Genomic DNA, 90,835 nt, shown 5'->3' with positions numbered 1-90,835 from the left:
ACTAGTCGAGTCGGCCTGCGCGGAAGATGTAACGGGGCTCAAACCATGCACCGAAGCTACGGGTATCATCTTATGATGATGCGGTAGAGGAGCGTTCTGTAAGCCTGTGAAGGTGAGTTGAGAAGCTTGCTGGAGGTATCAGAAGTGCGAATGCTGACATGAGTAACGACAATGGGTGTGAAAAACACCCACGCCGAAAGACCAAGGTTTCCTGCGCAACGTTAATCGACGCAGGGTTAGTCGGTCCCTAAGGCGAGGCTGAAAAGCGTAGTCGATGGAAAACAGGTTAATATTCCTGTACTTCTGGTTATTGCGATGGAGGGACGGAGAAGGCTAGGCCAGCCTGGCGTTGGTTGTCCAGGTTTAAGGTGGTAGGCTGGAATCTTAGGTAAATCCGGGATTCTAAGGCCGAGAGCTGATGACGAGTGTCCCTAGGACACGAAGTGGTTGATGCCATGCTTCCAAGAAAAGCTTCTAAGCTTCAGGTAACCAGGAACCGTACCCCAAACCGACACAGGTGGTTGGGTAGAGAATACCAAGGCGCTTGAGAGAACTCGGGTGAAGGAACTAGGCAAAATGGCACCGTAACTTCGGGAGAAGGTGCGCCGGTGAGGGTGAAGGACTTGCTCCGTAAGCTCATGCCGGTCGAAGATACCAGGCCGCTGCGACTGTTTATTAAAAACACAGCACTCTGCAAACACGAAAGTGGACGTATAGGGTGTGACGCCTGCCCGGTGCCGGAAGGTTAATTGATGGGGTTAGCTAACGCGAAGCTCTTGATCGAAGCCCCGGTAAACGGCGGCCGTAACTATAACGGTCCTAAGGTAGCGAAATTCCTTGTCGGGTAAGTTCCGACCTGCACGAATGGCGTAACGATGGCGGCGCTGTCTCCACCCGAGACTCAGTGAAATTGAAATCGCTGTGAAGATGCAGTGTATCCGCGGCTAGACGGAAAGACCCCGTGAACCTTTACTATAGCTTTGCACTGGACTTTGAATTTGCTTGTGTAGGATAGGTGGGAGGCTTTGAAGCGTGGACGCCAGTTCGCGTGGAGCCAACCTTGAAATACCACCCTGGCAACTTTGAGGTTCTAACTCAGGTCCGTTATCCGGATCGAGGACAGTGTATGGTGGGTAGTTTGACTGGGGCGGTCTCCTCCTAAAGAGTAACGGAGGAGTACGAAGGTGCGCTCAGACCGGTCGGAAATCGGTCGTAGAGTATAAAGGCAAAAGCGCGCTTGACTGCGAGACAGACACGTCGAGCAGGTACGAAAGTAGGTCTTAGTGATCCGGTGGTTCTGTATGGAAGGGCCATCGCTCAACGGATAAAAGGTACTCCGGGGATAACAGGCTGATACCGCCCAAGAGTTCATATCGACGGCGGTGTTTGGCACCTCGATGTCGGCTCATCACATCCTGGGGCTGAAGCCGGTCCCAAGGGTATGGCTGTTCGCCATTTAAAGTGGTACGCGAGCTGGGTTTAGAACGTCGTGAGACAGTTCGGTCCCTATCTGCCGTGGACGTTTGAGATTTGAGAGGGGCTGCTCCTAGTACGAGAGGACCGGAGTGGACGAACCTCTGGTGTTCCGGTTGTCACGCCAGTGGCATTGCGGGTAGCTATGTTCGGAAAAGATAACCGCTGAAAGCATCTAAGCGGGAAACTTGCCTCAAGATGAGATCTCACTGGAACCTTGAGTTCCTGAAGGGCCGTCGAAGACTACGACGTTGATAGGTTGGGTGTGTAAGCGCTGTGAGGCGTTGAGCTAACCAATACTAATTGCCCGTGAGGCTTGACCATATAACACCCAAGCAATCTAGCGACCCGAGAGGGCACAGATTGCGGTGACTGTGAAGATGACAGACGCTGAAAGTTTGCAGTACACGAACCAAACTACCTGATCACATACCCGATTTGCCGAAGCGAGGCCCTGGCGACAGGTGCAGCGATTTGGTACCCGAATTTCTTGACGACCATAGAGCATTGGAACCACCTGATCCCATCCCGAACTCAGCAGTGAAACGATGCATCGCCGATGGTAGTGTGGGGTTTCCCCATGTGAGAGTAGGTCATCGTCAAGATTAAATTCCGAAACCCCATCTGCTTACGCAGATGGGGTTTTGTTTATGCGCGCGAAAACTACGTACAGCTCCTGACGCCGCCGTTCCACTTGCGGTCATACTCTGACTTCTATGCATCATTAACATGCCTAGCTATGATGCGTTGCTGATCGTTAGGGCGTAATTACATGCGAACGTTGTTAAGGCTTCTTGAAGATGGTGAGTTTCACTCTGGCGAGGCTTTGGGAGTAGCGCTAGGTGTAAGCAGGGCAGCTGTGTGGAAGAAGCTCCAGCAGTTGGAGGCCGAGCTTGGCATCGAGCTTCACAGGGTGCGTGGTAAAGGGTATCGCTTAGCTGGTCCTATTTGCTTATTGGATACTGTGCAGATATCCGACCTATTACGACCTTTGCTCTGGTCAGTTCATGTGCATCAGAGTCTCGATTCAACTAATGCCGAGGCGATACGGCTGATCAATGAAAGAGCGGCTCTGCCATTGGTGGTTCTGGCTGAACAGCAGACGGCGGGTAGGGGGCGGAGGGGTAGGACCTGGATAAGTCCGTTTGGAGAAAACCTTTACTACAGTCTGGGCCTGAGGATTGACGGCGGGATGCGGCAGCTTGAGGGCTTGAGCCTGCTTGTAGGTCTAGCTGTCATCAAAACTTTGAGAAATGCCGGGATTTCCGAGGCAGGACTTAAATGGCCAAACGATATCCTGGTGGGTCGTCAGAAGCTTGCAGGCATATTGCTTGAGATAACTGGTGATCCTGCTGATGTTTGCCATGTGATAATTGGTATTGGCATCAATATCAATATGCGTACTTCTTCCAGCGTTGATCAATCATGGACCTCGATGAGGCTTGAGAAGGGCCATTTGTTTGATCGTAATCTCATAGTGACGAGCCTCAGTAAGCATCTGGCTGAGTATTTGGCTGAACATCGCAAGGATGGGTTCGCACGTTTTCGGAAGGAGTGGGAAGCGAATCATCTATGGCAGGGTTGTGAGGTGGCTTTGCTGGCAGGCTCAAGTGCGGTTCAAGGCATAGTCCTTGGAGTTGACGCAGCTGGGGGGCTGCGCTTGAGCGTTGGTGATGTCGAGCAAGTGTTTAGCGGTGGAGAACTAAGCCTCCGCCTGTTTGAGGATGTGCCCAGTTGAAGAGCTCGGTCGCTGTATGTCCTTGTTCTACTCGATCAATCTCTGGGTGTCCATTTGCGTTGAATAGGTCTACTACGTTGGGGTTCCTATGCGTTGGCTTTTTATGACCTTACTGATGTTGAACGGTCTCTACTACGTTTGGTATCAGCAGGAGGCGCCGCTTCGCGCAAAGGAAATACTGGTCCCTAATGGACCTCCAGCACATCAGCGCGGTATCCAGCTAATCCATGAGTTAAATGCGGGTATTGCGAGTGTCGGATCTGATCGTTTTGGTAGCGACAAATGCGGTTACCTGAGTGGGCCTATATCTCAAGCAAATGCGCAGATCATTGCTCAGCGTCTAATAAGCCTGGATATCCAAAGTCAGATTGGGAGTTACCCTGAGAGCGTAGAAGCCTACTGGTTGAAGATATCCTCAGAAAGTACTCGCCTGCTTAACGATAATCTGATGAATGGACTGTCCCGAGATTTCCCCGGGCTAAAAATACAAATAATGTACTGCTAAGCCATTGCAACTCATGAATAGTTTGCATAGAATGGCGCCCGCTTCGACGTGCGAGGCAATCTTGGATCGCACGCTCAGCGATAGTCAACGTTTGTAACCTCAGGTTTTTTATGAGAAAACGGTTGACAGAAGGGTGGCATGAGTTGAAAATGCTGCCTCGCTTAGGAGGGGTTCCCGAGCGGCCAAAGGGATCAGACTGTAAATCTGACGTCTACGACTTCGAAGGTTCGAATCCTTCCCCCTCCACCAAATTTCGAGTGTAAGCAGTGAGCTCTGCGGGTGTAGTTTAGTGGTAGAACCTCAGCCTTCCAAGCTGATGATGCGGGTTCGATTCCCGCCACCCGCTCCATGTTCGCTGGTTGTGCTGATTGTTTTGCTCTTGTAGCTCAGTTGGTAGAGCACACCCTTGGTAAGGGTGAGGTCAGCGGTTCGAATCCGCTCAAGAGCTCCATTGCCAAGGCAGATATAAAAGTATCTGCCTTTGTTTTGAGCGAGTGATTTTTCGATCTGTGGCATCAGTGCGGGCCGATTTTCACCGCTTTCAGCTCCTGCTTGGCTATGTATTTCAACATAGATCGATTAGCTGTTGAAAACTTCTTGTTGGGTCACCATAATGGTCGGCCTGATTTTGCTTTTAGGTCAGTAGCTCAATTGGCAGAGCGACGGTCTCCAAAACCGTAGGTTGGGGGTTCGATTCCCTCCTGACCTGCCAGATTCGCAAAATGTATCTGGCTTTCTTTTCACAGGATTTTAGTAGATGAATCCAAAGGCTGAAGCTCTAGACTCCCGCTTTGATTTGCTGAAATGGCTCGTAGTAGTCGTTTTGGTGGTGGTTGGCGTCGTTGGAAATCAATACTACTCGGCGCAGCCAATCCTGTATCGCGTACTCGCACTTCTTGCAATTGCTGTCGTTGCTGCCTTCATAGGTCTGCAGACTGGTAAGGGTAAGGCTTTTTTTGTGTTGGCCAAGGAAGCTCGTGCAGAGATTCGAAAAGTCGTATGGCCTACCCGCCAAGAAACTACACAGACCACTTTGATTGTGGTGGCTGTGGTTCTCGTAATGGCGCTGCTGTTGTGGGGGTTAGATTCCCTGCTCGGCTGGCTTGTTTCCTTGATTGTTGGCTAAGGGTGTCCCGTGGCTAAGCGTTGGTACGTTGTTCATGCTTATTCGGGTTACGAAAAGCATGTTATGCGCTCGTTGGTAGATCGCGTAAAGTCGGCAGGCATGGAAGATGGCTTCGGCGAAATTCTGGTCCCCACTGAAGAAGTTGTGGAGATGCGTAACGGCCAGAAGCGCAAAAGCGAGCGTAAGTTCTTCCCAGGTTACGTGCTTGTGCAGATGGATATGAACGAAGGTACTTGGCATTTGGTCAAGGATACTCCTCGTGTCATGGGCTTTATTGGTGGCACTGCGGATAAGCCGGCCCCCATTACTGACAAGGAAGCTGAAGCGATTTTGCGTCGCGTTGCTGATGGCAGCGATAAGCCCAAGCCTAAAACGTTGTTTGAGCCGGGTGAGGTCGTGCGTGTAACAGACGGCCCTTTCGCGGATTTCAATGGCACGGTTGAAGAAGTTAACTACGAAAAAAGCCGGATTCAAGTGGCTGTGCTTATTTTCGGACGCTCCACTCCGGTGGAGCTTGAGTTCAGCCAGGTCGAAAAGGCGTAGCTGAGCCAGCATCCCATACCCCGCAGCCTTGTGCTGTGGGGTTTTGTCGTCACTGGGATAAACGCGCAAGTAACCGGGGAGCCTTTGAAGGCGTTCGAACCCGTAATTGGAGTGCCTCATGGCCAAGAAGATTACCGCTTACATCAAGCTTCAAGTGAAAGCTGCTCAGGCTAACCCTAGCCCACCTGTTGGTCCTGCACTGGGTCAGCACGGCGTGAACATTATGGAATTCTGTAAGGCATTCAACGCCCGTACTCAGGGTATTGAGCCAGGCTTGCCGACTCCTGTGATCATCACTGTTTACAGTGATCGTAGCTTCACCTTCGAAACTAAAAGCACCCCTGCTTCGGTTCTGCTGAAAAAAGCTGCTGGCTTGACCAGCGGTTCGGCACGTCCGAATACCGTTAAGGTTGGCACTGTTACTCGTGCTCAGCTCGAAGATATCGCAAAGGCAAAAAATGCCGACCTGACCGCTGCTGATATGGACGCCGCTGTGCGTACGATTGCCGGTTCTGCTCGTAGCATGGGCCTCAACGTGGAGGGTGTGTAATGGCTAAGCTGACTAAGCGCCAGAAGGCAATTGCTGCCAAGATCCAACCAGGTAAATCGTACAGCTTCGTTGATGCGGCTGCTTTGCTGACCGAGCTGTCGACCGTCAAATTCAGCGAATCTGTTGACGTTGCTGTAAACCTTGGTGTTGACCCGCGTAAATCTGACCAAGTCGTTCGTAGCGCTACAGTGCTGCCGCACGGTACTGGCAAGACAGTTCGCGTTGCCGTCTTCACGCAGGGCCCCGCAGCAGAAGCAGCTTTGGCTGCCGGTGCTGATCGCGTAGGTATGGACGATCTGGCTGCCGAAATGAAAGCTGGCGACCTCAACTACGATGTAGTCATTGCTTCTCCAGACGCAATGCGCGTAGTGGGTCAATTGGGTCAGATCCTCGGTCCTCGCGGCCTGATGCCTAACCCGAAAGTCGGTACCGTAACCCCTGACGTTGCTACCGCTGTCAAAAACGCGAAAGCTGGTCAGGTGCGTTATCGCACTGACAAAAACGGCATCATCCACACCTCCGTTGGCAAGGTAGGCTTTGACGCCGACAAGCTGAAGGAAAACGTTGAAGCTCTGATCGCTGATCTTAAGCGCATCAAGCCCGCTTCTTCGAAAGGCATTTATGTCAAGCGCGTTACCCTGAGCACTACCATGGGCCCGGGCTTGGTCATCGACCAGGGTTCGCTGGACGCGTGAGACCGACTTGGCAAGGGCGACCTTGTCAGTCAAAAATTGGGGTCCCTGCTTTGCGGGGGCTATCCAAGACCGTAGGCGGCGAAAGTCTTAAAACCCAAGCCTACGCAGATGGTGCTCCCGGTTCCTTACCGAATCAGACACCAAAACGACATCAGGCTTCGGCCGGATGAAACGGTAATAAGCAGGAGTTAAACCCGTGGCAATTAAACTCGATGACAAGAAGGCCATCGTCGCTGAAGTCAACGAGGCTGCCAAAGTCGCTCTTTCCGCTGTTGTGGCTGACGCCCGCGGTGTGACAGTAGGCGCAATGACCGGACTCCGTAAAGAGGCCCGTGAAGCTGGTGTTTACGTACGTGTTGTACGTAACACACTGCTCAAGCGCGCCGTTGCAGACACTCAATACAGTGTTCTCAACGATGTGTTCACTGGCCCGACCTTGATCGCATTCTCCAATGAACACCCAGGTGCTGCTGCCAGACTGTTCAAAGAATTCGCTAAAGGTCAGGACAAGTTCGAGATCAAGGCAGCTGCGTTCGAGGGCAAGTACCTCGCAGCAAATCAGATCGACGTACTGGCAACTCTGCCGACCCGTGACGAAGCAATTTCTCAGCTGATGAGCGTGATCCAAGGCGCTACCAGCAAGTTGGCTCGTACTCTGGCGGCTATTCGCGACCAGAAAGAAGCTGCAGCAGCTTAAGGCTCCGCGCTCCTTTTCGCGTATTTTTGTTTATTTCGATGGTCGCGTAGGCCGTCCCCAATTCAGGAATTAGATTCATGTCTATCTCTCAAGACGATATCCTCAACGCAGTAAGCGAGATGTCCGTTCTGCAAGTCGTTGAGCTGATCAAAGCTTTCGAAGAGAAGTTCGGTGTTACTGCTGCTGCCGCTTCTGCTGGCCCGGCTGCTGCTGCTGCTGTTGTTGAAGAGCAAACTGAATTCAACGTCATGCTGCTGGAAGCTGGCGAGAAGAAAGTTAACGTGATCAAGGCAGTGCGTGAGCTGACCGGTCTGGGTCTGAAAGAAGCCAAGGCTGTAGTTGATGGCGCTCCAGGCATCGTGCTGGAAGCCGTAGCTAAAGACGCTGCTGACAAAGCCAAGGCTACCTTGGAAGAAGCAGGCGCTAAAGTCGAGCTGAAGTAAGTATCGACCTTGCGTTCCAGCCCGCGCGTCTAGCGTAAGGCTGATGGCTGGTGGCTTCTGCCACCGGCCTTTTTCCGTTATAGGCTGCCGGCTAGGTCGGGGCCTTTAACGAGCTGTAACCACCCGTGAGGTGGTGCAAACCATGGGGTTTGCAAGATTTTCTGGCTGCTCCCGTCGGGAGGGGCCAAACAAGCAGGTGACCAAGCTGGGGAACGCTGATGGCTTACTCATATACTGAGAAAAAACGTATCCGCAAGGACTTTAGCAAGTTGCCGGACGTCATGGATGTGCCGTACCTCCTGGCCATCCAGCTGGATTCGTATCGTGAATTCTTGCAAGCGGGAGCGACTAAAGATCAGTTCCGCGACGTGGGCCTGCATGCGGCCTTCAAATCCGTTTTCCCGATCATCAGCTACTCCGGCAACGCTGCGTTGGAGTACGTCGGATATCGTCTGGGCGAACCGGCTTTTGATGTCAAGGAATGTGTGCTACGCGGTGTAACGTACGCCGTACCTTTGCGGGTAAAAGTGCGCCTGATCATTTTCGACAAAGAATCGTCGAACAAAGCGATCAAGGACATCAAAGAGCAAGAAGTCTACATGGGTGAAATTCCCTTGATGACTGAGAACGGTACCTTCGTAATCAACGGTACCGAACGCGTAATCGTTTCCCAGCTGCACCGCTCTCCAGGTGTGTTCTTCGACCACGATCGTGGCAAGACCCACAGTTCTGGCAAGCTGCTGTACTCGGCTCGCATCATTCCTTACCGCGGCTCCTGGCTGGACTTCGAGTTTGATCCAAAGGACTGTGTATTCGTCCGTATCGACCGTCGTCGCAAGCTGCCTGCATCTGTGTTGCTGCGCGCACTGGGCTACACGACCGAACAGGTCTTGGATGCTTTCTACACCACTAACGTTTTTCACGTGCAGGGCGAGAACCTGAACCTGGAATTGGTGCCTCAGCGCCTGCGCGGTGAAATCGCAGTCCTGGATATTCTTGACGATAAAGGCAAGGTTATTGTCGAGCAGGGTCGTCGTATTACTGCTCGCCACATCAATCAGCTTGAAAAAGCTGGTATCAAACAGTTAGAAGTTCCGCTGGATTACGTCTTGGGTCGTACAAGCGCCAAGGCTATCGTCCATCCGGCAACCGGCGAAATCATTGCCGAGTGCAACACCGAACTGAACGCCGAGATCCTGGCTAAGATCGCCAAGGCTCAAGTCGTCCGCATCGAAACGCTCTACACCAACGATATCGACTGTGGTCCGTTCATCTCCGACACGTTGAAGATCGATTCTACCGGCAACCAATTGGAAGCCTTGGTGGAGATCTATCGGATGATGCGTCCTGGCGAGCCACCTACCAAGGATGCAGCTGAAACCCTGTTCAATAACCTGTTCTTCAGCCCTGAGCGTTATGACCTGTCTGCGGTCGGTCGGATGAAGTTCAACCGTCGTATCGGTCGTACCGAGATCGAAGGTTCGGGTGTGTTGTGCAAGGAAGACATCGTCGCGGTATTGAAGACCTTGGTCGATATCCGCAACGGTAAAGGCATTGTCGACGACATCGACCACTTGGGTAACCGTCGCGTTCGCTGTGTAGGCGAGATGGCAGAGAACCAGTTCCGTGTAGGTCTGGTGCGTGTTGAGCGGGCAGTTAAAGAACGTTTGTCGATGGCGGAAAGTGAAGGCCTGATGCCTCAGGATCTGATCAACGCCAAGCCTGTCGCGGCTGCGGTTAAAGAGTTTTTCGGTTCGAGCCAGCTTTCTCAGTTCATGGACCAGAACAACCCGCTGTCGGAGATTACGCACAAGCGTCGTGTATCTGCACTCGGCCCTGGTGGTCTGACTCGTGAGCGCGCAGGCTTTGAAGTTCGTGACGTCCACCCGACGCACTACGGTCGTGTTTGCCCGATCGAAACGCCGGAAGGTCCGAACATCGGTCTGATCAACTCATTGGCTGCTTATGCTCGTACCAACCAGTACGGCTTCCTGGAAAGCCCGTACCGCGTAGTTAAAGATGCGCTGGTAACTGACGAGATTGTGTTCCTTTCTGCTATTGAAGAAGCGGACCACGTTATCGCTCAGGCTTCTGCAGCAATGAACGACAAGAAGCAACTGATCGACGAACTCGTTGCTGTACGTCACTTGAACGAATTTACGGTCAAAGCACCGGAAGACGTCACGCTGATGGACGTTTCGCCGAAGCAAGTGGTTTCCGTTGCTGCATCGCTCATTCCGTTCCTTGAGCACGACGACGCCAACCGCGCGTTGATGGGTTCGAACATGCAGCGTCAAGCTGTGCCAACACTGCGAGCTGACAAGCCGTTGGTAGGTACCGGCATGGAACGTAACGTTGCACGTGACTCGGGCGTTTGTGTCGTCGCTCGTCGCGGCGGTGTGATCGATTCCGTTGATGCAAGCCGTATCGTGGTTCGTGTTGCAGATGACGAAGTTGAAACCGGTGAAGCTGGTGTCGACATCTACAACCTTACCAAGTACACCCGCTCGAACCAGAACACCTGCATTAACCAGCGTCCGCTGGTGAGCAAGGGCGATCGTGTTCAGCGTAGCGACATCATGGCTGACGGCCCGTCCACTGATATGGGTGAGCTGGCTCTGGGTCAGAACATGCGTATCGCGTTCATGGCGTGGAACGGCTTCAACTTCGAAGACTCCATTTGCCTGTCCGAGCGTGTCGTTCAAGAAGATCGCTTTACTACGATCCACATTCAGGAACTGACCTGTGTGGCGCGTGACACCAAGCTTGGGCCAGAGGAAATCACTGCAGACATCCCGAACGTGGGTGAGGCTGCGCTGAACAAGCTGGACGAGGCAGGTATCGTTTACGTAGGTGCAGAAGTTGGCGCTGGCGATATTCTGGTCGGTAAGGTCACCCCTAAAGGTGAAACCCAACTGACGCCAGAAGAGAAGCTGCTGCGTGCGATTTTTGGTGAGAAGGCGAGCGACGTTAAAGACACCTCCCTGCGTGTACCTACTGGTACCAAAGGGACTGTCATCGACGTGCAGGTCTTTACGCGCGACGGCGTTGAGCGTGATGCTCGCGCACTGTCCATCGAAAAGACACAGCTGGACGAAATCCGCAAAGACCTCAACGAGGAGTTCCGCATCGTTGAAGGTGCTACCTTTGAGCGTCTGCGTTCGGCGTTAGTCGGTCGTGTTGCTGAAGGCGGTGCAGGTCTTAAGAAGGGCCAGGAAATCACTGATGAAGTGCTCGATGGGCTTGAGCATGGTCAATGGTTCAAGCTGCGCATGGTCGAGGATGCTCTGAACGAGCAGCTCGAAAAGGCGCAGGCTTACATCGTTGATCGTCGTCGCCTTCTGGATGACAAGTTCGAAGACAAGAAACGCAAGCTGCAGCAGGGCGATGACCTCGCACCAGGCGTTTTGAAGATCGTTAAGGTCTACCTCGCTATCCGCCGCCGCATCCAGCCTGGCGACAAGATGGCCGGACGTCACGGTAACAAGGGTGTGGTCTCCGTGATCATGCCGGTTGAAGACATGCCGCACGATGCCAATGGCACGCCAGTCGATATCGTCCTCAACCCGTTGGGTGTACCTTCGCGTATGAACGTTGGGCAGATCCTCGAGACTCACCTTGGTCTAGCGGCTAAGGGTCTGGGTGAGAAGATCAACCGTATGCTTGAAGAGCAGCGTAAGGTTGCTGATCTGCGCAAGTTCATGAACGAGATCTACAACGAGATCGGCGGTCGTCAAGAAAGCCTGGAAGATCTGTCTGACCAGGAAATCCTGGATCTTGCGAAGAATCTTCGTGGCGGCGTTCCAATGGCGACTCCTGTGTTCGACGGCGCCAAGGAAAGCGAAATCAAGGCCATGCTGAAGTTGGCTGACATGCCAGAAAGCGGCCAGATGCAGCTGTTCGACGGGCGTACTGGTAACAAGTTTGAGCGTCCGGTCACTGTTGGCTACATGTACATGCTGAAGCTGAACCACTTGGTGGACGACAAGATGCACGCGCGTTCCACTGGTTCGTACAGCCTGGTTACCCAGCAGCCGCTGGGTGGTAAGGCTCAGTTCGGTGGTCAGCGTTTCGGGGAGATGGAGGTCTGGGCGCTGGAAGCATATGGCGCGGCTTACACTCTGCAAGAAATGCTCACAGTGAAGTCAGACGATGTAAACGGTCGTACCAAGATGTACAAAAACATCGTGGACGGCGATCACCGTATGGAGCCGGGCATGCCCGAGTCTTTCAACGTGTTGATCAAAGAGATCCGTTCACTCGGTATCGATATCGATCTGGAAACCGAATAACACGTGACGCGAATCGAGGGTGGGTCGTTTTGACCGCCCTCTGCTCCGCCAGGAGGAAAGGCCTTGAAAGACCTACTGAATTTGCTGAAAAACCAGGGTCAAGTCGAAGAGTTCGACGCCATCCGTATCGGGTTGGCATCGCCTGAGATGATCCGTTCGTGGTCGTTCGGTGAAGTTAAAAAGCCGGAAACCATCAACTACCGTACGTTCAAACCTGAGCGTGACGGCCTGTTCTGCGCCAAGATTTTTGGCCCGGTAAAGGATTACGAGTGCCTGTGCGGTAAGTACAAGCGCTTGAAGCATCGTGGTGTTATCTGCGAAAAGTGTGGTGTTGAAGTTGCACTCGCCAAGGTCCGTCGTGAGCGCATGGCTCACATCGAACTGGCATCGCCGGTAGCTCACATCTGGTTCCTGAAATCGCTGCCTTCGCGTATCGGTTTGCTGATGGACATGACGCTGCGTGATATCGAACGTGTTCTCTATTTCGAGAGCTACGTCGTTATCGACCCGGGCATGACCACGCTGGAAAAAGGTCAGCTGCTGAACGACGAACAATACTTCGAGGCGCTTGAAGAGTTTGGCGATGATTTTGACGCTCGCATGGGCGCTGAAGCCGTTCGCGAATTGCTGCATGCAATCGATCTGGAGCACGAGATTGGTCGTCTGCGTGAAGAGATTCCGCAAACCAACTCCGAAACCAAAATCAAGAAGCTGTCCAAGCGGTTGAAGTTGATGGAGGCCTTCCAGGGCTCCGGCAACCTTCCTGAGTGGATGGTGCTGACCGTTTTGCCGGTTCTGCCGCCAGATCTGCGTCCGCTTGTTCCTTTGGACGGTGGTCGTTTTGCGACGTCCGATCTCAACGATCTGTATCGTCGAGTGATCAACCGTAACAACCGTTTGAAGCGTCTGCTGGATCTGTCGGCTCCTGACATTATCGTGCGTAACGAAAAGCGCATGCTGCAGGAAGCTGTGGATGCGCTGCTCGACAACGGTCGTCGTGGTCGCGCGATCACTGGTTCAAACAAGCGCCCTCTGAAGTCCCTGGCTGACATGATCAAGGGTAAGCAGGGTCGTTTCCGTCAGAACTTGCTCGGCAAGCGTGTTGATTACTCGGGTCGTTCGGTAATTACCGTAGGTCCGACACTGCGTCTGCATCAGTGCGGTCTGCCCAAGAAAATGGCTCTCGAGCTGTTCAAGCCGTTCATTTTTGGCAAGTTGGAAATGCGCGGTCTCGCGACCACCATCAAAGCCGCCAAGAAAATGGTTGAGCGTGAGCTGCCAGAGGTCTGGGACGTTCTCGCTGAAGTGATTCGCGAACACCCGGTGCTGCTGAACCGTGCGCCAACGCTTCACCGGCTAGGCATCCAGGCGTTTGAGCCGGTTCTGATCGAAGGTAAAGCTATCCAGCTTCACCCACTGGTCTGTGCTGCTTACAACGCCGACTTCGACGGCGACCAAATGGCCGTCCACGTACCGTTGACGCTGGAAGCTCAGCTCGAAGCGCGTGCGTTGATGATGTCGACCAACAACATCTTGTCGCCAGCCAACGGTGAGCCAATCATCGTTCCTTCGCAGGACGTTGTATTGGGTCTTTACTACATGACTCGTGAAGCGATCAACGCCAAAGGTGAAGGTCGAGTCTTTGCGGATCTGCAGGAAGTTGACCGCGTATTCCGTGCCGGCGAAGCTGCTCTGCATGCCAAGGTCAAGGTTCGCATCCACGAGACTGTCAACGACCGTGATGGCGGCAGTGTCAAGAACACCCGTATTGTCGACACGACTGTTGGCCGTGCGTTGTTGTTCCAGGTTGTTCCGGCCGGCCTGTCGTACGACGTGGTCAACCAGCCTATGAAAAAGAAGGCGATCTCCAAGCTCATCAACCAGTGCTACCGCGTGGTCGGTTTGAAAGAGACCGTTATCTTCGCTGACCAGTTGATGTACACCGGCTTTGCCTATTCGACTATCTCGGGTGTTTCAATTGGCGTTAACGACTTCGTTATCCCGGATGAGAAGGCTCGGATCATCGATGCCGCTACCGAAGAAGTTAAAGAGATCGAAAGTCAGTACGCCTCGGGCCTGGTAACTCAGGGCGAGAAGTACAACAAGGTAATCGACCTTTGGTCCAAGGCGAACGACGAAGTCTCGAAAGCGATGATGTCGAACCTGTCCAAAGAGCGCGTAATTGACCGTCATGGCGTCGAGGTTGATCAGGAATCTTTCAACTCCATGTACATGATGGCTGACTCAGGCGCACGGGGTTCTGCTGCTCAGATTCGTCAGCTGGCGGGGATGCGTGGTTTGATGGCCAAGCCAGACGGCTCGATCATTGAAACGCCTATCACTGCGAACTTCCGTGAAGGTTTGAGCGTACTTCAGTACTTCATCTCTACTCACGGTGCTCGTAAAGGTTTGGCGGATACTGCGTTGAAGACAGCTAACTCCGGTTATCTGACTCGTCGTCTGGTAGACGTGGCGCAGGATCTGGTCGTTACCGAAGTCGACTGCGGTACTGAACACGGTCTTCTGATGACGCCGCACATTGAAGGTGGCGATGTTGTTGAGCCGCTGGGCGAGCGCGTACTGGGTCGTGTAATTGCTCGTGACGTTTTCAAGCCGGGTACTGACGAAGTCATCGTGCCGGCGGGTTCGCTGATCGACGAGAAGTGGGTTGAGTTCATTGAGCTGAACAGCATCGATGAGGTGATCGTGCGTTCGCCGATCAGCTGTGAGACTCGATACGGTATCTGCGCCAAATGCTACGGCCGCGATCTTGCGCGTGGTCACCAGGTGAACATTGGTGAAGCTGTCGGCGTTATAGCTGCTCAGTCAATCGGTGAGCCGGGTACCCAGCTGACGATGCGTACGTTCCACATTGGTGGTGCCGCAAGCCGGACTTCTGCTGCTGACAGCGTTCAAGTCAAGAACGGCGGCATTGTTCGTCTGCATAACCTGAAACATGTCGAGCGTCTTGACGGTCATCTGGTTGCGGTATCGCGTTCTGGTGAGCTCGCAATCGCCGACGAGTTCGGTCGTGAGCGCGAGCGCTACAAGCTCCCATATGGCGCGGTGATTCTGGTTAAGGAAGGCGACAAGGTCGATGCTGGGTCCATAGTGGCCAAGTGGGATCCGCACACTCACCCGATCGTTACCGAAATGAAAGGTACCGTGACCTACGTGGGCATGGAAGAAGGCATAACGATCAAGCGTCAGACTGACGAATTGACCGGATTGACCAACATTGAAGTTCTGGACGCTAAAGACCGTCCTGCAGCAGGCAAAGATATTCGTCCTGCGGTCAAGATGGTCGGAGTCGATGGTAAGGATCTGCTGCTGCCGGGTACGGATGTACCGGCTCAGTACTTCTTGCCAGCTAACGCATTGGTTGGTGTCGCGGATGGTGTGCAAGTGGGTGTGGGTGACGTTATCGCCCGTATCCCGCAAGAAACCTCTAAGACTCGAGATATCACGGGTGGTCTGCCACGCGTTGCGGACTTGTTCGAAGCGCGTCGTCCGAAAGAAGCGTCGATTCTGGCTGAAGTCAGCGGCACCATTGCTTTCGGTAAAGAGACCAAAGGCAAGCGTCGCTTGGTGATTACACCTAACGATGGCACCGATCCGTACGAAGAGCTGATTCCGAAGTGGCGTCACCTGAACGTCTTCGAGGGCGAGCAAGTGAGTCGCGGTGAGGTTATCTCCGACGGTCCGAGCGATCCGCACGATATTCTGCGTTTGTTGGGCGTCAGCGCGCTGGCGAAATACATCGTCAACGAGATTCAAGACGTTTATCGCCTGCAGGGTGTGAAGATCAACGATAAGCACATCGAGACGATCCTTCGTCAGATGCTGCGTAAGGTAGAGATCGCCGAGTCTGGTGATTCAACTTTCATCAAGGGCGACCAGATGGAATTGACTCACGTACTGGTGGAAAACGAGCGCCTGGCTGGGGACGAGAAGTTCGTGTCCAAATTCACTCGCGTTCTACTGGGTATCACCAAAGCGTCGTTGTCTACCGAATCGTTCATCTCTGCGGCCTCGTTCCAAGAGACAACCCGCGTTCTGACCGAAGCGGCGGTAACTGGTAAGCGCGATTACCTGCGTGGCCTGAAGGAGAACGTGGTTGTGGGTCGTTTGATCCCGGCCGGTACTGGTTTGGCTTACCACAGCGAGCGCAAGCGTCGTCGTGAAGTTGACAAGCCGCTGCGTGTAAGTGCGAGCGAAGTTGAAGCTGCTCTGACTGAAGCGCTGAACTCCAGCAGTAACTGAGAGTAGGGCCCCGATTTTCTTAGTCGTTAATACTGACAGGCATTTTGCTGTCGGAGGCGGCTTTGAAGGTCGGGGCTTTGCCTTGACTGGGGGCGGGATCCTCTTTAGACTCCTGTACCCCTAAATCTGGCGGGACTTATGTCCTGCCATTTTGCTTTTCTTGTAAGACAATAGCGTCGCAAGACAACAGTGGAGCTAGTAGATGGCAACTATCAACCAGCTGGTACGTCAGCCGCGTAAGCGTATCGTCGAGAAATCCGACGTGCCTGCGCTGCAGAACTGCCCGCAACGTCGTGGCGTATGCACTCGCGTGTATACTACTACGCCGAAAAAACCTAACTCGGCACTGCGTAAAGTATGCCGTGTGCGTCTGACCAACGGTTTCGAGGTTTCCTCGTACATCGGCGGTGAAGGCCACAACCTGCAAGAACACAGCGTGGTACTGATCCGTGGCGGTCGCGTAAAAGACTTGCCAGGTGTTCGTTACCACACCGTTCGCGGCTCCTTGGATACTTCCGGCGTTAAGGGTCGTAACCAGGGTCGTTCGAAATACGGTACCAAGAAGCCTAAGTAGTCTTTGGCTTCTGTTTGAAATTGCAGATTTCTATTTTTCTGAGTCGATAAGAGTAAGGTCGGGCGCATCCTTAACCGGGTGGTGGTCCCGAGCTAACCTGAAGACCGTTTGAGGGCTTATCCATGCCAAGAAGACGCGTAGCAGCCAAGCGCGATGTGCTTGACGATCCAAAATACGGCAGCCAGATTCTGGCCAAGTTCATGAACCACGTGATGGAAAGCGGCAAGAAAGCCGTTGCCGAGCGTATCGTTTATGGCGCGCTGGAAAAGGTTAAAGAACGTAAGAACAGCGATCCCCTGGAAATCTTCGAGAAAGCTCTCGACGCCATCGCTCCGCTGGTCGAAGTGAAGTCGCGCCGTGTAGGCGGTGCTACTTACCAGGTTCCGGTCGAAGTTCGTCCGTCCCGTCGTAACGCTCTGGCAATGCGCTGGCTGGTAGACTTCGCGCGCAAGCGCGGTGAGAAGTCTATGGCTCTGCGTTTGGCTGGCGAACTGATGGACGCCGCCGAAGGTAAAGGTGCTGCAGTCAAGAAGCGTGAAGACGTGCACCGTATGGCTGAGGCCAACAAGGCTTTCTCGCACTACCGCTTCTAATTTCAGCGTCACTAATTTTGCGAGGGCTTTATGGCTCGTACTACACCGATCAACCGTTACCGTAATATTGGTATCGTTGCTCACGTGGATGCTGGTAAAACCACCACCACCGAGCGCGTCCTTTTTTACACCGGCAAAAGCCACAAGATGGGCGAGGTGCATGATGGCGCCGCGACCACCGACTGGATGGTTCAGGAGCAGGAGCGTGGTATTACCATTACCTCAGCTGCTATTACTGCCTTTTGGCAGGGTTCCGAGAAACAGCACAAAGACCAGTATCGCTTCAACGTAATTGACACCCCGGGCCACGTAGACTTCACGATTGAAGTTGAGCGTTCCCTGCGTGTACTCGACGGCGCGGTCGTGGTTTTCTGTGGTACTTCGGGCGTAGAGCCGCAGTCGGAAACCGTATGGCGTCAGGCCAACAAGTACGGTGTTCCGCGTCTTGTGTACGTAAACAAGATGGACCGTGCCGGTGCAGACTTCCTGCGCGTAATCGGTCAGATCAAACAGCGTCTGGGTCATACTCCGGTCCCTATCCAACTGGCTATCGGTTCCGAAGACAACTTCCAGGGTCAGATTGATCTGATGTCCATGGAGGCGGTCTACTGGAACGATTCCGACAAGGGTATGGTCCCTGTTCGCAAGCCGATCCCTGCTGAGCTGCAGGAACTGGCTGACGAGTGGCGCGGCAACATGGTTGAGGCTGCGGCCGAAGCCAACGAAGAGCTGATGAACAAGTACCTCGAAGGTGAAGAACTCACCAACGCGGAAATCAAGGCTGCTCTGCGTCGGCGTACTATCGCTGGCGAAATCGTCTTGGCTGTTTGCGGTTCTTCCTTCAAGAACAAGGGCGTTCCCCTGGTTCTAGACGCCGTGATCGACTATCTGCCGGCACCAGTGGATATTCCTGCCATCAAGGGTACAGACCCTGATGACGAGACTAACAATCTGGAGCGTCATGCAGACGACAACGAGCCGTTCTCGGCTCTGGCGTTCAAGATCGCTACCGACCCATTCGTGGGTACCTTGACGTTCGTCCGTGTGTACTCGGGCGTGTTGGCGTCCGGCGACGGCGTGATCAACTCGGTCAAGGGCAAGAAAGAGCGCGTGGGTCGTATGGTGCAGATGCACGCAAACGCTCGCGAAGAGATCAAGGAAGTGCGCGCTGGTGACATCGCGGCCCTGATCGGCATGAAGGACGTCACCACTGGTGAAACTTTGTGCAACGCTGACAAACCAATCATCCTGGTTCGTATGGACTTCCCGGAACCGGTTATTTCGGTTGCCGTAGAGCCCAAGACTAAGGATGACCAGGAAAAAATGGGTATCGCTCTGGGTAAACTTGCTCAGGAAGACCCGTCTTTCCGCGTCAAAACTGATGAAGAGACCGGTCAGACGATCATCTCTGGCATGGGTGAGCTTCACCTCGACATCCTGGTTGACAGGATGCGTCGTGAGTTCAACGTCGAAGCTAACATCGGCAAGCCTCAGGTTTCCTATCGTGAGCGAATCACGAAGAATTGTGAAATCGAAGGCAAATTCGTTCGCCAGTCCGGCGGTCGTGGTCAGTTTGGCCACTGCTGGATTCGTTTTGCCCCTGCTGACGAAGGTCAGGAAGGTCTGCAATTCGTGAACGAAGTAGTGGGTGGTGTGGTTCCTAAGGAATACATCCCGGCTATCCAGAAGGGTATCGAAGAGCAGATGAAGAACGGTGTTGTTGCCGGCTATCCGCTGATCGGCCTGAAGGCTACCGTGTTTGATGGTTCTTACCACGACGTTGACTCGAACGAGATGGCGTTTAAAGTGGCTGCTTCCATGGCGACCAAGCAACTGGCCCAGAAGGGTGGTGGTGAGTTGCTCGAGCCGATCATGGCGGTAGAGGTTGTTACGCCTGAAGACTATATGGGTGACGTGATGGGCGACCTTAATCGCCGTCGCGGCATGATTCTGGGTATGGAAGATACGGTCTCCGGTAAAGTAATTCGTGCCGAAGTTCCGTTGGGTGAGATGTTCGGTTACGCGACCGACGTTCGCTCCATGTCTCAGGGTCGCGCAAGCTACTCTATGGAATTCAAAAAATACAATACAGCGCCGTCGCACATCGTCGAAACTGTAACCAAAAAACAAGGCTGATTCAGCGCCTTTAGGCTAGGAGTTATTTGTCGTGGCTAAAGAAAAATTTGATCGTACCCTTCCGCACGTCAACGTTGGCACCATTGGTCACGTTGACCACGGTAAAACCACGCTGACCGCTGCTCTGACTCGCGTCTGCTCCGAAGTTTTCGGTTCGGCCGTTGTTGCTTTCGACAAGATCGACAGCGCTCCGGAAGAAAAGGCTCGTGGCATTACCATTAACACTGCGCACGTTGAGTACAACTCGAAGATCCGTCACTACGCTCACGTTGACTGCCCGGGTCACGCTGACTATGTGAAGAACATGATCACTGGTGCTGCTCAGATGGACGGCGCTATTCTGGTTTGTTCGGCCGCTGACGGTCCGATGCCGCAAACCCGCGAGCACATCCTGCTGTCCCGTCAGGTTGGCGTTCCGTACATCGTTGTCTTCCTGAACAAGGCTGACATGGTTGACGACGCTGAGCTGCTGGAGCTGGTTGAGATGGAAGTGCGCGATCTGCTGAGCACTTATGACTTCCCGGGTGACGACACTCCGATCATCATCGGTTCTGCTCTGATGGCTCTGAACGGCCAAGATGACAACGAAATGGGCACCACTGCCGTTCGTAAACTGGTTGAGACTCTGGACAGCTACATCCCAGATCCAGTTCGTGTTATCGACAAGCCGTTCCTCATGCCAATCGAAGACGTATTCTCGATCTCTGGTCGCGGTACTGTCGTAACTGGCCGTATCGAGCGCGGTATCGTCAAGGTTCAGGATTCGCTGGAAATCGTTGGCCTGCGTGACACCGTTGTTACCACCTGCACCGGTGTTGAAATGTTCCGTAAGCTGCTCGATGAAGGTCGTGCTGGCGAGAACTGCGGCGTGCTGCTTCGCGGCACCAAGCGTGACGACGTAGAGCGTGGCCAGGTTCTGGTCAAGCCAGGTTCTGTTAAGCCGCACACTACCTTCGAAGCAGAAGTTTACGTGTTGAGTAAAGAAGAAGGCGGTCGTCACACTCCGTTCTTCAAAGGCTACCGTCCACAGTTCTACTTCCGGACCACTGACGTGACCGGTAACTGCGAGCTGCCGGAAGGCGTTGAAATGGTAATGCCAGGCGACAACGTTAAAATGGTTGTCACCCTGATCAAAACCATCGCAATGGAAGATGGTCTGCGTTTCGCTATCCGTGAGGGCGGTCGTACCGTCGGCGCTGGCGTCGTAGCCAAAATCATCACTTAATAAGCGATGACTTGAAAAAGCCCCCGCCTAGCGGGGGCTTTTTTATTGGGTTGACACTGTAGAAGGTCGTCTATAGAATTGCGCCTCCTTTTAACGGGCGTATTGCGCTCGCTGGGAATAGCAGCCGGAGTCTGAAATCCAATGCAAAATCAGCAAATCCGTATCAGGTTGAAGGCTTTTGACCATCGCCTGATCGACCAATCCACCCAGGAAATCGTGGAAACCGCGAAACGTACTGGCGCTCAAGTGCGTGGTCCAATTCCACTGCCTACCCGTAAAGAGCGGTTCACCGTTCTGGTTTCTCCGCACGTCAACAAAGACGCGCGCGACCAGTACGAAATCCGCACTCACAAGCGCGTTCTGGACATCGTCCAGCCGACGGATAAAACCGTTGATGCGCTTATGAAGCTTGATCTTGCGGCCGGTGTGGAAGTGCAGATCAGCCTCGGCTAAGACTTGGGTCTTAGTCGTGTAACGCTCTGAAATGGGCGGCCATAGCGGGTGAAAGCCCCGTACACTCATGAGGTTTACAACATGACTATTGGTGTAGTCGGTCGTAAATGCGGTATGACCCGTATTTTCACCGAAGAAGGTGTCTCCATTCCGGTTACGGTCATTGAGATCGAGCCGAATCGCGTCACTCAGTTCAAAACCGAAGAAACCGATGGCTATCGCGCAGTGCAAGTCACTGTGGGTGAGCGTCGTGCTTCGCGTGTCACTGCTGCTCAGGCGGGCCATTTCGCCAAGGCGAACGTTGCTGCTGGTCGTGGTGTTTGGGAGTTCCGTCTCGAAGAAGGCGACTACCAGGCTGGCGATCTGATCAACGCCGAAATCTTCGCTGCTGGGCAGATGGTCGATGTGACCGGTCAGTCCAAAGGTAAGGGTTTCCAAGGTACTATCAAGCGCCACAATTTCCGTGGTCAAGATAATACTCACGGTAACTCCGTCTCCCACCGCGTCCCGGGCTCTATCGGCCAGTGCCAGACTCCTGGTCGTGTATTCAAGGGCAAAAAGATGTCCGGTCACATGGGCGCTGAGCGCGTGACTGTGCAGTCCTTGGAAGTGGTGCGCGTGGACGCTGAACGCAATCTGTTGTTGGTCAAGGGCGCCGTTCCTGGTGCTACTGGCGGCAATCTGGTTGTACGTCCAGCAGCCAAGGCTCGCGGTTAAGGGGAAGCTGACATGCAATTAAATGTAAATGACGCTCAAGCAATCGAAGTTTCCGAACTGACATTTGGCGGCGAATTCAACGAGACGCTGGTTCACCAAGCGGTTGTCGCCTATATGGCTGGCGGCCGTCAAGGTAGCAAGCAGCAAAAGACCCGTTCCGACGTATCCGGTGGTGGTAAGCGCCCATGGCGTCAGAAGGGTACTGGCCGCGCTCGTGCCGGTACTATCCGTAGCCCAATTTGGCGTGGCGGCGGTACTACTTTTGCAGCCCGTCCTCAGGATCACTCTCAGAAGCTCAACAAGAAGATGTATCGCGCAGCAATGCGTTCCATCCTTGCTGAACTGGTCCGTACTGATCGGCTGGTCGTGGTTCAGGATTTCGCTGTTGAAGCGCCGAAAACCAAAGACTTGCTGAATAAGCTGAATGACATGGGCCTGACTGATGTCTTGATCGTGTCTGACGCTGTTGACCAGAATCTGTACCTGGCTGCTCGCAACCTGCCACACGTTGATGTACGTGATGTTCAGGGTTCCGATCCAGTTAGTCTGATCGCATACGACAAAGTGTTGATCACTGTGTCGGCCGTGAAGAAATTCGAGGAGCTGCTGGGATGAACCAGGAACGCGTATTTAAAGTTCTACTTGGCCCGCACGTTTCCGAAAAGGCCACGGTTCTGGCTGACAAGAAAGGCCAGTTCGTTTTCAAGGTCGCTACCGATGCGACCAAGCTGGAAATCAAGAAGGCCGTCGAAAGCCTGTTCAGCGTGAAAGTTGAGCGAGTTACTACCCTGAATGTTCTGGGTAAGAGCAAGCGCACTGCTCGCGGTCTGGGCAAGCGTAATGACTGGAAGAAGGCAGTTATCTCCCTTCAGCCAGGCCAAGATCTCGATTTCAGCAGCAGTGCTGAGTAAGGAAGGGGTGCATCATGGCAATCGTTAAATGCAAACCGACTTCCCCTGGCCGCCGTTTTGTGGTCAAGGTGGTCAATCAGGAGCTGCATAAAGGCGCTCCTCACGCACCGCTGCTCGAGAAAAAATCGAAGTCTGGTGGTCGTAACAACAATGGCCGTATTACCACGCGTCACATCGGTGGTGGTCACAAGCAGCATTATCGTATGGTCGACTTCCGTCGCAACGACAAAGATGGCATCGCAGCCACTGTTGAGCGTATCGAATACGATCCAAACCGTACTGCTCACATTGCGTTGCTGCTTTACGCAGACGGCGAGCGTCGCTACATCATCGCACCTAAAGGTGTGAGCGCTGGCGACCAGCTGATCGCGGGTGCATTGGCTCCAATCAAGCCGGGTAACGCTCTTCAACTGCGTAATATTCCAGTTGGTAGCACTATCCACGGTATTGAGCTGAAGCCAGGCAAAGGTGCTCAGATCGCACGCTCCGCTGGTGCTTCGGCTCAGCTGATCGCTCGTGAAGGTGTCTACGTGACTTTGCGTCTTCGCTCCGGCGAGATGCGTAAAGTGCTCGCTGAATGCCGTGCAACGTTGGGCGAAGTCTCGAACTCCGAGCATAGCCTTCGTTCCCTGGGTAAGGCTGGTGCAAAGCGCTGGCGTGGCGTTCGCCCAACCGTTCGTGGTGTTGCCATGAACCCGGTTGACCACCCACATGGTGGTGGTGAAGGTCGTACCTCTGGTGGTCGTCATCCGGTATCGCCGTGGGGCTTCCCGACTAAGGGCGCGAAGACTCGTGGTAATAAGCGTACCGACAAAATGATCGTCCGTCGTCGCAAGTAAATAGAGGGATACGACAGTGCCACGTTCTCTGAAAAAAGGTCCTTTTATTGATCTTCACCTACTGAAGAAGATCGAAGTGGCGGCGGAAAAGAACGATCGCAAACCAGTTAAAACCTGGTCGCGCCGTTCAATGATCCTGCCACAAATGGTCGGTTTGACCATTGCTGTGCATAACGGTCGTCAACATGTTCCAGTTCTCGTGAACGAAGACATGGTCGGCCACAAACTAGGCGAGTTTGCCGGTACCCGCACATACCGTGGGCACGTGGCAGACAAGAAAGCCAAGCGTTAAGGGGTAAGGAACGATGGAAGTAGCCGCTAAGTTGTCGGGCGCTCGAATCTCCGCCCAGAAAGCCCGCTTGGTCGCCGACCAGATCCGCGGGAAGAAGGTGGGCGAAGCGCTCAACCTGTTGGCTTTCAGCAGTAAGAAAGCCGCCGAGATCCTGAAAAAAGTGCTGGAGTCGGCTGTAGCCAACGCCGAGCACAACGAAGGCGCAGACGTTGATGACCTTAAGGTCTCCACCGTTTTCGTCAACGAAGGGCGTTCGCTGAAGCGAATCATGCCACGTGCCAAAGGCCGTGCTGATCGCATCGTCAAGCGGTCTTGCCATATCACTGTCAAGGTTGCTGACAAGTAACGGAGTCGAAGAGATGGGTCAGAAAGTACATCCCATTGGCATTCGCCTGGGAATCGTCAAGGAGCACACCTCCGTCTGGTACGCAGACGGTCGGACTTATGCGGACTATTTGTTCGCTGATCTGAAGGTGCGCGAGTATCTCCAAGACAAACTAAAAAGCGCGTCCGTAAGCCGTATCGATATCCATCGTCCGGCTCAGACTGCACGCATCACCATCCACACCGCTCGTCCCGGCATCGTGATCGGCAAGAAAGGTGAAGATGTTGAGAAGCTGCGTCAGGACCTGACCAAGCAAATGGGTGTGCCTGTGCACATCAATATCGAAGAGATCCGTAAACCGGAGCTGGACGGTATGCTGGTTGCGCAGAGCGTAGCTCAGCAGCTGGAGCGTCGCGTAATGTTCCGTCGCGCTATGAAGCGCGCTGTACAGAACGCAATGCGCATTGGTGCCAAAGGCATCAAAATCCAAGTGAGCGGTCGTCTCGGCGGTGCTGAAATTGCACGTACTGAATGGTATCGCGAAGGTCGTGTGCCACTGCACACCCTCCGTGCCGACATCGACTATGCCAACTACGAAGCTCACACCACTTATGGTGTGATCGGTGTAAAGGTTTGGATCTTCAAAGGCGAAGTAATTGGTGGTCGCCAAGAAGAGCTGAAACCACAAGCACCAGCGCCTCGTAAAAAAGCTGCTAAGTAAGGGGTACGCCAAATGTTGCAACCAAAGCGTACGAAGTTCCGCAAGCAGATGACTGGCCACAACCGTGGCTTGGCACTGCGCGGTAGCAAAGTCAGCTTCGGCGAATATGCGCTGAAGTCTGTAGCTCGTGGTCGTCTCACCGCTCGTCAGATCGAGTCAGCGCGTCGTGCTCTGACCCGTCACGTTAAACGTGGCGGCAAGATCTGGATCCGTGTATTCCCGGACAAGCCTGTTACCAAGAAGCCACTCGAAGTTCGTATGGGTAAAGGTAAGGGTAACGTGGAGTACTGGGTTGCCCAGATTCAGCCAGGTAAAGTCCTGTATGAAATCGAGGGTGTGTCTGAAGAGTTGGCGCGTGAGGCTTTCGCCCTGGCTGCTGCAAAGCTGCCGCTCGCCACCTCCTTTGTTAAGCGGACGGTGATGTGATGAAAGCGAATGAACTTCGTGAAAAATCAGCACAGCAGCTGAACGAGCAACTGCTCGGCCTGCTGCGCGACCAGTTCAATCTGCGTATGCAGAAAGCAACTGGCCAGTTGGGGCAGTCTCACCTGCTCTCGCAAGTTAAGCGTGACATCGCTCGCGTGAAGACTGTGCTCAACCAGCAGGCAGGTAAGTAATCATGGCTGAAGCCGAAAAAACCGTCCGTACGCTGACTGGCCGTGTTGTCAGCGACAAGATGGACAAGACCATCACCGTTTTGATTGAGCGTCGCGTCAAGCACCCTATCTACGGTAAATACGTTAAGCGTTCGACTAAGCTGCACGCGCACGACGAAACCAATCAGTGCCACATCGGCGACAAGGTCACTATTTGTGAGACTCGTCCGATGGCCAAGACTAAATCTTGGGCGCTTGTTGATGTTCTCGAACGCGCTGTGGAAGTCTAAGGGCTAGGGGTCGGAGAAATTATATGATTCAGACTCAATCCATGCTCGATGTGGCCGATAACAGCGGCGCTCGCCGCGTTATGTGCATCAAGGTGCTTGGTGGCTCTCATCGTCGTTACGCTGGTATCGGTGACATCATCAAGGTAACCGTGAAGGAAGCAATTCCGCGCGGTAAGGTGAAGAAAGGTCAAGTGATGACTGCTGTTGTAGTCCGCACTCGCCACGGTGTTCGTCGCGCAGACGGCTCCATCATTCGCTTTGATGGCAACGCTGCTGTTCTTTTGAACAACAAGCAAGAGCCGATCGGCACCCGTATCTTTGGGCCAGTGACCCGTGAACTTCGTACTGAGAAGTTCATGAAGATCGTCTCGCTCGCCCCAGAAGTGCTGTAAGGAGATCCGACATGCAAAAGATTCGTCGTGACGACGAGATCATCGTGATCGCCGGCAAAGACAAAGGTAAGCGCGGTAAGGTGCTCAAGGTTCTCGCTGATGACCGTCTGGTCGTTGGTGGGATCAACCTGGTTAAGCGTCATACCAAGCCAAACCCCGCGTCGGGCGTACAAGGCGGTATCGTCGAAAAGGAAGCGCCATTGCACGCTTCTAACGTCGCCATTTTCAACGGCGCAACCAACAAGGCTGACCGCGTTGGTTTCAAAGTCGAAGAAGGCAAAAAAATTCGTGTCTTCAAGTCGACCCAAAAAGCGGTTGATGCTTGAACACTGCTAGGTAGAAGACCATGGCACGACTAAAAGAGATTTATCGGAAGGAAATCGCTCCGAAGCTTAAGGAAGAACTTAAGCTTTCGAACGTGATGGAAGTTCCGCGCGTTACCAAGATCACCCTGAACATGGGTCTGGGCGAGGCGATCGGCGACAAAAAAGTCATCGAACACGCTGTAGCTGACTTGGAAAAGATCACCGGTCAAAAAGTCGTTGTGACTTACGCTCGGAAATCCATTGCTGGCTTTAAAGTCCGCGAAGGTTGGCCAATTGGCGTTAAAGTTACCCTGCGCCGCGACCGTATGTACGAATTCCTGGATCGTCTGCTGTCGATCTCCCTGCCTCGGGTCCGTGACTTTCGCGGCCTGAATGCCAAGTCCTTCGATGGTCGTGGCAATTACAGCATGGGCGTTAAAGAGCAGATTATTTTCCCGGAAATCGATTACGACAAGATCGATGCTCTGCGCGGTCTGGACATTACCCTGACCACCACTGCACGTACGGACGAAGAAGGTCGCGCATTGCTGCGCGCTTTCAAGTTCCCGTTCCGCAACTGATTGGAGTAGTACCATGGCCAAGACGAGCATGAAAAACCGCGAGCTGAAGCGTCAGCTCACGGTCAAGAAGTACGCCAAAAAGCGTGCAGAGCTGAAGGCAATCATCGTAGATCTGAACGCAAGTCCAGAAGCGCGCTGGGAAGCCCAGGTAGCCCTGCAGAAGCAACCGCGTGATGCAAGCGCTTCGCGCATGCGCAACCGTTGCCGCTTGACTGGTCGTCCGCACGGCGTTTACCGCAAGTTCGGCCTTGGCCGTAACATGCTGCGCCAAGCAGCAATGCGTGGCGACGTACCAGGTCTGGTTAAGGCCAGCTGGTGATGTGACATTCTTGGCTCGCGGCCTTCAAATTCTTAGGAATATAAAGGCCGCAGTCCTTGAATCTGAATCAAGCCCCTTTTGGGGCTTGATTCATTTCTAGGTAGCGCCTAGAATTGCCGGCTCGCCAGAGCCCGTGTCTTCACGTGGCCAGTATTATTCGGCGTAAAGCAGTAGCCGCAAGGCTAATTATTTTTGTATCAGGAGCGTCTAGCCCATGAGTATGCAGGACCCGTTAGCGGACATGCTAACTCGTATCCGTAATGCCCAGATGGCTGAAAAGCCCGTCGTAAGCATGCCATCTTCTACGTTGAAGGTAGCTGTAGCCAAAGTTCTGAAGGACGAAGGTTACATTGCGGGTTATCAGATCAGCAGCGAAATCAAGCCGTTGCTGTCCATCGAGCTGAAGTACTTCGAAGGCCGTCCGGTCATCGAGGAAGTTAAGCGCGTTAGCCGTCCAGGCCTGCGTCAGTACAAGTCCGTCGATGAGTTGCCAAAAGTTCGTGGCGGCCTCGGTGTGTCTATCGTCTCCACCAACAAAGGTGTGATGACGGATCGTGCTGCGCGCGCCGCCGGTGTCGGCGGCGAAGTTCTTTGCACAGTGTTCTAAGGGGGGATAAGCATGTCACGCGTAGCTAAGAACCCCGTTAAGCTGCCATCAGGCGTCGAAGTCAAACTCGTCGGCCAGCAGCTTTCGGTGAAGGGTGCCAAGGGCACTCTAGACCTGAACATTCATTCGTCTGTTGAGATTGTTGAAGAAGCTGGTGAGTTGCGTTTTGCCGCTCGCAATGGCGATCAACAAACCCGCGCGATGGCCGGTACCACTCGTGCGTTGGTAAACAACATGGTCCAGGGCGTAAGCCAAGGCTTTGAGCGTAAGCTCCAGCTGGTCGGTGTTGGTTACAAAGCGCAAGCAAAAGGCACGGTGCTGAACCTGGCTCTTGGCTTCTCGCACCCAGTGGATTATGAACTGCCGGAAGGCATCACCGCTGAGACGCCCAGCCAGACTGATATCCTTATTCGGGGTATAGACAAGCAGTTGGTTGGTCAAGTGGCCGCTGAGATCCGCGACTTCCGCCGTCCTGAGCCATATAAAGGCAAAGGCGTGCGTTACGCAGACGAAGTCGTCCGTCGTAAAGAAGCCAAGAAGAAGTAGGGCATAGCAAATGACCGTCAAAAAAGTTACCCGACTGCGTCGCGCTCGCAAAGCACGCTTGAAAATGCACGAACTCGAAGTCGTGCGTCTCTGCGTGTACCGCTCTTCGCAGCACATTTATGCCCAGGTCATCTCGGCCGACGGCAGCAAAGTCTTGGCAAACGCCTCGACTTTGGACAAAGAACTGCGTGATGGTGCCACCGGCAACATTGACGCGGCCACTAAGGTTGGCCAGCTGATCGCTGAGCGTGCGAAAGCCGCCGGTGTATCGCAAGTGGCTTTCGACCGTTCTGGCTTCAAGTACCACGGCCGCGTCAAGGCGCTGGCTGATGCTGCTCGTGAAGGCGGGCTGGAGTTCTAAGTTATGTCAAATAACGACCAAAAACGCGACGAAGGTTACATCGAGAAACTGGTTCAGGTTAATCGTGTAGCTAAAACCGTCAAAGGCGGCCGTATTTTCACTTTCACCGCGTTGACCGTGGTGGGTGATGGTAAGGGCCGTGTTGGCTTCGGCCGTGGCAAGTCACGTGAAGTGCCTGCTGCGATCCAGAAGGCAATGGAAGCTGCTCGCCGCAACATGATCCAGGTTGATCTGAACGGCACCACGCTTCAGTACGCTATGAAGTCTGCACATGGCGCCTCCAAGGTGTACATGCAGCCTGCTTCGGAAGGTACTGGCATCATCGCTGGCGGCGCTATGCGCGCAGTGCTTGAAGTAGCTGGTGTGCAGAACGTATTGGCCAAGTGCTACGGTTCGACTAACCCTGTAAACGTGGTTCACGCTACGTTCAAAGGTTTGAAGGCTATGCAGTCTCCTGAGTCCATCGCTGCGAAGCGTGGCTTGAACGTCAAGGAGATCTTCTGATCATGGCTACCGTTAAAGTCACGCTGGTCAAAAGCATGACCGGCCGCATCCCTAACCACAAATTGTGCGTTAAGGGATTGGGTCTGCGTCGCATCGGTCACACTGTAGAAGTTATTGATACTCCTGAGAATCGCGGGATGATCAACAAGGCTTATTACATGCTGCGAGTCGAGGGTTAATCGATGAAACTCAATGATCTGAGTCCTGCGCCGGGTTCCCGTCGCGAGAAGCATCGTCCGGGCCGTGGTATTGGTAGCGGTTTGGGTAAGACCGGTGGCCGTGGCCACAAAGGTCAGACCTCCCGTTCCGGCGGTACCATTGCTCCGGGCTTCGAAGGCGGCCAACAGCCGTTGCATCGTCGTCTGCCTAAGTTTGGTTTCGTCTCTTTGAAGGCAATGGATCGTGCTGAAGTTCGCACCTCCGAGCTGGCTAAAGTAGAAGGCGTAATCACTGTGCAGTCTCTGAAGGATGCCAACGTGATCAACCAAAACGTACAGCGTGTGAAAATCATGCTGTCCGGTGAGGTTACTCGCGCAGTCACCCTAAAAGGTATCGCAGCCACCAAAGGTGCGCGTGCGGCTATCGAAGCAGCTGGCGGCAAGTTCGAGGAATAAATGGCTAAGCAAGGTGCTCTCTCAGCGCTCAGCAAAGGCGGGTTGTCCGAACTCTGGGCCCGGCTGCGTTTCCTGTTCCTGGCGATTATCGTCTATCGGATAGGCGCGCACATCCCAGTACCAGGTATCAATCCGGACCGGCTGGCGGAACTGTTTCGACAGAATGAGGGGACCATTCTTAGCTTGTTCAACATGTTTTCCGGCGGTGCGCTGGAGCGTATGAGCATTTTTGCACTGGGAATCATGCCGTATATTTCGGCATCGATCATCATGCAGCTCATGACCGCTGTCAGTCCGCAGCTGGAGCAGTTGAAGAAGGAAGGTGAGGCTGGCCGTCGCAAGATTAGCCAGTACACCCGCTATGGCACTGTCGTCCTGGCTCTGGTTCAAGCTATTGGCATGTCCATTGGTTTGGCCGGTCAGGGCGTAGCGTTCTCTGCAGACCTGGGCTTTCATTTCGTTGCAGTGACCACTTTTGTGGCTGGTGCGATGTTTATGATGTGGCTTGGTGAGCAGATCACTGAGCGCGGTGTTGGTAACGGTATCTCGATGTTGATTTTTTCGGGTATCGTGGCCGGTCTTCCGAGAGCGATTGGGCAGTCGTTTGAGTCTGCCCGCCAAGGTGATATCAATATTTTCGCTTTGGTTGCAATCGGTTTGCTGGCAGTGGCGATTATCGGTTTCGTGGTGTTCATTGAGCGTGGTCAGCGTCGTATTGCTGTTCACTACGCCAAGCGTCAGCAAGGCCGCAAGGTTTTCGCTGCGCAGACGAGCCACCTGCCGTTGAAGGTGAATATGGCTGGTGTAATCCCGGCTATTTTCGCGAGCAGCATTTTGCTGTTCCCTGCTTCGTTGGGTGCCTGGTTTGGTCAGTCTGAAGGTATGGGCTGGTTGCAAGACATCTCGCAATCGATCGCTCCTGGTCAGCCGTTGAATATTCTGCTGTTTAGTGCAGGGATTATTTTCTTCTGCTTCTTCTATACGGCGTTGATGTTCAATCCGAAAGACGTAGCGGAAAACCTGAAGAAGTCCGGTGCCTTTATTCCGGGTATCCGTCCTGGTGAGCAATCGGCGCGCTACATTGATGGCGTGTTGACTCGGTTGACCATGTTCGGTGCTCTCTATATGACGGCCGTGTGCTTGCTTCCCCAGTTCCTTGTGGTCGCAGCAAACGTACCGTTCTACCTTGGCGGGACCTCGTTGCTGATCGTGGTCGTGGTTGTGATGGACTTTATGTCTCAAGTGCAATCTCACCTCGTTTCGCACCAGTACGAATCCCTGATGAAGAAAGCCAACCTGAAGGGCTACGGCAGCGGCATGCTGCGCTGAAGCACCCATAAGGTTCGAGGAGTTGGTGATGAAAGTTCGTGCATCGGTGAAAAAGCTGTGCCGTAACTGCAAGATTATTCGCCGCGAAGGTGTTGTTCGAGTAATTTGCAGCGCGGAACCACGTCACAAACAGCGCCAAGGCTGAGTGTGATCTGTGCTTAAGCCCAGCAGCTAGTGCGCTGCTGGGTTGATTATTTGTTATTACAGCGATATTATCTCGCGCCCTATTTCTTGGCTTCCGGGGCGTAGGTAGCTGTCAATTGGAGTCCCACTGAATGGCCCGTATTGCAGGCGTTAACATTCCAGATAACAAGCATACTGTTATCTCGTTGACCTACATCTATGGTGTTGGTCGCACCACTGCACATAAAATCTGTGCAACCACTGGGGTTAACCCAGCGGCTAAGATTAAAGATCTGAGCGACGAGCAGATTGAACAGCTGCGTGGCGAAGTGGCTAAGTTCACCACTGAAGGTGACCTGCGTCGCGAAATCAACATGAAAATCAAGCGCTTGATGGATTTGGGCTGCTACCGCGGTCTGCGCCATCGTCGTGGTCTTCCAGTGCGCGGTCAGCGTACCAAGACCAACGCGCGTACTCGCAAAGGTCCGCGTAAGCCGATCCGCAAGTAATCGCACCAGCGCAACGACAGGAATTTAGTCATGGCAAAACCTGCTGCTCGTCCTCGTAAAAAAGTTAAAAAGACGGTGGTTGATGGCATCGCCCACATCCACGCGTCGTTTAACAACACAATCGTCACCATCACCGATCGTCAAGGTAACGCGCTTTCTTGGGCTACCTCCGGCGGTTCGGGTTTCCGCGGTTCACGCAAGTCCACCCCATTCGCTGCTCAAGTAGCTGCTGAACGTGCTGGTCAAGCTGCGCTGGAATACGGTCTGAAGAACCTCGACGTTAATGTCAAAGGTCCAGGCCCAGGTCGTGAGTCCGCCGTCCGTGCTTTGAACGGCTGTGGCTATAAGATCGCCAGCATCACCGACGTGACGCCAATCCCGCACAACGGGTGCCGTCCGCCGAAGAAGCGCCGCGTGTAATCCAGGAGACTGTAAGAAATGGCTCGTTACATTGGTCCAAAATGCAAACTTGCTCGTCGTGAAGGCACCGATCTCTTTTTGAAGAGCGGCGTTCGCGCTATCGAATCCAAGTGCAACATCGAAGCAGCTCCAGGTATCCACGGCCAACGCCGCGGTCGCCAGTCCGATTACGGTACTCAGCTGCGTGAAAAACAGAAGGTTCGTCGTATCTACGGCGTTCTCGAGCGTCAATTCAGCGGTTATTACAAAGAAGCTGCCGGTAAGAAGGGCGCTACTGGTGAAAACCTGCTGCAACTGCTCGAATGCCGTCTGGACAACGTCGTATACCGTATGGGTTTTGGCTCTACTCGTGCTGAATCCCGTCAGCTGGTATCGCACAAGTCGGTTAGCGTGAACGGTAAAACCGTAAACGTCCCGTCTTACCAGGTACGTGCTGGTGACGTAGTCGCTATTCGTGAAAAAGCGAAGAACCAACTGCGCATTGTGCAGGCTCTCGATCTGTGTGCCCAACGTGGCCGCGTAGAATGGGTAGAAGTAGACACTGAGAAAAAATCTGGCGTCTTCAAAAACGTTCCAGCTCGCAGTGATCTGTCCGCCGACATCAACGAAAGCCTGATTGTCGAGCTCTACTCCAAGTAAGGGCTAGAAAATAGGTGCATCCATGCAGATTTCGGTAAATGAGTTCCTGACACCCCGCCACATTGATGTGCAGGTTGTCAGTCCAACCCGCGCCAAAATCACACTCGAGCCTCTCGAGCGTGGTTTTGGCCATACCCTGGGCAACGCGCTGCGCCGCATCCTGTTGTCCTCCATGCCCGGCTGTGCAGTAGTCGAGGCCGAGATTGACGGTGTGCTCCATGAGTACAGCGCCATCGAAGGTGTACAGGAAGATGTCATTGAAATCCTGTTGAACCTTAAAGGTCTGGCTATCAAGCTGCACGGTCGAGACGAAGTTACGCTGACCTTGTCGAAGAAGGGTTCGGGGGTGGTTACCGCTGCCGATATTCAGCTGGATCATGATGTCGAGATCGTTAACCCCGATCACGTAATCGCTAACCTGGCGTCTAACGGCGCCCTGAACATGAAGCTCGTTGTAGCTCGTGGTCGCGGTTATGAACCAGCAGACTCGCGTCAGAGCGATGAAGACGAAAGCCGCAGCATTGGTCGCTTGCAGCTTGACTCTTCGTTCAGCCCGGTTCGCCGTATCGCATACGTGGTGGAAAACGCCCGTGTCGAGCAGCGCACCAACCTGGACAAACTGGTTATTGATCTGGAAACCAACGGTACTCTGGATCCTGAAGAGGCAATCCGTCGTGCAGCAACCATTCTGCAACAGCAGTTGGCTGCGTTCGTCGACCTCAAAGGTGACAGTGAACCAGTGGTAGTCGAACAGGAAGACGAGATCGATCCGATCCTGCTTCGTCCGGTTGACGATTTGGAACTGACCGTACGTTCGGCCAACTGCCTTAAGGCGGAGAACATCTACTACATCGGCGACCTGATTCAGCGTACCGAAGTAGAACTGTTGAAGACTCCGAACCTGGGCAAGAAATCCTTGACCGAGATCAAGGACGTTCTGGCTTCTCGTGGTCTCTCCCTCGGCATGCGCCTGGATAACTGGCCGCCGGCAAGTCTTAAGAAGGACGACAAGGCTACGGCCTGATCGTCGTAATCACCGAACGTGAGTTTGGTAAGGAATGAACCATGCGTCATCGTAAAAGTGGACGTCACCTGAGCCGTACCAGCTCGCACCGCAAGGCCATGTTTCAAAACATGGCGGTGTCGCTGTTCGAGCACGAGCTGATCAAGACTACCCTGCCGAAAGCCAAAGAACTGCGCCGCGTTGCCGAGCCGCTGATCACTCTGGCCAAGGAAGACAGCGTAGCTAACCGCCGTTTGGCTTTCGACCGTACTCGTTCGAAAGAAATCGTCGGCAAGCTGTTCAATGATCTGGGCAAACGCTATGCAACCCGTCAGGGTGGCTATCTGCGTATCCTCAAGTGCGGTTTCCGCACTGGCGATAACGCGCCTATGGCGTACGTCGAGCTTGTTGATCGTCCTGTCGGTGGTTCTGTAGAAGCCGCTGAATAAGACATCAGTCTTTACAAGAAACCGGGCCTAGTGCCCGGTTTTTTGTTTTTAGTTTCCGTACGTGAAAGCGAAACGTAGCGCGAGTGATCCATTTATTGCGCTAACTCATAGTGATAAACGGAAACGTCCTCATTTACAGCGCATTTCGACACCAAATATCAGATTATCGCGACATTTGTCGTTTTTTCTCCTGTTCAAGAAGTGACCTTGCCAGCGTGTTGGTTCAAACTACGCCTTTCACGAGGAGAAGTACGGCGATGCTAGGCCACCCGGATGTCATTGATTATCTCAACACGTTGCTGACCGGCGAGCTGGCCGCACGTGACCAATATTTCGTGCACTCTCGGATGTATGAGGATTGGGGTTTCAGCAAGCTCTATGAGCGTATCAACCATGAGATGGAAGAAGAGGCACAACATGCTGATGCCTTGATGCGCCGCATCCTGATGCTCGAAGGCACGCCGCGTATGCGCCCCGATGACCTGGACGTGGGAACGACTGTTCCTGAGATGTTCGCCAGCGATTTGCGTCTCGAGTACAAAGTTCGTGGTGCACTCTGCAAGGGTATTGAGCTATGCGAGCTGCATAAAGACTACGTTAGCCGCGAAATCCTCCGCGTCCAGCTTGCGGACACTGAAGAGGATCACACCTACTGGCTGGAAAAACAGCTTGGCCTGATCAAATCCATCGGCCTGCAAAATTATCTTCAGTCGCAGTTCTGATTTACAGATTACAGATCTACAAAAAGGCCCCTGGCGCTTACACAGCGACAGGGGCCTTTTCATTGCGTCATAGCCAAAGCATCAGGCCCTGTCGCGCTCCAGTAGGGGCTTGAGGTAGTGCCCCGTGTAAGACTGCTTCATCTCGGCAACCTGCTCAGGCGTACCAGTCGCAATGATCTGGCCGCCTTTCGAGCCGCCTTCCGGGCCTAAGTCCACAAGCCAGTCAGCCGTCTTGATTACGTCAAGATTGTGCTCGATCACCACAACCGTATTCCCGTGGTCGCGCAACCGGTGCAGTACGTCCAGCAACTGCTGAATGTCCGCAAAGTGCAGTCCTGTGGTTGGCTCATCGAGAATGTAGAGGGTCTTACCGGTATCGCGCTTGGACAGTTCGCGCGACAACTTCACCCTCTGCGCCTCGCCACCCGACAGCGTCGTCGCCGACTGACCGAGCTTGATGTAGGAAAGTCCCACATCCATCAAAGTCTGCAGCTTGCGCGCCAGTGCGGGGACGGCATCGAAAAACGCTCGCGCTTCCTCGATCGTCATTTCCAGCACTTCGTGAATGTTTTTACCCTTGTATTTGATTTCAAGGGTTTCACGGTTGTAGCGCTTGCTCCTGCACACGTCGCAAGGGACGTAGATGTCCGGCAGGAAGTGCATCTCCACCTTGATAAGCCCGTCACCCTGGCAAGCCTCGCAACGCCCACCTTTGACGTTGAACGAGAAACGACCTGGCCCGTAACCACGTGAGCGAGACTCGGGTACGCCCGAAAACAGCTCCCGGATCGGAGTGAACAGACCCGTGTAAGTGGCAGGGTTGGAGCGCGGTGTCCGGCCAATCGGGCTCTGGTCAATGTCGACGACCTTGTCTAGGTGCTGCAGCCCGTCGATGCTGTCGTGCGCCGAGGCCTCCAGCGTCGTGGCGCCATTCAGCGCGGTGGCGCTCAACGGGAACAACGTGTTGTTGATCAGTGTCGACTTACCCGATCCAGAGACGCCCGTGACGCATGTGAGCAACCCGATCGGAATCTCCAGATCAACGTTACGCAGATTGTTGCCGCGCGCACCCTTGAGTTTCAGTGAAAGCTTCTTGTTGCGCGGCGTGCGCTTGGCAGGGACGGCAATTTTCACGCGCCCGGAAAGGTATTTACCAGTGAGAGAGTCAGGGTGCGCCATGACTTCAGCTGCCGTGCCCTGTGCGACGATATGACCGCCGTGGATCCCGGCGCCAGGACCGATGTCGACAACGTAGTCGGCCATGCGAATAGCGTCCTCGTCGTGCTCAACCACAATCACCGTGTTGCCGATATCCCGCAAATGGCGGAGGGTATCGAGCAGTCGATCGTTGTCACGCTGGTGCAGGCCGATGGACGGCTCATCAAGGATGTACATGACCCCCACAAGGCCCGCGCCGATCTGACTGGCGAGGCGAATACGTTGCGCTTCGCCGCCAGAGAGCGTGTCAGCGCTGCGATCAAGGGTTAGGTAATCAAGCCCGACGTTCACCAGAAACTGCAGGCGCTCACGGATCTCCTTGAGAATTTTGTCAGCAATTTCACCGCGGCGACCGGTCAGTTTCAGCGAGCTGAAGTACTCTGTGGCATCACCGATTGGAAGGTTAGTGACGGCTGGCAGTGTTTTCTCGCCAACCCATACGTGGCGTGCTTCACGTCGCAAGCGGGTGCCACGGCAGTCCGGGCAGGGCTGGGTGCTGAGAAACTTGGCCAGCTCCTCTCGCACGGTTGCCGATTCAGTCTCGCGATAGCGACGTTCGAGGTTCGGCACGATCCCCTCAAAAGGGTGCGCGCGCTTGACGATGTCGCCGCGGTCATTCAGGTAGCGGAAATCGACGTTTTGCGAGCCGCTGCCATTCAGCAGGGTTTTCTGCTGATCAGCGGGAAGCTCCTTGAAAGGCATTTCCAGACTAAATCCATAGTGTTTGGATAAAGAGCCCAGCATCTGGAAGTAATAGACATTACGTCTGTCCCAGCCCCGAATCGCGCCCTCGGCGAGCGTCAATTCGCCGTTGACCAGTCGCTTGATATCGAAAAACTGTTTAACGCCCAAGCCGTCGCATGTCGGACATGCACCCGCAGGGTTGTTGAAGGAAAACAGTTTTGGCTCTAGTTCGCTGATGGCGTGACCACAGATGGGGCAAGCAAAGCGCGCCGAGAAGATCATCTCCTCACCGGGCTCGTCGTCCATGGGTGCAACCAAGGCGATACCGTCAGCCAGTTTCAATGCGGTCTCGAACGACTCGGCCAGACGTTGTTGCAGATCAGCGCGGACCTTGAATCGGTCAACGACAACATCGATGGAGTGCTTCTTCTGCTTATCCAGCTTCGGCAATTCATCGAGTTCACAGAGCCTGCCATTGACCCGGGCACGCACGAAACCCTGAGCACGCAGTTCTTCGAACACAGCCAGATGCTCGCCTTTGCGCTCACGCACAACAGGGGCTAGCAGCATCAACTTGCTGCCTTCAGGTTGCGCGATGACCAGGTCGACCATCTGACTGACGGTCTGTGCCTCAAGCGGAATGTCGTGATCCGGGCAGCGTGGCTGACCGACGCGTGCATAGAGCAGGCGCAAGTAGTCGTAGATTTCGGTGATCGTTCCCACGGTTGAGCGGGGGTTGTGGGACGTGGACTTCTGCTCGATGGAAATGGCTGGCGACAGACCTTCAATGGTGTCGACGTCAGGCTTTTCCATCATTGACAGGAACTGACGAGCGTACGCGGATAAGGATTCCACATAGCGTCGCTGCCCTTCGGCGTAGAGCGTGTCGAATGCCAGCGATGACTTGCCGGAGCCGGAAAGCCCGGTAATGACGATCAGCTTATCGCGTGGCAGGGTGAGGTCGATGTTCTTCAGGTTGTGGGTTCGGGCCCCACGAATCAGGATCTTGTCCAAAATGGCCTCGCGCGGCGGGCGTCGTAAAACGAAGGAGTATACGGTCAAATACTGGATGGATGCACACTATCAGATCACGCGTCGCACGCTCACATGAAGACTGCTTCATCTAAGCGCGGCAAAGCGTCGCGTGTGTGCTGTACATCGATGGGACTGGTAGAATTGCCGCCGGTTCACACGAGGTTATTCCATGCACGATTCACACAGCGAGCGCATGAGTGGCAGCGAGACCCGCGCAGCAGGCGGTCTGGCGCTGGTGTTCGCATTCCGTATGCTTGGCATGTTCATGGTTTTGCCGGTCCTCGCGACTTATGGCATGGACCTGGCGGGAGCGAGCCCCGCTCTTATTGGCCTGGCGATTGGCGCTTATGGACTGACGCAAGCCGTGCTGCAGATTCCGTTCGGAATCATCTCCGATCGCATCGGGCGTCGTCCGGTTATCTATTTCGGCCTAATCATTTTTGCGATAGGCAGTGTGCTTGCCGCTGATGCGACGTCCATATGGGGTGTGATCGCAGGCCGCGTGCTGCAGGGCGCCGGGGCGATTTCAGCAGCAGTCATGGCTCTTTTGTCAGACCTGACTCGCGAACAACACCGCACCAAGGCCATGGCGATGATCGGTATGACCATCGGTGTTTCGTTCGCAGTCGCCATGGTCGTCGGCCCGATTCTGACCGGTGCTTTCGGGCTGTCTGGTCTGTTTCTGGCAACCGGCGCTATGGCACTGGTAGGCATCCTCATCACCGCCTTCGTTGTTCCCAAATCTACCGTTACCTTGCAGCATCGCGAGTCCGGTCTGGCCAAGCAGGCATTGGGCGCGACCTTGCGTCATCCCGATTTGCTAAGGCTTGATTTAGGTATCTTCGCGTTACACGCGATGCTCATGTCCAGCTTCGTCGCGCTGCCTCTCGCGCTGGTCGAAAAAGCCGGTTTGCCCAAAGAGCAGCACTGGTGGGTCTATCTGACCGCGCTGGTGATTTCTTTCTTTGCCATGATCCCGTTCATCATCTATGGCGAGAAGAAGCGTCAAATGAAACGGGTTTTGCTGGGCGCAGTCGCTGTGCTCATGCTCACTGAACTATTCTTCTGGGAGTACGGCAACACGCTTCGAGCGCTGGTTATCGGCACAGTGGTGTTCTTTACCGCCTTTAACCTGCTTGAGGCATCGCTTCCATCGTTGATCAGCAAAGTCTCCCCGGCGGGCGGTAAGGGCACGGCGATGGGGATTTATTCCACCAGCCAGTTCCTCGGTTCGGCGGTGGGCGGCATCCTTGGCGGCTGGCTTTTTCAGCACGGCGGGCTGAGTGTTGTGTTTCTTGGGGGAGCGGGGCTGGCAGCACTCTGGCTCTGTTTTGCTGTTACCATGCGCGAACCTCCCTATGTCACAAGTCTGCGCTTGCCGCTGTCGCCCGAAGCTCAACGAGATTCCGGTCTGGCCGAGCGTTTGCTGGCAGTGCGTGGAGTAACAGACGCAGTAGTGGTGCCCGACGAGGGCGCCATCTATATCAAATTTGACAAAGAACAGTTGGATCGGGCGTCTTTCGACGATTTGGTCAATCCTGCGTCGCGAACGTGTGAAACCTAGTGGCCAAGGATAATTTAAATTGTCCAAAATATAGCAGTCAGGGGGAAACTGTTTTGTCCACCTGACGCTTGGGACGATTTATTTTGTCCGTCTTGTCTCTTTGTAATGGCTTGTTTTTTATGCCTTTCTGATATTCCCCGATTTAGCCGTCACAGTCCGCCCTTAAGTCGACGCGTGGGGCGTCCACGCCTTCATCCGTCGCGTATTGCAGGCGGTGCATCTGAGTGGCAGGGACGTCACACCACCGATTGTGCTCTGCGATTCTGGAACTCGGCCTTCATACGTCTGACCTGTGGCATAAGAGCGGATGGTCCGCCATGCCTGTCTGCGCTCGGTCACTAAGCTGGGAATAAAACGCTGATGTTGGCTGTTTGGGCCATTTTCGTGATGGCCATGACGATTATCGGCCTGCGCTATTGTGTGGGCACTGATACGATTTTGACCCAGGCTGCTGATTTTGACTGACCTGGATGCGGCCTCTCAAATACCGCGCAAAGACCTCGTTCGCTGAGTGTTTGGGTAGGTCAATGACTTCCGGCAGCCTGAGTCAATATCGCATCAGCGGCGACAGGTTATGAAAGTACTCGGCACCAGCAGCTTAGTGAAGGCGTTGAACCAAGCACCAGAGATGATGCGGATGTCAATCGCTGCCGACGTTCAGAGACCTTCCAGAGGTGCGAGGTTTGGCTCGACTTTGGCCTTGAGACACCATTGAAAATGATCGTGCCACGAGCCAAGCTCCGATTGGTCGGTTTTCAATGATTTAGCCGCTTTGGCGGTCAGCGGCGATAGCTCTGGGAATGCTTCTGTCAGATATCGCGTTCGCTTCACCAGTATTCTCAACTCGTGCCGATCAAACTGATCGTCATCAAGCGCGATATCAAGCGTGTCGACATTTTTAACCAGCGGTTTGACGATCAACTTGTTCAATACCGCCGAACTGCTGCCGACCTGTGAGGATCTGAACGCAATTGGCCACTGGTCCAAGGCTACAAAGAGTTGCTCCAGTGCGGGATGCTTCAGGATCGCCAAATGATCTTGTTTGAGTCCTGCGCGACGTGACGCAGCGGATTCAGGATGCCCTCTACTTTCGAGTGCACACGCCATCACTTCCAGGTCGCGCGCTGGGGTTGTTAGCCGACCTACTTCCGCCGCTGCTGTTCTCAAGCTATCCATGCCATCAAGCGCGCGCAGGGATCAACAGGCTGCGAATGCGTCTGACGGCTATCCGTAAATCGTGGAGTGCTTCTGGGCCTGTCTCGAATTCAAGTCGAGCGCGCGCGTGAAAAAGCGCGACTTCCATTGCAAGAATCTCTTTTACGTACGTATCAGCAAAGGCCATCAGATTCCCCTGACGGTGGTTGAGGTATATGAGGCTATCAGAGCATCAGACTAGGATGCTGACGACTGATCTTGCAAGCTATTGCGATGCATTCCCTATTACGAAATCCAGTTGGTTGGCGATCATTGTCGGGGTGCCTGGTTGCTTGCTGAACAGCGATAAAGTGGCGACCATCAATCAATCAATCAATCAATCAATCAATCAATCAACGCACGATCGCCCGCGCGGAAACTACTACTTTGCTCGACAGCTTGCTTCAGCCCCCGTCATTCGTCGCTCCACTAGCTCACAGCTCAGGGGCATCTTAGAGGTACACACCTTTTGGACTTCGGTATTAAGGTCGATTTTGTCCGCCTATTTTTTAGCGGACGCGATCGTCCTTAATTCCCGAGGGGCCGATGCTGGCGGTCTACATTCGCCTCGATCTGCAGCTGGCCAGCTAGGTGATGCTGCAGGTCGACGACGCCTTTGCCCCCAGCTAGGCGCAACCCAAACATATAAGCCCCGCACATGGACGAACCGCTGCGGGCCTCGCTGCTGCGCTTTCTGCAAGCCATGGCCGACCGTCGAAGCGCAGATCCTGGGGCCCGCACTGGTGCGGGAAATCTACTACCGCAGCCTCACGGGCGAGGAGATCGGCACTTTGCGTGCCGCGCCGATGGACCGCCAGGGCCACTTCGGCAAAGTCAGCCGGGCCATTCGCAAGATCCATAGCAGCTACCAGCAACGCCTGAACGTCGAGGCTCTGGCCCAGGGGGCGAGCATGAGCGTGCCGAGCTTGCACCTGCATTTTCCCGGCGTCACCGACTCCCCTCTCATGCAGAACCTGAAATCGACGCGTCTGCTGATGCTGCGCAACGACATCAGCGCCGCCTTCGAGGTGGGGTGTGAAAGTGCTTCGCAGTTCAGCCGCGAGTTCAATCGTTTCTTCGGCCGCACGTCGCTGGCGGAAATCCGGTGGATGAAAGCCACCCATGCCTTGCCGGCACCGGCGATATACTCGTTGTACGCGTAGTCGCACTATCCGGCTTGGCTCAAGGCGCGGGGCGTTGTGGCGTTACCCCTACACCCCACTGGGTGCCCATGCGAATGCGGCTGGCAGACTGGTTGTAAAGGCCCAGGGCGTTGGGTGCCTTGTAGCTTGCAGCGCTACCCAGCGCTTCGCGGTTGTAGCGCTGCGCGGGGGGTTCGCTGGCGGCCATGCGCTCGCCTAGGCAGTCGAAGGCGGGCGCACGTGCATCGCCCACCTTGACCCCCACGCAGGCGGCTGGCTCGGCATGGCCCACGGTGGGTATCGCGTAGCAGAACCACAAGGCAAGGGCAGTAAATTTAAGCATGATCGTTCCCCGCAGGGCTGGGTGGCAATGGAGCTTTACCTTAGCCCGTCGTGCCGCTGGCGCTGTTAAATTATTTTTTCCATGGTTGTAACAGAGCTGACATCGATTGCGCTCAGTATCACGGTTTTATGTTTGGGGTAGCAGTGGGCCATTACTGGTTGACCTCACTGGGTGTTGCCTGTGTCCCCTAGCTGCTTGGTTCGCTGGCTGGCGCTGTGGGTAACGCTTTGCACGGTCCCGGCGGTTTTCGCCGAGGCTCGGCCGCCCTTGGGGCAGGCGGTCAAACTGGATATCCCCAGCCAGGACCTGTTGACCGCTTTGGCCCGTTTCAGCGAACTGACTGGCATGGCGGTGCTGGCAGACCGGCAGTTGACCCAGGGCCGCCGCTCTGGAGCGATACATGCCAGCCTGCCGCCACGCCAGGCGTTGTCGCTGTTGCTGGCGGGCAGTGGCCTGATGGCCGTGTATGCCGGTACCGAAGGTTTTACCGTGCAGCCCGCGCAAGTATTGACGCTGGATGAACGGCCAAAAGGCTCAGCAAGTGCGTTTGAGGGCCAGAGTTTTGCCGCCACCCTGCAGCAGGACATCACCCGGGTGCTGTGCCGTAACCCGCAACTGCGCCCGGGGACCTACCGCGCGGTGTTGCAATTATGGATCGGTGGCCTGGGTGATGTGCAGTACAGCCATCTGCTCGCGAGCACGGGTGACTATGACCGTGACGACCTATTGATAAACGAATTGCGGGAAGTGGTCATTGATCGCCCGCCGCCATCGTCGATGCGCCAGCCGTTGACGATACTTCTGGAGCCGGCAGTGTTAGGGAAAAGCATGGATTGCAACGACGCAAAAGGAGGCGCACATCGATGACGAAAGAGCTGCGCCCCATGGTCCGGCTGTTTCTGGCTTCCTATGAAGACATCAAGGGGCGCCTGCGCCGACGCTTGGGGTCCGAGGACTTGGCCAACGACGTGCTGCAGGAAACCTTCCTGCGCGTTGACCGCATGGACGATGCCGCCGAAGTCGAACGCCCGGACGCCTATCTGTATCGCATGGCGCTCAACGTCGCTGCTGACCGCAGGCAGGCCGATGCCCGCTTACTGACGGGTGAAGAGCTCGAGGAATTGCTGCAGCCGCTTGACGAGTATCACGATCCCTCACGGATCGTCGGCGGCCAAAACGAGGTTTCAGCGTTGATCAAGGCGCTTTACGAACTGCCTTCAAGGCGCCGGCAGATTTTCCTCGCCGCGCGCCTCGAAGAGGTACCGCACGTGGAGATTTCCCGGCGCTTTGGTGTATCCACGCGCACGGTCGAGAAGGAGTTAAAGGCCGCCTTAGGGCATTGCGCGGATCGTCTCGAAAGAAAGTCGATCCAGCGCTTCGGTCCCGGCGCGGGAAAACCGTCTAAACGTTGAGCATCCTTTTTTTGAAGAGAAACCGCGCGCTTGAACATCTTTCCGCTACGGGCGGCTGACAAGGCCGCTGGCGATGGCGCCCAGCCTACTCAGGCGCAATCCCCCCACGACCCGCTGCGAGAGCAGGCGCATGAATGGCTCGTGCTCCTGACCAGTGGCCGAGCCACGGCTGCCGACGCCGACGCCCTACGCGCTTGGCGCGCGCACAGCACCGCACACGCCCAGGCCTTCGCCCAGGCCAAGGCCCTGTGGCGCAACCTCGGCACGGCGGCCATCCAGGTGCCGGCCGCGCGCATCAGCCGCCGGGCCTTGCTAGGTGGGGCGGTAGCGGCGTCGGTGGCAGTATGGATAGCGGGGCAGGCGTTGCCAAGTGGCTTGAGTGGCCTGGACGCTGATTTCCGGACCCGGGTCGGTGAGCAACGCGAAGTACAACTGGCAACCGGCGTGACACTCGAGCTGAACACCGAGACCCGCCTCAACCAGCAGGTCACCGCTGCTGGCCAGCAGGATATCGAATTGCTGCAAGGCGAGATCCAGGTGCTGGTGTCGGCCCCGACCAACGTCAGGGTGCAGGCGGGCGGTACCTGGATGGCTGCCCAAAACGCGCGCTTCATGGTGCGCTTGCTAGACGGCGCAGCGTGCGTGTCTTGCCTGGAAGGCGCGGTTCAGGTGCAACTGGGCGGCGGCCAGCACAGCGTGCGACCAGGCCAAACCCTGACCTACCGGGGCGATGAGGTACTCACCAGCGGCACCTTCGACCCCGTCGTGACCGCTGCCTGGACCCACAGTATGCTGGTGTTCAACGACATGCCACTGGCCGAGGTGGTTGCCGAAATCAACCGCTATCGGCCTGGCCGGTTGGTGCTGATCAACAGTCGCCTGGGCCAGCGCAAGGTGCAGGCGCGGCTGAGGCTCGATCAACTTGACAGCTTTGCGGCGTTGATTCGCCAGTCGTACGGCGCCACCTGTACCGAGCTGCCGGGTGGCGTGATCATCATCAGTTGAAAATCGCTCAGGGTACGGGGTCGCCCAAGGGGCCGAACACCCGCCGATAGGGCTCCTGGCCCTGTTCGCCGTTGCGCACAAGTACTACTTCCAGCCCCCGCGGGTTGATGGCCGTTTTCGGGCTCCAGCGCACCCAACCCTTGCCGTCGCGCCATACTCGCAGGCGCAGCGCCGTCACCCGGTCCAGCACCGCGATGGCCGTGGCGGGCTCGCCCAGCGGCAGGCGCGCATCGCCAGCGGAGGCGGCCCGATACAGCACGCCATCCTGCAACCACCATTGCACCTGCTGCAGGGTCCCATCCAGTGCCGGCGCGCTACGTACCAGCCGCAGCCGGCCGTTTTCCGGTGTGCCTTGCAGGCGCAGTACTTGCGCCAGTGGCTTGGGCACCGGTGGCTCGGCGGGCAGGGCAGGTGAATCCAGTTCGGTGGTCACCCGCATGGCGATATCGCGGTCCAACTGGTTGAGCACGCGCCACAGCTGCGCATTGTCCTGCTCGATGGCCTGCAGGTGTTGATCGGTGCGGGTGATGCTGTCCAGGCCGCGCCACGCGATGATGCTCATCAGCGCCATCAGCAGCAGAGCGACCATCACTTCGATCAACGTGAAGCCCCGCTGTGGGCAGTTCATTGCACCGTCACCGCGCCGTTGGCATGGCGCACCACCGAGACTCGGTTGGCGCCATCGGACAGTTCGATCCTAAGTGGTGTGCTGATCCATTCGGCGTCCAGCAGCACCACTTGCTGCGGGCTGACCTGCACCTGCAACGCTGCGTTTTCCCAATGTTGGGGTTTGAGCAGCGGGTCGCGGATGAAGTTGTCGTTGCGCTCGCGAATGAACTGGTAGCCGCGGCCGTCGAAGTACCAGCGTATTGGCCGGCCGTCGGCGTGCACCACACTCTGTGCGGCCTGCAATGCGAGGGCTAGGCGCCAGGCCTCTTCGCGCAAGGGCCGGTCGCCTGCTGCGCCGAGGCTAAGGGTGATAGCCGCGGTGGCGATGCCGATGATCACCAGAACCACCATCACTTCGATCAAGGTAAAGGCTGCCTGTCGGGCTTTGCTCATGCTCTGGTTTCTCTGACACAAAAACGTGAAATTGCCCGAGTACGATGTCAATTCGTCCAACCGGGAGTGCTGGCCATGCTGTCTTTGATGCGTTTCGCCGATCCTCGCGCATTGCAGGTCGTGGGGCTGCTCGCCGTGGTTGCCGGGGTCTGGACCTGGGCGCAGCTGCTGGGCGATCCGCCCTCGCTGGCGGTCGCTGCGGCGGCGCCGCTGCCCGCCGCCAGCAGCCTGGCCGGGCAGTGGTTCGACGAACGTGCCGCACCGCTGGACATCAAGGTGTCCGGCTTGCTGGCCACCCAGCGCGGTGCTGTCGCCATCCTCAGCGTCAATGACAAGCCCGCGCGGCCGTTCATGGTCGGTGAGAGCCTGGCTCCGCAGGTCAAGCTGGTGCAGGTGGAGGCTACGCAGATTACCGTCGACCGCGCTGGCGAGCGGCAGCACATCGCCATTCGCCGAGTCCTTCCCGCGCTCCAACTGCCCACCCTAAGCGCCCCGCCGCGCTGAAGCTTCAATGGCCCGCGACCGCGCTGGCCGACGCTAACGGACGTTGCTCGACCAGCGTCTCCAATTGCGCCAGCGGCCAGTCCGGCTGCAGCGCCGCGCTCACTACCACCTGCACGCGCAGCACGCCTGGCAGCGGCGACGGGCTGACCAACTGATGGCAGCGCAGTCGCAAGCGCCCCTCGTCACACGCGACCTGCGCCTGCCCACTGGCCAGGCTGCCCTGCAAGCGCAGTTCCCCCAGGCGACTCTGTGCTGCCAGCAGCGCCAGCGCACGGTCGTGCAGCATGCCGCTGTTCTGAGTCATCACCGCGCTGGCGCGAGCCACCGCCGCTAGGGCGATAGCGACAATGGCCAGGGCCACCAATACCTCTATCAGGGTAAAGCCCGCTTGCGCGCGGGCGACGACAGGGAGTTTGCGCATGACGACCGACCGCTTCGCGAAGAGTGCCCAGCCTAGCCCGCGCTTCTGAAGGTTTGGCGACCAAAGCTCCCGAGCATTTTCAATACCGGTGACACACCAAGTTGCCACACTGCGCGGCGATTCGGACTTGCCAAGGATATCGATCATGGACGTTTTGCCAGCTGTTCCTCGCTCCCACCACCAGTCGGGTTTTACCCTGATAGAAATCATGGTGGTTGTGGTGATTCTCGGCGTGCTCGCCGCCATCGTCGTGCCGAAAGTGCTCGACCGCCCGGATCAGGCCCGCGCCACCGCCGCGCGCCAGGACATCTCCGGCCTGATGCAGGCGCTCAAGCTCTATCGGCTGGACCACGGCAGCTATCCCACTAGCGCCCAGGGCCTGAAAGTCCTGGCCGCCGCCCCTGGCAAGGCCGGTGGTCGTGCCTACCTTGAGCGCCTGCCTAACGATCCCTGGGGCCACCCGTACCACTACCTGAACCCGGGCACCAATGGCGAAGTCGACGTGTTTTCCCTGGGCGGCGATGGCCAGCCGGACGGCGAGGGCGCCAATGCCGACATCGGCTCCTGGCAGCTCTAGACTATGCGCCAGCCAATTTCATCCCGGGCCGCCATGAGCGGCACAGCCATTATCGCTGCACTGGTCATCGCCACCGCCGTGGCGGTGATCGCCGGCGCCATGATCGCCCGCCAGAGCGTCGCCACCCGCAGCCTTGAAACCGCCCAGCAGCGTGCCCAGAGCAGTGCCGACCTGCAAGCCCTAGTCGCCTGGGGGCGCCAAGTGCTGGACGACGACCGTCAGCGTGACGTGCTCACCCGGCTCGACCAGCCCTGGGCGAAGCCGCTGCACGCCGTATCGGCGCAAACCCTGAGCGGCACCGTCAGCGGCTGGATCGACGACGAGCAGGGCAAGTACAACCTGGCGAACCTGGTCAGCAATGGCCGCCCCGACGCCGACGAGATCGCCTCCTTCCGCCGCCTTTGCTCCAGCTTGGGCGTACGTGTGCGGGCCGCCGATTCAATCATCGCGCGGGTCATTGGCAGCCATGACCTGCTGCCGACCCCCACCCGTGCTACCGCCCCAGTCAACAGCTTCGAAAGTGGCCGGGCCACCTCCGCCGCCTCGGCCCCTGCGCCGATCCGCGCCACGCTGCCGATGCTGCACGGCCTAGAAGACCTACGCAGTGTCAAGGATGTAGATGCGCGCAGCCTGGACGCGCTGCGCGACTACATTACCTTCCTGCCCGCCACCACTTGGGTCAACGGCAATACCGCCAGCGCCGAGGTCTTGGCCGCACAGGTTCCGGGCCTGTCGCCAGGCCACGTGCAAGCCTTGATCGCCGAGCGCGACCACGGTCGCTGGTTCATCAACCGTGGCGACTTCACCAACCGTCTGGGCGTGGCGACCCTGGATGAACAGCAGGTGCGGGTTGGTATCACCAGCGACTGGTTCCGGGTCAACGGCCTGGTGCGCCGCGGCGGTCAGGTACTGCGCCTGCAGGCGCTGTTGCACCGCGACGAGCTGAAGCCGACTCGTCTGATCTGGGAGCGCATAGGCTCATGATCATCCAAGGCTTGCGGGTCGCCTTGCCGCCATTGGCCAGCCTGCATCGGGATAGCTCGGTACAGGTCTTCGAAGCCAGCCGTGGCGGGGGCGGGGTACTGCTGATGACGCTCAGCCTGGCCACTTTGGCCGCCCATTTGCAGCGCACGAAGAGGGCCGGGGCGCGCAAAGCCGCCGTGCATTGCCTGCTACACCCCGATGACAGCCTGCTCGCCAGCCTGACGCTGCCGCCATTGTCGGCGCCACGCCTGGAGGCGGCCGTGCGCTATGCCGCGCAGGCGTTCATTCTCGGGCCGGTAGAGCAGTTTCATATCGCCCATGGCCCGCGCGAGGCCGACGGCCAGGTGATGCTGGCCTGGCTGGAGCGCATCCGCTTGCAGCGCTTGCTGGCGCTATTGCACGACTGCCAGTTGCGGCTGGCTGGCGTGTACCCGGCGCCCTATGGGTTGCCCCTGCCCGCCGACGGTACCTGCGAGGTGGCGCAGCGTGACTATTACCTGTTGGAGCGCAGCGGTGCCCATCAGGCCCGGGTCGAGCCGCGGCTGCCCGCCGATACGCTGCTTTGTGCGGCTAGCCTCGACGGCCCGCTGCCCACTTGGAGCCTGCACGGGCGTCTGGCCCATGGTACAGCCACTGAAGGCTGGGGCCGCGCGCTGGCTTGCTGTGCGCTGGCCGCGGTGGTGTGGCTGGTAGGCGTTAACCTCTACGCCCGGCAGCTGACCCACCAGGGCATTGCGCTGCGCCAGCAAATGAATGCCCAGGTGCGCCAGGCGTTTCCCGGCCTCGACGTCGTACTCAACCCACTGCAACAGGCCCGCCAGCAAATACAGGCGGGCAGCGGCACGGCGCTGCAGGACCCGGGCCGACGCTTCGCCGCGTTGCTGGAACAGAGCGCCGACGCCATGCCGTTTCTGGCTGGGGCGGTGCAGACCCTGGCCTTCAGCGACGGCGAGCTGCACATCACCCTGGCCGAAGGCTACCGCACGCCTACTGACGGCCCCTGGCAGGCGCAACTGGTCAAGCAGGGGGTCGAAGCGTTGCCGACCAATGAGGGCTGGACGCTGCGCGCGCTGGCGCTGGCCAGCGGCGATGGCGCCCCGGGCGATGCGGCGGACGATCCCCCGCCACCCCGCATCGACCCCAGCGGAGCCACGCCATGAGCGCCAAGGCCCACTTGCGCCAACTTGGCCAACTCGGCCAACGCCGCGCCAAGGCCAAGGCTGCCTGGCGCAGCCTGTCGCACCGCGACCAACGCCTGATGTTGGCCATGGGCGCCTTTCTGTTGGCCATGCTGGTGTGGCTTGGCGGCGTGAAACCGGCGCTGCGCAGCATTGACCACTGGGAGCGGGAACTGCCACGCCTGCGCTCCCAGGCGGCGGCCCTGCAAAGCCTGCTGGCCGGCGTGCAGGTCCCCCCGGCCGGCGCCGATGTCGCCGAGGCGCTGCGCGAAAGCCTCGACAACCAAGGCCTGCGAGGGCACTACCAACTCGGTGGCGACGCCCGCACTTGGCGCCTGCAATTCGACGAAGCTCCCGCCAGCGCCACCCTGGCCTGGCTGCGGCAATGCGGCCAGCGTTTCAACCTGAATATCAGCGAGGCGCAACTGCTGCGCGCCAGCAGCGACACCCGCAGTACCGATGCAGGCCCGCAAGGTTCGATCGAAGGTCGGCTCTCAGGCTTTGTCCGCATGGAACAGGCGCCAGGCGCTAAGGAAGCTTCATGACGTATTCAGGATCGTTCCCCCGGCTGCGACGCTTGCCGGCCGTGGCACCCTTCGCCTTGTTGGCGCTGCTGGCCGCCTGCAGCAGCGAACCGCCGCGGCAAGGTCTGCAGGTGACTACTTCCAGCGACCTTGGCCGGCCACTGCTGCCGCCCGGCGCAGTCGATACCCAGCGCGACCGCCAGCGCCTGCAAGCTGAGGCCATCCAGCAACAACGCCAGCCACCGCAGTTGCATGCCATTCGTACGCCGGCGCGGGCCAACGCCGGCACCCAGGCCGCCGCCAGCAACCCGCTGGGTAACCAGCCGGTCAAGCTCAACTTCGTGGATGCCGACATCCAGGCCGTGGTGCGCGGCTTGTCTCGCGCCACCGGCCATGAGTTCCTGGTCGACCCGCGGGTCAAGGGCCAGCTGACCTTGGTGGCCGAAACCGAAGTGCCAGCGGCGCGCGCCTACGACATGCTACTGGCCGCCTTGCGCATGCAGGGCTTCACCGTGGTCGACGTCGGCGGCGTCAGCCAGGTGGTGCCCGAGGCTGATGCCAAGCTGCTGGCCGGCCCGGTATACGGCGCCGACAAGCCCGCCACCGGTGGCATGATCACCCGCACCTTTCGCCTGCAGTACGAAAACGCCGTGAACCTGATTCCGGTGCTGCGGCCCATGGTCGCCAGCAACAATCCGATCAACGCCTACCCCGGCAACAACACCATCGTCGTCACCGACTATTCCGACAACCTGGACCGCGTCGCCACCGTCATCGCCGGCATCGACACCCCGGGCGCCCTCGACACCGACGTGGTGCAGGTGCGCAACGGTATCGCCAGCGACATCGCCACCCTGGTCACCCAGCTTCTGGAGAGCCAGGGCGCCGCCGACCCCACTCAGAAAATTTCCGTGGTCGGCGACCCCCGCTCCAACACGGTGATCATTCGCGCGGGCAGCCCCGAGCGCACCGACATCGCCCGCCAGTTGATCTACAAACTCGACAACGCCCAGGCCGGCGCCGGCAACTTCCACGTGGTGTACCTGCGCAACGCCCAGGCCGGCAAACTGGCGGCTACCCTGCGCGGCATGCTCACTGGCGAGCGTGACAGCGAAAACGGGGGCGACAACGCTCGCTCGATCCTCAACGGCAGCAACAACGCCGCAAGTACCCAGGGCGGCACTGGCACCAGCAGCAGTAACTCCAGCACGGGCACCTCCAGCGGCCTCAGCACCAGTGGTTCCAAAAGCTACGGCCTGGGCGCCAGCCAGGCCGGGCAGGGCGCCAATGGCCAAGGTAGCACCGAAAACTTGGCGTTCTCGGCCAACGGCGTGACCGTGCAGGCCGACGCCACCACCAACACCCTCCTGATCTCGGCCCCGGACCCGATGTACCGGAGCCTGCGCGAAGTCATCGACCTGCTCGACCAGCGCCGTGCCCAAGTGGTGATCGAAAGCCTGATCGTCGAAGTGGGGGAAGACCAGGCCAACGAATTCGGTGTGCAATGGCAAGCCGGCAACCTCGCCGGCAGCGGCGGTTTCGGCGGCGCCAAACTGGGCGGCTCAGGTCTGGCCACCAGCGCCAGCAGCACCCTCGACGCCTTGCCGGCGGGCCTCAGCCTGGGCGTGGTGCGCGGTACCGTGACCTTGCCGGGCATCGGCGCGGTCACCGACCTCAAGGTGCTGGCCCGCGCGCTGGAAAGCAAAAGCGGCACCAACGTACTGTCCACGCCCAACCTGCTGACGCTTGATAACGAACTGGCGAGCATTTTCGTCGGCCAGACCATCCCCTTCGTCAGCGGCTCCTACGTGACCACCGGCAGCAGCGGCAGCAGCAACCCGTTCCAGACGATCACCCGCGAAGAAGTCGGCCTCAAACTCAACGTGCGCCCGCAGATTTCCGAAGGAGGGACGGTCAAGCTGGATATCTACCAGGAAGTCAGCAGCGTCGACAGCACTGCCAACAATACCGCCGGTACCGTCACCAACAAACGCGCCATCGACACCAGCATCCTCCTCGACGACGGCCAGATCATGGTGCTCGGCGGCCTGCTGCAAGACAGCTTCACCCAGACTGCCGACGCCATTCCCGGTCTCTCGCGCATTCCCGTGCTCGGCGCGCTGTTCCGCCACGACCGCCGCGCCACCGCTAAGACCAACCTCATGGTATTTCTGCGCCCCTATATCATTCGGGACCCGGACATGGGCCGCAACATCACCCTCAACCGCTACAACTTCATCCGCAACGCCCAGGGCGCCGTGCAGCCGAGCCACAACTGGGCCTTGCCCGACGACATCAACGCCGCGCAACTGCCCGACGACCGCCAGGCCATGCCGGGCGCACTGCCGTCCGGCGCCGGGTTACCCGCCAACGTCACGCCGCGTGCCGCGATTCGCGCGGTGCCGCAATGAGTGCACTGCCTTATGCCTGGGCCAAGGCCCAGCGCATCGTCCTCAGCCAGGGCGAGGCGGGCGCTCGACTCAGCGTATGTCCTTCCACCCCTGGCTGGGCGATCGGCGAAGTGCGTCGCCAGTTCGGCGCGTTGGCCTTCGAGCAACTCAGCGAGCAGGCGCTAGACGAGCGCCTGTCCAGCGCCTACGCCAATACCGGTAGCGCGGCGGCGGTGGTGGGGGAGGCCGAGAACGACGTCGACCTCGACCGCCTGATGCAGGAAATGCCGGAGATCACCGACCTGCTCGATACCCAGGACGACGCCCCGGTAATTCGCATGATCAACGCCTTGTTGACCCAGGCCGCCCAGGACCAGGCCAGCGACATTCACATCGAGGCTTACGAGACCCATTCGGTCGTGCGCTACCGGGTCGATGGCACCTTGCGTGACGTGGTGGCGCCGCGCAAGGCGCTGCACGCCGCGCTTGTGTCGCGGATCAAGATCATGGCCCAGCTCGACATCGCTGAAAAACGCCTGCCCCAGGACGGCCGTATTGCCCTGCGCGTGGCCGGCCGGCCCATCGACGTGCGGGTTTCCAGCGTGCCCACCGGCCATGGCGAACGTATTGTTATGCGCCTGCTGGACAAACAGGCCGGACGCCTGCAGCTGGAGAGCCTGGGCATGGCGCCCGTATTGCTGGCCCAGCTTGACCAGTTGATTCGCCAGCCCCACGGTATCGTGCTGGTCACCGGCCCCACCGGCAGCGGCAAGACCACCAGCCTCTACGCTGCCCTGGCACGGCTGGACGCCAGCACCAGCAATATTCTCACCGTCGAAGACCCGGTCGAATACGACCTGCCCGGCATCAGCCAGATTCAGGTCAATGCCAAGATCGACATGAGCTTCGCCACCGCCCTGCGCGCCATCCTGCGCCAAGACCCGGACATCATCATGATCGGCGAAATCCGCGACCTGGAAACCGCACAGATCGCCGTGCAGGCCTCGCTCACCGGCCACCTGGTGCTGGCCACCCTGCACACCAACGACGCGGTGTCGGCGGTCACCCGGCTCACCGACATGGGGGTCGAGCCCTTTCTGTTGGCCTCGTCGATGCTCGGCGTGCTGGCCCAGCGTCTGGTGCGGCGCCTGTGCCCGCACTGCCGCGTGCCCGACCCGAGCGTGCCAGGCCACTGGCGCCCCACGGGCTGCCCCGTGTGCAACCAGAGCGGTTACAGCGGCCGCACCGGCATTCATGAACTGTTCGTGATCGACGACGCCTTGCGCGGCCTGATCCACCAGGGCGTTGGCGAGCAGGCGCTGCGCCAGGCAGCCCGCGCCGCCGGCATGCGCACGATGCGTGAAGACGGCGACCGCTGGATAGACAGCGGCGCCACTGCCCTCGAAGAGATAGTGCGTGTGACCCGGGACAACTGATGAACCATTACCTGTTCGAAGCCGCCGACGCCCAGGGCCGAATTGAAACCGGCCGCCTCGAGGCCGACAGCGAGCGTGGCGCCATGGGCCAACTGCGCAGCCGTGGCCTTACGCCGCTGCGGGTCGACCTGCAACACGACGCCCGCTCTGGTGGCGGCCGTTTTGCCAGGAAACTCTCTGACGCCGACCTGGACTGGGCCACCCGCCAACTGGCCAGCCTGCTCGGCGCCAGCCTGCCGCTGGAGGCCGCCCTCAGCGCCACGGTCGAGCAGGCCGAGCGCAAGCACATCGCCGACACCCTCAGCGCCGTGCGCAACGACGTGCGCAGCGGTCTGCGGCTGGCCGATGCGCTGGCGGCGCGGCCACGGGACTTTCCCGAGATATACCGAGCGTTGATCGCGGCCGGTGAAGAGTCTGGCGACCTGGCCCAAGTGATGGAGCGCCTGGCCGACTACATCGAAGAGCGTAACGGCCTGAGGGGCAAGATTCTCACAGCCTTCATCTACCCCGGTGTGGTCGGCCTGGTGTCCATTGGCATCGTTATCTTCCTGCTCAGCTATGTCGTGCCCCAGGTGGTCAGCGCTTTTTCCCAGGCGCGCCAGGACCTGCCCGGTCTCACCGTGGCGATGCTGATGGCCAGCGACTTCATCCGCACTTGGGGCTGGCTGTGTTTTATCGCCCTGGTCGGTAGCCTTTGGGGTTGGCGCCTGTATCTGCGCCAGCCGGCCGCGCGGTTGGCCTGGCACAGCCGGATATTGCGCCTGCCGCTGTTCGGTCGTTTCGTGCTGGGCCTCAATACCGCGCGTTTCGCCTCCACCCTGGCGATTCTCGGCGCCGCAGGGGTGCCGATGCTGCGCGCCCTCGAAGCGGCGCGCCAGACGGTTTCCAACCAGCGCCTGAGCCTGGCGGTCAGCGAGGCCACGGCCAAGGTCAAGGAAGGGGTATCGCTGGCGGCGGCGTTGCGCGTGGAGAAGGTCTTTCCGCCGGTGTTGATCCATCTCATCTCCAGCGGCGAAAAGACCGGCTCGCTGCCGCCGATGCTGGAGCGCGCGGCTAACACCCTGTCCAAGGATATCGAGCGGCGGGCCATGGGCATGACCGCATTGCTCGAGCCGTTGATGATCGTGGTCATGGGCGGGGTGGTATTGACCATCGTGCTGGCGGTGCTGCTGCCGATCATCGAGATCAATCAGTTGGTCAAGTGACCACGCGCCTGGTGAGTGAATTCTGCTTCAGCTGTTTCGCCTTGCCGGAAAGGACTCCCGGATGGCTTTGTGCCCAAGCTCGGGATCATGCGTCTGTCATCTTTGCCTGCCGCTTCGACGCCAGCCCTTGGGGGGCAAGGGCTGGCAAAATGGGCTATTGAAAGGCTGTCGTGCAGGGGCTGCCGGGACGCTCGGGAAGCAGCCCGAACACCCGAGGAATTCTCTTGTAAATCAAGTAGATCCTCCCGATGTTTTTTCCTTGGATTGTCACCGTGAATTGCGATCTTTGAGGGGTGGACTCACCCCGCAGACGCCAAAGGGCACATGGGGACGGGCCGCGGCACCATGCAAGAAAGACTTCCTCAATCACGATGACAAAGGAGCAATCTTCATGTTCAAACGTACTCTGATCGCAGCCTCGATGGCTGTGGCGGCACTGGCTTCGGCTCAATCGATGGCAGCGGTAACCGGCGGTGGCGCAACTCTGCCGCTGCCTCTGTACACCACGGCTGGCGTACTGTCCTCTGGCTTCGACACCTACACCGGTGGTGGTAGTGGCGCAGGCAAGACGGCCTTCCTGACCAACACCCCGTCGGCGATCGGCAAGACCGCCAACGTCGACTTCGCCGGTAGCGACTCGGTGCTGACCGCCGCGGAGCTGTCGACCTATGCCTCCGCCCACAACGCTGCCTGGGGGCCGCTGATCCAGGTGCCATCGGTGGGTACTTCGGTTGCCGTGCCGTTCAACAAGGCCGGTGCCACTGCGGTCAACCTGACCACTGCACAACTGTGCGGTGTGTTTGCCGGTACCATCACCAACTGGAGCCAGATCGCCAACTCGGGTTCGGCCGCCCCGATCACTGTGGTCTACCGTGCTGAGAGCAGCGGTACTACCGAGCTGTTCACCCGCTACCTGAACTCCCGGTGCGGCAGCAGTGTTCCTGGTACTTTCGCGGTAACCACCACCTTCTCCGGCAGCTACTCGGGCGGCCTGCCGTCCAACTTCACGCCGGCAACCGGCAGCGACGGTGTATCGGCTGCCTTGAAAGTCGCCGACGGCCGTATCACCTACCTCAGCCCTGACTGGGCCGCCACCAGCGAAGCTGGCCTGGCCGACACGGCTAAGGTCGCTCAGATCAACGGCGCTTCGCCTTCCACGGCTAACGTCAGCGCTGCGGTAGCAACCGTCAGCGCTCCGGCTACCGCCGCTGAACGCGCAGTTCCAGCCAACTGGGCACGTACTTTCGGCACGGGCGGTATCGCCTACCCGACTTCTGGCTACCCGATCATCGGTTTCACCAACCTGATCTTCAGCCAGTGCTACGCCGACAGCACCGACACCTCGCAGGTCCTGGACTTCCTCAACCGTCACTACGGCGTTTCAACCGGCACCAACAACGACGCTTCCATCAAGGCCAACCGTTTCGTGCCGATGTCGGACACCTTCAAGGCTGCCGTACGTAGCTCGTTCACCAGCTCGCTGAGCTCGCTGAGCGTCGGCAGGTCGAACGTTTGCAACGGCATTGGCCGTCCTATGTAAGCCTCTGAGCTTACCCGCGACACCGATCAGCAACGGCCCGCGCCGTTGCTGATTTCCTTCATTCAGGACCTGAACGATGACGGCTTCGGCCCTCGTCGATTTTGCGCTTGTACTGCGTTCTCGTCGCGCTGGAGAGGCCTCGATGAACCTTTGATGACAGCCGTTCGGTCGCGCGCTGCGCCAACTGACTAACTACCAACAGCACTGCGTGCAGCCCAGGCGGCTGTCCGTCAAACGACCAAGGACCCATCGTGATGCCTGCTCGCCAGCCCCTTTCCGTGCACCGTGATCGCCATGCCCGCTCAGCCATGCCCAGTTACTCGCAACCGGGCCTGTGGCGGCTCAAGCCGCTGGTGCAGGCCATGGCACTGTTGCTGGTGGCCGGTACGGCACAGGCGGCACAGCCGTTCAGTGGCGCCTGGTTCACAGCCAAGGGCGCGAACACCGCTAATGCCGGCCGGGCCGGGGCGGCGGGCGGTACGGCAAGCGGCTATGTGCCGCCGCTAGCGCAGCAGCAACGCGCCGATGCCCAGTTGCAGCGCTCGCTGCTCAACCTCAACAACACCGTGGCCGCCATCGCTGCCCAGCAGGCCGCGCAGGCTGCGGGCCGCCAAGCGGCGCTGGCCACGGTGCAAGCGGTGCCCGATGGCCTGGGCGAGGGCGGCCTCAAGGTTGATACCCGCCTGACCCAGGGCTGGCTCAATGCCCAGGCGCCCACGCAAAGCACTGCTGATGGCAAGACCACCGTCAGCGTCAAGCAGACCGCCGACAAGGCGATCCTCAACTGGGAGACTTTCAACGTCGGCCGCAATACCACCGTGGCTTTCGACCAGGGCAGCGACTGGGCGGTGCTCAACCGCATCAACGACCCCACTGCCAGGCCCTCGCAGATCCAGGGCCAGATCACCGGTAACGGCACGGTGATGCTGGTCAACCGCAACGGCATCGTGTTCAGCGGCAGCAGCCAGGTCAACGTGCGCAACCTGGTGGCCGCCGCAGCGACCATCACCGACGGGCAATTCACGAGTGGCGGGCTGTACGTCAACAGTAATGGCACCTTGCCGACCTTCACCGATGCCGCCGGGGCGGTCCTGGTGCAGCAGGGCGCGCAACTGGATACGCTGGCACCCGGCACGTCCACCGGTGGTGGCGGCTACGTCTTGCTGCTGGGCTCGCAGGTCGATAACGCCGGCAGCATCAGCACCCCCAAGGGCCAGGCTACGCTGGCGGCCGGCGACGACTTCTACATTCGCCGCGGCGTCAGCACCAACGGCAACGCCAGTTCGACCACGCGCGGCAACGAGGTGTCGGCCCGCCGCAGCGCGGCCAGCGCCGCCGGGACGGTGACCAACAGCGGCACGATCATGGCCAGCACCGGCGACATCACCCTGACCGGGCACCAGGTCACCCAGGCCGGCGTGGCGGTGGCCAGCACCTCGACCGATATCCGCGGCACCGTCCACCTTCTCAACGCCGCCAGCGACAGCACCGGGAGCGTCACCCTGGGCTCAAACGCCACCACGGCGGTACTGCTCGACAGCGCCTCGGGCAGCGCCCTGGATTCCCAGCGGCTGGCCGGCTACAGCGGCCTGACAGGCGTCAACAACCTGTTGGCCAGCGGCCAGTTCAATAACCTCAGCACGGTGGCTGACCGCACTGATCTCTCCCGGGTCGAGATCGTCAGCGGCGGCACCGTGGACTTTCAAGGCGGCTCGACCACCCTCGCGACGGGTGGGCAGATCGCGGTAAGCGCCGGCCAGCGCAGCCTGGTGCGCGATGGCGCGACCCTGGATGTCTCCGGCGCGATCGGCGTGCAACTGGCAATGTCGTCCAACAGCATACTGGTGAACATCCAGGGCAACGAGCTGCGCGATGCCAGCGGCAACCGCGACGCCGGCAAGTTGTCCAGCAACGACGTGTGGGTCGATACCCGCGACCTGGTGTACGTGCCCGCCGGTACCAACGGCTACGCCACCGACCGCTGGTACACAGCAGGTGGACTGCTGGAGGTCAGCGGCTACCTCGGTACCCAGACCCACAGCGTGGGCGAGTGGATGGCCCAGGGCGGCACCCTGACCTTTACCGGCAACGACGTAGTGACCCAGGCCGGCTCGGTGCTCAACCTTGCGGGCGGCACTCTTGATGTGGAAGGCGGCTACATCCAGCAGACGTGGCTGACCACCGCCAGTGGCCGCTTGTATGAGGTTTCCTCAGCACCCGGCGATATCCTCTACACTGGCATCTACAAGGGCTTCGAAGATGCCAGCGCGCGCTGGGGCCAGGTCGAGTACTTCTACAACCCGCTGATCGCCCCGCGCCAGCGTTACGAGCAGGGCTATACCGTGGGCAGGGACGCCGGCAGCCTGGTGATCGGTACCCGCAACGCGGTGCTGGAAGGCCAGGTGATTGCCGATGTCTACCAAGGCGTGCAGCAGACCACCAGCGCCAATGCCGCGCTGGACGGCTACCAGCAGGCGCAGACTGCCGTGGCCCGTCGCGGGCAGCTGTTGGTGGGCAACTACACCCCGATCTTCAGCAATGGTGTGTTGAAAAGAGTGCTCAGCCCGATGTTGGATCAGGTAGTGATCGGCAACGGCAGCAGCTTTGCAGAGAGTATCGACCTGCTGATGCCGGTCAGCAGCGATCGCACAGGCAGCCTGATGTTGAACGCGCAGGCCCTGAGCGACGCGCAACTGGGCGGCTTGCAGGTCGCTGCGGGAAAAAACATCACGGTGCAATCGGCCTTGAGCCTAGGCGATGGCGGCAGCCTGACGCTATACGCCCCGCAGGTGGACGTGCTCGGCAACCTGGTCGCCCATGGCGGGCAGCTGCGCTTGGGCAACGTCCTCAGCCAGTACGTACTTGACCGCAGTGCCGTGGAAGATGTGCCGCTACTGGCCGCCCGCGGTACGGCCGCGCGAGTGAGCATTGGCGAGGGGGTGCAGGTGGAGGCGACGGGGCGTTGGAGCAATCTGGCGCTGGACTCTGCTGGCAGTTACCTGTTGGCCTCTCGCGACGGTGGTTCGGTGTCGATGCGCAGCAGCGGCGATGTGCGCCTGGGCGCGGGCAGCCTGGTGGACGTGTCCTCCGGTGCGACGCTGCTGGCCAATGGCACGCTCCGGGGCGGTAAAGGGGGGGATCTGCAACTGAGTGCTGCTACTCAGACGGGCCTCAATGCCGCTGTGGGAGACTTGACCTTGGGCGGTGAGTTGCGCGGCGTCGGCGTGAGCGGTGGCGGCACCCTGAGCCTTGCCAGCCGCGAAGTCAGTATCGGTGCGGCGAACATTACCCCCGGCGTGCTGAACCTGGCCAGCGGCTTTTTCGCCAAGGGTTTTGGCGCCTACGCCATTACCGGGGCGCTGGGCCTGGAGGTCGCCGACGGCGCCCAGGTCAGCGTGACCCGGCCGGTGTATCAGCTCAAGGACACGGGTTCGACGCTGGTCACCGGCAATGCCCCTACCGATGCCTTGCAAGTGTGGCTGCCAGACCTGTATCAAACCGATCCCGTCAACGCCGTGTTGAGCCAACGTGGCGGTGCCAGCCTGGCGTTGAGCGCCGGCAATATCAACTCGTTGACCAGCGAAATTGCCGGTACCGCGTTGCAGGTGGGGGCTGGCGCCGTAGTGTCCGTAGACCCGGGCGCTTCCATCGAACTGCGCAGCACCGGCCAGTTGACACTGGACGGCGCGCTCAATGCCTGGGGTGGTAGTGTCACCCTGGGGGCCGTGACGCAACGTACGGCGATCACGCAGAACGTCGTGGCCGCTGGCTCGGGTCGTTCGATCTGGCTGGGCGATCAGGCAGTGATCGACGTCAGTGCTCGCGCTGCCACCGCCATCGACAATCTGGGCCGTACCTATGGCCAGGTCGGCGGCGGCGGCAGCATCGTGATCGGCGGCGTGCTGGATACCGCTGCCGGAACCGCCAGCGCCGCGGATGTGTTCGTGGTCCTGCGCGAAGGTGCGCAGCTCAAGGCTGATGGCGCCCAAGCCAGCCTGTACGTAACAGGTCAGGGCCAGACACTGGTGGCAAGCGATGGCGGCAGCCTCTCGCTGGCATCCAACAATGGCTTGTATCTGGATGGCAATTTCAGCGCCAGGTCGGGCGGTGCCGGGGCGCCGGGAGGGAAGCTGGATATTGCGCTCTGGACCGCCGAGTACTACAAGGCCGATGGCAAGGCAACGGACCGGCCATTGATGCTTCGCGACCTGGTCGTCAGTCAACGCAAGGACAGCGTCGCGCTGGCGGAAAGCCCCGAAGCCGCCGCCGATACCTTGCAGTACGGGCATGCTGCGCTGAGTGCCGCCAGCGTCGCCTCTGGCGGCTTCGATAACCTGAATCTGATGAGCTCGGGGATCATCAGTTTTACCGATGATCTGAGTCTGCAGCTTGGGCAAAGCCTGTCGCTCAGTGCCGCTGCGTTCACCCTCGCCGATTCGGCGTCCGCGCGCAGCCAGGTCAAGCTGTCCGCACCCTATGTATTGTTGTCTAGTGTATTGCCGTCGAAACTATTATTGGACGGGCTGGCGTTCCACACGGATCTTTACGACGCCACCACCAGTTTCAGGGGCAGTGAAGCGACCTTCTCTGTGCAGGCCAATCTCCTCGACATCGCCAAAAAGGTACTCTTTTCTGCGGCTGGCAGCCTTAAGAACCTGGAAGGGACCGTAGCGTTCGATCGCGCGGGTTTCGAACAGGTCAGCTTGACCAGCCAGGGTGACCTACGCTTTCTGGGCGGCGCTTCACTGACGGGAGAATCGATCGGTACAACCACGGTACTCCGCACCCCGCAGGCGTTGGCACTGAACGGCGCGCAGATTTACCCCGGGACCGGCGCCCAAGCCCGCATCGACGTTGGATATATCAGGGGCACGTCGGACTATGATCCGCTGTATGGGCTGACCATTAGCCGTACCACTCCCGATATTCCAGCCATGCCGTACGCGGCACTGGGGGGGCTGACGTTCTATGCCGGTTCCATAGAGCAGGGCGGCGTCGTGCGTGCACCGCTCGGCCAGATCACACTGGGTACGAGTGGTACACAAAGGCTGCAGCTTTTAGCCGGCAGCATTACGTCAGTCAGTGGCGCGGGGCTGCTGATGCCCTATGGCGGAACCGCAGACGGTCAGACCTACCTGTATGACGGTACCGATATCACCGGCGCCGCGTATAGCCAGGCAGCGGTGCGGAATCCAGGTATCACCCTGGCCGGAACTTCGGTGGACGTGGCGTCTGGCGCAACCTTGGACTTGTCCGGCGGTGGCGAGCTGACGGGCGCGAGTTTCATTTCCGGCCGAGGCGGCTCCACCGATGCGCGCCTCGCGCCGCTGATGCAGGTCAACGTCGACGGTTCGTTCACCTTGCCCAGCCTCACCAGCCATCCGGTCTATGCCTTGGTACCCGGTGTGCAGGCGGGGTACGCGCCAGTGGCGGCGGATGCCGGCGCAGGTGACCCGCTGATCGGCCAGCAGATCACCCTGGCGGCCGGCGTGCCTGGCTTGCCAGCAGGTACCTACACGCTGTTGCCCTCCACCTACGCGTTGTTGTCGGGGGCGTTCCGGGTGGAGCTGAGCAGCAATACCTTGGCCGCCAGCACTGGCGCACAGCCATTGCGCAATGGTTCCTGGAGCGCGGCGGGGCAAGTGTCGGTCGCCAATACCGCGCTGCGCGACAGCCTCGCGCAGCGGGTCACGCTAACGCCTGCGGCGACCCTGCGAACCTACTCGCAATACAACGAGACAGGTTACTCGAACTTTCTGGCCGCCAACGCCGCCAAGCTGGGGACCACGCTGGGTGTGATGCCGGCGGATGCCAAGAACCTCACACTGGAATTGAACGTCGGCTCGTCCGGCACCACGCCGATCGGTTTCCATTTCGCCGGTACCGGCTTGTTCGCGGCGGCAAGCGGGGGCAGCGCGGGGACGGCCACGGTGACGGGAGGGGCGGCTATTCAGGTACTGGCGAACACGCAGTCCGAGGTGGGTAACTTCAATGGCGTCAGTGTTGAAGCCGACAGTTTGAACGCGCTGAACGCTGGGGCTTTGATCATTGGCGACAGCGGCGCACTTTACGATGTCATCCTGCGCTCCGGTGCGACCTTGCGGGCACCCGCAGTGGTGTTGCGTACCGGGACAGGGAATATCACCGTGGAGCAGGGCGCGGCCATCAATACCCTGGGGCAAGGGACGGCACCCACCGGTTCGCAGTTCATCAATCTGGCAGGCACCGGTAACGTATTGGCCCTTTCCAACGGTAGCTTGAATCTCGTCTCACCGGGCTCGTCGACTGGTGGCGGCATCTATGTCGGCCTGTGCCCGGCTAGCTCGGGGTGCAGCGGCGACACCAGGTTGTATTCCGAAGGCTCGCTGGTGGCCAGTACCGGCAATACGTTCGAGCTGGACAGCAGTGCCCGCTACGGCACTCGGCATCTCACCCTGGCCCTGAGCAATATCAATATCGGCAGCACCGCCGCGTTGGACGCCGGTGGCAACCAGAATACCGTGCCCAGCGGCCTGACCCTCGACCCGGCCATGCTGCAACGCTTGCTGCGTGGCGACGTCAGCGCTGGCGCACCGGCCTTGGAATCGCTGCAATTCTCCGCCGGCCAGGCGCTGAATTTCTACGGTAGTGCGCAACTGGACACCTACGATTCGGTAACGGGCGCTTCGCTGCTCAGCCAGCTGGTTCTGACCGCGCCTGCCATTTATGGCAGTGGGTCGGCCACCGACCAGGCTTCCATCCATACCGCCGAGCTGGTGTGGAACGGTTCTGCTACGGCGGCGCCAGCTGTCATCAGCGGTGGTGCTGGCACCGGCAGCGGGCAACTGAACGTCAGTGCCGAGCGTATCGTCTTCGGTGCCGCCGATGCACCCTCGAGCAACACCTCTCTGGGCCGCTCGGTGCTCGGCTTCGCCACGGTCAACCTGGCCGCCAGCCAAGTGATCACCAGCAACGCTGCAGGCAGCCTCAGCGTGCACCAGAGCCAGGGCGGATACGTCACGGGCAGTGGCTTCAGCTACAGCGGTGGCGACCTTAACATCAGCACGCCGCTGCTCACTGCGGCGGCGGGATCGGTCAACCGTATAAGCGCCGGTGGCCAGTTGCGGGTCATCGGCTTGCCGGCCAAGGAGGCCAGCGTGGCTGGCGAGGGCGGCAACCTTACGCTGCAGGCCGACAGCATTAGCCTAGACACCACCGTGGTCCTGCCCAGCGGTCGCTTGACCTTGAACGCACGCGGCGACCTGACCCTGGGCGACGGCGCGCAAATTGATCTCTCTGGGCGCCGCCTCGTCTTCAACGACCTGACCAAATACAGCTGGGGCGGTGACGTGGTGCTCAGTAGCCGCGAAGGCAACATCCGCCAGAGCGCTGGTTCGACCCTCAACGTCTCGGCAGTCAACAACCAGGCCGGGAGCATCAGTGCCACCGCGCTGGGGGCTGGCGCCGGGATCGTCGACTTGCAAGGCAGCCTGCTGGGCAGCAGCAGCGGTACTTACGATGCCGGCGGCACTTTGGTGCCTTATGCCAGCGGCGTCCTGACGCTGCGGGCGCAGCAACTGGGCATCGGCGACTTGAGCCAGGCCTTCGACGCCCTCAACCAGCGCCTCAATGCCGGTCAGGTGCTAGGTTCGCGCAGCTTCCAGATCAAGCAGGGCGACCTGGTCATCGCCAACGACCTCAAGGCCAGCGATATCAGCGTGTCGCTGGATGGCGGCAGCCTGCGGGTCAGCGGCACCATAGATGCCAGCGGCGCCGAAGTCGGCAGCATTGCCCTGTCGGCGGCCAATGGCCTGACTATTGACGGCAGCGCGGTGCTGGACGCCCATGGGCGCCTGGTGCGGGTCGACAGCCGCGGGCAGATCATCGCGTCACCCAACCGAGCGATGATCGAACTCAATGCCGGCGCCGGGTTGCTCACCCTCGGCAGTGGCACACGCATGGACCTGCGCTACGGCACCGATACCAGCGCTGCGCCGGCCATGGCCTTGGGCACCGTCGAGCTGTATGCGCCGCGGCTGGGCAGTGCCACCTCCGGTGACATGGCCATCGACGCCAGCGGCGCGCTGACCATCCAGGGTGCGCGTTCGATTGCGGTCAACGGCACCTGGCGTTATACCGATGCGCCGTATGCCCCGGACTTGAGCGCTGACGGCCGCGCTTACCAGTGGATCGACCAGGCCTACCTCAATGGCAAGCACCTCGACAGCCAGGCATTCATCAACGCCGCGCTCGGCAACGGCAACCTGCTCGGCACCCAGCTCGCCGGGCTCTACAACCCGACCTATGCAAGCGTTCTGCACCTGCGCCCGGCGGTGGAAATCGCCAGTGCCACGGCGGACGGCGACTTGGTGGTGCGCGGCGATGTCGACCTGTCTGGCTATCGCTACGCGAGCCTCAACCCGGCCTCGGCGCAGACCAGCGTCTACGGCTCCGGCGAGGCCGGGCAACTGACCCTGCGTGCGGGCGGCAACCTGAGTGTTTACGGCAGCATCAGCGACGGTTTCGCCCCGCCCCCCGCGACCCAGGATGACAATGGTTGGGTCCTGCTGGCTGGCCTGGATTACAACGGCGGAGATACCGTGGTGCCCGCCGCCGGGGTGACCCTGGCGGATGGCACGACCATCCCCGGTGGCCGAACGCTGAATTATGACTTGCCGATCAAGGCGATCACCCTCAGCAGTGGAACCCGGTTGCCTGTCGCCGCGACCCTGTCGGCGGACCTGCTGGTTCCCGCCGGCACAGTGTTGTCGGCGGCCGTGCGCGACAGCGCAGGGGGCCTGCTGTATGCAACTGGCACCTTGCTGAGCACGGCAACGACCTTGCCGGCAGGCACGCAACTGGATGCCGGTAGCGTGCTGAGCGGCAACGCGGCATTGAACGCGTTGGTATGGCCCAAGGGGGTGATCCTGCCCACCGTCGCCGATGCTGTTTCGGCTTCGCAGAATCTGCTGACCCTCAACGGTGACCTGCCACTGGCCAGCGGGTCGATGATTCTTTCCGGCACCAACGTCATATTGCCGGGCGCCGCGGCGTCAGTGGCCTTACGTCCGGAAGTGTCGGGGCGCCAGGGCGCCCTCTGGGCGGCGGCACCGATGCTTGCGCAGGGTTCACAGTCCTGGTCGCTGCGCCTGGTGGCGGGGGCGGACCTGACGGCAGCCGATAGTCGCCTGGTGAGCCCGACGGCCACGCACGGCACGCTGAACCTTGCCGATAGCCACTATGGAACTTTCGGGGTCATCACGACGGCTTATATCCTCAACCAGTTTGGTGCCGACAACGGGCTGGGTGCGGTGGGGGACACCGTCACGCAAAGCGTCTCAGACAGTTTCGGCTACTCGTCGATCGCCCAATTCTGCGCGGATCTGGGCGCCTGCGAGGTATCTGGAAGCTACACAGTCAACCAGTTTGGCGCCGACAACGGGCTGGGCGCAGTGGGCGATACCGTCACCGAAAGTATCGCGGCGGATTTCGGCTATGCGTCCATTTCCCAGTTTTGCGCCGATCTGGGTGCGTGTGATTTTTCGGGCACGATCAGCTATGCCTATGAACCGGGCGGAACTCGCCCCAGCGTAGTGCGCACCGGCACGGGCGATCTGGAGCTGATGAGTGCCGCCGATTTGCGCATGGACTCCCTCTTCGGCGTCTATACGGCGGGCACTTCAGTGGTGCCCACTACAGCCACCGATGCGTACAACTTGCCACGGGCTTTGGCCTCGGGCGGGCTGGTACTTAGTGGTAACAACCAAAGCTACGAGAGCCTGGTGGACGGCGGTAGCGCTAGCGTCTACCGCGCCTGGTACCCGGATTACGGTGGCAATCTCACGCTAGGTGTAGGCGGTGATCTGAGTGGTGCGACGATGAATGTGGGGATCGCCGGCGGCAACCGGCCGGATTCGAACGATGCAGGATACGACTCGACGAACGTTGGCAACTGGCTTTGGCGGCAGGGCAGTGGCGAGGTGCTTGGCGGCAGCGCGGCGCAGGCCGGCGCCTGGTGGATCAACTACGGTACCTACGTTCCGGGTATCACGGGAACGCCTACGAAAAGCGACACCTTTGTAGGGTTCACCGGTTTTGGCACGCTCGGTGGGGGAGATCTGCACGTGTCGGTTGCGGGGGACGCCGGTACGCTCGCGCAAATGGCCGGCAACGCGGTGTCTCCCTATATCAATCCACGCTCGCAGGCACTGGTATTGGCCGTCGGCTCGACGGGCCGTGTTGCCGCCGACGGCAGCGTCACGGTTACGGGCGGCGGCGACCTCACGCTGAGCGTTGCGGGTAGCATCAACCCCTTCAGCACCACCGTTGGCACCGATCAGACCTTGCTGGCGACTGAAAGCGGAGTCGTGACCGACCTGCGTGGCCACCTTCAGGTCGATGCCCAGCAGATCGGCAGCATGGCCGCGCTGACGCCAAGTATTTTCAATACAGCCACCAAACTCACGGTGTACTTGCCTCAGAACAATCCCAGGGTATCGGCCACAGGCGGCTTGACCCTGGTGCCTGGCGACTCTACCGCGGGCGTCAATACCCTTGGCGACCTGGTATTAAGTACGGTCGGCGATGCGGGACGCGCTACCCCCGTCGCCGGGTCGCCTACGACGCTGGGAGACGGCACCAGTGGCTATAGCTGGTTCAGCCTGTGGACGGCCCGTACCGCTGTCGACCTGTTCTCCGCTGGCGGCAACTTGAGCCCGGTCAATGACCAGAGTCCTACCGATCTCGCCGTGGTCTACCCGACGACCTTGCGCGCTATAGCTGCCAACGGAAGTATTTTCTATGGCTACTCGGCCCAGGCGAATCCACAGCCGGCCACAGCCTTGTATCCCTTGGAGTTGGCGCCGTCCGCTACTGGCGAACTGCAATTGCTGGCAGGTGACTCTATCTATGGGCTGGGCATGGGTATCACCCAATCCGGCGCAGCGGCCAGCAGCTTGGCGACGCCGCAGAATCCTGCGTATCTGGCCGGCTCGGTTGACTCCGGCAGCTTCCCGCTTGGCAATGTCTCCAGCGACGCCAGCACCGTTTACATCGGGCGTGGCGCCCTGCCTCTGATCGCCTTCGGCGCCGACGGCGCCTCCAATGATTGGGGCACCAAGCTTGCGCCTTCACGTTTCTATGCACGCTCTGGCGACTTGTTTGGGGTCTCCAGTGGCAGCACCTTGAACTATACGGGCAATGACCTGCGTACAGGCGAGGTGGTCTATATCGCCGGCCGCCCAGTGTGGATGATGGCCGGCCGCGACATCCTGCGCAGTGGCTCGCTGCTGGCCAGCTCGGATGTCAACCCAGGCAATGAGTTTGGGCTTTACAGCCGCACCAACAACCTCTTCGTCAACAGCAGCCCCACCGACGTTTCCATCGTCACCGCCGGTCGCGACATCATCTACAGCTCGTTCAACATCGCCGGCCCCGGCACCCTGGAGATCACCGCCGGGCGCAACTTGCTGATGGAAGACCAGGCGTCGATCACCAGCATCGGCCCGGTGGCGACCGGCGACAGCCGCCCTGGCGCTAGCATTGCGCTGCTGGCCGGTGTTGGCAGCCCGGGTGCGAACTACGGCACCTTGCTCAGCGACTACCTTACGCCCGCCAACCTGGCGGTCAGCGGTACGCCATTGGCTTCGCAGCCCGGCAAGGTCGCCAAGACCTACTACGCCGAGTTGCAAGCCTGGCTGCTGCAGCGCTACGGCTTCAGGGGCAGCGAGTCGGGGGCGTTGAGCTACTTCGCGCAACTGCCGGCCGAACAGCAGCGCATTTTCGCCCGCACGATCTACTTCGCCGAACTCACCGCCGCTGGCCGCGAATACAACCAGGTCGGTGGCGTGCGCCAAGGCAGCTACTTGCGGGGTCGCAACGCCATCGCCGCGTTGTTCCCGACCAAAGACGTAGCGGGCAATACCCTGATGTACAACGGTGATATCTCCCTGTACGGCGCGGCGGGCGTGCACACCAACCTGGGTGGCGGGATCCAGATGCTCACGCCGGGTGGCGGCCAGGTGTTTGGTATCGAAGGCAGCACGCCGCCGGCCAGCGCGGGCATCATCACCCAGGGCGAGGGCGATATTCAGTTGTACTCGCAAGACAGCATCCTGCTGGGCCAGAGCCGCATCATGACCACCTTCGGGGGTTCGATCCTGGCGTGGTCGGCCGAGGGCGACATCAACGCCGGGCGCGGTTCTAAGACCACCGTGGTGTACACGCCGCCACGGCGCATCTATGACAACTTCGGCAACGTTACCCTGTCGCCGACTGTGCCCACCACCGGTGCCGGGATCGCCACGCTCAACCCGATTCCCGAGGTGCCAGCCGGCGATATCGACCTGATCGCGCCGTTGGGTACCGTGGATGCCGGCGAGGCGGGGATTCGGGTATCGGGCAACGTCAACATCGCCGCCCTGCAGGTCGTCAACGCCGCCAACATCCAGGTGCAGGGCGCCTCCCAGGGCGTACCGGTGGTGGCCGCCGTCAACACCAACGCCATTAGCGCCGCCAGCGCGGCGGCGGCCTCGGCCACCGACGCCGCCGAGAATCTCACCCGCCAGCAGCAGAACGCCGCGCGCAAGAACGAGCCTTCGGTGTTCGCGGTCAAGGTCCTGAGCTTTGGCAGCGAGCCGCTGGTGCCCGGCCAGGACGGCGCCAGCCTCATTCCGGCGCAACGCGGCTACGACAGCAGCAGCCCGGTGCAGGTGCTGGGCGCCGGCCAGTTGGACGAACGCGCGCGCCAGCGCCTGACACCACAGGAGCGTGACCAACTGACACTGTAACGGCTGAGAAAGCGGGCCCGAGGGCGACGACTGGCAACGGTCGTCGCCCTTTTTCATGGCGTTATGTGGGCGCTTTGTACCGGGCCTGAAATTTCTCGTGAAGCTTTGGTGACAAAAGTTCGGTGCCTTTGTCCGACCCCCGCCTTGGGTATGTAACGCCAAGCAGAAGGCGCCGGAATGTGACCAAGGATAAGGGAGAGGAGGGGATGGGCAGTATGGAACGCTACGCAAAAGTCGGCATGCAGGAACTCGATCAGCGTTTGTCGAAGGTCGTGGAGGCCGCGCGCAAGCGTCCTGTGTCGGTGTACCGCTACGGCGCGCCCTTGGTGTGGATCGTGTCCCAGGAGGATTGGCAATGCGCGCTCAAGGAAGTCAGCAGCTTTATCCCGCCCAACCATTCCCTGGTGCTGGCGCGCCCGCAGATCGACAGCCTGTTGAGTGCCCAAAGCGACTACCTGGCGGCCTTCAAGGAGCGCGCCGGGCTGCTGATCGAGCCTGCCACGCTGATTCACGTTTTGCTGTTGCAGGTTTTGTATTCGGTCCCCAGCGAGCGCCAGGTGAGTGAGCAGTTGAGCTACAACCTGCTGTTTCGCTGGTTCGTGGGGCTGGACCTGAAGCACAAGGTTTGGACCTACGGGCAGCTCTCCCGCGACACCTCCAAGGTACTGGCCGACGCCACTTGCATGGGCCTGCTGCATCGCATCGTGGGTGAAGTGTTCTGCAATGCCTTGCTGCACATGCCGGAGTTCTCGGTGAACTTCACCCTGTTGCAGACCTGGTCGGCGCGCCATGCCGGCGGTTCGACCCTAACCCTTTGAAGTGACGCCAGCGCTGCGCCTTGTGCGCAGCGGCCTGGCTGTGCGCGAAACCCTTGTAAACCTGGGAGGCTGTGTGGAGCATTCGTTGGCAAGACCCGTTCGGCGGTGGGGACCTTCGAACGCCCCTTGGAGCCGCCATGCGCTGGCCCTGGCGCTGCTGGCGCCGTTGGCCGGCCAGGCGCAGGACGCCGTTGCGCCCAAGGTCAACATCAACGAGTACGTGGTGCGCGGCAACACCGTGCTGGATGCCCCGACCATCGAGGCTGCGGTGTATCCCTTCATGGGCCCGGACCGCAGCATGGCCGACATCGAGGGCGCCAAGGACGCGCTGCAGAAGGTTTACCAGCAGCGCGGCTACCAGTCTGTGTTCGTCGACCTTCCGCAGCAGGAGGTGGAAGGTGGCGTGGTGTACCTGCAGGTAAGCGAGACCAAGGTCGGCCGCGTGCGGGTGGTGGGCGCCAAGTACTCCTCGCCGCTTGAAGTGCGTGACCAGGTGCCGGCGCTGGAGGAGGGCAAGGTGCCGGACTTCAACCAGGTGCAGGGCGAAATGGCCGCGCTCAACCATGGCGGCCGCCAGGTTGTACCGCTGGTACGTGAAGGCCAGCGCAGCGGCACCATGGACGTCGACCTGCAAGTGGAAGACAAGAAGCCCTGGAGCGCCTCCCTCGGCGTGAACAACGACTCCAGCGCCGACACCAAGCCCCTGCGTACGGTGGCGACGGTGGGCTACAACAACCTCTGGCAGTTGGGCCACAGCCTATCGTTGACCTGGTTCACCGCGCCCCAGGACCGCAACAACGCCGAGGTCTGGTCGGGCAGCTATACCGCGCCCCTCGACGACCGCTGGACCCTGCAATTCAGCGGCTACAAATCCGACAGCGACGTGGCCACTGTCGGCGGCAGTAATGTGCTCGGCAAGGGCCACTCATATGGCGTGTCGGCCATCTACAACCTGCCGGCCACGGGCGCCTGGTCCAACGCCTTTTCGCTCGGGGTCGACATCAAGGACTTCCAAGAGCGCCTCAACCAGGGGAACAGCAGCGACAGCGCGCCGATCAAGTACGCGCCGTTCACTTTCGGCTACAACGGCTACCACTACACCGACACCTCGCAACTGGGGCTGAACCTCAGCCTGGTGCTGGGCACCCGAGGTGCCTTCGGTTATGGCAGCAGCGACGACGCCTTCGACTACAAGCGATACAAGGCCAGCTCCAGTTTCGCCGCGCTCAAGGCCGACGCCAGCTTCACCTACGCCTTCATCGGTGATTGGCAGTCGGCGAGCAAGTTTGGGTTCCAGAAGGCCTCCGGGCCACTCATTTCCAACGAACAGTTCTCGGCTGGCGGCGCCACCTCGGTGCGCGGTTATCTGGCAGCCGAGCGCACTGGTGACGACGGCCTGCTGCTGTCCGAAGAATTGCGCACGCCGTCGCTGGGCAAGTACATCAGCAGCCTGGTCGGCGACTGGCGCTTCTATGTGTTCGCCGAGGGCGCACGGTTGGCCCTGCAGGACGGCCTGCCCGAGCAGGAGAGCCGCTACAGCCTCGCCAGCGTCGGCGTGGGCACCCGCGCCACGCTCAGCGACTGGCTGAGCGGCAGCATCGATTGGGGCCTGCCGCTAGTAGACGGCCCCAATACCGAAAAACACGACTCCCGCGTGCACTTCAGCGTGCAGGCAAACTTTTGACCCAACCGGCATAGACCTCGGAGCGCTTTCCCATGCAACGCATCTTCATGACCCTGTTTGTCTGCCTGGGCCTGGCTTTGCCGGCCGTGGCCAACGCCTGGTGGCAGGACGACTGGCAATACCGTAAGCAGATCACTGTCGATACCACCCCTCAAGGCGCTGCCATCAACGACGCCTTGGGGCGCAGCGCCCTGCTGGTACGCCTGCACACCGGCAACTTCACTTTCGACGGCGTCAGCGAGAACGGCGCGGACATTCGCTTCGTCACCGCCGATGACAAAACCGTGCTGCACCACCAGGTCGAAAGCTTCGACCCTTTGATGGGCATGGCGCTGATCTGGGTCGACATCCCACGCATCGAAGGCGGCCAGCGCCAGGACGTGTGGATGTACTACGGCAATACCAAGGCCCCGGCGGTGAGCAGCGGCCAGGCCACTTTCGACAGCGACTACAGTGCCGTGCTGCACTTCGACGACGTAACCGGCAGCCCAGCGCGCGACAGCAGTGCCTACGCCAACAACGCCCAGGCCATGGTTGGCAGTTCGGTGGACGGTGTCATCGGCCACGCCCTGCAACTCAACGGCCAACCGCTGCTGCTGGCGCCCAGCGCCTCGCTGCAACATGCGCAAGGCGCGCCGTTCAGCTTCAGCCTGTGGGTGCATCAGGACCAGGCCAATGGTGACCAAGTCTTGCTGGCCCGCCGCGAGGGTAACAACGCCTTGCTGGTCGGCCTCAGCCAAGGCGCGCCGTTCTTCGAAATCAATGGCCAGCGCAGTGCCCTCGGCCAGCCCTTGGCAGCCGGGCAATGGAGCCACGTGGCCCTGACCGCCGACGCCAGCCAGGCGCGCCTGTTCGTTAATGGCCGCCAGGCGGTGAGCCTGGCGCAGCCCCTGCCAGCCTTCAACTCGCCGTTGGCCCTGGGCGGCGACGCGCCGCCAGTGGCAGCCCCGGCGAGCGCCTGGCTGCCGTTTGCCGGTGCCATCGATGAAGTGCGGCTGTCGCGCGTGGCCCGCACCCCGGCGGCGCTGCTGGCCGATGCCACGGCTCAGGGCGCCGAATCGCGCCTGGTCGTCTACGGCGTAGATGAAAAGCAGTCGGGCTTCGGCTTCGGCAGCCTCGGCTTTCTGCTCAACGCGGTACCGGTGGATGCCTGGGTGATCATCGCCGTACTGGTAATGATGATGCTGCAATCCTGGGTCGTGATGATTAGCAAGAGCCGCAGCCTCGGCCGCGTGACCCGCGCCAACCAGGCCTTTCGCGAGCGCTTCGATACCATCGGCACCCGCCTGGAAATGCTCGCCGACGACCACGACCTGCCAGGGCGCCTGAAAGACTCGTCGTTATGGCGTCTGTACCAGGTGGCGGTGCGCGAGATCCGCACCCGCCGGGAACAGGGCGCCGACGTCTCCGCTGTGTCCGCCGCCACCATCGAGGCCATCCGCGCGTCGATGGACGGCGTACGCACCCGCGAGAATCAGAAGCTGAGCGCTAAGCTGTCGAGCCTGTCCAACGCCATCGCCGGCGGCCCATACATCGGCCTGCTGGGTACTGTGCTGGGGATCATGGTGGTGTTCCTCGGCACCGCCATGGCCGGCGATGTCAACATCAACGCCATCGCCCCCGGCATGGCTGCAGCCTTGCTGGCCACCGCCATGGGCCTGTTCGTCGCCATCCCGGCGCTGTTTGGCTACAACAAGCTGATCACGCGCAACCGTGAGGTCAGCGCCGACATGCGAGTGTTCGTCGACGAATTCATTACCCGCCTGGCCGAACTGTATGGCGAAAGCCAGTACACCGAAGCTATGCACCGCCGTGGTCTGCCAGCCGGCAGCCCGTCGGCGCTGGTGTGAGGAGCTGACCATGGCCTCAGTCAATGCCTCACACGACGACGATGAAGACGGCGCAGTGGACAGCATCAACATCACCCCATTGGTGGACGTGCTCATGGTGGTGCTGGTGATGTTCATCCTCACCGCCACCGCCCAGGTGTCCGGGATCCAGATCAAGCTGCCGAAGGCCAGTGCCTCGGTGTCGCTCTCGCAGCCCAAGACCAAGGCGATTTCCGTCAACGATGGCGGCCAGGTGTTTCTCGATGCCTACCCGGTAACCCTGGCGGAACTGGAAGACCGGCTACGCAGCGAAAAAGCGCTCAACCCGGACTTTCCGGTGATCGTGCGCGGCGACGCCACGGTGCAGTACCAGAAGGTGGTCGAGGTCCTGGACCTGCTCCGTCGCCTCGAGCTGGCCCAGGTCGGGCTGGTGACCGGCAAGCCGAACCAGGGTTGATCATGAACACTGAAACTTCGCAACCCAACGGCTCGCCACTGCGTTTCCTCAAATGGGGCGTCGCCGTGCTGGTGCTGGCCGGCGCTACCTGGGTGCTGTGGCAGTGGGCGCACGACATGAGTGGCGTTCGCCGGGAAGCGCCGAAGATCCCGGCGATCATCCCGCTGCCGCCACCGCCACCGCCCAAGGACCCGGAGCCGCCGGTGGAAGAAAAGATCGTGACACCGGCGCCGCAGCCCGAGCCGGAGCCAGTCAAGCCCCAGGAGGCACCACCGTCGCCTGCGGCCGACCTGGCCAACCCGATGCAGATGGACGGCGACCCGCAGAGCGGTGGCGACAGCTTCAACATCGGCGCTGGCAAAGGCGGCGGCATGGGCGGGGGCGGTGGGGGCGGCAACGGTACCTATAACCAGTACCTGGCCTTCGCCTTCCAGCGTGCGCTGCGCGACAACCCCGACGTGCGCAACCTGGCGTTTCGCCTGCAGGCGGACATCTGGTTGAGTGCCGGTGGCGAAATCACCCGGGTCGAGCTGGCGAAAACCAGCGGCGACGCGAAAACCGACGAACTGGTGCTGAACGCATTGCGCACCACTGCGCGCCTGCAGGAACGCCCACCGTCGACCATTACCTTGCCGTTGCGCATCGACCTCTCAGGTCGCCGGCCCGGCTGATTCGTCTATCGAGCTTTAGTTATCAAGGAGTGGTGTGCTGATGAACCTTTTCAAGAATCGGCTGAGCTGCGCGGCCAGCCTGGTGCTCGCCAGCCTGGCGTTGCCTAATGGCGCCGCCGCCGCCGCAACGCCTTCGGAGAGTGCCACCGTGAACCTGATTCGCCTGTTGGTGGAGCAGGGGGTGCTCAAGGAAGACAAGGCCCAGGCGCTGATTCGCCAGGCCGAGACCGAGGCGGTGCAGGCGCGCCAGGCGGCCGCCAACACCGCCATCGCCACCAGCGCACCTGCGGCCAATGGGGAGGTGCGCGTGCAGTATGTACCGGCCATCGTTCGTGACCAGATTCGCGACCAGGTCAAGGCTGAAGTCATGGCCACCGCACGCCAGGAAAACTGGGCCGCGCCCAACACCTTTCCCGACTGGGCCTCGCGCATCACCTTCGATGGCGATGTGCGCCTGCGTGACGAGTCGCGCTATTTCGGCGGCGGCAACAGCAACCAGATCACCGACTTCGGCCGCCTCAATACCAGCGGCCCGTTCGACGTGAACCCCAACACCAGCAGCGCCTTGCCGCCGCTTTACAATACCACCGAGGACCGCAGTAACCTGATGCGCCTGCGCGCTCGCTTCGGCCTCAAGTCGCAGTTGGCCGACAGCTGGGTGGCCGGGGTGCGCCTGGGCACCGGCGCCGATAACAGCCCGGTATCCACCACCCAGACTCTGGGCGGCGGCTTTGCCAAGAAGGACATCTGGCTCGACCAGGGCTACGTCACTTACTCGCCTTCGCAACGCCTGAGCCTGACCGGCGGGCGCTTCAGCAACCCGTTCTTTGCCACCGACATGCTGTATTCACGCGACCTCAATTTCGACGGTGTGGCGGCGGTGTTCAACCAGAGCCTGAACAACCAGTTCAACCTGTTCGGCACGGTCGGGGCCTTCCCGGTGGAGTACACCAACGACAGCGCTTCCGAATCCAACGGCCTGGACAAGACCAGCAGCAACGACAAATGGTTGTACGGCGCGCAAGTGGGCGTGGACTGGAAAATCAACACCCGCAACAGCCTCAAGGGCGCCATGGCCTACTACCGCTTCGACGATATCGAGGGCCAGCGCTCGGCGCCGTGCCAGCCGTGGAACGGCGATGTCTCGTGCAGCACCGACGGTAGCCGTTCGGCGTTCATGCAGAAGGGCAACACCCTGTTCCTGCTGCGTGACATCACCCCTGATCCGGCCAATCCGACCACCACGCCCAATCCCCAGTACGTGGGCCTGGCATCGAAGTTCGACCTGCTTGACCTGAACCTGCGCTGGGACACAGAGCTGCCGGCCGACATGAAGCTGCGCACCCAGGGCAATTACATCCGCAACCTGAGTTACGACAGTGGCGAGATCACTCGCCGTGCCGCCGGCCAGTTGGCCAACAACGTCGACAGCAACGGCAGCCTGCTGAGCGGCGGCAACGCTTGGATGATGCAGTTCACCCTCGGCAGCGCCCTGGAGATGGGCCGCAACGGCGACTGGAATGTGTTTGCCGGCTACAAGCGCATCGAGCCCGATGCCATGCCCGATGGCTTCAACGACTCGACTTTCCACTTGGGCGGTACCAACGCCAAGGGCTACTACCTGGGTGCCAACTACGGTTTCGCCAAGAACGTCTTCGCCACCACCAGTTGGATGAGTACCAAGGCCGTTTACGGCGCGCCGTTCGACGTCGACATTCTGCAACTCGACCTCAACACGCGCTTCTGACCGAGGAGGTCGTAGATGAATTATCGAACACGAATGACCGTACTGGCGCTGCTGACCGGCCTGCTGACAACCGGCCAGAGTTCGGCCGAGACCCTGGAAGAGCGCCTGCGCGCGCAGCTGCGCAGCACGACCCAGCAGTTGCAGACCCTGCAAAGCGAGCAGGCGCGCGCCACGGCGGCGCGCCAGGCCACCGAGGGACAATTGGCAGCCGCCCAAGCCCAGATCGGGCAACTGAACGCACAGTTGGTCCAGGCCAGCGGCCAGAACACGCAATTGGCCGCCCAGCAGAGCGCCCTCCAACAGCACGCCCAGACGCAGGTACAGGCCAGTGCCGAGCAGGTTGGCAAGTTCAAGCAGGCCTATCAAGAGCTGCTGGTGCTGGCCAAGGCCAAGGAGGCCGAGCGCGCCAAGCTGGCCGGGCAGCTGGCCGAACGCGATACCCAGGTACAGAGCTGCGTGGCGCACAACCAGAAAATGTACGGGGTGGCCAAGCAGATTCTCGACGCCTATGAGCGCGTCGACATGGCCGACGTGCTGAAGATGCGCCAACCCTTCGCCAGCAGTGCCCGGGTGAAGTTCGAGGAGTTGGCCCAGGGCATGGGCGACGACCTTTACAAGACTCAATTCGACGGCAGCATGAAAGCACCTGCTGCAAGCCAATGAAGTTGAACCATACAGCGACCCTAACCGAGGAAAGCACGACCATGTCCGACACCACACTCGTTCGCACCATCACCGCCGGGCAGCTCGCCGAACTGCTGCAAAGTGCCGGCTACCGCGTCAACCCCAGCGAGCAGAACGGCATCGTGCAACTGCTCAGCGCCAGCCAGGGTATTGGCTACGCGGTGCGTTTCGGCAACGCCGGCGAGCAGCCTGGAAGTTTTGTCGACTTCACTTTCAGCTGCGCCCTGCGCATTCAGGGTGAACTGCCGCCCGGGCTAGTGCAGCAGTGGAACATCAGCCGCCGTTTCTCTCGGCTGTCGGAGCAGGGCGGCTTCCTGCTGATGGAAATGGATGTGGTCATCGCGGCAGGGGTCGGCAACGACTACCTGCGTAACCACCTGGAACTGTGGGACCGCCTGCTGCAGGAGTTCGTCACCTACCTGCGCGACTATCGATCCGAGCCCCCTGCGCCGGCGCCGGCCTTGGCTCCTGTGCCCGCCGAGAGCGAGGCATGACGCCATGAATCGATCTTCTATGCTGTTTGGCGGGTTGACGGTACTGGCGCTGGCGGTTGGCGGCGCGGCGTTGTGCCTGCAGCCTGCCAGCGACAGTGTGGCCGCGAATCAGGCCGTGCCTGCGGCCAAGGCCGACAACGGCGATGGCCCCGCCGTAGCGCGCCTGGGCGACCTGGCGGTGACACCGGCCGAGGTCAAGGCCCTGCTGGCCAGCCTGCCGGGCGCCAGCCGCGAGCAGTTGCTCAATAACCGCGCCGCGCTGGAAAACCTCATTCGCACGCGCCTCGCGGAAAAGGCCGTGTTGCTGCAGGCCAACGCCCAGGGTTGGCCTGAGCACCCTGACATCCAGCAACAGACCCGCGCCGCCACCGAGCAGATCGTGTTCCGCAGCTATTTAGCGTCGGTCAGCCAGGTGCCCGACGACTATCCCAGCGCCGATGAGTTGAAGCAGGCCTACCAGACCAACCAGCAAGCGTTGCAACTGCCGGCGCGCTACCGCCTGAGCCAGATATACCTGGCGGTCAAGGACCCGGGCGACGAAGACGCGGTACGCAAGCAAGCCCAGGACCTGAGCAAGAAGGCCCAGGCCGCCAACGCGGACTTCGCGGCCCTCGCGCGCCAGTACTCGCAAGACTCGCAAAGCGCGGCCCGCGGTGGTGATATCGGCCTGCTGCCGCTGGCGCAATTGCAGCCGGAGGTACGCGGCGCCTTGGGCAAACTCAAGGAGGGAAGCGTCAGCGAGCCCATCAAGGGGCCGGCGGGCTATCACATCCTCAAGCTAGTGGAGCAGCAGCCGGCCAGAGTCGCGACCCTCGACGAGGCCAAGGAAACCCTCGCAACCTCCTTGCGCAACCAGCGTCAGGAGCAGATCGCCCAGGCCTACCTCAATGGCATGTTCACCACTGCCACCTTGAGCATCGATGGTTCGTCGCTCAATCAGGTGATCAAGGACAACCAATAGCCGCATGACTGGCCATGGAGCTGATCGGTATGGATACCTGCTTACCGTTGGCGTTGTTGAGTGAAGAGCAACGCCAGTACTTTCTGCTGACAGCCCGCTGCGGCTGTTTCCGCCAGGCCGCGCGGCGCCTGAACATTCGCCCGGTGGCCCTTCGCCGGGCGCTGCAGCAACTGGAGCAGACGCTCGGTCATACACTGTTTGAAAACGGCCGCAACCCTTTGGTGCTCAGCCCCGCTGCCAGGCTGCTGCAAGCCCAATGGCTGGGCCCACTGGGTCTGCCGCGGTTGGCGTTGGCAGAGGACGGTCAGCCACCCTTGCGCCTGGCGATCGCCGAGCCGCTTCTACATGACCTGCTGAGCCGGCCACTGGTGGACTTTCTGCGCAAGAACGGCGGTCTGCGCGTGCAGGTGCAGGCATTGCCCACCGAGTTGCGGGAGCCCCTGGCACCCGCCGACCTTTTGCTGTGGCTAGGTACAGACGCCGCTGTGCGGGGGGCGTCGGCCTTCACGCCGCCCGTGCGCTTGACCACCCTGCGATACCTGCCCCATGTCGCTCAACGCTACGTGCGTGAACTCGCACGCCCAGCGTCTGTGCCGGAGCTGCAGGCGTTCATGCTGGTGCAGTGGGTGGAACATCAGGATATTGCGGCACTGTCGCCCTGGAACGAGGTGGTAGCCGCCCGTAGCGGGGCGGTAACTCAGGTGCACAGCCATGTACTGAACTGCATTGTGATCAGAAGTGGCGCGGGTATCGGAGTGCTGCCTGACTATGCCCGTACGCTGGATCGCAACTTCGTGCCTTTGCCGCATTTGTTCACCGAGCCGATGCAGCGCCCAGTCTGGCTGGCCTTGGCCTGCGAAAAAGCTGACGATCCGCATTTGCAGGCCATTGCCGAGTTGTTCAAGAACGCCTGCCGTGAGCGAAACAAGCCTTAAACCTGGCTTTTGCCGGGGTTGCCGAACCAGTCCTGCGGACTAGACAGGTTCGATTTGACAAGAAATTCCGCGCCTCTCAGGCCCTCGCCAATCGCATCGAACACGGCAAGCCGGGCTCTGGCGAGCGCCTGCCCGGCGATCACCCTGCTTTGGACCATAGTCGATGTGCCCTCTGATGGCACATCTGTAAAGTACATGAGTGGCTTGTAGTTGGAGGATTGACCTTGACCGAAACCCGCTTCAATGCGCGCCTCAACCGTAGCTATTGAGGGGGTTCGTGACTTCACTCCTGCCATTTTCTTTCCAGGTAACCGGAGGCACAGGAATGCAAGCACCCAGCTTCCCTCGCTAATAGATATGCATTATGAGATGTCTTCACCTTGGGCACGCATGGCGCTCCCCAGGAAATTCCCGCTTTGCATCCCTTCGTGCGGTAAACTCGCTCCAGCACATGGTCATGTAGGGACGAGCCCGCCACTAGTCCCTTGCTTGACTGTAGGACAAAATTTGAATTGATGAGATTTTGGACATTTATTTTGCCTCCGGACAAAATTAATTGCCCTCAGACACTAGGAGAACGTTATGGCCCGTGGGGTTAACAAAGTCATATTGGTCGGTACTTGTGGCCAGGATCCCGAAGTTCGCTACATGCCTAACGGTAATGCCGTGACCAATCTGAGTCTGGCAACAAGCGAGCAGTGGACTGACAAGCAGACCGGTCAGAAAGTCGAAAAGACCGAATGGCACCGTGTGTCGATGTTTGGCAAGGTCGCCGAGATCGCCGGTGAATACCTGCGTAAAGGCTCGCAGGTCTACATCGAAGGCAAGCTGCAAACCCGCGAGTGGGAAAAAGACGGCATCAAGCGTTACACCACTGAAATCGTGGTAGACATGCAAGGCACCATGCAGCTGCTGGGCGGACGTCCTCAGGGCGAAGGCGCTCCACAGGGCCAGGGCGGGGGTGGCTACCAGAATTCCGCACCTCGTCCGCAGCAGTCGCGTCCGCAGCAATCGGCGCCGCAGCAGTCGAACGCCCAGCCACAGCGTGAATCACGCCCGGCTCCGCAACAGGCGCCGCAACCGGCTCCTGATTTCGACAGCTTTGATGACGACATTCCGTTCTAGCGTCCGACTGGACCCCTACGAACCGAATTGAAAAAGCCCCCGGACAGTTCACGCTGCCGGGGGCTTTTTGTATGAGGATCGGACGTACGTTATTGATCAACGGTGACTAAAGCCCCAGCTCTGACAACCCCGGATGATCGTCCGGGCGACGTCCCTGCGGCCAATGGAATTTGCGTTCCGATTCCTTGATCGGGAGGTCGTTGATGCACGCGAAACGGTTGGCCATCAGGCCGTCTTCTGCGAACTCCCAATTTTCGTTGCCGTACGAGCGGAACCAGTTTCCCGACTCGTCGTGCCATTCATACGCATAGCGAACGGCAATGCGGTTATCCGTGAACGCCCACAGCTCTTTGATAAGCCGGTAATCCAGTTCCTTGTCCCACTTGCGAGTCAGAAAGGCCTGGGCCTCGTCGCGGTTGTTGACGAATTCCGAGCGATTACGCCATCGGGTGTCGACGGTGTAGGCCAGGGAGACCTTCTGCGCATCCCGACTGTTCCAGCCGTCTTCGGCCAAACGAACTTTTTGGATGGCCGACTCTCGGCTGAAAGGCGGAAGCGGCGGGCGAGTTTGAGCAGTGGACGACATTACGGAGCCTCCAGGCAGATTGAGCAACGATAAGGTGATGCTTTTTCTATTCGGTGGGTGTCAGCGACAAAACCCGTTCGAGCAGGAGTTTTGCAACGTCCTTTGCGCTGTCGGCGGCGCTGAAATCGCCCATGACGCGGGCGACTGTGATCGCGCCATCCATCAGAATCAGCAGTTGTTTAGCCAGCGCTGCGGGTTTTTCGATCAACAGCTGTTCGCACAGGGCAAGTGTGTAATCGAACAGCTTCTGTTTATGCAGTTTCGCGATCAGGCGAATCGGATCGTTGGCATCGCCAATTTCGCCAGCGGTGTTGATGAACGCACAGCCGCGAAATCCCTCGGATTCAAACCAGCCTTTGAGCACATCAAACATCTTGAGGATGCGTGCTTCAGGCGTCTCGGATTTGTTGGACTCGCTGCTAAACCAAGCCATCCAGCGTAGATCGCGCGCATTTAGGGCGGCCGCTGCCACTTCGTCTTTTGTGGCGAAATAGCGGTAGATACTCTTGCGTGCCACGCCTGACGTTTTGACCAAAAGGTCCATGCCTGTGGCATGGATGCCGTGTTGATAGATCAACTGCTCGGCGGTTGCGAGAATTTTATTGCGGGTGTCTGTAGTGGCTGTAGTCATGGGTCGAGAAGGTAGAACGGTCGTTCTCCTCGGTCAAGCGAATTCTATATATCAACCACTGCCGGTTGACGTGTTGGAGCGCGGCTTGCTCACGAATATGCCGGAGCAGGCTTGCGAATATGCAGACTTCCTCGCGCACAAGCCTGGTCCAACGTGATTCATCGCACCTGATCGGCTTCGGGCAATGCGCGTTTCATTTTTAGTGCACCGGGAGCAGCCCGACTCAGTACCACCGGCACCGACTTGGAGGCGGGCACTTTGCTGCGTTCGGCGTGATGCCAGAGCGGTACCAAGGCGTTGCATTCCGGGTAGTACGCCGCACTGCAGCCTTCTGGAATGTCGTACGCGATGATTTGCAGTGCGCTGACTTCACGGACGGTTTGCGGGTCGATGGCGGTCGTAACCCTGACCCAGTCGCCCGGCTGGAAACCCAGCCTGATCACATCGTTGCGGTTCATGAAAATCACATCGCGCGTCCCGCTCACACCGCGAAACCGGTCTTCATAACCGTAAATCGTCGTATTGAACTGGTCGTTACTGCGGATCGTCATCAGTTGCAGCACATCACGGCGATCGTGGTTGGGGAAAACGTCCTCGTCTTCGTCCACATGTTCTGGGGTGATGAACTGGGCTTTGCCGCTCTCGGTCTTCCACTCTCGCTTGGCGGCGGGAAGAGGGCGATGGAAGCCACCGGTCTCCCACATGCGGGTTTCCATGTCGTGAAAAATCTCCGGGTACACCTGGGAGATTCCTTTGCGAATCAGCGCGTAATCACTGCGCCATGCATCCCAGTCGATGCGCTCTGAGCCTGAGAGCGTGGCCTCTGCCAGTCCTGCGATAATTGCGGTTTCCGAACGTGTTTCTGTGCTGCACGGCTCACTCTGCCCGCGCCAACCGTGAACACAGCCGGTGCTGTCTTCGGTGCTGTAAACCTGCTCGACGCCGTTCTGCCGGTCCAGTTCGATCTTGCCGAGACAAGGCAGCAACCAGGCATTTTTGCCGGTGATCAGATGCGTGCGATTGAGTTTCGTAGCGATCTGCACGTTCAGTTGCAGATTCGCCCAGGCCGGCTCCATCCGCGACGTATCCGGCACAGCACGCAGAAAATTCCCACCCAGGCCAACGAAGCCTCGTACGCTGCCGTCGAGGATGCCCTCACAGACTTCCACCGTGTTGAGGCCTTTCTTCTCGGGGACGTGGAAACCGAACAGCTCATGAATTTTGTCGCCGGGCACCTTTTTCGGGTCTTCGGTGATGCCGACCGTGCGCTGGCCTTGAACATTGGAATGCCCGCGCACCGGACAAATGCCCGCGCCACGTTTGCCAATGTTGCCGCGCAGCAGTAACAGGTTCACCAGCATCTGCACGCTTTGCACGCCCTTGCGATGCTGGGTGATGCCCATGCCGTAGACCAGCATCACGCGTTCATGCCGGGCATAAACAGTAGCCACCGCCTCAAGCGCACTGCGGCTGAGTCCTGCCGTGCGTTCGATACTTTCCCACGACGTCTCGCTCACAGCTGTCAGGAATTCAGAAAAGCCTTCGGTATGTTCAGTGATAAATGCTTGATCGATGATCGGCGGTCTGCCGTTGACCAACGCCGCCCGGTCCATCTCAAACAGCGCTTTGGCGATACCCATGACCGCGGCCGTATCACCACCGATAGCCAGTTGATGATATTGGGTGCTGATGATCGTGGAGTCCGGGCCGAGCATTTCTACCGGCGATTGCGGATTGACGAAACGCTCCAGCCCTCGCTCGCGGATGGGATTGAAGGTGATGATCGGCACGTTGCGTTTACGGGCTTCCTGCAACGGATGCAGCATGCGCGGACTGTTGCTGCCTACGTTCTGACCAAAAAACAGGATGCAGTCCGTGTGCTCGAAATCGTCCAGCGTGACGGTCCCGACTGGCACGCCGATACTTTCCTGCAGGCCGACAGAGGTGCTTTCGTGGCACATGTTCGAGCTGTCCGGCAGATTGTTCGTGCCATAGGCCCGCGCGAACAGTTGGTACATGAACGAGGTTTCCAGCGACGCGCGGCCAGACGCGTAAAACGCCACGCTGTCTGGTTCAAGTCCCCGCAACTGCGCGCCGATGTCACGCCAGGCTTCGGCCCACGAGGTTTCACGGTAGTGATCAGTGACCGGGTCGTAGCGCAACGGATGGGTCAGGCGACCGTGTTGTTCCAGGTCGTAATCGGACCATTGCAACAACTCGCTCACAGAATGACTGGCGAAAAAGGCTGGGCTGGTCTTGAGCGAGGTCAGTTCCCACGCCGTCGCCTTCGCGCCGTTTTCGCAGAACTCCAGATGATTAGGTTTGCCAGGCTTGGCCCAGGCGCAACTGACACACGCGAAACCACCATGCTTGTTTTGCTTGATCAGCGGTAGGGTGGAGCGGATCAGCGTTTGCTCGCGCCACAGAATCTCCATCACCGATTTGGCAGACCCCCAGCCGCCCGACGCAGACGTGTAAGGACGAAAGTGGGCTTTGGGATGGATAAGTGTCATGAGCATCTTGCCTCGAAGCGCGGGCGCGCCCGTAACAGGCCCCCTCATAAAGCTGTGACGAGGGGCCACGGTAAAGGTTCGTTACGTTTTATGAAGCTTAAAGCAAACAACGAAGGGAACCATTCCGGGCCAGAGGGGAAGCAAAAACCGAACTTGCAGGGCTAAATCCGATCAGTTCCTGTAGGGATCAAGTTAGCCGTCCATCATCCGCGAACGAGGAGTAATCAGCGTTTTGTCGAACTTCAAAACCGTCATGTTGCTGTGCATTGTATTTTTTGCCGGCAGTTTCAACGTTCAAGCCGCTGATGCACCCGCCGCCGCAGCGCCTGCCTCCTCATCGACACCTTCCGCAGAGCCTGCTGATCCCTCAACTCCCGCCGAACCTGACAAACCGGAAATACTCGTCCAGGGCGGTTTGCTGGGCGCGATCAGCTCCAGCATCGACGACGTGCAATCCAAACTTGACATTGACGAGCACCTTTTTGATTCCTGGCGGCTGCGCGCAGACCGTGCTGCAGATGAACTCGACAAGCTGGTCAACAAACCGTCGTCGAGATCCAAATGGAGCGTTGCGGGCGACTTTCTGATGCTGTCGGCGGTGTGGATGGGCGCCTTTGCTCTGCTGTACATGCTGGGCAAGCTGATCGTCGGACGTCTCAATAGGCATCGCTACCTGCTCAAGCGCGAGCGGGTGCGAGGCGTATTGGGTTATCTGATTCCTTTCACCATTCCTGCTGTTATCTGCCTGCCGCTGACGCTTTACGTCAGCCACTTCCTGCCGCTGTCAGCCGGCCGGGCGCTGGCGTTATGCCTGGCGTATTCAACCAGCAGCGGTATTTTTTCGACCTCCATCATTTTGTGCGTGATCGTGTTGTTCAACAGCGGTCACAAGCGCGCGGCCGTGGCCTTGATTCGGCGATTGAGCCCCCGACCTCTGTTTGTCGTGGGTTTTCTTGCGGCGCTCAGCGATGCGCTAACCAGCCCACAGATCGCCAGACAAATCGGCAGCAACGTCACCACCAGCGTCGCGGTCTTTACCGGGCTGTTCGCGTCCGCAGTGTTCTGCATGCTGGTGCTTCGTGTCCGGCGACCGGTCGCGCATCTGATCCGCAATCGACCGCTGGCAAGCCGGATCTCACGCCCCGCGTTGCAGGAAACCCTGAAGATATTTTCCAGCCTCTGGCACTGGCCGATTCTGCTGATGATTCTGGTGTCGGCGGTGAACCTGATCGGTGCCGGCGAAGACAGTCAGAAGGCATTGCGTTGCGCGCTGCTGACAACCGTATTGCTGATCTCGACAGTGTTCCTGAGTACGTTGTTTCAGCACATGTTCAAACCGAACGAAGCGCGCGTCGAACATGCTTACAAGCAGCGGCTGTTGAGCCTGGTGCATGCGTTGATGCGCATTGGCCTGGCGGTGGGATTCATCGAGCTGCTGGGGCGGATCTGGGGGTTTTCGCTGTTTGAATTCGCACAGCGCAACGCCCTGGGCAAGGTCATCAGCGATTCTCTGAGCAGCATCGGCCTGATTTTCCTGGTGACGTGGCTGCTGTGGGTCGTCATGGACACGGCGATTCAGGAAGCGCTGAAGCCGCCGATCAACAGTCGCTCGGGCCGTCAGCCCAGCACGCGGGTCAAAACCATCCTGCCGCTGCTGCGCAATGCCATCAAGATCGTGCTGGTGGTGATTTGCGCGATCACGACCATGGCCAATCTGGGGATCAACGTCGCGCCATTGCTGGCGGGTGCGGGTGTGGTGGGTCTGGCTATCGGCTTCGGTTCGCAGCAGTTGGTGCAGGATGTGATCACCGGTCTGTTCATCATCATCGAAGACACCATTTCGATTGGCGACTGGGTGGTGCTGGATTCCGGGCACGCGGGCACGGTCGAGAGCCTGACCATCCGCACGCTGCGCTTGCGTGATGGCAAAGGGTTTGTGCATTCGGTGCCGTTTGGTCAGATCAAGGCGGTCACCAACCAGTCCCGTCAGTTTGCGTATGCGTTCTTTTCGTTCCAGTTCACCTACGATTCCGACGTCGATTCGGCGACCTCGTTGATTCGTGAGGCAGGACAAGCGATCAGCGACGACCTGCTGCTCAAGGGCAAGCTGCAAGGACCGCTGGAAGTTTTCGGTCTGGATCGGATGGACATGAACGGGATCGTGATTACGGCGCAGTTCCGTACTTCGTCCGGCGGGCAGTACGCCGTTAGCCGTGCATTCAACGATCGCCTCAAACGGCTTGTGGATAAGTCCAGCGACGTTCGTTTTGCGCAAACTTATCCACAGCTGGTGATGAGCCCGCACAACGGCAACACGCCGCCGGTTGAAGAGGGCGCCGAACAGCAACCGCTAACGGGCAAAGCCACGCTGATCAATAAAGATGGCTCTGAAACCCCGGTATGAAAAGATTCTGCAGAAGCGGATCGAAAAATTGCTCTACCGCAACAATCGGTCTCTGACCTGCGCCATCGCCAATTGATCAAGCTCCAGCCAGTACTGGGGCTTGCCGGCAATAATTGCCGCCGCTGGAATGCCATCCCGATACACCAACCGATTGCCCACCAGCGCTGGCACCTTGGCGCCGGGCAGCAGCGTGCCCGCCAGATTCAAAGGGTCCGCGCCGCTGATGCTGACAAGGCTGCCGTCCGGTGCTGTCTTGCGTATTTCACGCAGCACAGGAATGGCTTCAGGCAGCGCAAATTGCTCGCCCGCCAGACCACTGACAAAACGCCCGCCACGAATCACCCCTCGGGCTTCCAGGCGATGAAACGTCCTCAGCAGCTCCCGCCAGCTGGGCAGCCAATCGGGCTCGCGCTCCAATACCCGCCAGAACACCACGCCGTAGCGACGCAGCAAGGTCATGGCAATGTGTTCCAGCGTTGCCGGGTCTGTCGGCGGCGCGCGTTTTGAGTCGATCACCTGCGGCGTGGCGGACCGACGCAACAGCGCCCAGCGTCCGGCGTCGTCCATCCCGCCAATGAAGGCGCCCCGATTGCGGCGGCTGGTATGGGCCGAACGCTTGCTCGCAGGCGTAATCAGCGCACGCAAACCGGCGAAGCTGTCAGCGTTCACCAGGCCCGCACCGACCAGTTCCTGAAGGGCATTTTCCAGCTCTGTTCGCAGCAAACGGGCTTCGGCGGTCAGTTCGTCAAAAAACATTGCGCCGTGTTCAGTCAACGTGTCGTGGACCTTCTGCGCACGCAACGACAGTTCGGTTGGCGCGGGTTGGTCGGTCAATCCACTCCAGAGGCTCACCTGGGTGCGCGGCAACAACACAATCGGTGTGCTGCGCAACGCCGCGGCGCCGACTTTGCTGCGTGCCGTCAAACGCATCCACACCCATTTGCCCGAGCGGCACGCATCGTCCAGCCAGCTTTGCGAATAGTCCTTCAAGCGCGCAGGCAAGATGTCGCTGTCCCACGAGCCCGCTGCCGCTGAAAACCCTTCCAGTTGATCAAGCACCTCTGGCAGCGCCGCCCGGCCTTGGCTTTGCGTACTGCTCGACACGTGCTGCCACTCGAACAGAAACCGCATGAAGTCCTGCAACGACACCGGCTCGATTTCCCGGCGCAGTCGCTTGACTGTGTAGCGATGGATGCGTGACAGCAAATGCCGCTCGCACCACTGATCGTCGACGGTGCCGGGGCTGAAACGGCCACGCAGCACGTAGCCTTCAGACTCCAGACTTGCCAGCGCCTGAGCCACAAGGTTGTCAGGCATCGCCAGGGGATCGCCGATGGCTGGCAACGTCAACGGGCCGAATCCACTCAGCCGCGCGCGAACGATTTCGACGGCAGCTTCGTCCGGCGTCCATTGATCATCAAAGCCTGCAAGCGCGGCCAGCGGCGGATGCATCTCGGCGCTGGGGTAAAGCGCTTGAAGGCAGCTCAGGCGCTCAAGCGCGATCCACAGTGCATGCTCAGGCGTCACCTGCAAACGGGTTGCGCGACCTGACTTCGCCAAGGCCTCAAGCCATTTCATCCAGCCCTGTTGCGCCCGCGCCTCGGTCCCGCTGATACAGCCGAGGGTCATCAGCGCTTCGTGCATCTCGTCCGGGTTTTGCGGCTGTGGCCACGCTTCCTGCTCAACAGCGGTGATCGCCTCGGCATCCAGAGCGCCCAGGTCGTCCGAGGATTGCTGATCGCTCCAGCGCCGATTGAGCACCGCTTGCGTACGGCGCTCCTCCAGCGGCGCGTCGTCGAGAAATGCGTAAGGGCGGGCGCTGAGAATCTCTGCGGCCAGCGGCGAGGGAGCAGGCAAATCCCGACTGACCAGCCGCACATCACCGCTCTCCATGCGCCGCAGCAACGTCAGCCAACCTTCGGCGTCCATCGCCTCGTGCAGGCAATCGTCGAGGGTTTGCTGGACCAGAGGGTGATCGGGAACCTCGCGTTCACCCACGAGGTTCTCCAGGCATGCGATCTGCTCCGGAAACACCGTGGCGATCAGGTCTTCGCTTTTCATGCGTTGCAACTGCGGAGCGACTTTGCGCCCCCCGGTATAGCGCGGCAGGGCAAGGGCAACACCGGCATTCCAGCGCCAGCGCACACCGAACAACGGCGCATCGAGCACCGCCTGAATCAGCAAATGTTCGGCGGTGTTGGCGTTTAAATAGCGCCAGACCTCTTCCAGCGCAAAGCTGTGGCTGGTGGACAGCGACAGCACAATCGCGTCCTCACTGGCAGCGGCTTGCAGCTCGAAATTGAACGTTCGGCAAAACCGCTTGCGCAAGGCCAGGCCCCACGCACGGTTGATCCGGCTGCCAAACGGCGTGTGAATCACCAGTTGCGTGCCGCCCGACTCGTCGAAAAAGCGCTCCATCACCAACGTGTTCTGTGAGGGCAGGGCGCCCAGCACGGCGTGCGCTCGTGCCAGGTACTCGACGATCTGATCGGCGCTGGCGTAATCCAGGCCCAGGGTGTCCATCAGCCACTCCGTACACCGTGACAGCTCGCCGGGATGCTCGGTCATCAGCGCGCCCAGATGTTCTTGAAGACGTGCGACGGCGAATGACAATTCGGCGCTGCGTCCGGGCGCTTCCCCCATCCAGAACGGTATGTTCGGCGGCATTCCTTGCGCGTCCTCAACCCGCACGCGACCCGACTCGATACGCAGAATGCGGTAGGAGTTATTGCCGAGCTGAAAGACGTCTCCCGCGAGGCTCTCCACCGCGAAATCTTCATTGACCGTGCCGATGTTCAGCGCCTGGGGTTCGAGGATCACGCTGTAGTCGGCGTTGTCCGGGATCGTGCCGCCGCTGGTCACTGCCGTCAGCTTGCTGCCGCGCCGTCCGCGCAAGGTGCGGGTGATCGCGTCGCGGTGCAGGTACGCGCCGCGCACACCCTGGCGGCCGGTATAACCTTCGGCCAGCATGCGCAGCAGCGCCTGATAGTGGTCTTCGTTGACGTGGGCATAAGGCGAGGCCCGGCGAAACATCTCCAGCAACGCGTCCTCATGCCATTCCTGGCAACTGACCTCGGCAATGATCTGCTGAGCAAGGACATCCAGCGGCGCCTCGGGAATCAACAGCGTGTCCAGTTCGCCGCGCCTCACGCAATCGAGTAGCGCCGTGCATTCGATGAGGTCATCCCGGGACGTTGCAAACAAACGTCCCTTGGGCGTGCCACCGACCTGATGGCCCGAGCGCCCGACACGTTGCAAAAACGAGGCGATCGAGCGGGGCGAGCCGATCTGACAGACCAGGTCGACATCGCCGATATCAATCCCCAACTCCAGCGATGCGGTGGCAATCAGCACTTGCAGATCGCCCCGCTTGAGCCGTTGCTCGGCGTCCAGCCGTTGTTCCTTGGCGAGGCTGCCGTGGTGCGCGGCCACCGCCAGCTTGCCAAGGCGTTCGCTCAGGTGCCGCGCCATGCGTTCAGCCATACGCCGGGTGTTGACGAAGATCAGCGTGGTGCGGTGGTTGCGAGCGAGATCGGCAAGACGGTCGTAAACCAATTCCCAGACGTCATTGGCCATGATCGCCGTCAGCGCGACGGGCGGGACTTCAATCGCAAGATCCCGAGGGCGTGCGTGACCGATGTCGACAATGGCGCATGGGCGTTCGACCGGGTCGCTGCCGACCAGAAACCGC

General features: G+C 59.3%; 78 protein-coding genes, 4 tRNA genes, 2 rRNA genes and 2 pseudogenes (2 of these 86 running past the window's edge). 75 read left to right on the top strand and 11 right to left on the bottom strand.

Annotated features, from left to right (window positions below; genetic code table 11):
* The 48 genes from OYW20_RS23465 to bfr form a co-directional block, all read left to right on the top strand.
* Positions 1-1,797, top strand: a 23S ribosomal RNA gene (locus tag OYW20_RS23465); it begins 1,092 nt to the left of the window's first position.
* A 165-nt stretch (positions 1,798-1,962) separates the two neighbouring features.
* A 5S ribosomal RNA gene (gene rrf / locus OYW20_RS23460) occupies positions 1,963-2,078 on the top strand.
* 167 nt (positions 2,079-2,245) lie between these two features.
* Positions 2,246-3,211, top strand: coding sequence for a bifunctional biotin--[acetyl-CoA-carboxylase] ligase/biotin operon repressor BirA (birA, locus tag OYW20_RS23455; RefSeq protein WP_268798251.1), 966 nt, complete (start codon positions 2,246-2,248; stop codon positions 3,209-3,211).
* A gap of 669 nt (positions 3,212-3,880) precedes the next feature.
* A tRNA-Tyr gene (locus OYW20_RS23450) sits at positions 3,881-3,965 on the top strand.
* Between the two features lie 26 nt (positions 3,966-3,991).
* A tRNA-Gly gene (locus tag OYW20_RS23445) sits at positions 3,992-4,065 on the top strand.
* 26 nt (positions 4,066-4,091) lie between these two features.
* Positions 4,092-4,167, top strand: a tRNA-Thr gene (locus tag OYW20_RS23440).
* 185 nt (positions 4,168-4,352) lie between these two features.
* Positions 4,353-4,428, top strand: a tRNA-Trp gene (locus OYW20_RS23435).
* A 45-nt stretch (positions 4,429-4,473) separates the two neighbouring features.
* Positions 4,474-4,842, top strand: coding sequence for a preprotein translocase subunit SecE (gene secE / locus OYW20_RS23430; protein ID WP_268798250.1), 369 nt, complete (start codon positions 4,474-4,476; stop codon positions 4,840-4,842).
* Between the two features lie 9 nt (positions 4,843-4,851).
* The gene (gene nusG / locus OYW20_RS23425; protein ID WP_268798249.1) at positions 4,852-5,385 is read left to right on the top strand and encodes a transcription termination/antitermination protein NusG; all 534 of its coding nucleotides are present in this window, start codon (positions 4,852-4,854) and stop codon (positions 5,383-5,385) included.
* 118 nt (positions 5,386-5,503) lie between these two features.
* Entirely contained in the window at positions 5,504-5,935 is a 432-nt protein-coding gene (gene rplK, locus OYW20_RS23420) for a 50S ribosomal protein L11 (protein ID WP_065833634.1), read from the top strand.
* A complete protein-coding gene (rplA, locus tag OYW20_RS23415) occupies positions 5,935-6,630 on the top strand; it encodes a 50S ribosomal protein L1 (RefSeq protein WP_268798248.1) in 696 nt (231 codons plus the stop codon). Before rplK ends, rplA begins: the two co-directional genes overlap by 1 nt.
* A gap of 196 nt (positions 6,631-6,826) precedes the next feature.
* Positions 6,827-7,327, top strand: coding sequence for a 50S ribosomal protein L10 (rplJ, locus tag OYW20_RS23410; RefSeq protein WP_268798247.1), 501 nt, complete (start codon positions 6,827-6,829; stop codon positions 7,325-7,327).
* Between the two features lie 77 nt (positions 7,328-7,404).
* Complete coding sequence (gene rplL / locus OYW20_RS23405) at positions 7,405-7,770, top strand: 50S ribosomal protein L7/L12 (protein WP_268798246.1); 366 nt, start codon at positions 7,405-7,407, stop codon at positions 7,768-7,770.
* A gap of 218 nt (positions 7,771-7,988) precedes the next feature.
* Complete coding sequence (rpoB, locus tag OYW20_RS23400) at positions 7,989-12,062, top strand: DNA-directed RNA polymerase subunit beta (protein WP_268798245.1); 4,074 nt, start codon at positions 7,989-7,991, stop codon at positions 12,060-12,062.
* A 63-nt stretch (positions 12,063-12,125) separates the two neighbouring features.
* Positions 12,126-16,325 carry a DNA-directed RNA polymerase subunit beta' gene (rpoC, locus tag OYW20_RS23395; protein ID WP_268798244.1) on the top strand — a complete coding sequence of 1,400 codons (4,200 nt, stop codon included), beginning with the start codon at positions 12,126-12,128 and terminating at the stop codon, positions 16,323-16,325.
* Positions 16,326-16,527: 202 nt separating this feature from the next.
* On the top strand, positions 16,528-16,899 hold the full coding sequence (rpsL, locus tag OYW20_RS23390) for a 30S ribosomal protein S12 (protein ID WP_002555494.1): 372 nt from the start codon (positions 16,528-16,530) through the stop codon (positions 16,897-16,899).
* 122 nt (positions 16,900-17,021) lie between these two features.
* Complete coding sequence (rpsG, locus tag OYW20_RS23385; protein ID WP_003400433.1) at positions 17,022-17,492, top strand: 30S ribosomal protein S7; 471 nt, start codon at positions 17,022-17,024, stop codon at positions 17,490-17,492.
* A 30-nt stretch (positions 17,493-17,522) separates the two neighbouring features.
* The gene (fusA, locus tag OYW20_RS23380) at positions 17,523-19,628 is read left to right on the top strand and encodes an elongation factor G (RefSeq protein WP_268798243.1); all 2,106 of its coding nucleotides are present in this window, start codon (positions 17,523-17,525) and stop codon (positions 19,626-19,628) included.
* A gap of 31 nt (positions 19,629-19,659) precedes the next feature.
* Entirely contained in the window at positions 19,660-20,853 is a 1,194-nt protein-coding gene (gene tuf, locus OYW20_RS23375) for an elongation factor Tu (protein ID WP_268798242.1), read from the top strand.
* Positions 20,854-20,994: 141 nt separating this feature from the next.
* Positions 20,995-21,306, top strand: coding sequence for a 30S ribosomal protein S10 (rpsJ, locus tag OYW20_RS23370; RefSeq protein ID WP_003186070.1), 312 nt, complete (start codon positions 20,995-20,997; stop codon positions 21,304-21,306).
* An 81-nt stretch (positions 21,307-21,387) separates the two neighbouring features.
* A complete protein-coding gene (rplC, locus tag OYW20_RS23365; protein WP_268798241.1) occupies positions 21,388-22,023 on the top strand; it encodes a 50S ribosomal protein L3 in 636 nt (211 codons plus the stop codon).
* A gap of 12 nt (positions 22,024-22,035) precedes the next feature.
* The gene (rplD, locus tag OYW20_RS23360) at positions 22,036-22,638 is read left to right on the top strand and encodes a 50S ribosomal protein L4 (RefSeq protein ID WP_268798240.1); all 603 of its coding nucleotides are present in this window, start codon (positions 22,036-22,038) and stop codon (positions 22,636-22,638) included.
* Positions 22,635-22,934, top strand: coding sequence for a 50S ribosomal protein L23 (gene rplW, locus OYW20_RS23355; RefSeq protein WP_002555488.1), 300 nt, complete (start codon positions 22,635-22,637; stop codon positions 22,932-22,934). The genes rplD and rplW overlap by 4 nt, the downstream gene beginning before the upstream one ends.
* A gap of 14 nt (positions 22,935-22,948) precedes the next feature.
* A complete protein-coding gene (gene rplB, locus OYW20_RS23350; RefSeq protein WP_268798239.1) occupies positions 22,949-23,773 on the top strand; it encodes a 50S ribosomal protein L2 in 825 nt (274 codons plus the stop codon).
* A 16-nt stretch (positions 23,774-23,789) separates the two neighbouring features.
* Positions 23,790-24,065, top strand: a complete 276-nt coding sequence (gene rpsS, locus OYW20_RS23345; protein WP_002555486.1) for a 30S ribosomal protein S19 — start codon at positions 23,790-23,792, stop codon at positions 24,063-24,065.
* 13 nt (positions 24,066-24,078) lie between these two features.
* Entirely contained in the window at positions 24,079-24,411 is a 333-nt protein-coding gene (rplV, locus tag OYW20_RS23340; RefSeq protein WP_002555485.1) for a 50S ribosomal protein L22, read from the top strand.
* A gap of 13 nt (positions 24,412-24,424) precedes the next feature.
* Entirely contained in the window at positions 24,425-25,111 is a 687-nt protein-coding gene (rpsC, locus tag OYW20_RS23335) for a 30S ribosomal protein S3 (protein ID WP_003176422.1), read from the top strand.
* A gap of 12 nt (positions 25,112-25,123) precedes the next feature.
* Positions 25,124-25,537, top strand: coding sequence for a 50S ribosomal protein L16 (rplP, locus tag OYW20_RS23330; protein ID WP_027898303.1), 414 nt, complete (start codon positions 25,124-25,126; stop codon positions 25,535-25,537).
* Entirely contained in the window at positions 25,537-25,728 is a 192-nt protein-coding gene (gene rpmC / locus OYW20_RS23325) for a 50S ribosomal protein L29 (protein WP_002555481.1), read from the top strand. Before rplP ends, rpmC begins: the two co-directional genes overlap by 1 nt.
* 2 nt (positions 25,729-25,730) lie before the next feature.
* Positions 25,731-25,997, top strand: a complete 267-nt coding sequence (rpsQ, locus tag OYW20_RS23320; protein ID WP_268798238.1) for a 30S ribosomal protein S17 — start codon at positions 25,731-25,733, stop codon at positions 25,995-25,997.
* Between the two features lie 23 nt (positions 25,998-26,020).
* Positions 26,021-26,389 carry a 50S ribosomal protein L14 gene (gene rplN, locus OYW20_RS23315; RefSeq protein ID WP_002555479.1) on the top strand — a complete coding sequence of 123 codons (369 nt, stop codon included), beginning with the start codon at positions 26,021-26,023 and terminating at the stop codon, positions 26,387-26,389.
* A gap of 11 nt (positions 26,390-26,400) precedes the next feature.
* Positions 26,401-26,715 carry a 50S ribosomal protein L24 gene (rplX, locus tag OYW20_RS23310; protein WP_268798237.1) on the top strand — a complete coding sequence of 105 codons (315 nt, stop codon included), beginning with the start codon at positions 26,401-26,403 and terminating at the stop codon, positions 26,713-26,715.
* Between the two features lie 20 nt (positions 26,716-26,735).
* Positions 26,736-27,275, top strand: a complete 540-nt coding sequence (gene rplE, locus OYW20_RS23305; protein WP_065833639.1) for a 50S ribosomal protein L5 — start codon at positions 26,736-26,738, stop codon at positions 27,273-27,275.
* 13 nt (positions 27,276-27,288) lie between these two features.
* On the top strand, positions 27,289-27,594 hold the full coding sequence (gene rpsN, locus OYW20_RS23300; protein WP_268798236.1) for a 30S ribosomal protein S14: 306 nt from the start codon (positions 27,289-27,291) through the stop codon (positions 27,592-27,594).
* Between the two features lie 214 nt (positions 27,595-27,808).
* Positions 27,809-28,201, top strand: coding sequence for a 30S ribosomal protein S8 (gene rpsH, locus OYW20_RS23295; protein WP_268798235.1), 393 nt, complete (start codon positions 27,809-27,811; stop codon positions 28,199-28,201).
* A 12-nt stretch (positions 28,202-28,213) separates the two neighbouring features.
* Positions 28,214-28,747 carry a 50S ribosomal protein L6 gene (gene rplF / locus OYW20_RS23290; RefSeq protein WP_268798234.1) on the top strand — a complete coding sequence of 178 codons (534 nt, stop codon included), beginning with the start codon at positions 28,214-28,216 and terminating at the stop codon, positions 28,745-28,747.
* Between the two features lie 10 nt (positions 28,748-28,757).
* A complete protein-coding gene (gene rplR, locus OYW20_RS23285) occupies positions 28,758-29,108 on the top strand; it encodes a 50S ribosomal protein L18 (RefSeq protein ID WP_037017727.1) in 351 nt (116 codons plus the stop codon).
* A 3-nt stretch (positions 29,109-29,111) separates the two neighbouring features.
* Positions 29,112-29,612: a 30S ribosomal protein S5 gene (gene rpsE / locus OYW20_RS23280; protein ID WP_093514287.1), complete on the top strand. Its 501-nt coding sequence runs from the start codon at positions 29,112-29,114 to the stop codon at positions 29,610-29,612.
* Positions 29,613-29,614: 2 nt separating this feature from the next.
* Positions 29,615-29,791 (top strand): 50S ribosomal protein L30, encoded by a 177-nt coding sequence (gene rpmD / locus OYW20_RS23275; RefSeq protein ID WP_268798233.1) that lies wholly within the window; start codon positions 29,615-29,617, stop codon positions 29,789-29,791.
* A 3-nt stretch (positions 29,792-29,794) separates the two neighbouring features.
* Positions 29,795-30,226: a 50S ribosomal protein L15 gene (gene rplO, locus OYW20_RS23270; protein WP_268798232.1), complete on the top strand. Its 432-nt coding sequence runs from the start codon at positions 29,795-29,797 to the stop codon at positions 30,224-30,226.
* A complete protein-coding gene (secY, locus tag OYW20_RS23265; RefSeq protein WP_268798231.1) occupies positions 30,227-31,555 on the top strand; it encodes a preprotein translocase subunit SecY in 1,329 nt (442 codons plus the stop codon).
* 28 nt (positions 31,556-31,583) lie between these two features.
* Positions 31,584-31,700, top strand: coding sequence for a 50S ribosomal protein L36 (gene rpmJ / locus OYW20_RS23260; protein WP_002555468.1), 117 nt, complete (start codon positions 31,584-31,586; stop codon positions 31,698-31,700).
* A gap of 130 nt (positions 31,701-31,830) precedes the next feature.
* Positions 31,831-32,187: a 30S ribosomal protein S13 gene (gene rpsM, locus OYW20_RS23255; protein ID WP_268798230.1), complete on the top strand. Its 357-nt coding sequence runs from the start codon at positions 31,831-31,833 to the stop codon at positions 32,185-32,187.
* A gap of 30 nt (positions 32,188-32,217) precedes the next feature.
* Positions 32,218-32,607: a 30S ribosomal protein S11 gene (gene rpsK / locus OYW20_RS23250; protein ID WP_002555466.1), complete on the top strand. Its 390-nt coding sequence runs from the start codon at positions 32,218-32,220 to the stop codon at positions 32,605-32,607.
* Between the two features lie 18 nt (positions 32,608-32,625).
* On the top strand, positions 32,626-33,246 hold the full coding sequence (gene rpsD / locus OYW20_RS23245; RefSeq protein WP_002555465.1) for a 30S ribosomal protein S4: 621 nt from the start codon (positions 32,626-32,628) through the stop codon (positions 33,244-33,246).
* 22 nt (positions 33,247-33,268) lie between these two features.
* The gene (locus tag OYW20_RS23240; RefSeq protein ID WP_007970428.1) at positions 33,269-34,270 is read left to right on the top strand and encodes a DNA-directed RNA polymerase subunit alpha; all 1,002 of its coding nucleotides are present in this window, start codon (positions 33,269-33,271) and stop codon (positions 34,268-34,270) included.
* 41 nt (positions 34,271-34,311) lie between these two features.
* Complete coding sequence (rplQ, locus tag OYW20_RS23235; RefSeq protein ID WP_004397026.1) at positions 34,312-34,698, top strand: 50S ribosomal protein L17; 387 nt, start codon at positions 34,312-34,314, stop codon at positions 34,696-34,698.
* Between the two features lie 257 nt (positions 34,699-34,955).
* Positions 34,956-35,420: a bacterioferritin gene (bfr, locus tag OYW20_RS23230; protein WP_268798229.1), complete on the top strand. Its 465-nt coding sequence runs from the start codon at positions 34,956-34,958 to the stop codon at positions 35,418-35,420.
* Positions 35,421-35,501: 81 nt separating this feature from the next.
* Here the strand turns inward: bfr and uvrA are convergent, their stop codons facing one another.
* Positions 35,502-38,336 (bottom strand): excinuclease ABC subunit UvrA, encoded by a 2,835-nt coding sequence (gene uvrA, locus OYW20_RS23225; RefSeq protein WP_268798228.1) that lies wholly within the window; start codon positions 38,334-38,336, stop codon positions 35,502-35,504.
* Positions 38,337-38,526: 190 nt separating this feature from the next.
* On the opposite strand from uvrA, the gene OYW20_RS23220 reads away from it, so the two are divergent.
* On the top strand, positions 38,527-39,921 hold the full coding sequence (locus tag OYW20_RS23220; RefSeq protein ID WP_268798227.1) for an MFS transporter: 1,395 nt from the start codon (positions 38,527-38,529) through the stop codon (positions 39,919-39,921).
* Positions 39,922-40,578: 657 nt separating this feature from the next.
* Here OYW20_RS23220 and OYW20_RS23215 read toward each other — a convergent pair.
* Positions 40,579-41,097 (bottom strand): CHAD domain-containing protein, encoded by a 519-nt coding sequence (locus OYW20_RS23215; RefSeq protein ID WP_268798226.1) that lies wholly within the window; start codon positions 41,095-41,097, stop codon positions 40,579-40,581.
* A 561-nt stretch (positions 41,098-41,658) separates the two neighbouring features.
* Between OYW20_RS23215 and OYW20_RS23210 the strand changes: the two are divergent.
* Positions 41,659-42,278: pseudogene (locus tag OYW20_RS23210) on the top strand (AraC family transcriptional regulator N-terminal domain-containing protein); the annotation flags it as partial.
* Between the two features lie 19 nt (positions 42,279-42,297).
* Here the strand turns inward: OYW20_RS23210 and OYW20_RS23205 are convergent.
* Positions 42,298-42,600 (bottom strand): hypothetical protein, encoded by a 303-nt coding sequence (locus OYW20_RS23205; protein ID WP_268798225.1) that lies wholly within the window; start codon positions 42,598-42,600, stop codon positions 42,298-42,300.
* Positions 42,601-42,780: 180 nt separating this feature from the next.
* On the opposite strand from OYW20_RS23205, the gene OYW20_RS23200 reads away from it, so the two are divergent.
* Genes OYW20_RS23200 through OYW20_RS23190 form a run of 3 tightly spaced genes read left to right on the top strand, consistent with a single transcriptional unit; the run spans position 42,781 to position 45,017 of the window.
* Positions 42,781-43,467, top strand: coding sequence for a TonB-dependent outer membrane receptor (locus tag OYW20_RS23200; protein ID WP_268798224.1), 687 nt, complete (start codon positions 42,781-42,783; stop codon positions 43,465-43,467).
* Positions 43,464-44,012, top strand: coding sequence for an RNA polymerase sigma factor (locus OYW20_RS23195; RefSeq protein ID WP_268798223.1), 549 nt, complete (start codon positions 43,464-43,466; stop codon positions 44,010-44,012). The genes OYW20_RS23200 and OYW20_RS23195 overlap by 4 nt, the downstream gene beginning before the upstream one ends.
* A gap of 30 nt (positions 44,013-44,042) precedes the next feature.
* On the top strand, positions 44,043-45,017 hold the full coding sequence (locus OYW20_RS23190) for a FecR family protein (protein WP_408005434.1): 975 nt from the start codon (positions 44,043-44,045) through the stop codon (positions 45,015-45,017).
* A gap of 7 nt (positions 45,018-45,024) precedes the next feature.
* On the opposite strand, the gene OYW20_RS23185 is transcribed toward OYW20_RS23190, so the two are convergent.
* Both OYW20_RS23185 and OYW20_RS23180 read right to left on the bottom strand, forming a co-directional pair.
* Positions 45,025-45,645, bottom strand: coding sequence for a type II secretion system protein GspJ (locus OYW20_RS23185; protein WP_268798222.1), 621 nt, complete (start codon positions 45,643-45,645; stop codon positions 45,025-45,027).
* Positions 45,642-46,079 carry a prepilin-type N-terminal cleavage/methylation domain-containing protein gene (locus OYW20_RS23180; RefSeq protein ID WP_268798221.1) on the bottom strand — a complete coding sequence of 146 codons (438 nt, stop codon included), beginning with the start codon at positions 46,077-46,079 and terminating at the stop codon, positions 45,642-45,644. Before OYW20_RS23180 ends, OYW20_RS23185 begins: the two co-directional genes overlap by 4 nt.
* Before the next feature lie 75 nt (positions 46,080-46,154).
* Between OYW20_RS23180 and OYW20_RS23175 the strand changes: the two genes are divergently transcribed.
* Positions 46,155-46,583, top strand: coding sequence for a type II secretion system protein N (locus tag OYW20_RS23175; RefSeq protein WP_268798220.1), 429 nt, complete (start codon positions 46,155-46,157; stop codon positions 46,581-46,583).
* A gap of 4 nt (positions 46,584-46,587) precedes the next feature.
* Here OYW20_RS23175 and gspI read toward each other — a convergent pair whose 3' ends face one another.
* A complete protein-coding gene (gspI, locus tag OYW20_RS23170) occupies positions 46,588-47,004 on the bottom strand; it encodes a type II secretion system minor pseudopilin GspI (RefSeq protein WP_268798219.1) in 417 nt (138 codons plus the stop codon).
* A 145-nt stretch (positions 47,005-47,149) separates the two neighbouring features.
* Here gspI and gspG point away from each other — a divergent pair, with 145 nt between their 5' ends.
* From gspG to OYW20_RS23075, 19 genes and pseudogenes are all read left to right on the top strand, one after another.
* Positions 47,150-47,581 carry a type II secretion system major pseudopilin GspG gene (gspG, locus tag OYW20_RS23165; RefSeq protein WP_268798218.1) on the top strand — a complete coding sequence of 144 codons (432 nt, stop codon included), beginning with the start codon at positions 47,150-47,152 and terminating at the stop codon, positions 47,579-47,581.
* A 33-nt stretch (positions 47,582-47,614) separates the two neighbouring features.
* Positions 47,615-48,565, top strand: a complete 951-nt coding sequence (gene gspK / locus OYW20_RS23160; protein WP_268798217.1) for a type II secretion system minor pseudopilin GspK — start codon at positions 47,615-47,617, stop codon at positions 48,563-48,565.
* Entirely contained in the window at positions 48,562-49,725 is a 1,164-nt protein-coding gene (gene gspL, locus OYW20_RS23155) for a type II secretion system protein GspL (RefSeq protein ID WP_268798216.1), read from the top strand. The genes gspK and gspL overlap by 4 nt, the downstream gene beginning before the upstream one ends.
* Complete coding sequence (gene gspM, locus OYW20_RS23150) at positions 49,722-50,288, top strand: type II secretion system protein GspM (protein WP_268798215.1); 567 nt, start codon at positions 49,722-49,724, stop codon at positions 50,286-50,288. Before gspL ends, gspM begins: the two co-directional genes overlap by 4 nt.
* Positions 50,285-52,678 carry a type II secretion system secretin GspD gene (gspD, locus tag OYW20_RS23145; RefSeq protein WP_268798214.1) on the top strand — a complete coding sequence of 798 codons (2,394 nt, stop codon included), beginning with the start codon at positions 50,285-50,287 and terminating at the stop codon, positions 52,676-52,678. The genes gspM and gspD overlap by 4 nt, the downstream gene beginning before the upstream one ends.
* Positions 52,675-54,093, top strand: a complete 1,419-nt coding sequence (gene gspE, locus OYW20_RS23140) for a type II secretion system ATPase GspE (RefSeq protein WP_268798213.1) — start codon at positions 52,675-52,677, stop codon at positions 54,091-54,093. The genes gspD and gspE overlap by 4 nt, the downstream gene beginning before the upstream one ends.
* On the top strand, positions 54,093-55,298 hold the full coding sequence (gene gspF / locus OYW20_RS23135; RefSeq protein WP_268798212.1) for a type II secretion system inner membrane protein GspF: 1,206 nt from the start codon (positions 54,093-54,095) through the stop codon (positions 55,296-55,298). The genes gspE and gspF overlap by 1 nt, the downstream gene beginning before the upstream one ends.
* 391 nt (positions 55,299-55,689) lie before the next feature.
* On the top strand, positions 55,690-56,838 hold the full coding sequence (locus OYW20_RS23130) for a substrate-binding domain-containing protein (RefSeq protein WP_268798211.1): 1,149 nt from the start codon (positions 55,690-55,692) through the stop codon (positions 56,836-56,838).
* 308 nt (positions 56,839-57,146) lie between these two features.
* On the top strand, positions 57,147-69,605 hold the full coding sequence (locus OYW20_RS23125) for a filamentous haemagglutinin family protein (RefSeq protein ID WP_268801215.1): 12,459 nt from the start codon (positions 57,147-57,149) through the stop codon (positions 69,603-69,605).
* A 494-nt stretch (positions 69,606-70,099) separates the two neighbouring features.
* Positions 70,100-70,217, top strand: a pseudogene (locus OYW20_RS23120) (transposase); the annotation flags it as partial.
* 348 nt (positions 70,218-70,565) lie between these two features.
* Entirely contained in the window at positions 70,566-72,107 is a 1,542-nt protein-coding gene (locus OYW20_RS23115; protein ID WP_268801214.1) for a ShlB/FhaC/HecB family hemolysin secretion/activation protein, read from the top strand.
* A 32-nt stretch (positions 72,108-72,139) separates the two neighbouring features.
* A complete protein-coding gene (locus OYW20_RS23110; protein ID WP_268798210.1) occupies positions 72,140-73,957 on the top strand; it encodes a DUF2341 domain-containing protein in 1,818 nt (605 codons plus the stop codon).
* A 10-nt stretch (positions 73,958-73,967) separates the two neighbouring features.
* Positions 73,968-74,393 (top strand): ExbD/TolR family protein, encoded by a 426-nt coding sequence (locus OYW20_RS23105; protein ID WP_268798209.1) that lies wholly within the window; start codon positions 73,968-73,970, stop codon positions 74,391-74,393.
* Between the two features lie 2 nt (positions 74,394-74,395).
* Positions 74,396-75,064: a TonB C-terminal domain-containing protein gene (locus OYW20_RS23100; RefSeq protein ID WP_268798208.1), complete on the top strand. Its 669-nt coding sequence runs from the start codon at positions 74,396-74,398 to the stop codon at positions 75,062-75,064.
* Positions 75,065-75,104: 40 nt separating this feature from the next.
* Entirely contained in the window at positions 75,105-76,811 is a 1,707-nt protein-coding gene (locus tag OYW20_RS23095; protein ID WP_268798207.1) for a putative porin, read from the top strand.
* A 15-nt stretch (positions 76,812-76,826) separates the two neighbouring features.
* Entirely contained in the window at positions 76,827-77,474 is a 648-nt protein-coding gene (locus tag OYW20_RS23090; RefSeq protein WP_268798206.1) for a DNA repair protein, read from the top strand.
* A gap of 41 nt (positions 77,475-77,515) precedes the next feature.
* A complete protein-coding gene (locus tag OYW20_RS23085; protein WP_268798205.1) occupies positions 77,516-77,989 on the top strand; it encodes a YbjN domain-containing protein in 474 nt (157 codons plus the stop codon).
* 4 nt (positions 77,990-77,993) lie between these two features.
* Positions 77,994-78,950: a peptidylprolyl isomerase gene (locus OYW20_RS23080; protein WP_268798204.1), complete on the top strand. Its 957-nt coding sequence runs from the start codon at positions 77,994-77,996 to the stop codon at positions 78,948-78,950.
* 29 nt (positions 78,951-78,979) lie between these two features.
* Positions 78,980-79,885, top strand: a complete 906-nt coding sequence (locus OYW20_RS23075; RefSeq protein ID WP_268798203.1) for a LysR family transcriptional regulator — start codon at positions 78,980-78,982, stop codon at positions 79,883-79,885.
* Here the strand turns inward: OYW20_RS23075 and OYW20_RS23070 are convergent.
* A complete protein-coding gene (locus OYW20_RS23070) occupies positions 79,882-80,181 on the bottom strand; it encodes a hypothetical protein (RefSeq protein ID WP_268798202.1) in 300 nt (99 codons plus the stop codon). The two genes, OYW20_RS23075 and OYW20_RS23070, sit on opposite strands and share 4 nt — an antisense overlap.
* A 286-nt stretch (positions 80,182-80,467) precedes the next feature.
* Between OYW20_RS23070 and OYW20_RS23065 the strand changes: the two genes are divergently transcribed.
* Positions 80,468-81,010: a single-stranded DNA-binding protein gene (locus OYW20_RS23065; protein ID WP_268798201.1), complete on the top strand. Its 543-nt coding sequence runs from the start codon at positions 80,468-80,470 to the stop codon at positions 81,008-81,010.
* Positions 81,011-81,116: 106 nt separating this feature from the next.
* Here OYW20_RS23065 and OYW20_RS23060 read toward each other — a convergent pair whose 3' ends face one another.
* The 3 genes from OYW20_RS23060 to OYW20_RS23050 all read right to left on the bottom strand — a co-directional run bounded on the left by OYW20_RS23060 (position 81,117) and on the right by OYW20_RS23050 (position 84,740).
* Positions 81,117-81,596: a nuclear transport factor 2 family protein gene (locus tag OYW20_RS23060; RefSeq protein ID WP_268798200.1), complete on the bottom strand. Its 480-nt coding sequence runs from the start codon at positions 81,594-81,596 to the stop codon at positions 81,117-81,119.
* A 46-nt stretch (positions 81,597-81,642) separates the two neighbouring features.
* Positions 81,643-82,227, bottom strand: coding sequence for a TetR/AcrR family transcriptional regulator (locus OYW20_RS23055; RefSeq protein ID WP_268798199.1), 585 nt, complete (start codon positions 82,225-82,227; stop codon positions 81,643-81,645).
* A 158-nt stretch (positions 82,228-82,385) separates the two neighbouring features.
* The gene (locus tag OYW20_RS23050; protein WP_268798198.1) at positions 82,386-84,740 is read right to left on the bottom strand and encodes an FdhF/YdeP family oxidoreductase; all 2,355 of its coding nucleotides are present in this window, start codon (positions 84,738-84,740) and stop codon (positions 82,386-82,388) included.
* A gap of 253 nt (positions 84,741-84,993) precedes the next feature.
* Here OYW20_RS23050 and OYW20_RS23045 point away from each other — a divergent pair, with 253 nt between their 5' ends.
* The gene (locus OYW20_RS23045; RefSeq protein ID WP_268801213.1) at positions 84,994-87,144 is read left to right on the top strand and encodes a mechanosensitive ion channel family protein; all 2,151 of its coding nucleotides are present in this window, start codon (positions 84,994-84,996) and stop codon (positions 87,142-87,144) included.
* 33 nt (positions 87,145-87,177) lie between these two features.
* On the opposite strand, the gene OYW20_RS23040 is transcribed toward OYW20_RS23045, so the two are convergent.
* Positions 87,178-90,835, bottom strand: the 3' portion of a protein-coding gene (locus OYW20_RS23040; protein WP_268798197.1) for a DEAD/DEAH box helicase. 665 nt of this gene lie beyond the right edge of the window; only the last 3,658 of its 4,323 coding nucleotides appear in the window; the start codon falls outside the window, past its right edge; the stop codon is at positions 87,178-87,180.

The sequence above is a fragment of the Pseudomonas sp. BSw22131 genome (assembly GCF_026810445.1).
Taxonomy (GTDB): domain Bacteria; phylum Pseudomonadota; class Gammaproteobacteria; order Pseudomonadales; family Pseudomonadaceae; genus Aquipseudomonas; species Aquipseudomonas huanghezhanensis.
Note: the sequence above shows the minus strand (reverse complement) of the source record. Positions and strands in the feature narration are given on the sequence as shown.

Excerpts from the sequence above, each read along its gene's own strand:
- birA (WP_268798251.1), top strand. The coding sequence starts at position 2,246 with ATGCGAACGTTGTTAAGGCTTCTTGAAGATGGTGAGTTTCACTCTGGC.
- secE (WP_268798250.1), top strand. The coding sequence starts at position 4,474 with ATGAATCCAAAGGCTGAAGCTCTAGACTCCCGCTTTGATTTGCTGAAA.
- rplK (WP_065833634.1), top strand. The coding sequence starts at position 5,504 with ATGGCCAAGAAGATTACCGCTTACATCAAGCTTCAAGTGAAAGCTGCT.
- rplA (WP_268798248.1), top strand. The coding sequence starts at position 5,935 with ATGGCTAAGCTGACTAAGCGCCAGAAGGCAATTGCTGCCAAGATCCAA.
- rplL (WP_268798246.1), top strand. The coding sequence starts at position 7,405 with ATGTCTATCTCTCAAGACGATATCCTCAACGCAGTAAGCGAGATGTCC.
- rpoB (WP_268798245.1), top strand. The coding sequence starts at position 7,989 with ATGGCTTACTCATATACTGAGAAAAAACGTATCCGCAAGGACTTTAGC.
- rpsL (WP_002555494.1), top strand. The coding sequence starts at position 16,528 with ATGGCAACTATCAACCAGCTGGTACGTCAGCCGCGTAAGCGTATCGTC.
- rpsG (WP_003400433.1), top strand. The coding sequence starts at position 17,022 with ATGCCAAGAAGACGCGTAGCAGCCAAGCGCGATGTGCTTGACGATCCA.
- fusA (WP_268798243.1), top strand. The coding sequence starts at position 17,523 with ATGGCTCGTACTACACCGATCAACCGTTACCGTAATATTGGTATCGTT.
- rpsJ (WP_003186070.1), top strand. The coding sequence starts at position 20,995 with ATGCAAAATCAGCAAATCCGTATCAGGTTGAAGGCTTTTGACCATCGC.
- rplC (WP_268798241.1), top strand. The coding sequence starts at position 21,388 with ATGACTATTGGTGTAGTCGGTCGTAAATGCGGTATGACCCGTATTTTC.
- rplD (WP_268798240.1), top strand. The coding sequence starts at position 22,036 with ATGCAATTAAATGTAAATGACGCTCAAGCAATCGAAGTTTCCGAACTG.
- rplW (WP_002555488.1), top strand. The coding sequence starts at position 22,635 with ATGAACCAGGAACGCGTATTTAAAGTTCTACTTGGCCCGCACGTTTCC.
- rplB (WP_268798239.1), top strand. The coding sequence starts at position 22,949 with ATGGCAATCGTTAAATGCAAACCGACTTCCCCTGGCCGCCGTTTTGTG.
- rplV (WP_002555485.1), top strand. The coding sequence starts at position 24,079 with ATGGAAGTAGCCGCTAAGTTGTCGGGCGCTCGAATCTCCGCCCAGAAA.
- rpsC (WP_003176422.1), top strand. The coding sequence starts at position 24,425 with ATGGGTCAGAAAGTACATCCCATTGGCATTCGCCTGGGAATCGTCAAG.
- rplP (WP_027898303.1), top strand. The coding sequence starts at position 25,124 with ATGTTGCAACCAAAGCGTACGAAGTTCCGCAAGCAGATGACTGGCCAC.
- rpmC (WP_002555481.1), top strand. The coding sequence starts at position 25,537 with ATGAAAGCGAATGAACTTCGTGAAAAATCAGCACAGCAGCTGAACGAG.
- rpsQ (WP_268798238.1), top strand. The coding sequence starts at position 25,731 with ATGGCTGAAGCCGAAAAAACCGTCCGTACGCTGACTGGCCGTGTTGTC.
- rplN (WP_002555479.1), top strand. The coding sequence starts at position 26,021 with ATGATTCAGACTCAATCCATGCTCGATGTGGCCGATAACAGCGGCGCT.
- rplX (WP_268798237.1), top strand. The coding sequence starts at position 26,401 with ATGCAAAAGATTCGTCGTGACGACGAGATCATCGTGATCGCCGGCAAA.
- rplE (WP_065833639.1), top strand. The coding sequence starts at position 26,736 with ATGGCACGACTAAAAGAGATTTATCGGAAGGAAATCGCTCCGAAGCTT.
- rpsN (WP_268798236.1), top strand. The coding sequence starts at position 27,289 with ATGGCCAAGACGAGCATGAAAAACCGCGAGCTGAAGCGTCAGCTCACG.
- rpsH (WP_268798235.1), top strand. The coding sequence starts at position 27,809 with ATGAGTATGCAGGACCCGTTAGCGGACATGCTAACTCGTATCCGTAAT.
- rplF (WP_268798234.1), top strand. The coding sequence starts at position 28,214 with ATGTCACGCGTAGCTAAGAACCCCGTTAAGCTGCCATCAGGCGTCGAA.
- rplR (WP_037017727.1), top strand. The coding sequence starts at position 28,758 with ATGACCGTCAAAAAAGTTACCCGACTGCGTCGCGCTCGCAAAGCACGC.
- rpsE (WP_093514287.1), top strand. The coding sequence starts at position 29,112 with ATGTCAAATAACGACCAAAAACGCGACGAAGGTTACATCGAGAAACTG.
- rpmD (WP_268798233.1), top strand. The coding sequence starts at position 29,615 with ATGGCTACCGTTAAAGTCACGCTGGTCAAAAGCATGACCGGCCGCATC.
- rplO (WP_268798232.1), top strand. The coding sequence starts at position 29,795 with ATGAAACTCAATGATCTGAGTCCTGCGCCGGGTTCCCGTCGCGAGAAG.
- secY (WP_268798231.1), top strand. The coding sequence starts at position 30,227 with ATGGCTAAGCAAGGTGCTCTCTCAGCGCTCAGCAAAGGCGGGTTGTCC.
- rpmJ (WP_002555468.1), top strand. The coding sequence starts at position 31,584 with ATGAAAGTTCGTGCATCGGTGAAAAAGCTGTGCCGTAACTGCAAGATT.
- rpsM (WP_268798230.1), top strand. The coding sequence starts at position 31,831 with ATGGCCCGTATTGCAGGCGTTAACATTCCAGATAACAAGCATACTGTT.
- rpsK (WP_002555466.1), top strand. The coding sequence starts at position 32,218 with ATGGCAAAACCTGCTGCTCGTCCTCGTAAAAAAGTTAAAAAGACGGTG.
- rpsD (WP_002555465.1), top strand. The coding sequence starts at position 32,626 with ATGGCTCGTTACATTGGTCCAAAATGCAAACTTGCTCGTCGTGAAGGC.
- OYW20_RS23240 (WP_007970428.1), top strand. The coding sequence starts at position 33,269 with ATGCAGATTTCGGTAAATGAGTTCCTGACACCCCGCCACATTGATGTG.
- rplQ (WP_004397026.1), top strand. The coding sequence starts at position 34,312 with ATGCGTCATCGTAAAAGTGGACGTCACCTGAGCCGTACCAGCTCGCAC.
- bfr (WP_268798229.1), top strand. The coding sequence starts at position 34,956 with ATGCTAGGCCACCCGGATGTCATTGATTATCTCAACACGTTGCTGACC.
- OYW20_RS23220 (WP_268798227.1), top strand. The coding sequence starts at position 38,527 with ATGCACGATTCACACAGCGAGCGCATGAGTGGCAGCGAGACCCGCGCA.
- OYW20_RS23215 (WP_268798226.1), bottom strand. The coding sequence starts at position 41,097 with ATGGATAGCTTGAGAACAGCAGCGGCGGAAGTAGGTCGGCTAACAACC.
- OYW20_RS23205 (WP_268798225.1), bottom strand. The coding sequence starts at position 42,600 with ATGCTTAAATTTACTGCCCTTGCCTTGTGGTTCTGCTACGCGATACCC.
- OYW20_RS23195 (WP_268798223.1), top strand. The coding sequence starts at position 43,464 with ATGACGAAAGAGCTGCGCCCCATGGTCCGGCTGTTTCTGGCTTCCTAT.
- OYW20_RS23185 (WP_268798222.1), bottom strand. The coding sequence starts at position 45,645 with ATGAACTGCCCACAGCGGGGCTTCACGTTGATCGAAGTGATGGTCGCT.
- OYW20_RS23180 (WP_268798221.1), bottom strand. The coding sequence starts at position 46,079 with ATGAGCAAAGCCCGACAGGCAGCCTTTACCTTGATCGAAGTGATGGTG.
- OYW20_RS23175 (WP_268798220.1), top strand. The coding sequence starts at position 46,155 with ATGCTGTCTTTGATGCGTTTCGCCGATCCTCGCGCATTGCAGGTCGTG.
- gspI (WP_268798219.1), bottom strand. The coding sequence starts at position 47,004 with ATGCGCAAACTCCCTGTCGTCGCCCGCGCGCAAGCGGGCTTTACCCTG.
- gspG (WP_268798218.1), top strand. The coding sequence starts at position 47,150 with ATGGACGTTTTGCCAGCTGTTCCTCGCTCCCACCACCAGTCGGGTTTT.
- gspK (WP_268798217.1), top strand. The coding sequence starts at position 47,615 with ATGAGCGGCACAGCCATTATCGCTGCACTGGTCATCGCCACCGCCGTG.
- gspL (WP_268798216.1), top strand. The coding sequence starts at position 48,562 with ATGATCATCCAAGGCTTGCGGGTCGCCTTGCCGCCATTGGCCAGCCTG.
- gspM (WP_268798215.1), top strand. The coding sequence starts at position 49,722 with ATGAGCGCCAAGGCCCACTTGCGCCAACTTGGCCAACTCGGCCAACGC.
- gspD (WP_268798214.1), top strand. The coding sequence starts at position 50,285 with ATGACGTATTCAGGATCGTTCCCCCGGCTGCGACGCTTGCCGGCCGTG.
- gspE (WP_268798213.1), top strand. The coding sequence starts at position 52,675 with ATGAGTGCACTGCCTTATGCCTGGGCCAAGGCCCAGCGCATCGTCCTC.
- gspF (WP_268798212.1), top strand. The coding sequence starts at position 54,093 with ATGAACCATTACCTGTTCGAAGCCGCCGACGCCCAGGGCCGAATTGAA.
- OYW20_RS23130 (WP_268798211.1), top strand. The coding sequence starts at position 55,690 with ATGTTCAAACGTACTCTGATCGCAGCCTCGATGGCTGTGGCGGCACTG.
- OYW20_RS23125 (WP_268801215.1), top strand. The coding sequence starts at position 57,147 with ATGCCCAGTTACTCGCAACCGGGCCTGTGGCGGCTCAAGCCGCTGGTG.
- OYW20_RS23110 (WP_268798210.1), top strand. The coding sequence starts at position 72,140 with ATGCAACGCATCTTCATGACCCTGTTTGTCTGCCTGGGCCTGGCTTTG.
- OYW20_RS23105 (WP_268798209.1), top strand. The coding sequence starts at position 73,968 with ATGGCCTCAGTCAATGCCTCACACGACGACGATGAAGACGGCGCAGTG.
- OYW20_RS23100 (WP_268798208.1), top strand. The coding sequence starts at position 74,396 with ATGAACACTGAAACTTCGCAACCCAACGGCTCGCCACTGCGTTTCCTC.
- OYW20_RS23095 (WP_268798207.1), top strand. The coding sequence starts at position 75,105 with ATGAACCTTTTCAAGAATCGGCTGAGCTGCGCGGCCAGCCTGGTGCTC.
- OYW20_RS23090 (WP_268798206.1), top strand. The coding sequence starts at position 76,827 with ATGAATTATCGAACACGAATGACCGTACTGGCGCTGCTGACCGGCCTG.
- OYW20_RS23085 (WP_268798205.1), top strand. The coding sequence starts at position 77,516 with ATGTCCGACACCACACTCGTTCGCACCATCACCGCCGGGCAGCTCGCC.
- OYW20_RS23080 (WP_268798204.1), top strand. The coding sequence starts at position 77,994 with ATGAATCGATCTTCTATGCTGTTTGGCGGGTTGACGGTACTGGCGCTG.
- OYW20_RS23075 (WP_268798203.1), top strand. The coding sequence starts at position 78,980 with ATGGATACCTGCTTACCGTTGGCGTTGTTGAGTGAAGAGCAACGCCAG.
- OYW20_RS23070 (WP_268798202.1), bottom strand. The coding sequence starts at position 80,181 with ATGGCAGGAGTGAAGTCACGAACCCCCTCAATAGCTACGGTTGAGGCG.
- OYW20_RS23065 (WP_268798201.1), top strand. The coding sequence starts at position 80,468 with ATGGCCCGTGGGGTTAACAAAGTCATATTGGTCGGTACTTGTGGCCAG.
- OYW20_RS23060 (WP_268798200.1), bottom strand. The coding sequence starts at position 81,596 with ATGTCGTCCACTGCTCAAACTCGCCCGCCGCTTCCGCCTTTCAGCCGA.
- OYW20_RS23055 (WP_268798199.1), bottom strand. The coding sequence starts at position 82,227 with ATGACTACAGCCACTACAGACACCCGCAATAAAATTCTCGCAACCGCC.
- OYW20_RS23050 (WP_268798198.1), bottom strand. The coding sequence starts at position 84,740 with ATGACACTTATCCATCCCAAAGCCCACTTTCGTCCTTACACGTCTGCG.
- OYW20_RS23045 (WP_268801213.1), top strand. The coding sequence starts at position 84,994 with ATGTTGCTGTGCATTGTATTTTTTGCCGGCAGTTTCAACGTTCAAGCC.